Source organism: Elusimicrobiota bacterium, assembly GCA_016788905.1.
GTDB lineage: Bacteria > Elusimicrobiota > Elusimicrobia > FEN-1173 > FEN-1173 > JADKHR01.
Map to the genome: position 1 here is coordinate 1 of JAEURZ010000009.1, position 100,548 is coordinate 100,548.

At 56.6% G+C, this 100,548-nt stretch carries 86 protein-coding genes and 2 tRNA genes; 61 read left to right on the forward strand and 27 right to left on the reverse strand.

Going from position 1 to position 100,548, the window contains the following annotated elements; all coding sequences use genetic code 11:
- Positions 1-528: 528 nt before the first annotated feature.
- The 7 genes from JNK54_05155 to rpsP form a co-directional block, all read right to left on the reverse strand.
- Positions 529-618 (reverse strand) — tRNA-Ser (locus tag JNK54_05155).
- Positions 619-753: 135 nt separating this feature from the next.
- Positions 754-1,164 carry a YraN family protein gene (locus JNK54_05160; protein MBL8023654.1) on the reverse strand — a complete coding sequence of 137 codons (411 nt, stop codon included), beginning with the start codon at positions 1,162-1,164 and terminating at the stop codon, positions 754-756.
- Entirely contained in the window at positions 1,157-1,801 is a 645-nt protein-coding gene (locus JNK54_05165) for a ribonuclease HII (GenBank protein ID MBL8023655.1), read from the reverse strand. The genes JNK54_05160 and JNK54_05165 overlap by 8 nt, the downstream gene beginning before the upstream one ends.
- A 26-nt stretch (positions 1,802-1,827) precedes the next feature.
- A complete protein-coding gene (gene rplS, locus JNK54_05170) occupies positions 1,828-2,235 on the reverse strand; it encodes a 50S ribosomal protein L19 (GenBank protein ID MBL8023656.1) in 408 nt (135 codons plus the stop codon).
- Between the two features lie 7 nt (positions 2,236-2,242).
- On the reverse strand, positions 2,243-3,001 hold the full coding sequence (trmD, locus tag JNK54_05175; protein ID MBL8023657.1) for a tRNA (guanosine(37)-N1)-methyltransferase TrmD: 759 nt from the start codon (positions 2,999-3,001) through the stop codon (positions 2,243-2,245).
- Between the two features lie 15 nt (positions 3,002-3,016).
- Positions 3,017-3,253, reverse strand: a complete 237-nt coding sequence (locus tag JNK54_05180; protein ID MBL8023658.1) for a KH domain-containing protein — start codon at positions 3,251-3,253, stop codon at positions 3,017-3,019.
- Between the two features lie 10 nt (positions 3,254-3,263).
- A complete protein-coding gene (rpsP, locus tag JNK54_05185) occupies positions 3,264-3,518 on the reverse strand; it encodes a 30S ribosomal protein S16 (GenBank protein ID MBL8023659.1) in 255 nt (84 codons plus the stop codon).
- A 151-nt stretch (positions 3,519-3,669) separates the two neighbouring features.
- Here rpsP and JNK54_05190 point away from each other — a divergent pair, with 151 nt between their 5' ends.
- The 4 genes from JNK54_05190 (at position 3,670) to carB (ending at position 11,329) form a co-directional block, all read left to right on the forward strand.
- Positions 3,670-5,304 carry an FAD-dependent thymidylate synthase gene (locus JNK54_05190; GenBank protein MBL8023660.1) on the forward strand — a complete coding sequence of 545 codons (1,635 nt, stop codon included), beginning with the start codon at positions 3,670-3,672 and terminating at the stop codon, positions 5,302-5,304.
- Positions 5,305-5,460: 156 nt separating this feature from the next.
- Positions 5,461-6,750 carry an adenylosuccinate synthase gene (locus tag JNK54_05195; protein MBL8023661.1) on the forward strand — a complete coding sequence of 430 codons (1,290 nt, stop codon included), beginning with the start codon at positions 5,461-5,463 and terminating at the stop codon, positions 6,748-6,750.
- On the forward strand, positions 6,747-7,898 hold the full coding sequence (gene carA / locus JNK54_05200; GenBank protein MBL8023662.1) for a glutamine-hydrolyzing carbamoyl-phosphate synthase small subunit: 1,152 nt from the start codon (positions 6,747-6,749) through the stop codon (positions 7,896-7,898). The genes JNK54_05195 and carA overlap by 4 nt, the downstream gene beginning before the upstream one ends.
- Before the next feature lie 140 nt (positions 7,899-8,038).
- Positions 8,039-11,329 (forward strand): carbamoyl-phosphate synthase large subunit, encoded by a 3,291-nt coding sequence (carB, locus tag JNK54_05205; GenBank protein MBL8023663.1) that lies wholly within the window; start codon positions 8,039-8,041, stop codon positions 11,327-11,329.
- 55 nt (positions 11,330-11,384) lie between these two features.
- On the opposite strand, the gene JNK54_05210 is transcribed toward carB, so the two are convergent.
- The 7 genes from JNK54_05210 to JNK54_05240 all read right to left on the reverse strand — a co-directional run bounded on the left by JNK54_05210 (position 11,385) and on the right by JNK54_05240 (position 17,704).
- Complete coding sequence (locus tag JNK54_05210) at positions 11,385-12,458, reverse strand: PAS domain-containing protein (GenBank protein ID MBL8023664.1); 1,074 nt, start codon at positions 12,456-12,458, stop codon at positions 11,385-11,387.
- A gap of 3 nt (positions 12,459-12,461) precedes the next feature.
- A complete protein-coding gene (locus tag JNK54_05215) occupies positions 12,462-13,148 on the reverse strand; it encodes a response regulator transcription factor (GenBank protein ID MBL8023665.1) in 687 nt (228 codons plus the stop codon).
- Positions 13,149-13,526, reverse strand: coding sequence for a response regulator (locus JNK54_05220; GenBank protein MBL8023666.1), 378 nt, complete (start codon positions 13,524-13,526; stop codon positions 13,149-13,151).
- 13 nt (positions 13,527-13,539) lie between these two features.
- Positions 13,540-14,142: a recombination protein RecR gene (gene recR, locus JNK54_05225; protein ID MBL8023667.1), complete on the reverse strand. Its 603-nt coding sequence runs from the start codon at positions 14,140-14,142 to the stop codon at positions 13,540-13,542.
- Positions 14,143-14,149: 7 nt separating this feature from the next.
- Positions 14,150-15,946 carry a DNA polymerase III subunit gamma/tau gene (gene dnaX, locus JNK54_05230; protein ID MBL8023668.1) on the reverse strand — a complete coding sequence of 599 codons (1,797 nt, stop codon included), beginning with the start codon at positions 15,944-15,946 and terminating at the stop codon, positions 14,150-14,152.
- 64 nt (positions 15,947-16,010) lie between these two features.
- Positions 16,011-17,363 (reverse strand): deoxyribodipyrimidine photo-lyase, encoded by a 1,353-nt coding sequence (locus JNK54_05235; GenBank protein ID MBL8023669.1) that lies wholly within the window; start codon positions 17,361-17,363, stop codon positions 16,011-16,013.
- Positions 17,363-17,704, reverse strand: a complete 342-nt coding sequence (locus JNK54_05240) for a DMT family protein (GenBank protein MBL8023670.1) — start codon at positions 17,702-17,704, stop codon at positions 17,363-17,365. Before JNK54_05240 ends, JNK54_05235 begins: the two co-directional genes overlap by 1 nt.
- Before the next feature lie 153 nt (positions 17,705-17,857).
- Here JNK54_05240 and JNK54_05245 point away from each other — a divergent pair, with 153 nt between their 5' ends.
- Genes JNK54_05245 through JNK54_05270 form a run of 6 tightly spaced genes read left to right on the forward strand, consistent with a single transcriptional unit; the run spans position 17,858 to position 28,635 of the window.
- On the forward strand, positions 17,858-18,727 hold the full coding sequence (locus JNK54_05245; protein MBL8023671.1) for a LysR family transcriptional regulator: 870 nt from the start codon (positions 17,858-17,860) through the stop codon (positions 18,725-18,727).
- Complete coding sequence (gltB, locus tag JNK54_05250) at positions 18,724-23,322, forward strand: glutamate synthase large subunit (GenBank protein ID MBL8023672.1); 4,599 nt, start codon at positions 18,724-18,726, stop codon at positions 23,320-23,322. Before JNK54_05245 ends, gltB begins: the two co-directional genes overlap by 4 nt.
- On the forward strand, positions 23,323-24,885 hold the full coding sequence (locus JNK54_05255) for a glutamate synthase subunit beta (GenBank protein ID MBL8023673.1): 1,563 nt from the start codon (positions 23,323-23,325) through the stop codon (positions 24,883-24,885).
- 2 nt (positions 24,886-24,887) lie between these two features.
- Complete coding sequence (locus JNK54_05260; protein MBL8023674.1) at positions 24,888-26,453, forward strand: GAF domain-containing protein; 1,566 nt, start codon at positions 24,888-24,890, stop codon at positions 26,451-26,453.
- Positions 26,450-27,805, forward strand: a complete 1,356-nt coding sequence (locus tag JNK54_05265; GenBank protein ID MBL8023675.1) for a TldD/PmbA family protein — start codon at positions 26,450-26,452, stop codon at positions 27,803-27,805. The genes JNK54_05260 and JNK54_05265 overlap by 4 nt, the downstream gene beginning before the upstream one ends.
- Positions 27,802-28,635 carry a PD-(D/E)XK nuclease family protein gene (locus JNK54_05270; protein ID MBL8023676.1) on the forward strand — a complete coding sequence of 278 codons (834 nt, stop codon included), beginning with the start codon at positions 27,802-27,804 and terminating at the stop codon, positions 28,633-28,635. Before JNK54_05265 ends, JNK54_05270 begins: the two co-directional genes overlap by 4 nt.
- Here the strand turns inward: JNK54_05270 and JNK54_05275 are convergent.
- Genes JNK54_05275 through JNK54_05285 form a run of 3 tightly spaced genes read right to left on the reverse strand, consistent with a single transcriptional unit; the run spans position 28,624 to position 33,697 of the window.
- Complete coding sequence (locus JNK54_05275) at positions 28,624-30,612, reverse strand: patatin-like phospholipase family protein (protein MBL8023677.1); 1,989 nt, start codon at positions 30,610-30,612, stop codon at positions 28,624-28,626. The genes JNK54_05270 and JNK54_05275 overlap by 12 nt on opposite strands.
- Before the next feature lie 32 nt (positions 30,613-30,644).
- The gene (locus JNK54_05280) at positions 30,645-31,142 is read right to left on the reverse strand and encodes a prepilin-type N-terminal cleavage/methylation domain-containing protein (GenBank protein ID MBL8023678.1); all 498 of its coding nucleotides are present in this window, start codon (positions 31,140-31,142) and stop codon (positions 30,645-30,647) included.
- The gene (locus tag JNK54_05285) at positions 31,136-33,697 is read right to left on the reverse strand and encodes a carboxypeptidase regulatory-like domain-containing protein (protein MBL8023679.1); all 2,562 of its coding nucleotides are present in this window, start codon (positions 33,695-33,697) and stop codon (positions 31,136-31,138) included. The genes JNK54_05280 and JNK54_05285 overlap by 7 nt, the downstream gene beginning before the upstream one ends.
- A 110-nt stretch (positions 33,698-33,807) precedes the next feature.
- On the opposite strand from JNK54_05285, the gene JNK54_05290 reads away from it, so the two are divergent.
- The 32 genes from JNK54_05290 to JNK54_05445 all read left to right on the forward strand — a co-directional run bounded on the left by JNK54_05290 (position 33,808) and on the right by JNK54_05445 (position 69,928).
- Positions 33,808-35,142, forward strand: coding sequence for a hypothetical protein (locus tag JNK54_05290; GenBank protein MBL8023680.1), 1,335 nt, complete (start codon positions 33,808-33,810; stop codon positions 35,140-35,142).
- A 45-nt stretch (positions 35,143-35,187) separates the two neighbouring features.
- On the forward strand, positions 35,188-36,471 hold the full coding sequence (locus JNK54_05295) for a histidine--tRNA ligase (protein ID MBL8023681.1): 1,284 nt from the start codon (positions 35,188-35,190) through the stop codon (positions 36,469-36,471).
- Positions 36,468-38,252, forward strand: a complete 1,785-nt coding sequence (gene aspS / locus JNK54_05300) for an aspartate--tRNA ligase (protein ID MBL8023682.1) — start codon at positions 36,468-36,470, stop codon at positions 38,250-38,252. The genes JNK54_05295 and aspS overlap by 4 nt, the downstream gene beginning before the upstream one ends.
- 34 nt (positions 38,253-38,286) lie before the next feature.
- Entirely contained in the window at positions 38,287-39,270 is a 984-nt protein-coding gene (locus JNK54_05305) for a PhoH family protein (GenBank protein ID MBL8023683.1), read from the forward strand.
- A gap of 27 nt (positions 39,271-39,297) precedes the next feature.
- Positions 39,298-40,794 (forward strand): HDIG domain-containing protein, encoded by a 1,497-nt coding sequence (locus tag JNK54_05310; protein ID MBL8023684.1) that lies wholly within the window; start codon positions 39,298-39,300, stop codon positions 40,792-40,794.
- Positions 40,791-41,279 (forward strand): rRNA maturation RNase YbeY, encoded by a 489-nt coding sequence (gene ybeY / locus JNK54_05315; GenBank protein ID MBL8023685.1) that lies wholly within the window; start codon positions 40,791-40,793, stop codon positions 41,277-41,279. Before JNK54_05310 ends, ybeY begins: the two co-directional genes overlap by 4 nt.
- A complete protein-coding gene (locus JNK54_05320; protein MBL8023686.1) occupies positions 41,276-42,304 on the forward strand; it encodes a DUF21 domain-containing protein in 1,029 nt (342 codons plus the stop codon). Before ybeY ends, JNK54_05320 begins: the two co-directional genes overlap by 4 nt.
- On the forward strand, positions 42,301-43,296 hold the full coding sequence (locus JNK54_05325; GenBank protein ID MBL8023687.1) for an HlyC/CorC family transporter: 996 nt from the start codon (positions 42,301-42,303) through the stop codon (positions 43,294-43,296). The genes JNK54_05320 and JNK54_05325 overlap by 4 nt, the downstream gene beginning before the upstream one ends.
- Positions 43,293-44,678 carry a magnesium transporter gene (gene mgtE / locus JNK54_05330; protein ID MBL8023688.1) on the forward strand — a complete coding sequence of 462 codons (1,386 nt, stop codon included), beginning with the start codon at positions 43,293-43,295 and terminating at the stop codon, positions 44,676-44,678. The genes JNK54_05325 and mgtE overlap by 4 nt, the downstream gene beginning before the upstream one ends.
- Positions 44,678-45,322, forward strand: coding sequence for a recombination protein O N-terminal domain-containing protein (locus JNK54_05335; protein ID MBL8023689.1), 645 nt, complete (start codon positions 44,678-44,680; stop codon positions 45,320-45,322). Before mgtE ends, JNK54_05335 begins: the two co-directional genes overlap by 1 nt.
- Positions 45,319-46,182 (forward strand): glycine--tRNA ligase subunit alpha, encoded by an 864-nt coding sequence (locus JNK54_05340; protein MBL8023690.1) that lies wholly within the window; start codon positions 45,319-45,321, stop codon positions 46,180-46,182. The genes JNK54_05335 and JNK54_05340 overlap by 4 nt, the downstream gene beginning before the upstream one ends.
- Positions 46,179-48,296, forward strand: a complete 2,118-nt coding sequence (locus JNK54_05345) for a glycine--tRNA ligase subunit beta (protein MBL8023691.1) — start codon at positions 46,179-46,181, stop codon at positions 48,294-48,296. The genes JNK54_05340 and JNK54_05345 overlap by 4 nt, the downstream gene beginning before the upstream one ends.
- A complete protein-coding gene (locus JNK54_05350; protein MBL8023692.1) occupies positions 48,293-48,538 on the forward strand; it encodes a hypothetical protein in 246 nt (81 codons plus the stop codon). The genes JNK54_05345 and JNK54_05350 overlap by 4 nt, the downstream gene beginning before the upstream one ends.
- A gap of 116 nt (positions 48,539-48,654) precedes the next feature.
- A complete protein-coding gene (locus JNK54_05355; protein ID MBL8023693.1) occupies positions 48,655-49,725 on the forward strand; it encodes a LysM peptidoglycan-binding domain-containing protein in 1,071 nt (356 codons plus the stop codon).
- 6 nt (positions 49,726-49,731) lie between these two features.
- Positions 49,732-50,115, forward strand: a complete 384-nt coding sequence (locus JNK54_05360) for a tetratricopeptide repeat protein (GenBank protein ID MBL8023694.1) — start codon at positions 49,732-49,734, stop codon at positions 50,113-50,115.
- Positions 50,116-50,182: 67 nt separating this feature from the next.
- A complete protein-coding gene (gene dprA / locus JNK54_05365) occupies positions 50,183-51,367 on the forward strand; it encodes a DNA-protecting protein DprA (protein MBL8023695.1) in 1,185 nt (394 codons plus the stop codon).
- Positions 51,342-53,525 (forward strand): type I DNA topoisomerase, encoded by a 2,184-nt coding sequence (topA, locus tag JNK54_05370; protein MBL8023696.1) that lies wholly within the window; start codon positions 51,342-51,344, stop codon positions 53,523-53,525. The genes dprA and topA overlap by 26 nt, the downstream gene beginning before the upstream one ends.
- A gap of 56 nt (positions 53,526-53,581) precedes the next feature.
- Entirely contained in the window at positions 53,582-54,535 is a 954-nt protein-coding gene (locus JNK54_05375) for a tyrosine-type recombinase/integrase (protein ID MBL8023697.1), read from the forward strand.
- Entirely contained in the window at positions 54,532-55,614 is a 1,083-nt protein-coding gene (locus tag JNK54_05380) for a hypothetical protein (protein MBL8023698.1), read from the forward strand. Before JNK54_05375 ends, JNK54_05380 begins: the two co-directional genes overlap by 4 nt.
- A gap of 167 nt (positions 55,615-55,781) precedes the next feature.
- Positions 55,782-56,207, forward strand: a complete 426-nt coding sequence (gene mraZ / locus JNK54_05385) for a division/cell wall cluster transcriptional repressor MraZ (protein ID MBL8023699.1) — start codon at positions 55,782-55,784, stop codon at positions 56,205-56,207.
- Entirely contained in the window at positions 56,089-57,156 is a 1,068-nt protein-coding gene (gene rsmH / locus JNK54_05390; GenBank protein MBL8023700.1) for a 16S rRNA (cytosine(1402)-N(4))-methyltransferase RsmH, read from the forward strand. Before mraZ ends, rsmH begins: the two co-directional genes overlap by 119 nt.
- Positions 57,157-57,287: 131 nt before the next feature.
- Positions 57,288-57,572: a hypothetical protein gene (locus JNK54_05395; protein MBL8023701.1), complete on the forward strand. Its 285-nt coding sequence runs from the start codon at positions 57,288-57,290 to the stop codon at positions 57,570-57,572.
- 2 nt (positions 57,573-57,574) lie between these two features.
- The gene (locus tag JNK54_05400) at positions 57,575-59,287 is read left to right on the forward strand and encodes a penicillin-binding protein 2 (protein MBL8023702.1); all 1,713 of its coding nucleotides are present in this window, start codon (positions 57,575-57,577) and stop codon (positions 59,285-59,287) included.
- Complete coding sequence (locus JNK54_05405) at positions 59,284-60,783, forward strand: UDP-N-acetylmuramoyl-L-alanyl-D-glutamate--2,6-diaminopimelate ligase (protein ID MBL8023703.1); 1,500 nt, start codon at positions 59,284-59,286, stop codon at positions 60,781-60,783. The genes JNK54_05400 and JNK54_05405 overlap by 4 nt, the downstream gene beginning before the upstream one ends.
- Position 60,784: 1 nt before the next feature.
- Positions 60,785-62,161, forward strand: a complete 1,377-nt coding sequence (locus tag JNK54_05410) for a UDP-N-acetylmuramoyl-tripeptide--D-alanyl-D-alanine ligase (protein ID MBL8023704.1) — start codon at positions 60,785-60,787, stop codon at positions 62,159-62,161.
- 12 nt (positions 62,162-62,173) lie between these two features.
- Entirely contained in the window at positions 62,174-63,262 is a 1,089-nt protein-coding gene (locus JNK54_05415; GenBank protein ID MBL8023705.1) for a phospho-N-acetylmuramoyl-pentapeptide-transferase, read from the forward strand.
- Entirely contained in the window at positions 63,259-64,629 is a 1,371-nt protein-coding gene (murD, locus tag JNK54_05420) for a UDP-N-acetylmuramoyl-L-alanine--D-glutamate ligase (GenBank protein ID MBL8023706.1), read from the forward strand. The genes JNK54_05415 and murD overlap by 4 nt, the downstream gene beginning before the upstream one ends.
- Entirely contained in the window at positions 64,626-65,768 is a 1,143-nt protein-coding gene (gene ftsW / locus JNK54_05425) for a putative lipid II flippase FtsW (protein ID MBL8023707.1), read from the forward strand. Before murD ends, ftsW begins: the two co-directional genes overlap by 4 nt.
- A 7-nt stretch (positions 65,769-65,775) precedes the next feature.
- On the forward strand, positions 65,776-66,870 hold the full coding sequence (gene murG, locus JNK54_05430) for an undecaprenyldiphospho-muramoylpentapeptide beta-N-acetylglucosaminyltransferase (protein MBL8023708.1): 1,095 nt from the start codon (positions 65,776-65,778) through the stop codon (positions 66,868-66,870).
- Positions 66,867-67,637 (forward strand): 5'/3'-nucleotidase SurE, encoded by a 771-nt coding sequence (surE, locus tag JNK54_05435; protein ID MBL8023709.1) that lies wholly within the window; start codon positions 66,867-66,869, stop codon positions 67,635-67,637. Before murG ends, surE begins: the two co-directional genes overlap by 4 nt.
- A 30-nt stretch (positions 67,638-67,667) precedes the next feature.
- Entirely contained in the window at positions 67,668-69,713 is a 2,046-nt protein-coding gene (gene uvrB, locus JNK54_05440) for an excinuclease ABC subunit UvrB (protein ID MBL8023710.1), read from the forward strand.
- Positions 69,714-69,763: 50 nt separating this feature from the next.
- On the forward strand, positions 69,764-69,928 hold the full coding sequence (locus tag JNK54_05445; protein ID MBL8023711.1) for a winged helix-turn-helix domain-containing protein: 165 nt from the start codon (positions 69,764-69,766) through the stop codon (positions 69,926-69,928).
- On the opposite strand, the gene JNK54_05450 is transcribed toward JNK54_05445, so the two are convergent.
- Positions 69,925-71,121, reverse strand: coding sequence for an HD domain-containing protein (locus JNK54_05450; protein ID MBL8023712.1), 1,197 nt, complete (start codon positions 71,119-71,121; stop codon positions 69,925-69,927). The genes JNK54_05445 and JNK54_05450 overlap by 4 nt on opposite strands.
- Before the next feature lie 95 nt (positions 71,122-71,216).
- Between JNK54_05450 and nadC the strand changes: the two genes are divergently transcribed.
- The 12 genes from nadC (at position 71,217) to JNK54_05510 (ending at position 82,721) form a co-directional block, all read left to right on the forward strand.
- Positions 71,217-72,077, forward strand: a complete 861-nt coding sequence (gene nadC, locus JNK54_05455) for a carboxylating nicotinate-nucleotide diphosphorylase (GenBank protein ID MBL8023713.1) — start codon at positions 71,217-71,219, stop codon at positions 72,075-72,077.
- Positions 72,074-73,030 (forward strand): biotin--[acetyl-CoA-carboxylase] ligase, encoded by a 957-nt coding sequence (locus JNK54_05460; protein MBL8023714.1) that lies wholly within the window; start codon positions 72,074-72,076, stop codon positions 73,028-73,030. The genes nadC and JNK54_05460 overlap by 4 nt, the downstream gene beginning before the upstream one ends.
- Entirely contained in the window at positions 73,027-74,562 is a 1,536-nt protein-coding gene (locus JNK54_05465; protein ID MBL8023715.1) for a response regulator, read from the forward strand. The genes JNK54_05460 and JNK54_05465 overlap by 4 nt, the downstream gene beginning before the upstream one ends.
- Positions 74,563-74,621: 59 nt before the next feature.
- Positions 74,622-75,503 (forward strand): S-methyl-5'-thioadenosine phosphorylase, encoded by an 882-nt coding sequence (gene mtnP, locus JNK54_05470; GenBank protein MBL8023716.1) that lies wholly within the window; start codon positions 74,622-74,624, stop codon positions 75,501-75,503.
- Between the two features lie 41 nt (positions 75,504-75,544).
- A complete protein-coding gene (locus JNK54_05475) occupies positions 75,545-76,318 on the forward strand; it encodes a hypothetical protein (GenBank protein ID MBL8023717.1) in 774 nt (257 codons plus the stop codon).
- On the forward strand, positions 76,315-76,872 hold the full coding sequence (locus JNK54_05480; protein MBL8023718.1) for an NUDIX hydrolase: 558 nt from the start codon (positions 76,315-76,317) through the stop codon (positions 76,870-76,872). The genes JNK54_05475 and JNK54_05480 overlap by 4 nt, the downstream gene beginning before the upstream one ends.
- Positions 76,847-77,863 carry a lamin tail domain-containing protein gene (locus JNK54_05485; GenBank protein MBL8023719.1) on the forward strand — a complete coding sequence of 339 codons (1,017 nt, stop codon included), beginning with the start codon at positions 76,847-76,849 and terminating at the stop codon, positions 77,861-77,863. The genes JNK54_05480 and JNK54_05485 overlap by 26 nt, the downstream gene beginning before the upstream one ends.
- 29 nt (positions 77,864-77,892) lie before the next feature.
- Positions 77,893-78,669: a hypothetical protein gene (locus tag JNK54_05490; protein ID MBL8023720.1), complete on the forward strand. Its 777-nt coding sequence runs from the start codon at positions 77,893-77,895 to the stop codon at positions 78,667-78,669.
- Positions 78,666-80,492 carry a hypothetical protein gene (locus JNK54_05495; protein MBL8023721.1) on the forward strand — a complete coding sequence of 609 codons (1,827 nt, stop codon included), beginning with the start codon at positions 78,666-78,668 and terminating at the stop codon, positions 80,490-80,492. The genes JNK54_05490 and JNK54_05495 overlap by 4 nt, the downstream gene beginning before the upstream one ends.
- A gap of 69 nt (positions 80,493-80,561) precedes the next feature.
- The gene (locus JNK54_05500; GenBank protein MBL8023722.1) at positions 80,562-81,683 is read left to right on the forward strand and encodes a citrate synthase; all 1,122 of its coding nucleotides are present in this window, start codon (positions 80,562-80,564) and stop codon (positions 81,681-81,683) included.
- A 130-nt stretch (positions 81,684-81,813) separates the two neighbouring features.
- The gene (locus JNK54_05505; protein MBL8023723.1) at positions 81,814-82,437 is read left to right on the forward strand and encodes a thermonuclease family protein; all 624 of its coding nucleotides are present in this window, start codon (positions 81,814-81,816) and stop codon (positions 82,435-82,437) included.
- Complete coding sequence (locus JNK54_05510) at positions 82,434-82,721, forward strand: hypothetical protein (GenBank protein ID MBL8023724.1); 288 nt, start codon at positions 82,434-82,436, stop codon at positions 82,719-82,721. Before JNK54_05505 ends, JNK54_05510 begins: the two co-directional genes overlap by 4 nt.
- Here the strand turns inward: JNK54_05510 and JNK54_05515 are convergent.
- From JNK54_05515 to JNK54_05530, 4 genes are read right to left on the reverse strand one after another with little or no spacing between them, the layout of a single operon-like run.
- Positions 82,708-84,945 carry an NAD(P)-binding domain-containing protein gene (locus JNK54_05515; GenBank protein ID MBL8023725.1) on the reverse strand — a complete coding sequence of 746 codons (2,238 nt, stop codon included), beginning with the start codon at positions 84,943-84,945 and terminating at the stop codon, positions 82,708-82,710. The genes JNK54_05510 and JNK54_05515 overlap by 14 nt on opposite strands.
- Positions 84,939-85,643 (reverse strand): TIGR04282 family arsenosugar biosynthesis glycosyltransferase, encoded by a 705-nt coding sequence (locus JNK54_05520; GenBank protein MBL8023726.1) that lies wholly within the window; start codon positions 85,641-85,643, stop codon positions 84,939-84,941. Before JNK54_05520 ends, JNK54_05515 begins: the two co-directional genes overlap by 7 nt.
- A 6-nt stretch (positions 85,644-85,649) precedes the next feature.
- The gene (arsS, locus tag JNK54_05525; GenBank protein MBL8023727.1) at positions 85,650-86,666 is read right to left on the reverse strand and encodes an arsenosugar biosynthesis radical SAM protein ArsS; all 1,017 of its coding nucleotides are present in this window, start codon (positions 86,664-86,666) and stop codon (positions 85,650-85,652) included.
- Positions 86,663-87,040 (reverse strand): carboxymuconolactone decarboxylase family protein, encoded by a 378-nt coding sequence (locus JNK54_05530; GenBank protein ID MBL8023728.1) that lies wholly within the window; start codon positions 87,038-87,040, stop codon positions 86,663-86,665. Before JNK54_05530 ends, arsS begins: the two co-directional genes overlap by 4 nt.
- 104 nt (positions 87,041-87,144) lie before the next feature.
- Here JNK54_05530 and JNK54_05535 point away from each other — a divergent pair, with 104 nt between their 5' ends.
- The 3 genes from JNK54_05535 (at position 87,145) to JNK54_05545 (ending at position 92,229) form a co-directional block, all read left to right on the forward strand.
- Complete coding sequence (locus JNK54_05535) at positions 87,145-88,626, forward strand: glycosyltransferase family 2 protein (protein ID MBL8023729.1); 1,482 nt, start codon at positions 87,145-87,147, stop codon at positions 88,624-88,626.
- Positions 88,627-88,628: 2 nt separating this feature from the next.
- On the forward strand, positions 88,629-90,632 hold the full coding sequence (locus JNK54_05540) for a glycosyltransferase (protein ID MBL8023730.1): 2,004 nt from the start codon (positions 88,629-88,631) through the stop codon (positions 90,630-90,632).
- 70 nt (positions 90,633-90,702) lie between these two features.
- On the forward strand, positions 90,703-92,229 hold the full coding sequence (locus JNK54_05545; GenBank protein ID MBL8023731.1) for a YifB family Mg chelatase-like AAA ATPase: 1,527 nt from the start codon (positions 90,703-90,705) through the stop codon (positions 92,227-92,229).
- A gap of 354 nt (positions 92,230-92,583) precedes the next feature.
- Here JNK54_05545 and JNK54_05550 read toward each other — a convergent pair whose 3' ends face one another.
- The gene (locus JNK54_05550) at positions 92,584-93,165 is read right to left on the reverse strand and encodes a thioredoxin family protein (protein ID MBL8023732.1); all 582 of its coding nucleotides are present in this window, start codon (positions 93,163-93,165) and stop codon (positions 92,584-92,586) included.
- A gap of 137 nt (positions 93,166-93,302) precedes the next feature.
- On the opposite strand from JNK54_05550, the gene JNK54_05555 reads away from it, so the two are divergent.
- Positions 93,303-93,386: transfer RNA gene (locus JNK54_05555), tRNA-Tyr, on the forward strand.
- A gap of 16 nt (positions 93,387-93,402) precedes the next feature.
- Here JNK54_05555 and JNK54_05560 read toward each other — a convergent pair.
- The 4 genes from JNK54_05560 to JNK54_05575 all read right to left on the reverse strand — a co-directional run bounded on the left by JNK54_05560 (position 93,403) and on the right by JNK54_05575 (position 96,412).
- A complete protein-coding gene (locus tag JNK54_05560; GenBank protein MBL8023733.1) occupies positions 93,403-93,783 on the reverse strand; it encodes a clan AA aspartic protease in 381 nt (126 codons plus the stop codon).
- A gap of 361 nt (positions 93,784-94,144) precedes the next feature.
- Positions 94,145-95,404: an MFS transporter gene (locus JNK54_05565; protein ID MBL8023734.1), complete on the reverse strand. Its 1,260-nt coding sequence runs from the start codon at positions 95,402-95,404 to the stop codon at positions 94,145-94,147.
- A 178-nt stretch (positions 95,405-95,582) separates the two neighbouring features.
- Positions 95,583-95,837, reverse strand: a complete 255-nt coding sequence (locus tag JNK54_05570) for a zf-HC2 domain-containing protein (GenBank protein MBL8023735.1) — start codon at positions 95,835-95,837, stop codon at positions 95,583-95,585.
- On the reverse strand, positions 95,834-96,412 hold the full coding sequence (locus JNK54_05575) for a sigma-70 family RNA polymerase sigma factor (GenBank protein MBL8023736.1): 579 nt from the start codon (positions 96,410-96,412) through the stop codon (positions 95,834-95,836). Before JNK54_05575 ends, JNK54_05570 begins: the two co-directional genes overlap by 4 nt.
- A gap of 111 nt (positions 96,413-96,523) precedes the next feature.
- Between JNK54_05575 and JNK54_05580 the strand changes: the two genes are divergently transcribed.
- From JNK54_05580 to JNK54_05590, 3 genes are all read left to right on the forward strand, one after another.
- Complete coding sequence (locus tag JNK54_05580) at positions 96,524-98,665, forward strand: thioredoxin domain-containing protein (protein MBL8023737.1); 2,142 nt, start codon at positions 96,524-96,526, stop codon at positions 98,663-98,665.
- Positions 98,666-98,790: 125 nt separating this feature from the next.
- A complete protein-coding gene (locus JNK54_05585; GenBank protein MBL8023738.1) occupies positions 98,791-99,849 on the forward strand; it encodes a nucleotidyltransferase domain-containing protein in 1,059 nt (352 codons plus the stop codon).
- 190 nt (positions 99,850-100,039) lie between these two features.
- On the forward strand, positions 100,040-100,548 hold a 509-nt coding region (locus JNK54_05590; GenBank protein ID MBL8023739.1), incomplete at its 3' end, for a hypothetical protein.

A 100,548-nucleotide genomic window follows, 5' to 3' on the forward strand; every position in this document is an offset into this window, starting at 1 on the left:
GAATTCGGGCGCGAAGAAGAATTTGATCCTTGGAATTTGGCGATTCTCCCCTTCCCGCCGGGAAGGGGTGTGGGACAAGGGGGATGGGAACCTTACAAGGGAGTCCCTTGCCCCGCCGGGGCGAGGGAGTGGGAAGGGAGTGGGGTACCCCCTTTAGGGGTGCGCGCGCGGTTTTGGGATCGAAAAAGTCTATGCGATGCGGAAAGGGATCGAGCGGATCCATTATTCGAAAAAGGAGGTGCGAGTGGACTACGCCTATGGGCAATATTTGGAGCCGCCGACAACGGAGTCCTCTTCCTCCGACAGCCCAGGATTTAAGCATTTTTCCGACGATGAACGAATGACAAACGCGGGGGGCCTTCTTCCCATCCGGAGCGCGGAGGGTGGAGCGGCCCCGTCCGTCATGGCTTCGTTTTCCGGACCCATTGGAGCGCATCGCCCCGCTTCGGATTCCCCCTCCGGCCCAACAAAAAAGCCCATCGGCTTCGCACCAATGAGCCTCCCACCTCGGTTCGATACTTTCAGAAATGGCGGAAGGGGAGGGATTTGAACCCTCGAGGATCTTGCGACCCTACACGATTTCCAGTCGTGCCGATTCAGCCGCTCTCGCACCCTTCCAAAATGGACACTCATTGAATAGCCGTCTTGAGTTTGGATCTGTTGACCATCCCAACCCATAAATCCCACTGTTCAAGACGGGTCATTTTACCTTATTGATTGGGTTTTTTGCTGGAAAACCTCTGCGGTCAGGATCTAGAGCGTATAGCCGGAGGGGACGAAGGCGTTTTCTAGGTGGGTTACCATACCATTTTGAACGGAAACAATGTCAAACCGTAAATTTCGATTATTGAGAAAATGGGCTTTAACGAACATCAGGGCAGCTTTGGCGATGCGGGCTTGTTTGCGGGTCGTGACGGTTTCCGCGGGGGTTCCGTAAGCGTTGGATTTCCTTTCCCGCACTTCTACAAAAACCAGGGTATCCTTTTTCTCCATGATCAAATCGATTTCGCCCAGCCGTGTAGTGAAATTCTTTTCCACCAAGCGATAGCCTTTTTTCTCCAGATGGCGTAGAGCCAACTCTTCCGCATCTTGCCCTTGGGCTTGAGTGAAGGATCGGTGCGGGGATCCCTGGGGGTGAAGACGATTTCGAAGAAAGTTAAGCAACCGGTTCGAAGGGGAGTTCCGGGGCCAGGGCCGCCCTTACGGGGGCGTAACTCTTCCGGTGGAGGGGCGAAGGACCGTAGCGCCGCAGGGCGGCGGCGTGGTCGGGAGTTCCGTAGCCTTTGTTGTTGGCGAAGTTATACTGGGGAAATTTTTGATGGGCCTCTATCATCCAATGATCACGGGTCACCTTGGCCAATACACTGGCGGCGGCGATGGATGCACTTTTGCCATCCCCACCAACAACAGTTTGTTGACTTCGGGCGGGGATCTGGGGGATGCGGCGGTTTCCATCCACCAAAACAAGAGCCGGGGTGACGCCCAAGTCTTTGACGGCATGAGTCATGGCTTGAAAGGTGGCCTGGAGGATGTTGATTTTATCAATCACGTCTGGAAAAACCAATTGAACGGAAAAGTAGAGGGCCTGCTGACGAATTTTATCGAACAGTTTTTCTCGGACATCGGGGGATAGTTTCTTGCTGTCGTTCAGATCCGGCCAATGGGACTCAGGACTTAAAACAACGGCCGCCGCGGCCACCGGTCCGGCCCAAGGGCCCCGGCCCGCTTCATCCACCCCCGCCAAAATAAAAAAGCCCTTTTCGCGCCATGACTTGTCAAACGCAAAAAGGGCTTCCGGCATAGCCGGATCATATCAATCTTTTTGGGTTAGAGGGAAGCGGGGGCGGCCTCTTTGGGTTCGTTGACGGCCTTCTTTTTGGAGGCCCCCACGGGTTTGACCTCTTCAATTCGAGCGGCTTTCCCTGACAATTCACGGAGATAATAGAGCTTTGATCGACGGACTTTCCCGGACCGAAGGACTTTGATTCCCTGGATGCGCGGGCTGTGGAGGGGGAACGTGCGTTCGACTCCCACCCCGAAAGAAATTTTTCGAACGGTGAATGTGTTGGCAATGCCGTGGCCTCGTTGACGGATCACAACGCCTTCAAAGGCTTGAATACGGCGGGATTCCCCTTCAATGATTTCCACGTCCACGCGAACCACGTCACCCGGACGGAACTGACCGGGATCTTTTTTTAAAAAAGCGCTTTCAACTTTGTCGATAATGGTATTCATAACACGCTCACTTTTTAACGGTGCCCCGCCCACGGCGGGTCGTCAATGTTTGAATCAAATCGGGCCGCTTTTTTCTCGTGGCGCTTTGGGACGCCGCGGACCGCCACGCTTGGATCTTTTTGTGATTCCCTTCCAGGAGAACATCTGGCACCCGGCGACCGCGCCACTCAGCGGGCCGTGTGAAATGGGGGCAATCCAACTGGCCTTCCCATCCGGGGGCAAAAGAGTCCCATTTCAAAGAATCAGTTTCTTTTACAACACCAGGAACCTTTCGGACCACAGCGTCCACCACCGCCATGGCGGGGATCTCTCCCCCCGTCAGCACCGCTTCGCCAACGGAGACTTCTGAATCTACCCAATCAAAAATTCGTTCGTCGATCCCCTCGTAATGCCCTGCAATGAGGACCAAGCGTTTCTTCTTCACCAACGTGTCGGCCAGAGATTGAGAAAAAGGCCGCCCCTGGGGGGAAAGATAGATAACAAAAGGCCGACGTTGGTTTTTTCGGGACCCGGGACCCCGTAACGGCGTCCCCGCCCCCACCGCTTTCAGCGCACCAAGCAATGGTTCTGCTTTCAGGACCATTCCGGGGCCCCCGCCGTAGGATCGGTCGTCAGCGGTATGGTGCTTGTCCGTGGAAAAACCTCGGATATCCAAAACTCGGAGATCTACCAGCCCGCGCTGAGTGGCCTTTCCCAGCAAACTTTCACTGAACACCCCGTCAAACATTCGGGGGAACAGCGTTAAAACGTCAATACGGAGCGCCATGGAGGCGTTCCCCGTCTATTCTTCGCGTAGCTTGACGTCGATCCGTTCACTGCCCGTGGCAAAGGCAGCGCTGGCGAGAATCCGCAAGGAATCGATGGTCTTCCCGCGGCGACCAATCACTTTACCACGGTCTTCTGGGCAAACGTTCACTTCCACTGTTTTCTCTGTTTCCAACCAACGGACATCCACTTTTTCGGGTTGGTCCACCAAATTCTTAATGATGGAAGAGACCAACTCGACCGGGGAAGGCACAGCGAAAGAATTAGTTACTGGAAGCCACCCACGCGCCGGCTGTTTTTAGGGCCGTGCGAAGGGTGTCGGAGGCCTGAGCGCCTTGACTCAACCAATATTTCAGGCGTTCAGCGTCAACCGTGACCTTGTTGGTTTTATCGGTCGGGTGATAATGACCAATAATTTCCAAACTAGCGGCGTCGCGAGCCTTCCGGCTGTCCACCGCTACAATACGAAAATGAGGCGCTTTCGGGCGTCCCACCCGCTGCATACGTAAACGAACCATTGTTTTCTCCTCGATAAATGAGCGGCTCATTTTAACCTAATGGCCGCTCGCTGTCAAGAACATTGGAAATTTAATTGACGCCCATGGCGCTATTTAATAAAATGGCCTCCAGCTTCAACCTCGGAAGCTTCCTCGGTTGGGGTCCTATCCCATGCCAGATGAACGTGTGACCCTCACGGGGGCTTCCGAAGCCTCCACGCCATCCCCTGGCCCTGTCCCTGACGGGCTTCCTTCTCGTTTTTCGGGGCCCAAGGTTCAGTTAATCAATTCCTTTAAAGATCCCTTTAACAACGCTGTGGCCACAGCACGAACCTGTTACTCGGCATCAGTGGTTTTGCCTGAACATGTTGATAAAGATAGCAAATCACGGGCCCAACGGGACGCCATCGCGGTCAGTATTTATAAGGCCGGGCACCACACGACCCTGCAACATTCCAGTTTCCAGTTCGTTCTTGAAAATGTTTCCCGGCATTTTATTTGGTCCTTTCTTCACAGTCACCCGTTCTATAACAGTGAGCAGGTGAGCCAACGTTACGTGACCGTGGGCCCCGATCGACTCACCCTCCCTCCTCTCAAGGAACCGGCCCTTACCCTTTTTCGTGAAGCCGCCGGAAATCTAATGGAGGCCTATGGACGGTTGACCGAGATTCTTCTTCCCTCGGTTCGCGCCGAATACAAAAAGATTTTTCCGCTTCGGAATCCAGACCAAAAGCCCTGGGCCAAATTTGTGCAACGTAAATCCCAAGAAGTGGCCCGCTACGTTTTGCCCGTGGCGACCCAGGCCCATCTTTATCACACGGTGAGCGGATTGACGCTTCACCGCTACCATCGGCTTTGCCAAAGTTTTGATACCCCTTGGGAACAACGGATCGTGGTGGACAAGATGATTGCGGCTGTCCGGGAAGTGGACCCCCTTTTTACAGATCGCATGGAAGATCCCCTGCCTTTGGAAAGCACACCGGAATATCGGGCCCACCGGGAGTTCCATGGGAAAACCAAGCCGGCGCGGGAATTCATAAAGGAATTTGACGCTCGTCTTAAGCGGCGCAGTTCCTGTCTCGTGGATTATAAAGTTCACGGAGAAAAAGTCTTGGCCCAGGCGGTGCGCTCGGTGTTTGGCGTGCCCCAATCCATGATGTCCGATGAGGACGCCATCGACCGAGTTTTAAATCCGGCACGGAACCGTTACTTGGGGGAATCTCTCAATCTGGGAACGCACTCGAAGCTGTGCCGGACTCTGTCCCATATGCACTTTACCTTTGCCAAAAAAATTTCCCATACGGCGGATAGCCAGGACCAACGCCATCGGATGACGCCGGCGTCTCGACCCGTCTTGTCGGGCCATTTTGTGCCGGATCAGCCGGACTACATCACGCCTCTTTTAATCCGACAAACCCCCGAAGCCAAAGAATTTTATGATACCACGCTCACGGCTTTGTGGGGCCAGATTGAGCGACTGATGAACGATGGGGTTCCCGAAGAATTTGCCCTCTATCTTTTGCCAAACGCCGTCAGTGTTCGGTTTGACGAATCCGGCGATTTGTTGAATTTTCACCACAAATGGACCAAACGCTTGTGCTACACGGCCCAGGAAGAAATATGGAAGACCAGCCAAGAAGAAGTGCTTCAAGTTCAGCACATCGCTCCTCGGGTGGCGGCCCATTTGGGTGCGCCGTGCCAGCTCCGGTCGGTTTCCTCCACCCGCCCCTTTTGTCCGGAAGGGGACCGTTTTTGCGGTGTTGTGGTCTGGAAAAACAAAGTGGAAGATTACGAGCGACTTATTTAAAAAAAACCTCTCCCGGCCTACGGCCACCCTCTCCCGCTCGCGGGAGAGGGATGGGGTGAGGGTGGGGGGCATTACAAGGGTAGAGAGATTTTTCAGGAAATGGGAAGATATGTCCGGCTCGGTTTTTCGAACCTCTATGAATAAAGGGAAAATACCATGTCAACACTGATTGTTGTTGGGGCCCAATGGGGCGATGAAGGCAAAGGCAAAATCGTTCATCTTTTGGGAAAAAAGGCGGACATTATTGTTCGTTACCAGGGGGGGAACAACGCGGGACATACGGTTGTCTTTGACGGAAAAAAATTCATCCTCCATCAAATTCCCTCAGGGATTCTTCAGCCGGGTCGCCACTGTGTGATCGCCAATGGGGTGGTCATGGATCCCTGGGCCTTGCGGGAAGAAGCGCGGTTTTTAGCTTCTCGGAAGATTCGTGTGAAGGGACGCCTCTCCATCAGCGCCTGGGCTCACTTGATTTTGCCGTATCATCGGTACCTCGACGCCTTGCGAGAGTCCGGTCAAGGGAAAATAGGGACAACCAAACGGGGGATCGGGCCCGCTTATTCGGATAAGGTGGGCCGAGTGGGTGTTCGTCTCGCGGATTTCATGGATCCCGTGGTGTTTAAAGAACTTGTGGAGATCAATCTCAGCGCGAAGTCCCCTCTACTCACTCGTCTCATTTCTCTGAAAGACCTTCGCAAAGAGACCTTCAAAGGATACGATGGGTTGCGACGTTTTTTCGAGCCCCTGATGGCCGATACGCCCGCCTTGTTGCAAAAAGCCTTGGCCGCAGGGAAAAATATTTTGTTTGAAGGGGCTCAGGGGACGATGCTGGATGTGGATTTTGGAACGTATCCTTTCGTGACTTCGTCGAATCCTATCGCGGGGGCCGCGTGCGTGGGGTCCGGTGTGGGGCCCGCCGCCATTGACGAGGTTTTGGGTGTGGTGAAAGCGTATACGACACGCGTGGGTGACGGGCCTTTCCCCACCGAGCTGAAAGACGCCTTTGGGGACACGTTGCGGGCCCGGGGCCAAGAGTTCGGTGCGACGACGGGTCGTCCTCGGCGTTGCGGTTGGTTCGACGCGGTTGTGGTTCGCCACGCGGTCCGGATTAACGGGTTGACCCGGCTTGCCCTCACGAAACTCGACGTTCTGGAAGGAATCGATCCCATTCGGGTGTGCGTGGCTTATCGCGTGAACGGTAAGCTGGTGCGAGATTTTCCCGCCTCACGCCGAGGGCAGGCGGAGGCTACCCCTGTCTACAAAGAGCTCCCGGGTTTTAAGGGCGCTGTGAAAGGAATCACCCGTTACAAAGACCTTCCGGATCCCGCCAAAAAATATTGCCGGTTTCTCGAGCAAGAAGTGGGTGTTCCTATGGCCATGATCTCCATGGGACGAAGTCGGGAAGAAACGATCCTTTTGGATAAATCCTTCCGGTGGATCCCATGAAAGCCGTTCTCGCGTTAGAAACCGGCCGAGTTTTTGAGGGAGAGGCCTTTGGCGCAACGGGGGAAACCGCGGGTGAGGTGGTTTTTTGTACATCCATGACGGGGTATCAAGAAATTATGACAGACCCCTCCTACCAACGACAAATAGTCGTGATGACCTATCCTCATGTGGGCAACTACGGTACGTCGCCGGATTTTGACGAATCCAAGAAACCTCACGTGGCCGGGTATGTGGCCCGGGAGTTTAGCCCTGTCGCGAGTCACTGGAAATCCGTGGCGTCGATCGAAGACTATATGAAACAGAACGGGGTGGTCGGTCTTCACGGGATTGATACCCGTGCCTTGGTTCGCCATTTGCGGGACCTGGGGGTTTGCCGGGGAATTATTTCCACAGAGAACGTGGATCCCAAAACGCTTGTGGATCGGGCCAAAAATCAAATGGAGATGGCGGGAACGGATTTGGTGAAAGAGGTTTCGTGTCAGGCGCGGTATGCGTGGGTTCCCGCCCCGCTCGCTGTCCCTCCGACCGGAACGCCTGCCCCGCGTGCGGGGGAGGGCAAGAAAGTGGCCGTGATGGATTTTGGGGCGAAGAACAACATCATGAATTCCCTGGCGGCGTTGGGATGCGATGTGATGGTCTTTCCCGCGCGGACGTCGTTGGAGGATTTATTGCTGCATAAACCCGACGGAATCATGTTGTCCAATGGGCCGGGGGACCCGGCCGCGGTCACCTACGCGATCAATACGATTCGGGCCATTGTGAATCACAACACGACCACGGTCAACCCTGTCCCTGTTTTCGGCATTTGCCTGGGCCATCAGTTGTTGGGCTTGGCTCTTGGCGGGAAAACCTACAAGTTAAAGTTTGGCCATCGTGGGGCCAACCATCCGGTAAAAGATTTGACCACCGGAAAGGTGGAGGTGACCACCCAAAACCACGGGTTCGCCGTGGATGGGGATTCGTTTAAAGGAAAACCTGTCGAACTGACTCATATCAACTTGAACGACCAAACGTTGGAAGGGTTGCGACACAAAACCCTCCCCATGTTTTCCGTTCAATATCACCCCGAGGCGTGCCCCGGACCCCACGATGCCCACTACCTGTTCGAGCGGTTTTTGGGACTGATGAATAAGCGGGAGTCTAAATAGGATTGGAAACTGGCGCGGGGTTGGACCTCGGGGGACTGCCGAAGTGAACCTGGGTTTGGATTTCGCCGTTCAGTTGGTTCAAGAGGTGTCGCAACGACATTGCGTTTCGGTGTCGTATTTTTTAAAAACGGACTACCCATATGCCCAAACGAACAGATATTAAAACCATCCTTATCATTGGTTCTGGCCCCATTGTTATCGGGCAAGCTTGTGAATTCGACTATTCCGGTGCTCAGGCGGTCAAGGCTCTGAAGAATGAAGGCTATCGAGTGGTGTTGATCAATTCGAATCCCGCGACCATCATGACGGATCCGGAATTTGCTGACGCCACTTATGTGGAACCCTTAATTCCCTCGATGATTGAACGTATTATTGAAAAGGAAAAACCCGAAGTGATCCTGCCCACCTTGGGAGGCCAAACGGCACTTAATTTGGCTGTGGCTCTTCATGAGCGAGGCAGTTTGGTGAAATACGGGGTCGAATTGATCGGTGCGAAAGTGGAGGCCATTAAAAAAGCCGAAGACCGAGAGCTGTTTAAAAAAACCATGATCGGTATTGGATTGGATGTTCCGCGGAGTGGGGTGGCACGGTCGCTGGCCGACGCGGAACGGATTGCGGAGGAAATCGGGTTTCCTCTCATTATTCGCGCCTCGTTCACGTTAGGGGGAATCGGGTCCGCGATTGTTTACACGCGGGAAGAATTTTTGGCCGCCGCTCACCGCGGTTTGGACGCGAGTCCTATTCATGAGATTTTGCTTGAGGAAAGTGTGATCGGGTGGAAAGAATACGAGTTGGAGGTCATGCGAGACCGGGCCGACCAATGTGTGGTCATTTGTTCCATTGAAAATGTGGACGCCATGGGGGTTCATACGGGAGACTCCATCACCGTGGCTCCGGTGCAAACGCTCTCTGACCCTGACTATCAAAAACTGCGGGACCAAGCTTTTGCCTGCATCCGCGCCATTGGGGTGGAAACGGGGGGGTCGAACGTTCAGTTCGCTGTGGACCCCAAAACCGGCCGGACAGTGATTATTGAAATGAACCCCCGCGTGTCCCGCTCGTCGGCCTTGGCGTCCAAAGCCACGGGATTCCCGATCGCCAAAATCGCGGCGCTTCTGGCCGTGGGGTATACGTTGGACGAAATTCCTAACGATATCACCAAGAAGACTCCTGCCTGTTTTGAACCCGTCATCGATTATGTGGTCACCAAAATTCCCCGGTTTGCGTTTGAGAAGTTCACGGAAGCCGATCAGACACTGAACACCAGCATGAAATCCGTTGGAGAAGTGATGGCCATTGGGCGCACTTTTCGGGAATCGCTTCAAAAAGCTTTACGCGGTCTGGAAATCGGCCGATCGGGTCTCGGGGCGGACGGAAAATCCATCGTCCCCGCGGTGGACGCTATTGTTCAGCGCGGTCCAGTAGACGGGGATGACCCGGAACGGAAAAAATTGTTGGAAGATGTGGAACACAAATTGCGCGTGCCCAATTGCGATCGCATTTTTAATATCAAATACGCTTTTCAACTGGGACTCACGGTGGAAGATATTTGCCGGCTTTCGGGAATTGATCCCTGGTTCGTGCATCAGATTGGGATGATTTGGGAATTAGAGAAGGAAATTCGGGCGGAGGGGAAAAATTTGTCTGTGGACCTTCTCCGTCGGGCTAAACGGGACGGTTTTTCGGATATTCAAATTTCCTATTTAACGGGTCTAAAACCCGAGGCGGTGGCTAAAACCCGTAAGAAACACCTGCCGGTGACTTTTAAGAGGGTGGATACGTGTGCGGCGGAGTTCCCTGCGGACACCCCTTACTTTTATTCGACTTACGAAGAAGAGGACGAATCGCTTCCTTTGTCCAAGAAAGAGCGTGTGATCGTCTTGGGGGGTGGGCCCAACCGCATCGGTCAAGGGATCGAGTTCGATTACTGTTGTGTGCACGCGGCTTGGGCCATTAAGGAATGTGGCTACGAGACCATTATGGTGAACTGTAACCCGGAGACGGTTTCCACAGACTACGACACTTCTGACCAGCTCTTTTTTGAACCTCTGACGCTGGAAGATGTGGTGAATGTGGTGGAACGGACGAAGGCCAAGGGTGTCATTCCCCAGTTCGGTGGCCAAACGCCGCTGAATTTGGCGAAACCACTCCTGAAAGCGGGAGTGAAAATATTGGGAACGTCCGCCGATTCTATCGATATCGCGGAAGACCGGGAACGGTTCGGCGAATTGCTGACGAAATTGGAAATCCCCCATCCCGCCCACGGCACGGCCCGGAATTTGAAGGAAGCCGAAGCGGCCGCTGAAAAGGTGGGGTATCCGGTCATGGTTCGGCCTTCCTATGTGTTGGGTGGTCGGGCCATGGAAGTTGTTTTTGACAAGGAACAGTTGGTCGATTACATGCGGCGGGCACTGGATTCTGGCGCGGGTCTCCCTATCCTCTTGGATCGGTTTCTGGAAGACGCCAAGGAAGTGGACGTGGACGCCGTCTGTGACGGGAAAGAGGTTTTTATCGCCGGAATTATGGAGCATATCGAAGAAGCGGGTGTCCATTCCGGTGATTCGGCATGCGTTTTGCCTCCCCATAGCTTGGAACCACAGGTTTTGGAAGCGTTGACTCTCTACACCACCAAAATGGCGGTGGCTCTTCAGGTGAAGGGATTGATTAATATTCAATACGCTGTCCAAAACGGGACGGTGTACGTGTTGGAGGCTAACCCACGGGCCAGCCGGACCATCCCCTTCGTGTCGAAGGCCACGGGGGTTCCCTTGGCGAAGGTGGCCGCCATGGTGATGGTGGGGAAATCCTTGAAAGAAGTTTTGGAACCTTGGAAGGGGGTGATCGAAAAAAAGAAGCCTTGGTTTTCCGTCAAAGAAGTCGTGTTTCCCTGGATGCGTTTTCCGGAAGTGGATGTGGTGTTGGGCCCCGAAATGCGGTCCACGGGTGAAGTGATGGGCATCGATGTGGATTACGGCACGGCGTTTGGGAAATCTCAAGCGGCGGCCGGCGGTGCGTTGCCCAAAAAAGGGACCATTTTATTCAGTTTGCGGGAACGGGATCGGGAACAAGCTCTTCCCATCGCCCGGGCGTTTGAAAAAATGGGTTACGGACTGATGGGAACCCAGGGCACTTCGGACTTTTTACGGAAGAACGGCTTGAACATCGAGACCGTTAAAAAAATCGCGGAAGGTCGTCCCAATGTCTTGGACGTCATTAAGAACCGGGAAGTGGTGTTGGTTTTGAATACTCCCCACGGCCACCGGTCTCGCTCCGATGGGTTCCATATCCGCCGCACAGCACTCTTGTCAAACGTGCCCATCATCACCACCCACGCCGCGGCTCGCGCTGTGGTGGAGGGACTCCAGCAGTCAAGAGAGCGCCGCTGGGAAGCCCGCTCCCTCCAAGAGCTCTATAAATCCAGCCAAGCCTAAGCTTTTTACCCACCGCGGGGTATTGTCTTCCCAGCATGGAACGGAAAACTTAAGTTTAGGGGTGTTTCCTATCGAGTGGGAAGTGAACTGTGAAAAGGCTTCCTTGGGTTGACGTGCTGGAGACCGATATGGTTCCCCCGCCGTTTTCAACCAGGTGTTTCACAATGGAAAGCCCCAGTCCCGTTCCGCCTCGGTCTGTGGTGCGGGCTTTGTCCGTCCGATAAAATCGTTCAAAGATTCGGGGTTGGTCTTCCCTGGATATCCCCACCCCCGTGTCTTCCACCTCAAGGATCCCCATCCCCCCATCTCTTTTCGCCCGAACAGAAACTTGTCCATCGACCCGGTTAAATTTAATGGCGTTGTCCAAAAGATTAAAGAGAATTTGGGTGAGGGCGTCGGGCTCTAAAGAGAGAAACAAGGGGGCTTCGGGAAGTTGCAGATCAAGCGAGACGTGGTTTTTCTTTGCGAGCGGTTGGAACGCTTTAAAAACCCGAGTCACCACCTCCTGCAAAGGACAGGGGGATCGGGGGGAAGAGCTGGCCGGTTGTTCCAGCCGCGCGAGGTTCAAGAGATCCTCGATTAAACGTTGGAGCCGTTCTGTTTGATCTTGGGCGGTTTGAAGGAAATCGCGAGCGTGTTCAGGGTCTTCCATCGCGCCCTCCAACAATGTTTCCAGGGCCGCACGCAAAGCGGTCAGGGGCGTTTTTAATTCGTGAGAGACGTTAGCGACAAATTCCTTGCGGAGGTTTTCCAATCGACGGAGCGGAGTGATGTCGTGGAAAGTGAGAAGAGCCCCACTGAAATTTTCTTCCGATCGGATCGGGGCCGAACGAACCTCAAAAAGTCGTTCCGGTCCAGGGCCGAAGGACAATTCTTTCTTTTCCGCGGTTCCCTTCAAGAGGGTTCGGTCGAGAAGGACGCCTAATTCCCAGTGACGGAGGACCTCCCACAGGGGGTTCCCTAGGGCCTCCGTCAAGGAGCGGTTGAGAAGGGGTCCCACGGCGAGGTTCGCCAACACAATGCGTCGATCCTTATCCACCGCGAGGACCCCGTCGTTGAGCGAGTCCAGCAGGCTTTTTAAATAGTCGGGAGGCGTTTGGTGGAGTCCGGGGCGGATGGGTTCGAACACCACTTAATCGCTCCGGAAGCGATACCCCACATTTTTTACAGTGAGGATCCGATTTTTTTCAACCCCCAGTTTTGAACGGAGGCGGGCCACATGTTGATCGACGGTCCGTGTGTCAATATCAGCGGCGCGGTCTATCCCCCAGACGCGTTCGAGTATCGCCTCACGGGAAATAACTTTTCCATGGGAGGACCAGAGGACTTTAAGGAGTTCAAATTCTTTTCCGGTCAGGGGGACCGCTTTGGTTTCAAGCGTTAAAGTGTATTTGTCCATATCCAGCTCGAGTTTCCCTGAAGTGAGGATTTTCGATGTGACCACGGAATCTGACGCTGTTCGCCGCAGAAGGGTTTTGACGCGGGTTAACACTTCTCGAATCGAAAAGGGTTTCGTAACGTAGTCGTCGGCCCCCATTTCCAGCCCGACGATTTTGTCCACTTCGCTCCCTTTGGCCGTCAGCATCAGGATGGGAACGTTTTGGTCTGTGGCTCGAATCAAACGGCAGACCTCCAGGCCGTCCACTTTAGGGATCATGAGGTCGAGGATCACCAGGCGGGGCTTCGTGCGTCGAAATATGGCGATGGCGGTCTCGCCATCTTTCACCAGGAGGGGGTCGTAGCCTTCGCGACCTAAGTTGTAGGACAACAGCTTGCCAATGGCCGCGTCGTCCTCAACAACCAAAATCTTTGATTTCATTTATCCCAGGTTGGGTCGTCGGAACAGGGATCGGACGCGCGCCAGAAGCTCTTTTTCACCGAACGGTTTGGTGAGATAATCATCGGCGCCCGCGGTCAGGCCCGTGACCTTGTCGTCTTCTTTTTTTTGCCCAGTGAGCATTAAAATCAACACCCGGTCATCGGCTTCGCGAATTTCGCTACAGACAGTGACCCCATCTTTAATCGGCATGAAAACATCAAGGATCACCAGATCCGGTTTTTCCTTTTGGTAGAGGTCAATGGCGCCCTGTCCGTCGTTTGCGGCCCAAACCGTGTAGCCTTCCATTTCCAGCAAACGCTTGACAAAGAACGTGATGTCCCTTTCGTCATCGGCCACGACAATTTTTCCCATCGTCATTGATCCCTCCCCCTCAGTTCACGGCGCGGCGGCCCGAGAGCGCCTGAGCAAGTGTGTGTTCGTCAGCGTATTGAATGGCGCTCCCCGAAGGGAGGCCCGCGGCCAGGCGCGTCACCCGGACCCCGGCAGATTTTAAAAGGTCGGCCAGGTAGGCCGCCGTCGTTTCTCCTTCGACCGAAGGGTTCATGGCTAAAATGACTTCTTCCATCTTGTTTTCATTGACGCGGTTCAGGAGCAACTCAATGCGAAGCTCTTCTGGACCCACCCCGTCCAACGCGGAAAGAACCCCGCCCAGCACGTGGTATCCCCCACGAAAGGCGCGCGAGCGTTCCAAGGCGGCTAGGTCGCAGGATTCCTCCACCACGCAAAGTAAGTTCGTCTCCCGCTGGGGATCTTGGCATCGAGGGCAAGGGCTTGCGGCCCCTGCGCTTTCCATGTAATCCCCACAGGTGGGGCATCGACACATCTTCGTACGTGCCTCTAGGATACTTTTTTGAAGGGCGTCGGCCACCTCCCCTTTTCGAAGAAGATGCAGCGCGATTCGTTCGGCCATTTTCGGTCCGACGCCGGGAAGCCCCAGAATCGCGCACACCAAGTTATCCCAAACGCCTGTCATAGAACCCTTACTTCCCGTTGTCCACCCGGCGCACACGGCCCGGGAACTTCTCTAAGATTTTTCGTATTCCTGGATCTTGAGAGGCGAGGGATTCTGGAGGATCTTCTTCTCCCTCCACTGCCGATGTTCCAGGCGAAGCGTTATCGTCATCTGAATCGCTCTCCACCACCGCTTCCTCCTCTTCCATTGGGGGCGCGGCGGGGGGGGCGGCGGGTTTCTCTGTTTTTGGCAGGGCCGGACGGATTCTTTCAGGGGGAGGTTCGATCGCCATTTGCACCACAAACGACACGGGGATCTTTTTTCGGAGAGAATCCAGCCAAAGGGATTCTTGGGAGACCACCTGATTTTTTTGAAATTCCTGATCGAAGGAAAGTTTTAAAATATTTCCGGGCAAGGCGGACCAACGGGCCAAATGGAGAAATGTTTCAAGGGACGGTTTTTTGTGACCGATCTCGTTAACCATTGTTGCCCAGGCGGACCGAACCAAATCGGGGCCCCATTCTCCGGGTCCGACATGGAGTATCGGGACCGCGTCAGGGGGCGGTGGTTTCGGAGCCGTGGAGTCCGTCGTGGCTGGGGGGGCCTGCCTGACCGGGACAAAGGGAGAACTGTTTGATAATGTGGGTCGAGATTCACGCACAGGTGGGGGAGGGGACGAAAGGAGGGGCGCCCCTGACCGGAGCTCTTTTTCTAAAATTTCCAAACGTTCCACCAGCTCGGTCACGGACACGGCTTCCTGGGCGATCTCCAGGCACGCGAGTTCAAAGGTGACGCGGGGGGATTCACTCCGCCTCATATCGGCCACTGTCCGAGACAGAACCGCCAGGTCCCGTTCCACCCGCTCTGACGAAAGGACCGCGGACTCCTGTTCCAATTCCGCGCCGTCCGGCGCGCGAGGGTCCCGCACGCCGGCTTTCCATAAAAGGAGTCGATGCCGACGGTCCAACAGGTCCTCCGCGAGTTGGGAGAGATCCAGACCATCTTCAATGGCCGATTGGACGGCCTGGAGAACCCGTGTGGTTTCTCCGCTTTGAAGGGTTTCTGTGAAATGTCGTACAAATTCCCCTGGCAAAAGCCCCAGCAGGTTTCGGACATCCGCCACCTGGGCTCCCTGGGGGGAAAAAGCAATAACCTGATCCAAAAGGGACAGGGCGTCCCGCAGGGACCCATGGGCCGAACGGGCCACTTCGTGCAGGGCCGCGTCTTCCACGTTCAGTTTTTCCGATCCAACAATTGATTTAAGACGGTCGAATATATCGGTCAAATGAATGGATCGCAATTGAAACCGTTGGCAGCGGGAAAGAATCGTTTCCGGTATTTTTTGAGATTCTGTTGTGGCCATCATGAAGACCACGTGGGGAGGGGGTTCTTCCAGGGTTTTCAAAAGAGCGTTGAAGCCGTCTTTGGAGATCTGATGGGCTTCGTCAATAATAATGACCCGATAACGGGATCGTGCGGGGGCGTATTTAACGGTTTCGCGGAGTTCGCGAATTTGATCGATCCCCCGGTTGGAGGCACCATCAATTTCCAGCACATCGTCTGTGGAACTGCCGTTGGCAATTTCCACGCATTGGGGGCACTCCCCGCAGGGGTTGGGGGTGGGGCCCTTTACGCAATTAAGAGCCCGGGCCAGGATCCGGGCTGTGGTGGTTTTTCCGCATCCGCGCGGGCCGGAGAGCACATACGCGTGGGCCAAACGACCGCTGGCCAGGGCGTTGACCAATGTTTTGGCCACGTGTTCCTGGCCCACCAAGTCGTCAAAACTTTGGGGCCGGTATTTTCGCGCGAGGACAAGATAGGACATGGAATAACCCCCTCCTGAGGAGGCCCGACTAATCTACAACTTTTCCGTCGATGGGGTCAACGGGTCAGCTCTTGAGAGAGAGAACTTTTTTCTGGTATGCTTCCGTATCAAACTTTGATTTACAGCCGTTAGCGGTCATCCATCGAACCTGGCCGATCACGGGGCGGTTGAACCACGCGCGGTCGTGAACACCCCCGATGGACCAGGCGATTCCCGCATAGCCGTTGGGGTCCCGGCCATCTAGTTCATAGCGGTCGTTTAAATAAATGGCCGTGGCCTGGGCTTCCTCCGGGGTGGCGGACCACTCCAAAATCTTTTTGCACCAATACATTCTCATGTAGCCGTGCGTTTTCCCCCGTTTCGTCATTTCCCTTTGGGTGGCATTCCAGAGGGGGTCGTGGGTTTCGGCCTGTTCAAATATGTCCCGCGAGTAAAGGTAAGCCCGTTTGTCTCGGCGGTGGAGGTTGAGGCTTTTTTGGGCCCACTGAGGGAACCCTTCAAACGCGTCATACTGTTTGTTGTAGAGGCAATAATTGTCTGAAAGTTCCCGGCGAACGATCAATTCCTCCAGGAAATCTTGGCCTGAGTCTGTGTCCCAAGCTTGTCGACGAACTTCCCAGGCGACCTTTTGAGCCGAAACCTGACCGAAATGCAGGTAGGGGGAAAGGTCGGACTGTCCCTCCTCATTGGGGTTGTTGCGACGTGTGTTGTAAAAGCCCAAGCGGTTTTTGAGAAACAGCCCAAGGGTTTTTGCGCCGCCCGCTTCCCCGGGAGTGGCCCACGAAACCGCTGGGACCCGCGGGTCGGGTTTCAAACGAAGGAGAGTTTGATCCCAGTTCACGGGTAAGACGTTCCCGTTCCAAGGGAAGGGATGGCGTTGGAGCGGGGTGAATTCCGTGAGGAAATCGGAAAGGAGTTTATTGATTTTGGGCCGAAGGGTGTAAGCCCCGTATTCCTGTTTCGGTGAAGCCACCCAGGCCGGGACAATATTGTGGGCGTCAACTTCTTCGAAAGCAACGGGAATCCGATCGGCGACGGCGGCTTTCCAGAGGGATTTGAGACGGAGGGGATCGAAATCCGTGACGATAGCCCCGGCCTTGTGCTTTTGAGCGAACGCGGCCAGGGTTTCGGGAGGAGGGCCGAAAAGGATATGGAAGGAAATCCCCGCGGCCATCAGTCGCTTCTCGACTTGGGCCAATCCTTTCAGCATAAAGTCATAAGCGCGAAGAGGTGCGCCTAAAAAATCAGGGGCCAATGTAAAAACGACGGCCAAGGGGGTTTTTCTTTCCAGCGCTAACGCTTGGGCGCGGAGGAGGGCCCAATTGCCGGCCACCCGTTGGTCCCGGCTCATCCAGTAGAGGACGGGGCCCGGTCCAAGGGGCTCCGCGTTAAGTTTTCTCGCTCGGCGAGGATCCATCAGGCGCGAAAGATGAAATAGACGGCGCCGAGAACGCAAAGCGCGGCCCAGAGGTAATTTAATTTGATGGGTTGATCCATGTAAAAAACAGCGAACGGAACAAAAACGGCCAGCGAAATGACCTCTTGGAGGATTTTAAGTTGGGGAAGACTGAACACTGTGTATCCGATCCGGTTGGCGGGAACTTGAAGACAATATTCAAAAAAGGCAATCCCCCAACTGACCGTCGCGGCGAAAAACCATGTCCGATGCCCCAGGTTTTTTAAATGGGCATACCAGGCCGCGGTCATAAACAAATTGGACAAAACAAGAAGAACGATGGTTTTAGCGAAAACGGACACGGTGGCCTCCCGAGAATCCAAAGTGTAGTAAATTCATTTGGCGGGGGTATTGTTCTATTAGATAAACTAATGTAATATCCTTTCTCTATTTGAAAATAAAATGTAAACTGAGAGGGTGTTCTGCAGATTGAAACCTTAAAGCTCTTTTGCGATGTGGTCCGGCTGGGGAGTTTTTCTCGGTCCGCTGAAGTTCACCGCGTTACGCAATCTTCCGCCAGCCAAGCCGTTCATAGTTTGGAAATGGATCTGGGCGTTTCTCTCATCGATCGGTCGCGGCGCCCCTGGCGATTAACCGATTCAGGAAAGACCTTTTACGCGGGGTGCCGGGACCTGGTGGAAAATTACGAGGGGCTGGTGGGGCGGGTTCGCCGTTTCTCCGGGACAGCGGAAATTTGGGTGGCGGCCATCTATTCGGCGGGGTTGCGCCACCTCCAAGAATTTGTGGACGGTTTTGTAAAGAGTCATCCCGGGGTACGGGTTCACATGGACTATCTTCATCCCGACCGGGTTTTGGAGGCGGTGAAAGAGGGGGCTGTGGATTTGGGGCTTGTTTCTTTTCCGCGAGCGGGCCGGGATTTGGAAGTTTTCTCGTGGCGGGAGGAGCCGATGGTTCTGGTGTGCCCGGCCTCCCACCCGTGGGCCAAAGAAAAATCAATGGATCCCGCCCGGTTGGACGGCCAACCTTTTGTGGCTTTTGATCGGGGGCTTGTCATCCGCCGGGAAGTGGACCGGTATTTAAAAAAAAGTCACGCGGGGGTCCATGTGGCCTTAGAATTCGATAATATAGAGGCCATTAAGCAGGCTGTGGAGATCGGGTCTGGTCTATCGATTTTACCCGAACCCACACTGGACCGGGAAGTCCGGGGGGGGACATTGGCTTTTGTTCCGCTCAAAGGCCGGCGGTTTCTCCGTCCGCTGGGAATTGTGCGGCGGCGCGGGCACACGGCGCCTATGCAGGAAGAATTTATTCGCTGTCTTCGTGAAAACGAACGGCAGACGTCCAAGGTGAAGGTGATACGGTGACGACACGAAACGAAGCGCCTGGAAAACAAGGGTTATACGATCCGCAATTTGAACACGACGCCTGTGGCATCGGGTTTGTGGTCAATATTAAAGGGAAGAAATCCCATGAGATTGTGACCCAATCCCTCGAAGTATTGAACAATCTTAACCATCGGGGTGCCTGTGGATGTGAAGCCAACACGGGCGACGGGGCGGGCGTGTTAATTCAGATCCCCCACGCGTTTTTAGTGAAGGTGGCTTTAAAAGAGAAGATCGCTCTCCCGGAGTTGGGTCATTATGGCGTGGCCATGATGTTTTTGCCTCAAGATCCCAAAGCGCGACAGGAAGCCGAACAGGGTTTTAAAAAAATTGTCCAAGAAGAGGGGCAGCTGTTCTTGGGATGGCGAACCGTCCCCACCGACAACTCCGCTTTGGGGCCCACCGCGCGGGCGGGGGAACCCTTTATTCGTCAGGCTTTTATCCAACGGGCCGCCTCTCTTTCAGACGGGGCCGCTTTCGAGCGCGCCCTTTACATTATTCGAAAACGAGCCGAACATACCCTCCGATTCTCGGATGCAAACGGGTCCAATCGTTTTTATATCCCCAGCCTTTCTTCGCGAACCATCGTGTACAAAGGGATGCTTTTGGTCAACCAAATGGAAGACTTTTACCCCGAATTGCGCGACCCCGACATGGTGTCCGCTTTGGCGTTGGTCCATTCCAGGTTTTCCACGAACACGTTCCCCAATTGGAACCGCGCGCACCCCTACCGTTACATCATTCACAACGGCGAAATCAACACCTTGCGCGGGAACGTGAATTGGATGCACGCCCGGGAGTCGCTCCTCAAATCCGATGTGTTTGGAAAGGATTTGGCCCGCCTGTTGCCTGTGATTGACACGGACGGATCCGATTCGTCCATGTTTGATAACTGCTTGGAATTTCTCGTGTTGGCCGGGCGAAGCCTGCCCCACGCCATGATGATGATGATCCCCGAACCGTGGGCGAATCACGAGAGCATGTCGGAAGAGAAAAAAGCTTTCTACGAGTATCACGCCTGTTTGATGGAACCCTGGGACGGCCCGGCGTCCATTGGGTTCACCGATGGGGTCCGCGTGGGCGCGGTGTTGGATCGAAACGGTCTTCGTCCTTCGCGCTATGTGGTCACCAAAGAGGATTTCGTCGTTTTGGCCAGCGAGGTGGGGGTGTTGGACATTGCCCCAGAACGGGTGGTCCAGAAGGGGCGTCTTCAGCCGGGGCGAATGCTTTTGATCGATACGGAAGAGGGGCGGATTATTTCAGACGATGAAATTAAAAAGAAAGTGGCGTCCGAGCACCCCTATCGGGAATGGTTGGACAAAAATCTGATTGCTCTGGACGACCTGGTGGACCACGACAAACCCGTTCACGAGGCCCATGGAACCGTGGTGCAACGGCAACAGGTGTTCGGCTACAACTACGAAGATTTGCGTGTGGTCATGGAGCCCATGGCCCGGAACGGAGTGGAACCTGTGGGCGCCATGGGGACGGACACGCCTCTGGCTGTGCTCTCGGACCGTCCTCAACTGCTCTCCCACTATTTCAAACAGCTTTTTGCCCAGGTCACCAACCCACCGATCGATTGTATTCGCGAAGAGATTGTGACCTCGGCTTCCGTCACCATTGGCGGCGAGCGCGATATCCTTCATCCCTCTGCTGAAAGCAGTCGATTGATTGAACTGAAAAGCCCCATCCTCACCAACGAACAATTGGAAAAACTTCGCCAGGTCAAAGAACCGGGATTCCGGTCGGTGACCCTGCCGATTCTTTTCGACCCGCAGAAAGGCGGGGAGGGGCTCCGTCTCGCGATGGACGATCTGTTTGCCGCTGCGGATCGTGCGGTAGCGGGAGGGGTGAACCTCTTGATCCTCTCCGATCGTGGCGTGGGGCCAACGAAAGCGCCGATCCCCGCGCTTTTGGCCGTGGCGGGTCTCCATCACGACATGATCCGGAAAGGGACGCGTATGAAGGTCGGTCTTGTTTTAGAATCCGGAGAACCTCGGGAAACCCATCACTTCGCGGTCCTTTTGGGTTACGGCGTGGGGGCGGTGAACCCCTACTTGGCCTACGAAACCATCGACGATATGATTCACCAGGGGATGCTCGTGGGGTTGGACCACAAGACCGGGGTTAAAAATTACGTGAAAGCCGCGACGAAAGGGGTGGTGAAGACGATTTCCAAAATGGGGATTTCGACCATTCAAAGTTATGGCGGAGCTCAAATTTTCGAAGCGGTGGGGCTGAATCAGGAGGTGATCGAGAAATATTTTACGTGGACCCCCTCCCGCGTGGGCGGGGTGGGCCTTGAGGTGATTGCCGAAGAGGCGCGACGACGTCACCACCGGGCTTTTCCCGAAATCTCCACGGACACCCACGTGTTGGACGCGGGCGGGAATTACCAGTGGCGAAAAGAAGGGGAACGGCATTTGTTCAATCCCGAAACCATCCATCGGTTGCAGTCCGCGTGCCGAACCAATCGTTACGACATCTACCAAAGTTACGCGGAACTTGTGAACAATCAGTCCAAGGAACATTTTACGTTGCGAGGTCTTTTGGAACTGAAAGACGCGGAACATCCGGTTCCCATTGAAGAAGTGGAGTCTGTGGACGACATCGTGAAACGGTTTAAAACCGGAGCCATGAGTTACGGTTCAATTTCTCAAGAGGCCCATGAGTCGTTGGCCATTGCCATGAACCGACTGGGCGGAAAGTCGAACACCGGGGAGGGGGGCGAAGATCCCGAACGCTACAAGCTCCTTCCGAACGGGGATTCCAAGAACAGTGCCATTAAGCAGGTGGCGTCGGGCCGGTTTGGCGTGACGAGCCTTTATTTGGTCAACGCCCGGGAACTTCAGATCAAAATGGCCCAGGGCGCTAAACCGGGAGAGGGGGGGCAATTGCCGGGGACCAAGGTGTATCCCTGGGTGGCCCGAACCCGTCATACCACGGCGGGCGTGGGGTTGATTTCACCGCCGCCCCATCACGATATTTATTCGATCGAAGATTTGGCCGAACTGATTCATGACTTGAAGAACGCCAATCACCTGGCGCGGATCAGTGTGAAGTTGGTGGCGGAAGTCGGGGTGGGCACCGTGGCGGCGGGTGTGGCCAAGGCCCACGCGGACGTGGTGTTGATCTCCGGTTTCGATGGGGGAACAGGGGCATCCCCTCAATCGTCCATCAAACACGCGGGACTCCCTTGGGAATTGGGGTTGGCGGAAACCCACCAAACCCTGGTGTTGAACAATCTCCGGAGTCGGATCACCATCGAGACGGACGGGCAATTGAAGACGGGTCGGGACATGGTGATTGCGGCGCTTCTCGGGGCGGAAGAGTTTGGTTTCGCCACAGCCCCGTTGGTGGTTCTGGGCTGTGTGATGATGCGGGTGTGCCATTTGAACACGTGCCCCGTGGGGGTGGCCACCCAAGATCCTAAATTGCGGAAGAAATTTACAGGCGATCCCGCCCACGTCGTTCATTTCATGCGCTTCGTTGCCCAAGAGGCTCGGGAATACATGGCCCGGATGGGTTTTCGCTCCATCAATGAAATGATTGGTCGGGTGGATCGGTTGGAGAAGCGGAAAGCGGTGGATCATTGGAAAGCCAAAGGAATCGATTTCTCATCGATACTTTTTTCACCTCAGGTGGGTCCCGAAGTGGGGCGTTACCGGCAGATGGATCAAGATCACGGGTTGGACGCGTCGCTCGATCGCCGGGTTCTTTTTGATTTGTGTCAGCCGGCCCTGGAACGGGGCGAGAAAGTGAAGGCCACGGTACCCATTCGCAACCGGGATCGGGTGGTGGGGACCCAGGTGGGCAGTGAATTGACTCGGCGGTATGGGTCGAAAGGGTTGCCGGACGACACCATCGAATTAAAGTTCCAGGGGTCCGCGGGGCAAAGTTTTGGGGCGTTCTTACCGCGGGGGATGACGCTCGCGCTGGAAGGGGACGCCAACGATTATTTCGGCAAAGGACTTTCGGGGGGGAAACTTATATTGACGCCTCCCCTGGCGGCCGCCTATGTGCCAGAGGAAAACATTATTGTTGGCAACGTGGCCTTCTATGGGGCCACGTCCGGGGAAGCCTATGTTCGCGGGTTGGCCGGGGAGCGGTTCGGTGTTCGGAATTCCGGTGTGCACGCGGTGGTGGAAGGCGTGGGCGACCACGCTTGTGAATACATGACCGGGGGACGGGTTTTGGTTCTGGGACCCACGGGCCGAAACTTTGGTGCCGGGATGACGGGAGGGGTGGCTTACGTCTGGGATCGGGCCGGGGATTTCCGCGCCAAAGTGAATAAAGAAATGGTGGAAGTCGAGCCGATGGAAGAAGAGGACGTGCAAGAAGTCCATGGACTTTTGGTTCGTCACCTCCTCTACACGACCAGCACCGCGGCCAAACGAATTTTGGAAGAGGGGCCCGCGTTGATTCGAACCTTTGTGAAAGTGATGCCCCGGGATTATAAGCGAATGATTTCAACCATTAAAAAAATGCACCAGGCCGGCATGACCGGGGACCAGGCCATCATGGCCGCTTTTGAAGAGAACGCGCGCGATTTATCGCGGGTGGGAGGAAATTAAATGAACGCCAAAAAAAATACGGAGAAACACAACCCCTCCACGGCGTCTTCGGGATTGAACCCCAAACCTTTGGGGGTTTCTAAACCCACAGGGTTTATGCGCTTCAAACGAGAATTGCCTTCGGACGCGAACCCCACGGAACGTATCCGCCATTGGGAAGAGTTTCACGAATCCATGCCGGAGGAATCTCTTCGCCAGCAGGGCGCCCGGTGCATGGATTGCGGTGTCCCTTTTTGCCACACGGGAAACCTGGTGGCGGGCATGGCGTCGGGTTGCCCCATCAATAACCTGATACCGGAATGGAACGATTTGGTGTTTCGCGGTTTGTGGGAAGACGCTCTGGATCGTCTCCATAAGACCAACAATTTCCCGGAGTTCACCGGGCGCGTGTGCCCGGCGCCCTGCGAGGGATCCTGTGTGTTGGGGATTTCCGACCCGCCGGTCACGATCAAAAATTTGGAAGCGTCGATTATCGATCGAGGATTTGCGGAGGGGTGGGTGAGACCTCAACCGCCCCGGAAGCGCACGGGCAAGAAGGTTGCTGTCGTCGGATCGGGGCCGGCGGGGTTGTCCGCGGCGGCCCAATTAAATCGTGCCGGTCACACGGTCACCGTTTTTGAACGGGCCGATCGGGTGGGGGGGCTCTTGATGTACGGAATCCCCAACATGAAACTGGACAAAGAGGTGGTTCAGCGTCGTGTGGATCTGATGGCCAAGGAAGGTGTGACCTTCTTGACAGGGACCGACGTGGGGAAAAACTACCCCATCGAAAAACTCCGGAAAGGATTTGACGCGGTGGTCTTGGCCATTGGGGCGACCCTTCCCCGGGATCTCCGCGTCCCGGGACGAGAGTTTAAGGGCATCCACCCTGCCATGGATTATCTTCACGCCAACACGAAGAGCCTTTTGGACACCCACCTCAAAGAGCCTCCCGCCATTTTTGCGGCGGGAAAGGACGTGGTGGTCATAGGGGGCGGAGACACGGGAACCGATTGTGTGGGGACCGCGCTTCGTCAGGGGGCGAAAAGTCTGGTCCAGTTTGAGATCCTTCCCCGTCCACCGGAGAAACGAGCGCCCGATAACCCTTGGCCCCAATGGCCGAAAATTTTTCGAACAGACTACGGTCAAGAAGAGGCGGCCGCGGTGTTCGGGGAAGACCCGCGCCAGTTCTTGATTTCCACCACCCGTTTCGAGTGCGGGGAACAATCCAAGCGGGTGAAAGAAGTCCACACGGTTCAAATCCAATGGACCAAAGACGCGAAAGGGGCGTTCGTCCCGACGCCTGTTCCGGGAACGGAAAAAGTTTGGCCGGCCCAGTTGGTTCTGTTGGCCATGGGTTTTTTGGGTCCCGAGGAAGGGCTTCTGAAAGACCTGGGGGTGGAACGGGATGCGAGGTCCAACATCAAGGCAGAGCACGGCCGGTTTGTGACCAACGTGCCCGGTGTTTTTGCCGCCGGGGATTCCCGGCGCGGCCAAAGCCTTGTGGTCTGGGCCATTAACGAGGGCCGTGGGGCGGCCCGCGAAGTGGATCGTTTTCTCATGGGGCACACGGATCTTCCGTAAGAATGACTGACGCCTCTGCCGACACCCCCGGTCCGCTCACCGCGGCCGATTTCGAAACGCTGCTTGAAGCCAGTCGGGCCCTGGCGGGCACCTTGGATTTACCGGTCTTGCTCCGGACGGTCATGGAATTGGCCGCGCGGGTGGTTCGGGCGGAATCCAGTTCTCTGCTCCTTAAGGACGAAAAAACCAACGAACTTTATTTCGATGTGGCTCTCGGCACCGTGGGGGAGAAAGTAAAGACGGTTCGCCTTAAGTCGGGGGAAGGTTTAGCCGGATGGGTGGCGGCGAACGAAATCCCCTTGATCGTGAACGATGTTCAAAAAGATCCCCGCTGGACGGGGCGGGTGGATGAACGGAGCGATTTCGTTACCCGTCAGCTGGTGGCGGTCCCCCTCCTCCATCAGGGGCGGTTGTTGGGCGTCTTGGAGGGAATCAATAAAAAAGGGGAGGCGGGGTTTACCTCGGTGGACAGGCGTGCCTTGGAAATCTTTGCCGCCCAGGCCGCTGTGGCCATTGCTAACGCCCGTCTTTTTTCCGATCTCCGTTCTGAGAAAGAAACCCTGGGGACGCTCGTGAGTGAAATGTCCGATGGGGCTTTGTTGTTGGACGACGGGGGTCGGGTGACACTGGTCAACGCCGCTGGCGCTCGCCTCCTGGGTGTTCCCGAAGGATTGCCGGGAAAATCGTTGGAGGAGGCCACCCGTTCTTTTGAGGTGTGTCCTCCCTGGAAAGAAGCCCTGGCCTCCACCGAACCGGTCCCCCTGGTGTTGACTCGGGAGGTGGGAAAAAAGTTTATTTTGGAAGGGACCTTTCAACCCTTGCGGGAAGGGGTGGGGGGGCTTTTCATTTTTCAAGACCGAACAGAGGCCCGACGGGAAGATCGATTAAAACGGAATTTTCTCTCCGTAATTTCCCATAAATTGAAGACCCCGCTTGTTTCGATTACTGGGTTTGCCCCGCTTCTCTTGGAAGACAAATCCCTTTCCCCCACCCAACGCCAGGGGCTGACCGCCATTCGAGACCAGGGAAAAAAACTGGCCCAATTGGTGGAGAAACTCCTCAATTTTGCCACCGTGGAAGCGGAAAGTGTGGCCGTGACCCGACGGCGTGAACAGGTGCGACCACTTCTGGCAAAAGCGGGGGAATCGTTGGCTTCTGATTTCGCTCGGCAAGGGGCTGAAGTTCATTGGGATGAAGGGCTGGACGGGTTGCCGGCCGTATCGGTGGACCCGGACCGTTTTATTGAAGTGATGCGTAACCTTATTGAAAACGCCGCTAAATTTAATCACAAGCTTCGTAAAATTATCCGAGTGTTCGGTCGGTGCGAGGGGGGTGAGGTTGTTCTCTCCGTTGAGGACGAAGGATCGGGGATTCCCCCTGAGGATGTTCCAAAGATTTTCAAAAAATTTTATCAGGTGGAAGATTCCTTCACGGGGCAAGTGGAAGGGGTGGGCCTGGGCCTGGCCCTCTCCCGGCGGATTCTGGAGGCCCACGGGGGATCCCTGCGCGTTCACTCCATTTTGGGTCGGGGATCGGTGTTCACCGCCCGTTGGCCCCTGGACGAATGATGGGGTGGGGGACGGTTCTCCCCGCGGCCCAGGGTCTGGAGGTTTACGTTGAAGAATCTCAACGGAGAACTCTGCGTTGGGAAGATCAACGGTTGGAGGAGTCGGTCAACGCATCGGAGGCGGGGGTCGGCCTCCGGCGGATGGGTCGAGACCCTCGGTTTGCTTCACTGGAAGCGCGCCAACCTCTCACGCAGGATCTCACAAGGGAGGAGACTCGCCAGATCCTTTCCCGCGTTAAAGATTTTGGCGGACGCTTGTCTTCGTTAACGAAGGGAGACGTTTTTGTTTCTCCCGCCCCGCTGACCCATTCCCCATCCCTTAAAACAAAGTTGGAATCCTTCTCCCGGGCCGATCGCGCCGCGCGACTGGACCGGCGTGTGCGTCAGGTCCGGTTGACCGGGGGAGAACTTCTCAAAAATATTGCGGGACGGACCCCCGAAGGGAGGATCTTTGCTGAACAGAGATCCTACGCAACTTTTGTGGTTCAGGTCACGGCGGAAAACGGTCGCCGACGCCAAACCGGCTACGAAGTGGTTGCGGTTCAAGGGGGATGGGAGTCCCTGTCCCGTCTGGATCTTTCAGGGTTAGCGAATCGGGCGGCCCGTCGGGCGTTGGCCAAACTGATCGCCCCCCCCGCTCCGGTGGGTGAAATGGCGGTGGTGGTTGCGTCCGAAGCGGGAGGAACACTGATTCATGAGGCCGTGGGCCATTCCCTAGAAGCCGACGCTGTTTTGGAGGGAAGTTCTCCTCATTACGCGAACCGTGTGGGGCGTGTGGTGGCGAATGAAAAAATATCTGTTTTGGACGATCCCACCCGTCCCGGGCAACGGGGGTCTTTCCGTTATGATGATGAAGGAACTCCCGCGCAGTCCACGGTTCTCATCGAAAAAGGAGTGTTGCGCACTTACCTCCATGACCGCCGTTCCGCTCAAAGGGGCGAATGCCCCTCCAACGGGCACGGGCGCCGGGAATCCTTTGCTCACGTTCCCATTCCCCGCATGTCCAACACGTTTATTGCCTCCGGTCCTGACGACCCCCAACAGATTTTGCGCGAGCTGAAGCGGGGACTCTACGTGACGCGAATGGGAGGCGGCCAGGTGAACACGGCCACAGGGGATTTCGTTTTCGAAGTGGAAGAAGGTTTTTGGGTGGAGGACGGAAAAGTGCGCCATCCCGTGCGCGGGGCCAATCTCTTGGGCAACGGGCCGGAGGTGTTGCGGTCCATCGATCGCGTGGGTTGGGATTTGGGGTGGTCCGTTGGGACCTGCGGGAAAGAAGGTCAGGGGGTTCCGGTTTCCGATGGGTTGCCGACCCTTCGGATTCCCCGTGTGGTGGTGGGTGGGTCCGCGTGAAGTCCAGCTATTCCCGCATCGGATGTTACGGATTTTGTCCTAAGAAATACGAGTATCGCTATGTTCTTCAAATCCCTGCGCCGGTCAAACCGGAACTGGCGTTTGGGGTGGCCATTCACGAGACGCTGGAACATAATTTCGTTCAAAAAATTGATTCCCGAAATGATTTGCCTGGACAGGACTTGGCGGTCTTTTTCCGTGACACGTTAGACAATCGTTTGCGGCCCGTCCCGGAGGAATTCCTTCGAGGCCCATCGGAACCCCATTACCTTCGCGCGCTGGGCGAACATTTCCTGGACCAGTTTATGAGGGAACGGGCGCCGGGACTTCAACCGGCAACGCGTGGGGTCGAATGTTCGTTCCGTCTTCCCTTACCGGGAGACCATGAATTAACAGGGCAATTTGATCTGTTGGACAGCGAATGGGTTTTGCACGATTTCAAAACCTCCAATAAACCCTACGATCCTCGCCGTGCGGACCGAACCCAGTTGGTGATTTACTCCTGGGCCTGTGAGCGCATGTTTGGCCGGCCGCCAAAATCCTTGTGTTTTGATGTGTTCGTGAAAGGGGATGGGGCTGAGGGAGACGCGGGTCTTCAGGCGCCTGTGATTTTTCCCTCCCCGTCGTCCGCGGACATGGGGCAAGTGGCGCGCCGCTTGGCTGGGATTTTGGACCGGTTGCTTCGCGCCGAGGAACGCCACGAATTTCCCCGTTCGTTCGAACCTGTCCGATGCCACTGGTGTGAATACCAACCGCGCTGTCAACGGGAGTGGGATTTGGAGGGGAATCCACGCCCCGTAAAAATTTCTTTGGAATCCTTAGTGCCCTGAGGGATTCTCCCGCCGTGGGCGACGGGCGTGATCGGAGAAAAAGGGGAACTGGGATAAAATTTTGGGCATAACCTTTTCCGCTTCTTCTTCTCCAACCGTGATGATGTCTTTCGCTCGATGAAATTCCGACCACCCGAACTCGGCCAGGTTTGGGGCGATCACCACATCCGCCCCGTCCGCGCCATTTCGGGCGATTCCGTATTGCATGGTGTAAATGGTTTTGGCCATGACATGAAATATGTTGGGCCCGTGAAGCGGGTTGAAAACCGATGGGCGCCGTTTGCGGAGGCTCGGTACTCTTTTGATGGCGGGAGAGGTGGTGATGTTGACGGAAATGGAAACATCCGCGCCCATCGCTTGAATGATCGAGGTGGGAACGGGGTTCACCACACCACCGTCCACGAGGTAGCGCCCTTGCCAAAAGAAAGGTTCAAAGAAAAAAGGGAGAGACAGGGAGGCGCGAACCGCTTCGGCCACAGCCCCGTGCCTCAACACACGTTCGGTCCCCGCGTGGATCTCTGTCGCCACACAGGCAAAGGGCAGTTGCAATTGATCAAAAGAAACGTCCCCGAGAACGGATTTGAGGAAACGGAGCACCCCATTTCCCAGAATCACGCCCTTCCAAGGAACAGTCCAATCCGCCATGGTCCAGAGCCGTTTCTTCGTAATGCTTAAAGCAATTTCTTCCAGTTCGGCCACCGATTTTCCCGCCGCGTAAAAGCTTCCCACCAACGCCCCCATGGAGGTCCCCGCCAAGAGATCGGGATAAACACCATTTCGTTCCAGCGCTTTCAGAATTCCAATGATGGAATACCCCAAGGCCGCTCCGGAGCCCATGGCGAACCCCACACGCAAGCCCGCTAACTGTCGGGCCATACGACTTAGCCCTCGGAGCCCCAATTCTTCTTGCCGGGAGAGAAAGAGGTCACCCCTCTCCGATCCCCGGAGTTCACGGTTCCTCCACGGAATATAAAACCGGCCCGGTCGATTGCGTCGGGGAGGCGCGTTTCGTTGTAATTCCACCAGGTCCAGCCGATGGGGGGGTACCACGGATTCCATTTCACGCCACAACGCCCCGCCCTTTTCGGTGGATTCTTCCCGAATGTAAAAGGTGCGGTCCACCTCTTCCCATAGAGTTCGGGCCGCTCTCGATGGGTGTCCCGGGTGGCAAATGAACACGAAATCCCACTCTTTCCGCGCGGTCATCACCAAGGGGTAGAGACCGCCAAAAAGGGGCCCCGAGAGGGAACTCTCGGAAACGGAAAGAAGGTCGAGGCCTGAGGCGTGTTCAAAGACGAGGGACCGGAGCCCCTCCACGGTTTGGAAATCCTGCAGATCCATGTGGGGGGGGATCCCGTGCGTGTGGTGGCTTAACTGCGATACGGCCGGGATCGCTTTTTCTTCAGTAACTTCCACGAAGAGGACGCGTCGCCGGGATTGTTCCATTGTGGCCAGGGCGAGATTGAACACACATCTCAAACGTTCCTGAGGATGAAGCGCTCCCATGGCCAGATACACTTTTCCCATGGAGCCCGCGATCGGGGGGGGGAGGGTTGATTGGACCAGTCGTTGGGCCAGGGAGCGGGAGACCGCCAGGGCGAGGGGCGGGTGTTTTTCAAGGGTATCTTCAAATTCTTTCCGAAGCAGTTCAAGAACAACGCTGGGTTGGAGGGCGATAGCGGTTCCGGGTCGAGGTTCACCACCCAACAGGGCCATTTCGCCAATCAGGTCCCCCCGGCGACCCAAGGTGGTCAGAATGTGTTCTTTACCCGCCCTGTTTTCCACGACCTGCACTTGGCCAGAAATCAGGAGATGGAGGGCGTTCCCCTCCTCTCCTTGGCGAAAGAGAACGTCCCCTTGCTGAAGGGTGCGGGAATGAAAAGAGGCGAACAGAAACGACCTCAACTCCTCGCGAATATCCCCAAAAAAAGGAATTCGACGGAGCAGGGAGGCCCAATCGGGTTCTAGGTCTGTCATCAGTTTTTGCTCGGGGAGGGTTTCATCGCCACCTAATTGTTAAGGAGACGAATGGTTTCTCCCCCCATTTGAAGCGAGTAGGTTTCATAATTCCCACCGGTTTTTTCGATGGATAAAAGGATTGTGAGTAGGCTGGAATCTGCTGTGAATGGATACGAAAATAAAATGGATCGGAGTTTTTTCGAGAGCACGGTGGTTGCCCCGTTTTTACTCATAGAGAGAGTCCGACCGGTTTGCCAAAAGAGGATCGTGTCTCCCTGCACTTTCTGGAAAGAAATTTTACTGTAGGGAGGTTGAGAAGCGTCTTCTCGTGAAAGAGTGATGGAGGAAGACTTGGCCTGGCGAATTTCTCGGCACACCAGATCCATGAGGTTTCGCACATCCCTTTGGGTTTCCATTTTCGCAATGGAAACGCGGAAAAAGGTGCTCACCCGCGTAAAAAGTGACGCTCCCATGGAGAGAAGAAAGGCCACGATGGCGGAGACCACAAGAAGTTCAACCAGCGTGTACCCCGAGGTGCGCTTTACCACGCGATGTCCCGAGTGGTCGTGGTGCGTGGGGCAATCACCACGTTGGTGAGGTCTTTGCGAGTGACGGTGGGTGTGTTGCCGTTAAAAGTAGTGTACCACCCGGTGACAAAATAGGTCCCGTTTTGAATTTTAAAAGAATACGTCCCATCGGAACGGGAGGAACCGCTGTAGTAAAGCGTTCCTGATCCGCGGAAGCTGCTGTCTATTGGGGGAGGAGAAGCCGGAACCGCCACGACGCTGGCCATCAGAAGGACCCCCGTGGTGATGGGTTTGCCTTGGTGAGTGACCTTCCCCGTCAGTGTCCCGTAAGCCGATGTGACCGTGTAGGTGGCGGCAAAAACAGTGCTCCCGCCCACGTTCGCGTTAACGGCCGGGGTGTCCGGAGAAATGGACTCCCCAAATTCGACGGTCGGCCGGACAGCGTAGGTGCCGACGGGAACAGAGACAGAGAACAGTCCGCTCGGGTTTGAAATGGCGTTGTCCATGGTCATTCCTGTGCCCACGTTGGTCACTTCCACCGGGACATTGGGGAGCGGGGTGACCCCATCAATGGTCAAGAGCCCTTGGATGCGAGCTCCTCCGCTGAGGTAGAGCGTGTGGTTCGATGACGATTGGCCCCGCACAATGGTGATCGGGAGAGAGGTCTCTGTGTAATTGGGGTTCGTGCTTCCTTTATTGGCGGTCAAGGTCTGGGCTCCTGGGAAAAGAGGGACGTTGAAAAATCCAAGGCCATTCGTTAAGCCGACACCTGGTGAAATTGAAATTCCCGCGAGGCCCCCCAGCCCTAAGGCGTCCACCACCCGGCCGCTGGCGAACCCGTAGAGGGTGGAGGTGTTCATAACCACCGAGGTGGAAAGGTTCACCCCGGCGCCGATGGGGGTGGAAAAGCTAAGAAAAAAATTTCCAGACGACGCGCTCACGGTCCAGGTTCCAGTGGCCACGGAGGAAAGGGTGAACCGTGCTTCGGGGGGTGACCCTGTCAACGCGGCTTGAGTCATTTGTGAAAGTCCATCGTCCGCAAAAATCAAAGCCCCGTTGGAGGGAATTCCGGTCCTCACGGGAAGTGCGGGTGAGGCGCTGGCGCGTGGGGGGGAATGGGGGGCCCCGTTGTTTACAGCCCAATCAAGGGAGTTGTTCCCGCTGTCGTAGGCGGGGCCCACCGTGGACGAGAGGGCCCCGCCTGTATCGCTTTTTCGGTAATAGATCTCGTTGGCCTGGAGGCCAAATTGATCTGAGACGGGAAGCGTTTCGCTGGACGCGGGGTTGTTCCATCCAGCCCCCTGCCAGCCCACTCGGTCCAAAACCATGCCCGTGGAAAGGGACGTGAGGGTGAGGACTCCCGCGCCTTCAAAGGCCCCGTCTGTTCCGTTGGTCGGTAAGATGTTGTAGACACCTGCCCCGGCGTCGAAATAAGGAAAGCAATCGTCGTTCACCACCGCTCCCGTGTTGCAGGCGGCTCCCCCAATGGTTGTGTTCCATACCGCGTCAGCCGAAACGGGTGTTCCGTCAATGTTGAGGACAGACTGGCTGGCGAATAAATAAAATTTTCCAGGAGGGATGAGCGATCCCCCCGGCGCGTAGTTCAGGGCGATGGGGATGGGCCACGGGTCCTGGGCGAGGCGGCGTTGGAACGTGAGTCCAATGGCTCCATCAACGGTCCATGTCCACGTGGTTGGATTAAAAATTTCCACATATTCCTGAGCGGTGGGACCCGTAAGTTTATACCCACAGACTCGACTGATCACCAAATGGTCGTTGTGCCAAACGCTTCCTGAGATCGTTCCTGAAGACATGGCGTTCAACGCGAAATTGACGGTCACTTGGGTGGTGGTGCTGCTGATGACGTTGTTGGCGCTTGTTTTTGTGAAATATCCCGGTTTCGAGGCGCGGAGGGTGTACGTCCCCTGTCGAACGCCGAGACGGTAGTTCCCTGTTCCCCCGCTAACGGCATTCATCGACGGATTTTCCGCGATGTCCACCATCGCTCCGGAAAGGGGAGTGGCGGTGGCGTTGTCCGTCACCGTTCCCACAAAATCGCCTTCAGATTCTCCCCGGTTCGGATTTTCCAAGAGGTTGGTCAACTGAAATCTTTTCCAGGCGTCGCGCTCTCTCCAGACAACGTCCAGGGTAATCCGTTTTAATCCAGTGTCGGTGGAATCCCAGGCTTTCAGATCAAGGGTTTCCGAAGCATTTTTTTTGACCCGCTCGACCATCGCGTAAGCGGTAAATGTGACCCCGTTGATGATGGAGACCGTAGGCGAATAATTGGATTCGTCACTCCAGACGGAGGGAGAGAGGGCGCTCAGCGCGGTGGGAACAACGGTGTGGCTGGAAACCCTCAATCGATAATAGGAGGTGTTCTTAAGAGACTGCATCTTTTCGTTGGCCAACTGGGTGGCCAGGGACTTGAATCGAGTGGCAATGATTCCGCGGCTAATGCCCGAAAACCCTTGAATGACGGTTAATCCAACGAGCGAAGCGATCACGCTCATCACCAAAAGTTCAATAAGGGTGACTCCCGCGGTTGTCCGTGGAATGGGTCGGCCCGTCACCATAGGAGTTCTTCTTGGTTCATGGTATTCCAGTATGCCCCGGAAAGAAAAAAATTTCAATCTTTATTTTGAAAGGGGGTTGATTTTTCGGGGTTCGGGGGCTATCCTGGCTTATGAGAAAAAACGCGGGGAACTTAATGGCTGTTTTTCTGGGTCTCCTCCTCTTGGTTGTTGTTGTTCTCCCGTTGGTCATTCAGCTCCTCCAGAACGAATCCAAACAATCGGTCAAACGCCAAAAATCAACGGTGGCGTTTCAAATGGCAGAAGCCGCGGTGGCCAAGGGGGTTGCCAAACTCACGGAGACAAGGAAAAATTTCACGGACGCCATCGCGGGAATTCCCTTAAGTGATTACAATGATGATCGGGCCTTCGCCGATATCCCTGGGGGAAAATATAAAATAAAAATAACTTCGGGATCCGTTCCAGGAAACGTTTTCATCCTGGGAAAAGGCATGGATTCTTCCTCTTCAGAAATTCGTTCCATCGTGGCGGAATATTCGGCGGGCGATCCGGATTCGCCGGCGCTCATTTTTAACCAGGGGCAAACATCGGGAAGCTCTTGGATTATTCCGGAGTGGGGTTCGTTGAAGAGCTACAACAACCTGATGTATTTTGTGGAATACTCTTATCCGCGTTTAAAGGGCGCGGGCTATATCACCGGCCGTGACATTGACCCCACTCCTCCCAACACGGATAATATTCATTACTGGGCTTACCAACCCGATCTCGGGTCCCCACCGGTACCGGATTTGGCCTATTACAAGCAGAAGGCGATGGACTCGGTTGTTCCCTCCAGTTCGACTACCGGAGAAATCCGCCGAACCGATGGCAGCCCTACCTTTCGAAATCCTCCCAACTCAGGATATTTTCAATCACTGCTCAATTGGGGAAAATCCATATATTTCGATAAAAAAACCGGCCTGCCCGAAGGCATGGGAAACTTTTACGAATTTCGAAGTTCGACCTCCGTGATCTATTTAGATTATACGGACTTAACCAGCAGTTATTTTTTTATAGACCGAGTCTTCCTCGATGTGGAGGCTCTTATTATTCCCAATGGAGGCTATGCGATAACGGGCAGTGCGGTCCCTTATCATGTTTACGGAGCGACGATTCCAGAGTCCGCTCCCTACGAATATCAGAATACCGTTCCTGTCTGGGGCCCAACCTCAGGGCAGTCGTGGTGGAACTCAACCTTTGCGGGGATCTACAGCCAACCCAATCACTGTTGTTACGGCATTGCGAATCTTCAAGTCCACGGTTTTTTTTATGGAACGGGGGGGAGTTTCAATCGGACAACGTTCCTCGGGGTGGCGCAGTTCACAACCGAGGGAAGCTTTAGTGCCGACAGTAAGGTCTACTACGACCCCACGGTATTGGATAACGTGTCCTGGGCCAAGGCACCGATCCATCTGACTTCTTGGAAAGAAACAAGTCATTCGTGGTGATCCTCCCGGCAAAGTTGTAAAATCTTTCCCGTTGCCTCTTCTCCTATGACACGCCCCAACGCTCCCCGGGGGACCCGGGACATCATCGATCACGAACTCCGTTCCTTTCGTCGTTTGGAAGAGGGCGCGGAGAATTGTTTTGCCCGATACGGGTATGACGAGATACGTCCCCCCTCTTTTGAAAGCGCTGACCTATTTTCCCGAGCGGTGGGCGATACCACCGATATCGTGGAGAAAGAAATGTATCTCTTCCAGGACCGCGGCGGCCGGTCCCTGGCCCTTCGGCCGGAGGGAACGGCGGGGGTGGTGCGGGCCTATTTAGAGCACGGGTGGGACCAAACCGCACCGGTGAAAAAACTTTGGTATGGGGGGCCCATGTTCCGGGCCGAACGGCCCCAGGCCGGTCGCTATCGGGAATTTTGGCAGATCGGGGGTGAATGTTTCGGCAACCCGTCCCCCCAGGCGGACGCGGAGACCCTTTTTTTGGTGCGAGACATCTTGGCCGCCGCGGGTCTCAGGGTGGGGGTTCGGTTCTTGGTGAACTCGATCGGATGCGCCCAATGCCGTCCCGCGTATCGGGGTGCCTTGACCGCCTATCTCACCGCACGTCAATCGGATCTTTGTGAGAACTGCGTCCGTCGTTTGGAACGGAACCCGCTCCGGGCTTTAGATTGTAAAGTGGACGGGCCAAAATTCGGGGACGCTCCCCTCATGGCGGACCATTTGTGTGAGGCCTGCCGCGTCCATCGGGACGACGTTTACGCGCTCCTGAAAGGGGCGGGGTTTCCCTTTGAAGATTCACCCCGGTTGGTGCGGGGTTTGGACTATTACACCCGAACCGTGTTCGAGGTGACCGCCCCCGGCCAGGGGTCCCAAGACGCCATCGGTGCGGGGGGCCGTTACGACGGGTTGGTGAAACTGTTGGGGGGGCCCGACACGCCGGCCATGGGATTTGCGCTTGGGGTGGATCGGGTCGCGCGGGCCCTGGAAGCCCAGGGGGTGGTGTTCCCCGTTTCCCCGAAAATATTTGTCGCCCAGGCAGGCCAGGGGACAGGTGTGACCGCCTTTCGGTTGGCGCAAGAACTTCGCAGCCATCCAAGCCGGTTTCCTGTTTCCATCGAAATAGGGGCTTCCACCAAAAGCTTGAAAGCCCAATTTCGGGCGGCGGATGGGTGGGGGGCGGATGGGTTGATTTTGGTTGGAGAAGAGGAACTGAAAAAGGGTTCCGTTGTCCTTAAGGATTTGCGCCGTCACACCCAAGAAGAGGTCCCCTTGGTTGAGGTGGTGTCCCGGGTGTTTAATCGTCTTTCCATGGAGTCTTCCTCATGAAACGTACCGTTTACTGTGGCCAAGTTCGTCCGGACCATGTTGGGAAAACAATCGTTCTGGCCGGGTGGGTACACAACCGGAGGGATCACGGGGGCGTCCTTTTTATTGATCTTCGGGACCGAGAAGGATTGGTCCAGCTGGTGTTTCACCCTGAGCGGAAAGACGTGTTTGCCCAGGGCGAAGCCCTGCGGGGAGAGTTTGTGATTGAAGTGTCCGGGGAAGTGAAACCGCGCCCTGCCGGAACGGAAAACGCCGCCCTTCCCACAGGCGCTGTGGAAGTGTGGGTGGAGTCCTTGACCGTTTTGAATCACAGCCGCACACCTCCGTTTGAGATTTCGGAACATTCCAACGCGAGCGAAGACGTTCGTCTTCTTTACCGTTATCTGGACCTGCGTCGGCCCCCGCTCCAGAAAAATTTAATTCTTCGCCATCGGGTGACCCAGACTGTCCGAAGTTTCTTGGCCGACCAAGGATTTTTGGAACTGGAAACTCCGTTCCTCACAAAATCCACTCCGGAAGGGGCCCGAGATTTTTTGGTTCCCTCCCGACTTTCCCCCGGCAGTTTTTACGCTTTGCCTCAATCGCCCCAATTGTTTAAACAGCTTTTCATGGTGGCGGGGTTCGACCGTTATTACCAAGTGGCCCGATGTTTTCGCGACGAAGATCTGCGGGCGGACCGTCAACCGGAGTTTACCCAAATCGATTTGGAAATGTCTTTTGTTGAAGAGGAAGATATTTTGGGCCTGGTGGAGGGCCTCCTGAAAAATGTGTTCAAGGCGGCTTTGGGGAAAGAAATTAAAACACCGTTTCCCCGTCTTTCCTACGCGGACGCCCTGACGCGCTATGGGTCCGATAAACCGGACCTTCGATTTGGTATGGAAATCCAGGAGGTTTCATCCGTTTTTTCCAAAACAGGGTTTCAGGTTTTCGCGAAAACATTGGCGGCCGGCGGGGTGGTGCGGGCCCTCTGTTATCCGGGGGGGGCGGCCCTTTCCCGAACGGAAATCGATAAACTGACCGAATGGGTCAAGACGTTTGGGGCCAAGGGATTGGCTTGGCTCAAAATGACGGAACAAGGGGCGGAATCGTCCATCGCCAAATTTATGAGCCCGGAAGAACTGACGGAACTTCCGAAAAAAGTCGGTGCGAAAACGGGGGACATCGTTTTTTTTGGTGCGGGCCCGGCCCTCGATGTGGCCGCGTGTTTAGGGCCGCTCCGCCTGGAACTTGCCAAACGCGCGGGGTGGACGAAAAAGGAAGGTGTGTTTGAATTCCTCTGGGTGGTGGATTTCCCGCTTTTTGATTACAGCGGGGAAGACAAAAAATGGAACGCGGTGCATCATCCCTTCACCCGGCCGGCACGGGAGGACGAGCAGGCGTTAATCGACGGGGTGGGTGTTCGTCCTTTAAACACACTCCGCTCTCGGGCCTACGACATTGTGTTAAACGGGTCGGAGATTGGGGGCGGAAGTTTGCGGGTCCACCAGGCGGCGCTCCAATCGAAAATTTTTGAAATTTTAGGGATTTCTCCCGAATCGGCCAAAGCCAAGTTTGGGTTCCTTTTGGACGCGCTCGACTACGGGGCTCCCCCTCATGGGGGCTTGGCTTTGGGGCTGGACCGTTTGGTGGCTCTTCTGACGGGTGAAGACTCCATCCGGGACGTGATCGCTTTCCCCAAAACGCAACGGGGGGCGGACCCCATGAGCGGCGCACCTTCCCCGGTGGACGAAGCCCAGCTTCTAAAGGAGTTGGCGGTAAAGATTCAGCACCCGCCCCGATGAGAACCCTCTCTCGGGTCCCCCTGGACGCCTTTCCGTGGTAACCCGCCGGGTGGCGTTGTCTGACCAAGAGGAGGCTGTCCTTCTTTTCGGTCCTCGCGACCGGAACATTAAAGAGATCGAGCGGCGGTTCAGTGTCCAGGTTTTTGTTCGCCCTTCGGAACGTGTCCATGACGGTGGTTTGACGCTCGCCGTGCGGGGGAAACCAAAACCGGTGGAACAGGCGGTGGCCACTTTGACCGAAATGAAACGTTCGGCGATTCTCTCGCGCCGCCAAGGGGGGGCTGTTGAGGCGGTGGACGTTCCTGTCCCTGGCCTCCCAAGGCCCAATGCCTCGGCGGACACCATCCTTCTTTCGGTCACGGGCCAACCCATTCGACCCCGCTCTCCTGCCCAAAAATCGTATGTGAAGGCACTTCAAGAAAAAGAAATGGTGTTTGCCATCGGTCCTGCGGGGACCGGAAAAACCTATTTGGCTGTGGCCTGTGCGGTGGCGGCTTTGGAGCGGGGGGTGGTGTCCCGGATCGTGCTCACCCGCCCGGTGGTGGAGGCGGGGGAAAAATTGGGTTTTCTTCCCGGGGATTTTCATGAGAAAGTCCATCCCTATTTGAAACCGCTTTACGATGCCTTTCATGGGATGGTGGGGCCGGAAAAGTTTCGCGCGATGCGGGATGAGGAAATAATTGAAATTGTCCCGCTCGCCTACATGCGGGGCCGGACCTTGGACGACGCTTTTGCTATTTTGGACGAAGCCCAAAACACGACCCCGGAACAAATGAAAATGTTTCTCACCCGCATGGGGAACGGGTCTCGCCTGGTGATCTCGGGGGACGTCACCCAAATTGATTTGGACGGGAAGCTCGGGTCCGGGCTTGTAGGTATTCAAAAAGTTTTACGTCAGGTTGACGAAGTGGCGTTCGTTCGGTTCACTGACGTGGATGTGGTTCGCCATCCTTTGGTTCAACGCGTTCTTCAGGCGTACGACGCTTTTGGGGATCGCCCTTCGGATTCTTCCCGATAATTTATGCCGCCTTTACTTAAACAATTTGTGAGTCACACCCTCCGACCCTTCCTCATTCGATTGTTGCGTTGGACGGAAAAAAGCGGCCCCTTGCCTGGCCCCCGCGCTTCCGTTTTTCTGCACCGGGAAGTCCACGTTCCCACCTGGGTGGTGGGATTGACGGTGTGGGTCTTGCTCACAGGTGTTCTCTTTTTGGAATTGGGGCCCGGTTTCTCGGCTCTGGCGGCGGTTCTGATTTTGACCACCGCGCTGGTGGCGCTCTTTCGGCTTTTTCTTCGCTACGACCATCCCGACCTCTTTCACGATGACGACGCCATCGCGCTCGTGGGTGTTTTAGTGGTCGCGACGGTGTTGGGGATGGAACTCTGGTTTCGTCACGGGGCATTTTCTCCCTATGGGATGCCCCTTTCGGCGGTCAGTATTCTTGTGACCATCCTTCTCCATCCTCGGATCGGGGTGGTGTTGACGCTCGTTTTGGCGCTTCTCTTTGGAATTCTCAATTCTTTTTCTCTTGAGGGGGCGTTGGTGGTCTGTTTCGGGGGACTGGCGGGAGTGGCTCGGTCCATTCGGGTTCGCACGCGGGGGGATTTGATCCTCGCGGGCTTGTGGGTCGCTGTGGCGAGCGGGGCCGCTCTGATCATGTTGGCGTTCATTGGACGATGGCCAGCGGTCCAGGTCATCGCCACCTTGAAGGGGGTGGGAGCGGGGGCCTTTTTTTCCGTTCTCCTGGTGTTGGCACTCCTCCCCTTTTTGGAGATGTGTTTTTCCCGTCTTTCCAACATCCGTCTTTTGGAACTGTCCGACGTGAACCACCCTCTTCTTAAAGAAATGAGTTTGGACGCCCCCGGGACCTATCACCATTCTCTGATCGTGGCGTCCTTGGCCCAAGCCGCGGCGGAACGCATCGGGGCCAACGCGCTCCTGTGTCGGGTGGGATCCTATTTTCACGATATTGGAAAACTGGTGAAACCTGAATATTTTGTGGAAAACCAGGGGGCCATCGGAAACCCCCACGAACTCTTGCCACCCAATATGTCCCGGATCGTGATTCAATCCCACGTGAAAGACGGGTTGGCTTTGGCCCAGCGGCATAACCTGGATCACCTGATCACCGAATTTATTCTGATGCACCACGGGACCTGCCGCGTGGAATATTTTTACCGGCGGGCTATTGAACAGACGGGGCCGTCGGAATCCGTGAACGAAGACCTGTACCGCTACCCTGGACCGAAACCCCACAGCAAAGAAACCGCCATCGTGATGTTGGCGGATTCGGTGGAAGCGTCGGCCCGTTCGTTGGAGAGCCCCACGCACCAGCGGTTGGTTGATCACGTGAACCGGATTGTTGACGCAAAAATATTGGATGGTCAATTCGAACGCGTTCCCCTGACGTTGGCAGAAGTTCAAGTGGTGAAGGAAGCCTTTGTGAACACCTTGGTGGGTGTCTATCACACCCGGGTCCACTACCCCACGAGCCAAGAAACAGACGGAGAACGGCGGCCCCCTTCCTCGCGACCCAAATGAAAATCCATTTTTCCACTGTTCAGGTGCGATCCCCGCAAGCCGAGCCTTTCGCTCGGCGAGCCGTTCGGCGGGCCTTGGCGACGAGCGGGCCCATCGCTCGGGGCGAAATGAATGTGGTGTGGACCACCCGGGCCCAACTGCGGATCATGAACCGACGCTTTCGCCGGACCAATCGTTTCACCGACGTCATTGCTTTTCGTCACGGGGCCGAGTCGGCTCTCGGGCCTTTTCCTCTGGGACCAAGGGGAGGAGAACCCTTTGGGGATCTGTACATCGCGGTGGATCAGGCCCGTTTAAACGCCCGCCGTTTCGGCGCGTCTTTTTCTGAAGAAATCATTCGTTTGGCGGTGCACGGGACACTCCACCTGTTGGGTCACACGGATTACACCCCCGGGCCCAAAGCCCGCATGTGGGCTGTCCAGGAGCCTATTGTTCAAGCGGTGCTCAAAAGCGCTTCGCGTACCCCACCTCTTTCGGCGGAATGATTTTTCTTCAACTGGTTGTACTTTCCATTCTGCTCGGCCTCTCGGGTTTCTTCTCGATGGTGGAGGCCGCCGTCACCACTCTCTCCGCGTTGCGCATGAAAAAAATTGTGGTTCTTTCCCCTCGCTTGGCCCCGTTGTTTCAGGACTGGCTGGCGAAACCGCACCGCCTCCTCTCCGTTTTGATGGTGGGCAATAACCTTGTGAACGTCAGTTTTTCCAGTTTGGCCGCGGTGGCGGCGGTCCCTTTAAACGGGATTTTCCCGAGACCGGTGGTGAGCTGGACGGTTTGGCTTGTGGTCACCGCGTCGCTTGTTGTTTTTGGAGATATTTTCCCCAAGATCATTGGCCGTGCCTATCGGGAACGGGTGGCGGCCGGTACCTTGCCCTGGCTCAGTTCCCTCGCGCGGGGGCTTTTTTTGTTGTGGGCTCCGGTGGGGTGGGGAATTGAACGGTGGGCTCCGGCCCTCCACCGCGCGCCGGTGAACCCTTTGACGGTGGTCAGTTTGGAAGAGCTTCAACACGCGGTGGCTGAGTCGGAAGAGGCGGGCCATCTCACGGAAGATTCGGGGGACATGTTTCGCCGGGCGTTGGCCATGACCCAGCGGACGGCCCGGGAAGTGGCTCAACCCATCGACCGTCTTGACGCCTTGGCTTTGGAAATCGCGGATCGGCCCCAGGGGCCGGAACTGTTTGTCGATTTGCTCGTGGAAACGGGCCGAACACGGGTCCCTGTAACACGGGCAGGGAGGTTCGTGGGGTATCTGAATGTGATGGATTTCTTAGGGGCGGTGCGGGCGGGCCCTCTTCTCTCCATGGAACCCATGATTCGCCCCCTTCGTCGGGTGGGTCCCGAAACGAAAGCGTTGGATCTCCTGGAGGAGTTTCGAGCCAAAGGGGATGGAATCGCTTTTGTGGGTCCGCCCGATGGGGCGACGATCGGGTTCTTGACACTCGAAGATGTTTTGGAAGAATTGGTTGGCGAAATTCTCGATGAATACGACCGGGAAGAGGGGGTCACCCTGTGACGCTTCTCCTCTTGAAAGGGGCGAGCGCCCTCCTCCTCCTCTGTTTCAGCGCGGCGTTGTCCCTGGCCGAAACATCGTTTATGAGTTTGTCCCGCCTTCAGTTGGCGCGTCTGTCTCGGGCGCGGCCGGGGCGTTTGGATTTTTGGCAACAGGACCCGGATCGGGCGTTGGCTGTTATTCTTCTTATAAATAATTTGGTTAACGCGGGGTTGGCGGTGCTCTTGGTGTCCATCGCGTTGGACGCGGTGACCGTCTTGGGATTCCCGTTCCATTGGGGGCAGATCGTTTTTCCTCTGGTGGGAGGAATTCTCTTGGTCCTGGGCGGGGAAGCCGGGCCCAAAGTCTTGGCTCGAACGTATCCGGAACCTTTGGCCTTGGCTCTGGCTCCTGTTCTGCGGGTCATGACCCAGATCTGTGGTCCCTTGATGGAAGGGCTCCTTCGTCGGGTGGGGGGGGTCCTTTCGTGGTTGTCCCGGACGGTTCGGCGTGAGCGGGCCCAATGGGACCAAAGCGTCATTCGCGCCTTGTTGGAACATGCACCGGTGGGCCACCCGCTTCGCCGTGTGTTGCGGAACGTGGTCGGTTTTGCTCAAACGCCTGTGTCGGCCATTTTGGTCCCCCGAGCGGAAATCGCGGCGGTGGACCTTCGGTCCGGCATGAACGGGCTGATCCAGCGTATTTTGTCATCCGGTTATTCGCGGCTTCCTGTCCATCGAGGAACAATTGACGGCATCATCGGAATGGTTTACTCTAAAGACCTCTTGGCTTCCTTGCGGAGCGGGCCCTTGATCGCGGTGGAAGACTTGGTCCGTCCTTTGCCGCGGGTTCAGCCGGATGTCCCGCTGGCCCGGCTCCTTCGCGAGTTTCGCGAAGGCCATCACCACATGGCGCTGGTGGTGGACCGAGGAGGTAAAGTGTTAGGGCTCGTGACGTTGCAAGACACGTTGGAAGCCATCGTTGGAGACATTGCCCAGGAACCCCGATTGATATGAGCCCTCTTCACCCATCGGCCCTCTTTGTTCCCGAAATCAAACAACTTCTTTCCAAGAAAGATTACAAGGAATTGAAACAGGACCTCCTGGAAATCAATCCTTCCGATTTGGCCGAAGGGTGGGACCGTTTCTCTCCGTTTGAGCAAATCGTTCTCTTCAAACTCCTGCCCATTGTCCGCGCTTCGGAACTTTTCGAAGAACTGGATGTCCCCCATCAAACGCATCTTCTCTCCACTCTGGAGTTGGGGACCTTAGGGCCCATCTTGGAGGATAGGGGAGCGGATCAGGCCCACGCTTTATTTCATCGCTTGCCGGATCGGGCCGTGCGGCGGATGGCCACCATGGTGCGACGGGCCCAGTCGGCCCGGCCGGAAAAGGATCTGGTGTTCCCTCCCAACTCCGCGGGGTCGCTCATGCACACGGACGTTTTAAACCTGGGACCCAAGATGACGGCCCAGCAAGCGTTGGATCAGGTGCGGGTGGCCAGCCGTCTCCATCGCATGAGCGATCTGCACGTGCTCTACGTCACGGATGACTCTGGACGATTGATGGGGGTGCTGACGCCAAGGGCGTTGATCGCGGCGCCGCGGGACATGCGCCTTTCACAAATTATGGGGCCGGTCCAACTGATTAAAGTGCGCGCGGATGTGGACCAGGAAGAGGCGGCCAAGGTGTTCACCAAATATAAACTCCTGGCGGCGCCCGTGGTGGATCAAGACAACCGGTTGTTGGGTGTTTTGACGGTGGACGATATCCTTCACGTGATCAGTCAGGAAGCCACCGAAGACATCGCCAAAATGGCTGGGACAACGGCGGAAGAATTGGAAGACGCCTCCGCCGGTCGTGTGGCCCGACTGCGAATGCCGTGGTTGGTGACCACCTGCATCGCGGAGGTCGTTGTGGGGGCCATCGTCCATCGGTTTGAGGCGACGCTCTCTCAGGCGGTGGCGCTCGCTAGTTTTATGCCGCTGATCGCGGCCATGGGGGGCAACGTGGGCACGCAATCGTCCACTCTCTGCGTGCGCGGGTTGGCCACAGGACACTTGGCGCTTAAAGATTGGCGCCGGGTGACCAAGAGGGAATGTCTGGCGGGGCTCTACATGGGTTTGGGGTACGGTCTGTTTGTGGGGGGTCTGACCGGGGTTGTTTTTTATTCGAAATTCGGGGTGGCGTTTCCCGCGGTGGTGGCCTTGGGGGTATTGATTTCCATGGTGGTCGCTTCGACCTTGGGCGCGTTCCAGCCGTTCCTCCTGACCCGCCTTCGATTGGATCCCGCGGTGGCGGTGGGACCCTTGGTGAGCACTTTGACCGATCTTCTTAGTGTCACCGCCTACCTCTCCCTTGCGGCGCTCGCTCTGTCCATGGGGTTGCTGGTCCGTTAATGCAAAGAAACGTCGATGCCATCGTTCTTGCCGCTGAAGCGCTTTCGGAACGGGACAAACGATTGACCCTGTTTACTCGCGACAAAGGCCGTTTGTACGCCCGGGCTTCGGGGGCTCTTCGGCCAGGAGCGAAACTGGCCGCGGCCACGGAACCCGGGGTATGGGCCCGGTTTCGGTTGTGGTTGCCGGACGGGGCGGCGGGGGGCCGTGTGACCGGGGGCAGTGTGGTGGAGGGGCACCCGGGGTTGCGCGGGAGTTGGGCGCGCTTAACGTCCGCCGCATTTTTCTGTGAGTGGACGGACCGCTTAACGCCGCTCCTTCTTCCAGCTCCCGAGAAGTTTGACCTGCTCGTGAGGGCCCTTGCCTCTTTGGAGCGGTACGGGGCATCTGAGGTTCGGGCCGCTTTTCTGACACAGTTTGCACGCTTGGAAGGGTACGGCCCTTGTCCCGGTGGACGGGCGGACCGTTTGGATGGTTGGGACTTTGTCTCACCGCTGGAAGATCCGGACGCTCCCGCTGTGGAACGACAAGTGATACAATTCTTCACGCCCTTACTGAACCGCCCTTTGCGCACCTTGGCGCAGGGCCGGGCCCTTCAGGCTTTTTTACTAAAACCTCGACCGGGATGTGTCCATCACCCATGACGTTTCAAGAAATTATTCTCTCGTTGCACAAATTTTGGGCCAAACAGGGGTGCCTGTTGTGGCAACCTTACGACACGGAAAAAGGCGCTGGAACGTTTAACCCGGCCACGTTCCTCCGTTGTTTGGGGCCCGCGCCCTGGTCGGTGGCCTATGTGGAACCTTCCCGCCGACCCACGGATGGCCGATATGGGGAAAACCCCAACCGCCTGCAACACTATTATCAATATCAGGTGTTAATGAAACCCGCCCCCGCGGGCATTCAAGATCTCTACCTGGCCTCCCTCAAGGCTATTGGCATTGACCCCAAACGCCACGACATTCGGTTCGTGGAGGACGACTGGGAGTCCCCCACCTTAGGGGCCTGGGGACTGGGGTGGGAGGTGTGGTTGGACGGAATGGAGATCACCCAATTTACCTATTTCCAGCAGGTGGGGGGCATTTCACTGAACCCCATCTCCGTGGAGATCACATACGGGTTAGAACGTCTCGCCCTGTATTCCCAGAAGAAGAACAGCGTGTTCGATGTCCTTTGGACCAACGATCGAACCTACGGTCAGGTTCATCTGGAAGACGAGAAACAATTTTCCCGGTACAATTTTGAAGAAGCGGATGTGGAAATGCTCCGCCGCCATTTTGACGATTGGGAAGGAGAAGCCAAACGATTGGTTGAGAAAGGGTTGGTTTTGCCCGCGTATGATGCGGTCATGAAATGTTCCCACCTGTTTAACCTTTTGGACGCCCGGGGGGTCCTTTCTGTGACGGAACGTGTGACGTATATTGGGCGTGTGCGCGGGTTGGCCCGTCGGAGCGCCGAGGCTTATCTCGCAACGCTCACGTCGCCGGAAGGGGGGACGCGATGAAAGACCTTCTTTTGGAAATCGGGATGGAAGAAATTCCCGCGCGGTTTTTGTCACCGGCCTTGGACGCGCTGTTGGCCCATGGGCGAGACCGACTGGAGAAAGCAGGTTTCTCTTTTAAGGAAGTCCGGGTGTGTGGAACGCCCCGACGGTTGGCCCTCCTTGTGGACGGGTTGTCTCCCAAGGCCCGTGATCGGGAACAGGAATTTCTGGGCCCCGCTCTGGCCCAGGCGAAAGACGCGGCCGGAAACTGGACCCCCGCCGCCCAGGGATTTGCCCGTTCGCAAGGGACGACTCCGGAACGATTGGGGACGCGGGGCACCGATCGGGGGGAACGTCTCGTTTACTTAAAAAAAACGCCCGGAGCCACGGCGGAAAAAGTTCTTCCCGTTCTCCTTCCTGAACTCATTCAATCCCTTTCTTTTCCCAAAAGTATGGTGTGGGAGGAAAGCCGGTTGACTTTTGCCCGCCCGATTCGCTGGATCGTGGCCTTGTTCGGGGCCAAGCCCATTCCTTTTGTTTTAGCGGGGGTCAAGGCCGGTCGACGAACGTTGGGTCTTCGCTTCCACACGCGGCGACCAATTGATCTTGCAGCGCCGAACCGTTACACGGCTTCGCTCAAAAACCATTGTGTCATCGTGGATCCCGCCGAACGTCGGGAACTGATCCTTAAACAGATCGACCATGTGGCCAAAATCACACACGGGTTTATCCCGGTGGACCGGGACGAGGCCTTGCTTCAGGAAGTCACGAATCTGGTTGAACATCCGGTGGCGGTGGTGGGGAAATTCGACCCCCGGTTCCTCGCGGTTCCCCAAGAGGTGTTGGTGACCTCCATGAAGAAACACCAGAAATATTTCCCGGTGTTTAAAGACGTTTCCTGTGAAGAGTTGCTCCCTTGTTTCGTTGCGGTGCGTAACGGGCTTTCCGATAACCAGGTCGTGGTGCGCGAAGGATATGAGCGGGTTCTGTCGGCCCGTTTGAGCGACGCGGCTTTTTTCTTTGGGGAACACGCGAAGCGAACCCTGGACTCCCGTGTGGCCGATCTTCGGGGGATCGCCTTCCTTTCGGCCTCCTTGACGATGGCGGACAAGACGGAGCGGGTCGGTCGCCTGACCGATGGGCTGTGTGTCGATCTTCTGCGCGTGGAGGAATCGGTTCAGGGGGAGGCCCGCCGCATCGCTCGGTTGGGGAAAGCGGACCTGACCACGGGCCTGGTGGGTGAATTTCCTGAACTCCAGGGAATTGTGGGCCGTCTCTACGCTGAACGGGACGGTGAAAGTCCGGTCGTGTGCCGTGGCATTGAAGAACACTATTGGCCACTGACCGCGGAGGGGGTGTTGCCATCGGGGGAAGCGGCCGCGTGGGTTTCTGTGGCGGACAAGATCGATACGTTGGCCGGAAACTTTTTGATCGGTAAAATTCCCTCCGGGTCCCAGGACCCCTACGGTTTGCGACGGGCGGCGATCGGGGTGTTGCGTGTTTTGGAGGCTCGCGGGGAAGGCGTTTCCCTGTGGGCGATCGTGGAACGCGCTCTGGCTCTTTTCCCGGAAAGTTTGGGTGATCGGATAAAGGCTGGGGTGTCGTTGCGTGATTTTTTTGGGCAACGGTGGTCGGCCCTCGCGGAAGCGCGGGGGTTTCGTTCGGATGAGATTGACGCTGTTTTGGCCTCGGGGTTTTCGGATGTGAAGGACGTGTGGGCCCGTTTGGCGGCGCTCCGTGGCATACGCCGACACCCTGATTTTGCGCCTCTCTCCGTCGCCTTTAAGCGAGCGGCCAACCTCCTGAAACAAGCGGAAAAGAAGGGCGAGGCGTTCGCCTCGGCCCCGCGTGACGATTTGTTCCGAACCGAAGCGGAACGCGTTCTCGCGGCGCGTGTCATTGAAATGGAAAAAGCGTCGGGGCCTCTTTTGTCCGCGAGGGACTACCCCGCCGTCCTCTCCGGATTGGTCACCCTTCGAAATCCTGTGGACGACTTTTTTGTCCAGGTGGTGGTGATGGACCCCGAAACGGCCCTTCGTCAAAATCGTTTAGCGTTGTTGGCGGAGGTTCGTTCCTTGTTCGTTCGGGTGGCGGACTTCGCTCGGCTCCAGGACACCCCTTCCGCGCTCGGATGATTTGGGTCGGGGTGGCGTTGGGGCTCTTGTTTTTTGTCTTTCTCGCCCGCCTGTTTTCGGGGGCGTTTCGGGCGGCGGACCATCCCACTTTTGTGATGGAAAAACCCGCGTGGCCGAGGAAATTGGCGCCGGTGGCGGAAGCCCTTGACCGGTGGCGCGAGGAAGGGCGGTTGACCCGTGAGGAGCACGAACGAATGATGAGTTTCCTCCGGGAAGAGTCCGCACCCGTTCTTCGCCCTTGACAGTCTTGCCTTTTTGGATTATAAAGGAACCGCTACCTTAGAGAGGGGATATGTCGTTCCCCGCCGACCGGCCGGTTTCACGTCCGAAAGTTTATTCGCTTTTCTAGGAGGTCATCATGATGCGTGCATCCTTCCTCGCCCTGCTGTTGGCTGTTACTCCTCTGGTGTGGGCTGAGGAGACTGTTGAAGAGTGGGATGATTTTTCCGAAACAGAAACAGCGGATGTTCTTTCCGCTGGCGCCATCGAGCCGTCAGGGGGAAGTTCGACGGTCGTCCCCGTCGATGCGGTTCCCCCCGCGGGATCTTCTACCACGGTGAAGGCTGTTGTCCCTGTCCCCGGTGCCGGAACTCACGTCACCCCCGTTGTCTCCCCCCCATCCCCTGAACCCGATTCCGCCGGTTTAACCTTTCACCGCGTGGTTAAAGGGGACACCTTGTGGGATCTGGCCGGGTCTTATCTGAACAACGCGTTCCTGTGGCCCAAAATTTTTGAAGCCAATAAAAAAATTATTAAAGATCCCCATTGGATATATCCCGACCAAGAATTTTTGATTCCTTCTGTGGTGGCGGCGGCCAAGATGGATCTTCCTCCCGCTCCTTCTTCGGTAGAGGAAGCGATGGATTATGTTGAAGAAGTTGTTCCCGAAGAGGTGGTGGGCGCTTCTGAACCCGAGGTCGTCACGGTCCCTGTGGTGACGGAAGAGGCGGGAGGTGCCGTTGAGCCCTCAGCGCCCGTTGCTGTTGACACACTTGTGGATGAGGGATTTCAAGAAGATGGTGCTTTCGCAAAGGATGAACGGGAAGCCATCAAGAAACGTTCGCAAGCGGTCCCTGGAGCTGGGTTCATGGGTGGGGTCGCGGACACGTTCTTGGCGGACGAAAATTGGGAGTATGACGGTTACGTGTTACGGGACCGGGATCAGCGGATGATGATCTCCCAGGGGGACGTGGTGTATCTCAATATCGGCGCGGCCGCTGGGGTCAAAGAAAAAATGATGGCCCACGTCTATCGCGTGGGAAAGAAAGTCCGCGATCCTTACTTAAAAAAGAAAACCGTCCGGATGATTAAGCGTGTGGGAACCGTTATGGTGACCGGCCAGGTGAATGAGGAAGGATGTACCGCGGTTGTGACGAACAGTCTTGAGCCTATTCGCGTTGGGGACATCGTTAAATTTGTCGCCCGATAAGACCTCATGAGACGTGGGTTTCTTGTTTTTATCCTTTTCTTTGGGTCGTTGTTCTATGGATGGGACCAGGGTGTTTCTCGTGGGGGAGTGGGGCGGTACATAGAGAGGAATCCTTCTTTTTATGGGGGGGAACGGATTCTTTACATTCTGGGAAGTTTCCATGAGATCTGGAATCAGAACCAACAAGCGCTGGAAATGTATGCGCGGATTCGAAAGGTCTACCCGGACTCTCGGTGGAGCGACGAAGCGCAGTTTGGTGTCGCGTCTTCCTATGAACGCTTGAAAGATAGAAAAAAAGCGCTTGAAGAGTTTGAGAACTATATGAAAGAGTTCCCCAATGGAAGGTTTCATGCGTCGGTTTCGAAAAACATTTCTCTATTAAAACAATAGTGACGGGTGGTGTGGGGGGCTTTCGAAAACCCTGCTTCCTTGTCCACCGGTTCCTCCTGATACCCCCATGAATTTTCCGACACAAGAGAAAGAGGCTCGACACCTTTTGAACCTGGTTGAGCCGTTGGGGCCGGTTCGATTTGCCCGACTTCTGGAACGGTTCGGGTCCATTCTTGAGGCTCTTCATTCAGGACCCGCGGGCTGGGCGTCGATCGAGGGATTTGGCGAGAAGGCCAGCGATTTTTATCGGAAAGCGGAAGAGGCGATCCCCCTTCTTAAAATAGAAACGGATGAAATCGTTCGTTTAAAGGCGCGGGTCCTGTGCGCTTTGGATGAGGAATATCCCGAAGGGTTTCGACGGTTGCGGGACGCCCCGCCTCTCCTCTATGTGTGGGGGAAGCTTCTTCCCGTGGACGATTTGGGCATCGCGCTGGTGGGGTCGCGACGTCCAACGCCCTATGGCACGGCGGCGGCGGAACGCTTGGCCCGGGAGTTCGCCCAGGCCGGGGTCACGGTGGTCAGCGGTTTGGCTCGCGGGATTGATGGTGCCGCCCATGGGGCGGCTCTCGCAGGGGGCGGTCGAACGGTCGGTATTTTGGGAAGCGGGCTCAATCGGTTTTACCCGCTTGAACATCGGAAACTCGCCGATCGCGTGGCGGAGAATGGGGCCGTGGTGACAGAGTTTCCTTTAACCGCGGGACCCGAGGCCAACCATTTTCCCCGTCGGAACCGATTGATTGCCGCCTTGTCGGTGGGTGTGGTGGTGGTGGAAGCGTTGGAACGAAGTGGGGCTCTGATTACGGCGGGCCTTGCCGCGGATCAGGGGCGAGATGTGTTTGCTGTTCCGGGGTCGATTTTTTCACCCTTCAGTCGTGGGCCCCATCGCCTGATTAAACAGGGGGCTAAGCCTGTGGAGAGCGCCCAGGACGTTTTGGAAGAGATGGATATTTTTCGGGATGTCTCCAGAAAAGAACCCGTATCTTCCCGATCCCTAGGCGAATCCGCGCGGGAGACCCTTTCCCCGGCTGGAAGAAAATTGCTGGATGTTCTCACTCTGGATCCGACCGGGATTGACGGGTTGGCCCGTTCCGCGGGGTTGTCCGCTGCCGAGGCCACACGGGAACTGTTGGTGTTGGAATTGGCTGGTTGGGCCCGGGCCCGTCCGGGAAAAAACTACGTGGCCACTGAATTGTCGATGATGTCGGACCGATCAAAAAAGGAACCCCATGGCGAAATCACTGCTCATCGTTGAGTCCCCCACTAAAGAAAGGACCATTGGTCCTATGTTGGGAAAAGATTTTGTGGTTCGGAGCTCTTACGGCCATATCCGAGATTTGCCCAAAAAGGGTTTGGGTGTGGACGTGGAGAAAGGGTTTGAGCCCAGCTACACTATTTTGCCGCGGGCTAAGAAGATTCTGACGGAACTTAAACGGTTGGCGGAAAAGGCGGACCGGGTTTTCCTGGCCACCGACTTTGATCGGGAGGGGGAAGCCATTGCCTGGCATTTAAGCAAAGCGCTTAAACTGTCCAAAGCCAAATCCAAACGGATCACCTTTCATGAAATTACCCGGGAGGCCATCCGTGACGCGGTGGCCCATCCTCGGGACATCGATGAATCCCTCGTGGACGCCCAAGTGGCGCGGCGGGTGCTGGACCGTCTGGTGGGATACCGTTTGTCTCCCCTTTTGTGGGATAAAATTCGGCCAGGGTTGTCCGCGGGGCGGGTTCAATCCGTGGCCGTGCGCCTGATTTGCGCCCGGGAAGAAGAAATCGAAAAGTTTAAGGCGGAAGAGTATTGGACGTTGTCCGCGCTCCTTGAGAAATCCAAACAGCCGTTTACGGCGGGCCTTTACGCCAAGGGCGAAACGAAATTCACGAAATTTTCATTTCGGCAGAAGGGTTCCGTGGACGAGGTTTTGGCCGGCCTGGAGGGGGCGACTTATCGGGTGGTGTCCGTGGAACCAAAAGAACGACGTCGGTCACCATCGGCCCCTTTTACCACCGCTTCGCTCCAGCAAGATTCGTCCCGGCGCCTCCATTATTCCGCTTCCCGCACCATGGTCGTTGCTCAGCAATTGTATGAAGGGATTGAAGTGGAAGCTGGCGAAGGGCCCGTGGGGCTTATTACGTATATGCGAACGGATTCTGTTCAAGTGGCGAAAGTGGCCCAGACCGAGGCCGCCGCCTTTATCAAGAAAACATTTGGGAAAGACCACCTCCCGGCCAAACCGCGGGTCTACAAAACCAAAAGCAAGGGAGCCCAGGAGGCGCACGAAGCCATTCGTCCCACACAACCTTCCCGTTCCCCTGAATCGATTCGTGCATTTCTCGAACCAGACCAATTCAAGATGTACGAACTGATTTGGCGTCGGTTCATGGCGAGCCAAATGGCGGACGCTTTGTTTGACACGGTGACGGCCGATATCTCCGCGAAGGAATACTTTTTTAGGGCGGCGGGACACACCCTGAAGTTTGCCGGCTACTTGGCGGCTTACGGCGAAGTGGCCGATGAGGACACCAAAAAGGAAGGAGACGAACCCTCCTCAACGCTCCCCCCCTTAAAGGCGGGCGATGTGGTGACGCTGAAGGAGCTCCGTCCCGAACAACATTTTACCGAACCTCCCCCCCGGTTTAACGAGGCGAGTTTGGTGAAAGTATTGGAAGAACACGGCATCGGGCGGCCGTCCACTTACGCGCCGATCATGCACACCATTGTGGACCGAGGCTATGTTCGGTTGGAGGAACGCCGATTCTATCCTTCCCAGTTGGGACGGGTGGTGGACAGCCAGCTGCTCGTCCATTTCCCGGAAATAGTGAGCGTCGATTTTACCGCCAAACTGGAAGGTCGCCTGGATGGAATCGCCGCGGCCAAGGCCCACTGGGTTGATGTTTTAAAAGATTTTTACACGCCGTTTGAAGCGGGAATACAGAAAGCCGGAACCGGCATGGAAAAAATTGACATCAAGCCCGAGGCTTCGGAAGAAAAATGTCCGAAGTGTGAGGCCCCCATGGGGATCCGGGAAAACCGCAGCGGGCGTTATCTGGCCTGCAGTCGCTATCCCGAATGTAAGAGCACCATGCCGGTGGACCGGAACGGGAAAAAAGTTGTTCCGGAAGAGACGTCAGAAGTTTGCCCGAACTGTCAAAAGCCCATGGTGATTCGTATCGGGCGTGGGTTTGGGCGACGGCCCACCCGATATCTGGCCTGTACGGGATATCCCACGTGTAAGACGACTTTTTCCATCGATAAAGAGGGAAATAAAATTGTCCGTCCCAAACCCGAACCCACAGAGGAAAAGTGTGGCAAGTGCGGAAAAATGATGTGGAAACGGGTTGGAAAGCGGGGGCCCTTTTTGGCGTGCTCCGGGTTTCCCAAATGCCGAAACATCAAACCGATCCCCGCGGCTTAAGCGGGACCGCTGGGTGAGCCTTTTCGTTTTAGGGATGGGGTTTCGGGCCAACACCCGTGCCCGCGGGAACCCGTTTCAAAAGCGATTTTATTGTGGAAATTGACGACGCCCTCGATCGATTCTGGATTTTTTTAAGGGGAGAACGAAACCTATCCCCGGCCACCCGCCGCGCTTATCAATCGGATTTACTGCCCTTCGCCTCCTACTGGCAATCGGAGCAAAAAGGGGTGGCGATTGAAACGGCGGATCGGTCCTCTCTTCGGCCCTACTTGGCACGACTCGGTGAACGGGGCTGGCGCCGCGCAACCCTTTTGCGAAAATACGAATCCCTGTGGTCCTTCTTTCGGTTTCTGACACGGAAGGGGATTGTTCCGCGTAATCCAACGGACGGTATTTCCCGACCCAAACCGGAGCGTCGTGTTCCTTTGTTCCTCAATGAAGGGGATGTGGCGCGACTTCTGACACCTCGAGACCCTGGTTCAAGGCGGGGGGGGGCGCTCCGTTCCGCCCGGGACGCCGCGATCGTCGAACTCTTTTATTCCGCGGGGTTACGTGTGGAAGAAATGGTGACATTGCCCGTTGGGGCCCTCGATCCCTGGGAAGGGGCGGTACGGGTTTTCGGCAAGGGATCCCGGGAACGTGTGGCACCAGTCGGGGAAGCGGCCTTGGAGCGCATTCGAGCTTACCTGGGTCTTCGCGGGATTACTTTTTTTTCAGGGGGAAGTGAGGGCGCGACACGTCCTCTGTTCGCCGGGTCCTCGGACCGCCCGTTGAACGTTCGGACGATGCGGCGGGTGGTGGAACAAGCGGGTCGGGCGGCGGGGTTAACAAAGGCTTACCCCCACCTCCTGCGTCATTCTTTCGCCACGCACCTGTTGAACCGGGGATGCGACCTTCGCTCGGTTCAAGAAATGTTGGGCCACAAAAATCTTTCCACCACTCAAATTTACACCCACGTCACCACCGAACGGTTGCGCCAGGTGTATGACAAAGCCCACCCGCGCGCGTGACACTTTCCGTGAGTGAAGACCCCGTCCTTCCCGACAAAATCCAGCTCTTGATGGAAGAAGCTTCCTGCGATCGTGCGGAGGCGGAGTTGGCCATGTCCTTGGTGGGCTACGACCTTGAAAAAGCGATTCGGACCATTGGGACGCTGCTTCGTCACATTGTGGTCGTGAAAGGAAAATTTCTGGAGGTCAGTCAGAATCTTCACGGGCTCCTTCTTTTGATTGCGGATACACGCCGCGAACATTTTATTCGAGCTCGGGCCGTGGTGTCCTACAACCCAGCGTTGTTTGAGACGGGATTGACCCCCCATTGGTATGATTTTGAGAGAAGCATTTACGCGGCCCGTTTGGGAGAGGGCACTCTCCAACACGTGAGTCAAGATCTGGAGCGTTCCTATATTGAGCGACTGGAAACCCGCCGAGACGATTTTTTTTCAGCACTAAAATCGCCGGAGAAACGGGACCTTCCCGCCGTTCTGAATGACGGGTTTTCCGCGTCTTTCCCTCGGGGTGTGCAGTCCGAGTTTAGGCCGGAAGTGATCGATTGGAACCAATTTCGTCGCTTCCCCATCAAAGGGGAGGACCGTGGTTCCCTGGGGGCATCTCCCCCCCGAGGAAGTGGGGCTGGTTTTTCAAAGGGGGGGGGCTCCCCATCCGAAATGGCTCATGATGAAAAGGGGAAAGGGCACGACCCTCTCTCCTGGAGTGAACCTCCCTTGGAGAACCGGCTCCATGGGGCTGGTGAAACGCTTCGCATTGAGATGGAGCTGGTGGGGGATCCGAACGGTCCCTTGGCGAGCGAGGTTCGTGAAGGGGATCGAATCACGGTGATGCTGTCGGACGGTCGGGACATTGCCCATTACATCGCCAAACTTTTTGGGGCCATGAACGAAAAGGGTCCTCGCCCTATTGACGCTCCCGTGGAAACCATTCAACGGGAAAAAGGGCGCGTCCGATTTTATGTGAGACTCTCCGCAGGGATTCTGGGGTTGGCGGAAGTCCCCGAGACCACCCCGATCCGTGTTTCGCCACGAGAAGAGGAAAGCTGGTGGCGCCGTTTCTTAGGAAAATCTTCCTCCTAATCCTTCCGCCACGGTTCCAGTTCTTCGCGTTTCCTCTGTCCCTCTGATTGTAATTTTCCCGCCCCCAAAAAAACCTTGACAAAGAGTGCGGCCTTCACTATTCTTTGAGAGTGGTGGTATGAAGTGGTGAATTGTGGTAAATTCTGTGGATAAGTGGGGAGATGCCTTTGTTTCTGAGCGGCGAACACCGTCATGGATTGGACGACAAACGCCGCTTAGCGCTTCCGGCCCGGCTTCGCCAGAACGTACGGCGGTTTGTTCTGGCCCGGGGGTTGGAAGGGTGTTTGTCTCTCTACACGGAGGCCGAATGGAAGAAGTTGCTTGCGAAACTCGAAGCGTTGCCCGTCGCGAACAAGGTTCACGCGCGCGCGTTCAAGCGTCTTTTGATTTCCGGAGCGATCTCGTCGGACGTGGATGGGCAGGGGCGCCTCTTGGTCCCCGAATCCTTAGGGCGTTACGCCGGTATTCGAAAGGATGTCACCGTGGTCGGCATGGAGAACCGGATCGAACTCTGGTCTTCGGACCGTTGGGAGCGCTATAAGAAACGGGCGGAAAAGAGCGCGGCCCTCCTCGCCTCCGAAATTGATTTGTAAGGAAACGGGGGTGTCTGGGGAGGAAAGCGGAGGCCATCGTTCTGTCCTATTAACGGAATGTTTGGCGGGATTGAAACTTCAGCCCGGTGGCCACTACGTGGATGTGACCGTGGGGTTGGGGGGGCACGCGGAAGCGGTATTAAATGCCTTGGGACCTCAGGGGCGAATGACGGTTTTGGATCAGGACCCCACTTCCTTGACGTTTTCCAGGGAACGGTTGGCTGGATTTGGGGATCGGGTCCGGTTTGTGGCGGGAAATTTTGAACGGTTTGACGAGCGGGCGGAGTTAGCCGTGGGGTCCGTTGATGGAATTTTAGCGGATTTAGGTGTTTCTTCTCCCCAATTGGATCGGGCCGAACGGGGATTCAGTCTCATGCGGTCTGGCCCATTAGACATGAGGATGAACCCGACAGAGGGTTTGACGGCGCGCCAGATGTTGGAACGGGCCACGGAAGAAGAAGTGGAAGAATGGTTGAGAGCGGCGGGCGAAGAACGTTTCGCTCGGAAATTGGCCCGGCGTTTGGTGGATGTGGCCCCGCGCTTGATCACGACAGAAGATTTGGCTTCAGCGGTGGCCCGCTGGGTGCCGCGGCGGGGAAAGACCCACCCGGCCACCCGCGTGTTTATGGCGTTACGGATGGCGGTCAATCGGGAAGGGGCCTGTCTGAGCGAATTTTTGAAGAGAGCCCCCGCCGTTCTAAAATATGGTGGGCGGTTGGTCGTGGTCACCTTTCATTCGGGTGAAGACCGGGCCGTCAAGTGGTTTGGACGGCGCGCGGCGGCGGAAGGCGTTCTCCGCATTGTGACCAAAAAACCATTGGAACCCACGGAAGAAGAACAGCGGTTAAATCCGCGAAGCCGAAGCGCTAAGTTGAGGGTGTTTGAAAAAATAGGATCTTCGCCCGGATCCGACGAGGGGCGTTCGGCGGAAAAAGACCTTTCCTTTTGAGGCCGGCTGTCTCGCTCGGCGGGATCTCCGGTCTCCTTGACATCACGAATGACAGAACCCGGGAGGGACGAGAGGGGGATAGCCCTTTCTCTTTCCCTCCCGGAACTTTTTTGACGGTCCGGAGGAAACTCGTGCACGTTTCGCGGCAAATTCTTCCCCTGGTGGCGATGGTGGGCGGCGGGTTGTTCGGTGTTTTATCGCTCTCCGCGTGGCTTCATGTGCAGTCGGTCCGTCTTTCCTATCGGGCCCAATCGATCCGGCAGGAATTGGACCAATTGGACCGCCGCGAACAAGCCGAACGCCGTCGATTGGAGACGGCCCTTTCCCTTTCCCGGTTGGACGCCACGGCTCGCGCGCGAGGAAACCTTTTCCTTCCTCGGCCGGACCAGATCCGCCTTCTTCCCGAAACAACCTGAACATGCGAACACGCTTTCGCCTGGTGGCTGGGCTTCTTATCGCGGGGTTCCTCGTGGTGGGGGCCCGGTTGGGTTATCTGCAAATTTGGCGGCACGAGGACCTTGCTCTTCGTGCAAACGATCAGGCCGGTCGTTGGGTCCGCGACGCACCGCGGCGCGCCCTGATCCGAGACCGGAACGGTGACGTTCTCGCGGATTCCGTTCGGGTGGCCTCGTGTTACGCCGATCCGACCCTGTTGCCTCGCCCCTCCTCTATCGCGCAACGTTTGGCGGGCCCTTTACGGATGCCGGTGGGGGAAATCACTGAACGGATTCGCCGCGCGCCCGGGTCTTTTGTGTGGTTGAAGAGGCGTTTGAGCGCCGAGGAGGCCCGCGCGGTGGAAAAGGAAAATCTTCGGGGAATCGGGTTGCAATGGGAATACCGACGTTTTTATCCTAACGGAGACCTGGCGGGACCTCTCCTGGGCCTTGTGGGGGAAGACGGCCGGGGACTTTCGGGGTTGGAATACGCCTTTAATAAAGAGCTGGTGGATCAACGCCCTCCGCTCCGAGCACTCCGGGACGGACGGGGACGGCGATTAACCTTAGATGTTTTGCGCCAGAGGACCCCCGCGGGGGGGCTCCGTCTTTCCATTGATCGAAAAATTCAATTCATAGCGGAGCGAGAATTGGATTGGAGCATTCGGCGCTCCAAGGCCAAGGGCGGAATCGTGGTTGTCCAGGATCCCTGGACAGGCGAAATATTGGCTTTAGTGGGACGCCCGGCCCTTTCGTTGGGTCGCGGGGAAGCTTTGTCCCCGGACGAATTAATGGTGCGGGCGGTGCAGTGGTCCTTTGAGCCGGGATCCACTTTTAAAGTGGTCACCGCGGCGGCGGCCTTGGAAAATCAATTGGCTCAGCCCAGTGACCTCTTGGATTGCGAAAAGGGGAAATGGAAGATTTCGGGTGTTTGGATCAGTGATCATGAGCCTCAAAAAGTAATTAGCTTCTCGCGGGCCATGGAGGTATCCTCTAACATCGGGTTGGCGAAAATCGGTCTTCGGGTGGGGAAAGAAAAGTTTTATGATGTGATCCGGTCCTTTGGGTTTGGGGCCCGCACGGGATTGGATTTGCCGGGAGAAGCGGTGGGGCTCCTCCGTCCCCCGAATCAATGGAGCGGGGTTTCCCTCCCGGTGATTTCGTTTGGGCAGGAAATAGGGGTGACCGCTCTCCAATTGGCTTGCGCATACAGCGCCATCGCCAATGGGGGGCGATTGATCGAGCCCCGGATTACTATGGACGCGGATTGGCCGTCCGGTAAAACCTCCCGATGGGCCTCGTCCAGCGAAATTCGTCGGGTTATTTCTCCGGAAACGGCGAAAACGGTGACGACCATGATGGAGGGGGTTGTCCTTCGTGGGACCGGAGAGAATGCCTCGGTTCCCGGGTGGTCCGTAGCTGGAAAAACAGGAACGGCGCAGAAAATTGATCCTCGCACCCGGGCATACTCTCCCGATAAATTTGTGGCGTCTTTTTGTGGGTTTGTTCCCGCGCGCAATCCCCGGTTGACCCTTGTGGTTATTGTGGATGAGCCCAAAGGCGTTTCCTGGGGAGGGTACAACGCGGGCCCCGTTTTCAAAAACATCGCGTGGCAAACCCTGTCCTTGATGGGCGTCCCCACCGATGACGTTCCCCGTCTGGTGGATAAAAAAAACAAGGGAGATCCGAAGACGTGAAACTTTTGGGCGATTTATTGGAAAGTGTGGTCCCTTCACTGGGGTCCCCCGCGAAGGACGTTCCCATCCGGGGCCTCGCGGTGGATTCCCGCGCGGTCAAACCCGGGGACCTCTTTGTGGCGATTCGGGGAATTCATCAGGATGGCCACGACCACGCCGCGTCGGTTCTCCGGGCGGGGGCAGCGGCCATTTTGGCTGAACGACCGTTGGCGGTCCCGGTGCCCGTCGTCTTGGTGGGTTCAACAGCGGCCTCCCTTTCGGGAATCGCCGCACGATTCTTTGATCATCCCTCCCGATTCATGGACGTGGTGGGCGTGACGGGAACCAATGGCAAGACCACGCTGACCTACCTGTTGGAAAACGTGTGGCGTCTGGAAAGAATTTCCGGTGGAGTGATGGGGACCATCGATTACCGGTGGGCCAACCGCGTGGAGAAGGCCCCCAACACCACGCCTCACGCTCTGGATGTTCAACGGTTGTTGGCGGCCATGCGGGAGGACGGGGTCAAACGTGTGGCCATGGAGGTGTCCAGTCACGCCCTCGCTTTGGGTCGTGTGGACGATGTGCATTTTTCGGTGGGTTTGTTCACCAACTTGACCCAGGACCATTTGGATTTCCATAAAACCATGGAAGAGTATTTCTCAGCGAAAGCCCTTCTCTTTGAGCGGCTGGAAAAATCGGCACGGCTCGTTCGGCGGGCAATTCTCAACCGGGACGATCCTTGGGCCCCGCGGTTTTTGGAAAAAATCAAAACCCCCCTTTGGACCTACGGGTTGGACGGGGACGCGGATTTTCGTGCGGAGCGGCTGGTGCTTTCCGCGGACGGGTGTCGCTTTCACGCGGTCACGCCGTTGGGGAACCGGGATGTGTCCCTCACCCTGGTGGGACGGCACAACGTGTACAATGCTCTCGGGGCCATGGCCGCCGCCATGGCTTTAGGAACATCGTTGGAGGACGCGGTTTCCGGTGTCGAAGGATTAGCGGGTGTTCCAGGACGGTTGGAACGGGTGACGGAGCATCCGGCGGGGTGCACGGAGCCGTCCTCGTTCCCTTTTCGGGTTTTCGTGGACTACGCTCACACGGATGACGCCCTTCGCAATGTGTTGGAAACGGTGCGACCCCTGACCCAGGGGCGCGTGTTGGTCCTTTTCGGGTGCGGGGGCGATCGGGACAAAACGAAGCGGCCCCGCATGGGTGAAATGGCGGCCCGTTTGGCCGACCACGTGATCGTCACTTCGGACAATCCCCGTTCCGAAGACCCGGCCGTCATTGTTCAAGAAGTGGTGGCCGGCGTCCGCCGTGTTCCGTCCCGTTCCTTTGACGTGATCGTGGATCGAAAAGAGGCCATCGCGCGTTCGATTGAAATGGCAAAAGAAGGTGACGTGTTGCTCTTGGCTGGAAAGGGGCATGAAACGTACCAGATATTAAAAGATCACACCGTGGATTTTGACGAACGGGAAATCGTTCGGCATTTCTTGCGGTGTCGGGAGCGTTGAGATGGCCGCCTTGCCCACGTCCTGGGACGACGTGGCCCTCCTGACAGGAGGGCAGCGAGTCACAGCGTGTTCCGTTTCTCCTGTTCGAGTGGTTTTGGATTCTCGGGGGGTTCAGAAAGGGGATTTATTCGTGGCGTTAAAAGGCGAGCGGGTGGACGGTCACGATTTCTTAAAAGACGTGGTGGCCCGGGGGGCGGCGGGGGCTCTGGTGAGCCGGGCGGTTGAGGGGCTTCCGAGCGGTTTTGGTTTGATTCGGGTGGAGGATCCCCTCGCGGGTTTGCAACGGTGGGCGCGGGTCCATCGTGAAAAAATGAAAACCCGTGTGATCGGGATCACGGGATCGAACGGAAAGACGACCACGAAAGAAATGTTGGCCCACCTCTTGCGGGGGATCGGCCGGAACGTTTTTGCCACGCGAGGAAACTTGAACAGTCAATGGGGATTGCCGCTCATGCTCTTGGAATTGGATCTCTCCCATTCTCACGCCGTCATCGAAATGGGGGCTTCAGCGCGGGGGGACATCGCCCGCTTGGCGGCCCTGGCCCAGCCGAATGTGGCGGTGATCACGGGGATCGGGCGGGCCCATCTGGAAACGTTTGGTTCTTTGGAAGGGGTGTTGAACGCCAAGTGGGAACTGGTGGAGGCGTTGGGTAAAGACGGCATTGCTTTTTTGAACGCGGATGATCCATTCCTCATGAATCGACGGAAACAAGCCCGTTGTTCGGTGGTGACGTTTGGCCTTTCCGCTGGGGCGGACGTGCGGGCGGAACATGTTCGGCAGGATCCCCAGATCGCGTTCGATGTGGTGGTGGGCTCCTCCCGTCGACCGGTTCGCTTGCCAGTCCCTGGATTGTTTAATGTGACCAACGCGCTCGCGGCGGCGGCGGTTGCCCTGTGGGAACGGGGACTTCTTCCGGAAGTGGCCACCCATTTGGCCGGTTTTTCTCCCCCGCCCCAACGGATGCAAACCCGCCGTCGGCCGGACGGGTCCCTGTTTCTTGTCGATGCCTACAACGCCAATCCGGATTCCATGGCGGCCAGTCTTACCAGTTTTGCCCAGGCGTTTCCTCAACGGTCCAAAATGGCGGTGGTGGGAAGTATGCTGGAGTTGGGATCTGTGGCGGAAGAGGAACATCGGGAGTTGGGCCGGGTCTTAGCAACGTTGCCCCTGGAACGAATCTATTTTGTTGGTCCTGAAGGGGAGTTCGTGCGGGCGGGGTTTCGGGATTCCGGTGGGAAAGGAATTTTTCAATGGGGCGAAGATCGGGAAAAAATTCGTCAGGAAATCGCGTCCTGGATCACGCCCAACAGTGCCTTCCTTTTTAAAGCTTCACGGGGTGTCCGATTGGAAGACATCTACGACCCGTTCTTGACGTAGGAGGAGAATCGCGTGCTCTACTATTTGTCGGTGGTGCGGGACCTGTATTCCCCGCTCAACGTGTTTCAATACATTACCTTCCGTGCGGGGGGCGCTTTTTTGACCGCGCTGGTTCTCTGTCTGGTGTTTGGCGATCCGTTCATTCGGTTTATTCGGCGTTTGAAAATGGAACAGTTCATTCGAGAATATGGGCCCCAGACCCACTTAAAAAAAGCCGGAACCCCCACCATGGGGGGGCTCCTCATTGTGGGCGCCCTCTTGGTTTCGACGCTCCTTTGGGCTCCGTGGGACAACCGTTTTATTTGGATGGCTGTGGGAAGTTCCCTCTATTTGGGGGCCATCGGATTTATTGATGATTACCGAAAGTGGTTGAAGAAACACCCCGCGGGAGGACTATCGGCTCGTGTGAAAATGGGCGGGCAAATCCTTTTGGGCTTGGGGGTGGGAACCTATTTCTTCTTCGACCCTCCCAACCTGGCGTTCGCCACGCGTGTGTTTGTCCCGTATGTCAAGGACGTTCACCTTTACCTGGGGGGACTGTCCGTGGCGTTGGCGCTCCTGGTCATCGTTGGCGCGTCGAATGCGGTCAATCTCACGGATGGGTTGGATGGTCTTGCGCCGGGGACCTTGGTGGTCAGCGCCTTGACTTTTGGCGTCTTTGCTTATTTAGCGGGAAACGCGAAACTGGCCGATTACCTTCGTTTGGTTTACGTGCCGGGTGCGGGGGAATTGACGGTTTTCTTGGCCGCCATGGGCGGCGCCTGTTTGGGGTTTTTGTGGTTTAACGCCCATCCCGCTGAAATATTCATGGGGGACACGGGGTCCCTTCCTTTGGGGGGGGTGTTGGGGGTCGTGGCCCTTTGTGTGAAACAAGAACTGATCCTTGTTGTGGTGGGGGGAATTTTCGTGGTCGAGGCCCTCTCGGTCATGCTCCAAGTGGGTTCCGTTCGGTTGCGTCAGGGGCGGCGCATCTTTCGGATGGCGCCGCTGCACCACCATTTCGAGGTGGGCGGTTTGGCCGAAACCAAAGTGACCATTCGTTTCTGGATTGTGGCTATCGTCTTGGCGTTGGTCGCTCTGACGTCCCTTAAAATTCGGTGACCGTTTCCATCGAAAATAATCTCCGGGTGCGGGAATGGTTTCGGGACCGCCGGATCTTAATCTTGGGCCTCGGGAAATCCGGTGTGGCCGCTGCGGGCCTCTTGAAGCGATTGGGAGCGCGGGTGGCTGTGTCGGAGAAAAGAACGCTGAAGGACGTCCGTCCCTGGATTCGATCTCTTCCCTCAGGGGTTTCGGTGGAGACCGGATCCCATGGATTTTTGTCCCGGGCGTGGGATCGGGTGGTGGTGAGTCCCGGTGTTCCGAATTCGCTTTGGCGGCCTCTCCAGGCCCGGGGCGTTCCGGTGTGGGGCGAATTGGAGTTGGGTTACCGGGTCCTTTCTTTGGCGGGGCGCTGGCCCCGTTGTTCCGCGGCGATTACCGGCACGAACGGGAAGACCACCACGACGGCGCTCTTGGGGGCCATTTTTCGGGCGTCCGGACGCTTAACGGTGGAGGCGGGAAATATCGGCGTGCCCCTCTGTTCCATTCTCAATAAATTAACATCTGAAAGCGCGTTGGTTCTTGAAGTTTCCAGCTATCAGCTGGAAACCACGGAGGCTTTTCGCCCTTCCGTGGGCGCGGTGTTGAATGTGACACCGGACCACCTGGCGCGCCACGGAACTTTAGAGGTTTACGCCGAAACAAAATTTCGCCTGTTTCAGGCGCAAGGGATCCAGGACGTGGCGGTGCTGAATAAACGAGACCCCTCCTGCCGAAGGCTCGCGTCCCGGGTCCCGGGAACGGTCTGTTGGTTCGGGGAATCCGGGCGGAGCGATTTTTATTGGGACGGAAAATATTTGCGGGGGAAAAATCCCTCCGAACGATGGAAGGCCCCGGCGTTTTTGCCTGGCCGTCACAACATCGAAAATGCCCTTGCGGCGGTGGCCTGCGCCAAAGCGTTGGGCGTTTCAGCCCGATCTATCGCGCGCGGGTTGGCCGAATTCCCAGGGGTGGAACATCGCTTGGAGTGGGTCCGGACCTGGCGAGGGATTCGATTTGTCAATGATTCCAAGGCCACCAACGTGGACTCCACCCGGGTGGCTCTGGAGGCCCTCCCGGGGCCGCTCACAGTAATTTTAGGAGGCCAGGATAAGGGGTCGCCTTACACCCCCCTTCGTCCCTTGCTCCGAAAAAAAGCGAAAGAAATCCTTTTGATTGGGGAAGCCACGCCCCCTCTCCAGCGCGATTTAGGGGGATTGGCTCTTTTCCCCTGCGGGACGTTAGAGCGGGCGGTGGAGCGTGCGGCCCAAACCGCGCGACCGGGCGATACGGTTCTTTTGTCTCCCGCCTGCGCCTCCTTCGATCAATTTGAAAATTTTGAGCACCGCGGTCGGTGTTTCAAAGAAAGGGTGGCGGCGCTCCCGTGAAGGCGGTGGCGCGGCGATTGCATTCCCCGGACCTGGGACTTCTGTTGATCACGGCTGTTTTGGTGGTGTTCGGCTGGCTTGTGCTCTATTCGGCCAGCGCGTTGGTGGCCGACAGTCGGTTCGGTGACCAATATTTTTTTCTTAAACGGCAAATTCTGTGGAGCGTTTTGGGCGGAGGAGCGCTCCTGGTGGCCCTGCGGATTCCCCTGGGATGGGTTCAGGGGGGCGCTCGGCCTTTTCTCGTTGTCACGGTGATCCTGTTGGTGGCGGTCTTGGTGGCCGGCCATGAGGTGGGGGGCGCAAAACGGTGGCTTCGGGTGGGTGGATTGGGTCTTCAACCGTCGGAATTAGCGAAATTGGCGGTCCTCTTGGCCCTGGCCGATTACCTCGATCGCAAACAAAGTCGGTTGGGACGGTTTGTAAGCGGGTATTTACCCCCGCTGTTGGTGACAGGGGTGGTGTTGGTTCTTATTTTGTTGGAAAGGGATTTGGGAACGCCTTTACTCATTGGGGCGGTGGCCCTGGGTATGATTTTCCTTGCGGGGGCCCGGCCCGCCCATCTTCTGGCGACGGTTTTGGGGGTTCTCCCGGTGCTATACCTGGCGGTGTTTCATGTTCCCTATCGACGTCAACGGTTCTTGGCGTTCCTGGATCCGTGGAAGGACGCCCAGGGAACCGGGTATCAATTGGTTCAATCCTTGTTGGCGTTGGGGTCGGGAGGGTTTTGGGGAAAGGGTTCGGGAGAGTCCACCATCAAAATGCACTACATGCCCGAATCTCAAACGGATTTTATTTTCCCTATTTATGGGGAAGAATTCGGGTTTGTAGGAACGTCTTTGCTAACGGCGGCCTACTTCTATCTCAGCTTTTCATGTCTTCGCGTGGCCTTTCGGGCGGTGCATTGGTTTCACGCGCTCTTGGCCGCGGGTGTCGGCATGCTTTTGGGCGGTCAAGTGTTAATCAATTTAGGGGTGGTGACGGGACTTCTCCCCACGAAGGGAATTCCCTTGCCCTTTCTGTCCTTCGGGGGATCCTCGGCTTTGGTCCTTTTAACGGCCATCGGGTTGGTGTTGAACGTGTCCCGTCAGCCCGGTACACCGGTCCTTTTGGCGGGGCCGTCCCGGCGGAAATTTCAGTGAAAACGCCATGAAACGCGTCGTGATTGCGGCAGGAGGCACGGGGGGGCACCTTTTCCCCGGGGTGGCCGTGGCGAAGGTTCTTCGGGACCAGGGGCACCGGGTCCATTTTGTGGTGAAAAAAGATCGGGATTCCCAATCGTTTCTGGCGCGGGAAGGGTTTCCCTCCTCGGCCTTTTATTTCGAAGGGATCCCAAGAAAACTCTCCGGACGGATTTTGTCGTTCCCCTTTACGGCAGCGGCGGCCTATTTCTCGGCCCGGCGGATTCTTCACCGTGAAAACCCGGATGTGGTCTTGGGAATGGGCGGATACATCTCTGTCCCGGTAGGCTTGGCGGCCGTGGGCCGGGGCGTTCGGCTGGTGGTGCATGAACAGAATGTTCGGGCGGGTCTGGCCAACCGTTTTTTGTCCCGGTGGGCCGGAGCGGTGGCCACCAGTTTTCAATCCACCGAACGACTTTCCCCTCGTGCGGGAAAAATTCTGTGGACGGGACTTCCCTTGCGTGACACGCTTGGGTCCTGTGATCCTGAGGAATCCCGGCGGTCCTTGGGGTTGGATCCCGACGCTTTTACTTTGCTCCTCTTCGGGGGGAGCCAGGGCGCTCGACGTTTGAACGAACGATTTCTGGAGGTAGTGAAAATTCTTTCCCGGGAAAAACCAGGATGGCAATACATTCATTTGACGGGACAAGCCGACGAAGACGTTGCCCGCCGCGTGTATGCGGACCTTGCGTGTAAAGCCCATGTCCAAGCTTTTTCTTCCGAGATGCCCACCGTCTATTCCGCCGCCGATTTTATTGTGGCCCGCTCCGGGGCCAACACGGTCATGGAAATTCAACGTATGGGCCGGGAAGCCCTCTTGGTGCCCTTTCCCCACGCCACGGATGATCATCAAACGGCGAACGCCCGAATTTTGGAACAAACAGGGCAGGCACGCGTTCTTAAAGAACAGGAATTGAGCGTTGAAAATTTTCTGGATGTGTTGCGAAATCTCCCCGAGCGAGACGTCCTTCGTGAAACGAACCAGAAACGATTAACTTTGGGGATGACCGATAGCGGAGCGGCGGCGCGCCGCGTGGCGGAACTGGTTTTGGAGGTCAAGTGAATAAAGTTCAAAAGAATATTTTGGTGGTGAACGATGACGGGGTGTATGGGGAAGGACTCAAACCTTTGGCGAAGGCCTTGGCCCGGTTGGGACGCGTGACCGTGGTTGTTCCAGAACGGGAACGGTCCGCGGCCAGCCACGCCATCACGTTGCATAAACCCATTCGCGTGCGGAAACTGGAACCCAACCTCTATATCATGAACGGCACTCCCGCGGATTGCACGCGGTTCGGGGTGATCGCCATGTTAAAAGAGCGTGCCGACGTGGTGGTGTCCGGCATCAACCATGGGGCAAATCTGGGGGCCGACACCATGTATTCGGGTACCGTGGGCGCGGCCAAGGAAGCGTGCATGTTGGGGGTCCCCGCTCTCGCGGTGTCGATCACGACGAAAGAGCCCAAGCCCCATTTCGCCACCGCCGCGCGATTTGCTGTCGAAGTGGCACGCCAACTCTTGACCCGAGGAGTTCCCAAACACACCTGTCTCAATGTCAATGTCCCGAATCGAGCCTGGGGATCTTTGAAAGGCGTTGCTGTGACGACCTTGGGAAAACGTATTTACGGACGGGCCCTCTCTCCCCGGGTGGATCCTCGGGGACTCACCTATTACTGGATGGCTGGTGCTGTCCCCCGGGGCGTGGCGGAACCGGGTTCCGATATTTCCGCCATCGAGGAAGGGAAAATTTCTGTGACACCCCTCAAACTTTACTTAACCGATGATCCTTTCCTTCCGGACTTACGTCGCTGGCGTTGGGCCCGGCACAGCTAGAAAGATACCGATTTCTTTTTCCATAAGGCCATGGACCGCTTCCAGGTTGTTTCCAGTTTTCAGCCGGCGGGGGATCAGCCGGAGGCCATCCGCCAACTGACGGAAGGGTTGCGGACGGGTCTACCCCACCAGGTCCTCTTGGGGGTGACCGGGAGCGGAAAAACCTTTACGGTGGCCAACGTCATTGCGGAAGTCAACCGGCCTACCCTCGTTATTTCTCCCAACAAAATATTGGCCGCCCAGCTCTACGCGGAACTCAAAGCTTTTTTCCCCAAGAACGCGGTTGAATACTTTATCTCCTACTACGATTATTATCAGCCGGAAGCCTATGTGCCTCAGAGCGATACGTACATCGAAAAAGACGCCTCGATCAACGACCATATTGACCGACTGCGTTTGAAAGCGACCTCCTCCCTTCTGGAGCGCCGTGACGTGGTGGTGGTGGCCTCCGTTTCCTGTATCTATGGGTTGGGAAGTCCCCGGGAGTACAAAGAGATGTGCGTCTCTTTGGAGCGCGGGGTATCAAAAAATCGGGAAGACTTGCTCCGGGAATTGGTGGACATTCAATACGAGCGGAACGAAATCGCTTTCGCTCGGGGTAAATTTCGCGTGAAGGGCGATGTGATTGAGATCTTTCCGGCTTACCTGGAGACGGCCTTGCGGGTTGAACTGGAGGGGGATCGGGTCGCGCGTTTGAGGGAAATCAATCCCCTCACGGGAGAAACCCTCCAAGAGAAAGAACGGACCTTTATTTATCCGGCCAAACATTTTGTGACGACCCAAGAAACCATTGAACGGGCGTTGGTGGGGATTGATGCGGAATTGCAAGAGCGGTTGGTGGTATTGCGGGGCCAAAACAAGCTGTTGGAGGCCCAACGGTTGGACCAGCGAACTCGATTCGACATGGAAATGATGAAAGAGTTGGGGTTCTGTCACGGGATTGAAAATTATTCACGACCCCTCTCGGGCCGGCCTCCTGGGGAACGGCCCGCCTGCCTTTTCGACTATTTTCCGAAAGATTTTTTGGTGGTGATTGATGAGTCCCACGTTACGGTTCCTCAGATCGGCGGGATGTACGAGGGGGACCGTTCGCGCAAACAGACTTTGGTGGATTACGGGTTTCGCCTTCCTTCCGCCTTGGACAACCGTCCTCTTCGGTTTCCCGAATTTGAAGCGTTGGTCCCCCAAGTCCTGTTCGTCTCGGCCACCCCCGGCCCCTTTGAATTGAAGAAGACGGGTGGGGCTGTGGTGGAGCAGGTGATCCGCCCCACGGGTTTGGTGGACCCGGAAATCCTTCTTCTCCCCTCGGCGGGCCAGGTGGATGATTTGATCGAACGAATCCGGGAGCGGGTGAAAGTTCAGGAACGGGTTTTGGTGACGACCCTCACAAAAAAAACCGCGGAGGATCTTTCCAAATATCTGAGCGGCCGTGGGCTTCGGGTTCGCTACCTCCATTCCGATATAGAAACCCTTCAACGGGTCGAAATCTTGAGGGATCTGCGGAAGGGGGCTTTCGATGTTTTGGTGGGGATCAACCTTTTACGGGAAGGGTTGGATTTACCGGAAGTTTCACTGGTGGCCGTGTTGGACGCGGATAAAGAAGGTTTCCTTCGATCGGAAACAACCCTCATCCAGGTGTGCGGCCGGGCCGCCCGGAACGTGAACGGCCAAGTGGTTTTCTACGCCGACAAAGTGACCGGTTCCATGGGCCGCGCCATGGACGAGATGGATCGACGCCGCAAAAAACAAGTGGAGGACAATCAACGCACTGGCGTCACACCGAAAACAATCGTATCGGCGGTTCACGATTTGGAAGAATTTCAAGTGAAGGCCAAGGAAGAGGCCCTCCCCCTCTTGTTCCGGGAAACCGCCGGGAAATATCTCACGAAAAAAGAACTGCCCGGCCTCGTGAAGAATCTGGAATCCCAAATGAAAGAAGCCGCCGACGCCCTAGATTTCGAGCTCGCCGCCTTGTTCCGGGACAAACTCATCGAAATCAAAGACATGAGCTCGCGGAGCCACCGTTCTGTTCCTCCTGAAAAAAAACATAATAAGAAGGCTAAAAGAATGGTTTAAATATGGCGGACATATTTAAACCATGATTAACCCGAAATCCCGGCCAACTCCTGACCCAGGACCGAGTTTCTCAATCGTTAGGGGACGACGATGTCATTGTCACGGACAACGCCATCTCCGTGCATATCCGCCAATTGCGTGCCCGGTTGGGGAAATTCGGCGATCGAATCGAAACCCTGGTGGGCGAAGGCTATCGCCTGGATGATGCGGATTAGGTGAGAGGGGGGATTTCGGGACGGTCGGTGAATTTTTCCATGACTTGGACAATGGAGTCGAGGACTTGTTTGAAGGCGTAGACGAGGGCGGGGTCGAAATGTTTACCGGAACCTTCGTAAATGATTTTTAGGGCGTTATCCAGAGAGAAAGCAGGTTTGTAGCATCGGCGTGAGGTGAGGGCGTCGAAGACGTCGGCCACGGCCACGATGCGGGCTTCCAGGGGGATGGCGTCTCCCTTTAGTCCGGTGGGGTACCCGGTGCCGTCCCATTTTTCGTGGTGGCTCCGAGCGATGCGTTCCGACATCTGAAGGAGTTCGTTGTCGGAATTCGCCAAAATTTCTGCCCCGTGGTTTGGGTGGCGGTGCATTTCTTTCCACTCCTCCTCATCCAGTTTTCCTGGTTTTTTGAGCACGGCGTCAGGCACGCCCAGTTTCCCAATGTCGTGCATGGGGCTGGCCAGGGCCAACCGATCACACCACTCCTTTTCCATCCCGACCGCGGCGGCAATCAATCGGCTGTAGCGGCTGACCCGTTCCAAATGGTTCCGGGTATCGTGGTCTTTGAATTCAGCGGCGGCCGCCAGCCGAAAGATGGTGTCTTTGTAGGCCGCCTGGAGTTCTTCGTAGAGTTGCGCGTTGGCTAGGGCCGAGGCGGCTTGTTCTGCAAAAAGGATGAACATTTTTTCGTCGTTTTCCTGGAAGGGACCCCCTTTCTTGTTAAGAACTTGCAGGGCTCCCAGCACTTCTCCCCGCATTTTGGCGAGTGGGGCCGTGAGAATGGACCGGGTGCGAAATCCGCTGGCGCGATCCACTTCCGGGTTGAATCGATCGTCCGCGTAGGCGTCGGCAATGTTGATGACGCGTCGTTCCATAATGGTCTGGCCGACAATTCCCTTGTCTGCGGGGACACGGATATCGTGGTCCCCTGTGGCGACCCGAGCCCAAAGTTCGTTTTTCTTTTTATCCAACAGAAAAACAGTGCACCGTTCGGCCTGAAGGATTTCCCGGGCGGCATTGACCACCGTGCCCAAGAGGGGATCCAATTCTTTTCGAATGGACATTTGTCGAGCGTAATCCAGCAGGAGGCTGAGGCGCCGTTTCCATTCGCGCAAGTCGTCTACCTCGGTGCGCGGAGGGTCTTGTTCTTTTGGGGTGCCTCGAAGGGAAGGCGTTGGACGAGCGTCGGGTGTCATCCCCGTAAGCCTACCAGAGGTTCCTCATTATTTCCATGGTTTTATTAGAAAGAGATGCGCTGGACAGGAGGCGCGGGCAAAGTTAGAATGGGCCCATGGATTACCGACGAGCGGCTCGAATGGCTTTACGGGAAGATCGGGCCACCCGGGATATAACGGGGCGAGCCTTGGTTCCGGCGGACGCCCGTGGGCGGGCCCGGGTGATCGTAAACGAAAATGGGATTTTGGCGGGGGGGCCCTGGGCGGTGGCCGTTTTTCATGAAATGCACCCGAAGGTCCGCGCCCGGGTTTTGGTACGAGAGGGGGGGGCGGTTCGGCCAGGGCAGGTGGTGCTGGAAGCCCAGGGTCCGTTTCGGGCGCTGTTGTCAGCCGAACGATCGGCGCTTAATTTCTTGACGCACCTTTCGGGGGTCGCGACGTTGACGAACCTTTTTGTGTGGGCGGCTGGGAAGAACGGACCGGTGGTATTGGAGACGCGGAAAACGTTGCCGGGGTTACGGGATTTGCAGAAATACGCTGTTCGTATGGGGGGAGGAAAAAACCACCGGCGTGATCTGGAAGAAGCAGTCTTGATCAAAGAAAATCACTTGGCTTTCTTTAAAGGAGCCTCCGGGCGAGCCGATCTGATTCGGCGGGCTCAAAAGCTCCGGCGGAAGGGGAAACCGGTGGAAATGGAGTGCCGGGATCGAAATGAAATTTTGTGGGGGTTGGACGCGGGGGCCGACATTCTGTTATTAGATAATGTCCCGCTCAAAGACCTCTCCCTTTTGGTTCGATGGATCCGATCCGAGTGTGGGCGTCGGGGGTGCCGACCTCCCTTGCTTGAAGTTTCGGGTGGAGTGACCTTGGCGGTGATGTCTCGGTTGGCTCGAAGTGGTGTGGACCGTGTGTCCGTTGGTCGTCTCACCCATTCGGCTCCCGCTTTGGACATGAGCTTAGATGCGGATCTCCTTTGACCATCGCGCTCCTCGCGTATCTTCAGGAAGCGAAAACCCCCTTGTCGGGGACGGCCCTGGCGGAAAGAATGGGGGTTTCGCGGGCGGCGGTTCACAAGCGAATTGAAAAACTGCGGGGGGAGGGGCACCGGATCACAGGGACCAACCGAGTGGGGTATCGCTGGTCGGGGGCACCCACTCGTTTGAACCCGAGCCTTTTGAAACGAGGTTGGGTGAAGCAGATTTTTCACGCGGTTGTCCTTGGGTCCACCCAGGATGAGGCAAAGGGTCGCGCGGTGGCGGGGGCCCCGGAGGGGACGCTTGTTCTTGCGGATCGTCAGACCCAGGGGCGCGGTCGGATGGGGCGCCGGTGGGTTTCTCCGAACGGAGGTCTTTGGTTTTCGCTGATTCTCCGTCCTGAGGTTCAGCCGGACCGGGCGCCCGCTCTGACTCTTGTAGCGGCTTTAGACTGGGTTGAAGTCTTGCGGGCCCGGGGTGTGCCGGCGGGGGTGAAGTGGCCGAACGATGTGTGGGTGGACGGAAAAAAAATAGGAGGGATTTTGACCGAAATGTCTTCTGAGATGGATCGAGTCCATTGGATTTGTTTGGGGGTCGGGATGAATGTCAACAACCGGCTTCCGGTGGGGACGGCTGTGCCCGCCACATCGGTATCGGCTTGGACGGGTGTTCTTTCCCGTGAAACCCTTTTAAATGAGTGGTTGGCCCGTTTTTCCCGGTCGTATGCCCGGTTTGTTCGTTCGGGTTTTTCTCCGTTCCGTTTGGCGTACGAACGACGATCGGTTTTGGCGGGGGCCCGGGTGTCTTTTGACGATATTTCTGGACGGCGGGAAGGTCGCGTGCGGGGGATGAATGCGGAAGGGAAATTGCGAATGGCCGTGGCACGAGGTGAAGTATTGTGTGCCAGTGGAGAAGTGAACCTCCTTCGTCCTGTAAAGGAGAAAAAACGTTCATGACACCTCACGCGCCGCTCCGAGTCCTGTTGGCCGATCAAGACCCCTCCTTCATACGATTTTTTGTACAGAGAATGACCGGTTTGAAAGATTGGGCCGTGACCGTGGAATCGTGTGGCACGGGGGGCGAGCTCATGCAACGGATTTACGCCCATCCCTTCGACCTTGTTTTTATGGACCTGAATTTGCCGGACATCGACGGCCTTGATTTCTTGACACGATTGGCCCAGACCTCTTTGCCTCTTCCGGTGGTGGCGCTTTCCTCCAGGGATGAATCCCGCCACGCGGTGGAAGCCATGAAACGGGGGGTGTTGGACCATGTGATGAAGGGGGATTTTGCCACCATGGATTTGGAAGGGTTCTTGGGTCGCCTAACAGAAACCTTCCACTTGAAACGGGAAAACGCTGAACTTCATCAGGTCGGCCAGATGAAGAACGATTTTTTGGCGACGATCTCCCACGAACTTCGCACCCCGTTGACATCCATATTGGGACTTAGCGAGTTGATCTTGGCGGGGCGTATGGGGGCTCTCGGGGACAAACAGGCGGACGCTCTTCGCAAAGTTATTGAACAATCCCAAAACCTTTCCCGGTTGATCAACCAGCTGTTGGATGTACAAGACACCATTCAATCTCGATCCCGGATGGACCTTCGGCCCGTGGCCCTGGTGGAGTTGGTTAAAGAACGGGCCCAGGGGCTCCGGTCGGTGTTCGAAAAAAAAGGAGTCCACCTTCGGGGCCCCGATTCATCGCTTCACCTGCAAATTCAAGGGCACAATGAATCCCTGGGTAAAGTTTTCGATCATCTCCTGTTGAACGCCCTTAAATTTACTGGGGCGGGTGGGTCCGTGGAGGTGGGGGTTCACCCTCTGCCGGAAGGAACGGTTCGGATTTCAGTCAAAGACACGGGGCAGGGCATTCAAAAAGAGGCCCTTCCGTTCGTGTTCCAAAAGTTTTTCCACGCGGACCCCAGTCTCACACGGACGTATGGGGGGCTGGGTCTCGGTTTGTCCTATTGCCAGTTTGTGGTGGAGTCCTATGGGGGAAGGATTTGGGTGGAATCTCCAGGTGTGGGGCAGGGGACGGAGGTCCATTTGACGTTACCGTGCCAGGACACGAGCGCGGTTCTTTCACCCGGCCCGGCCTCAGAAAATCAAGTGGTTTTGTGGGTTGATGACAATGTAAGTTTACTTGAATTGATGGAGGTGGGATTCGCTTCTCTTCCGGAAACGGTTCGACTGGTGACGCGGCAAAGTGGTCAGGAGGCCCTGGCCGAGGCACGCGCCCATCCGCCGGACCTCATTGTCCTGGACATCATGATGCCCGACATGAACGGGTTGGAGGTGTTGACCCGCTTAAAGGCCGACCCCCTCACGCGAGGAATTCCCGTTTTCATCGTGACCGGGTATCGTGAGGCCGCGGAAGAAGCGGTGGGCCGGGGGGCAGTGGCCTTTTTCCTCAAACCGTTCCACGTCCCGGAAATTCTGGACAAGGTTCGTGACCATTTGAAAATCCCGACGTTAAGTCAGAAGTAGTAGAATTCACTTTTCAGGATAGACGCTTTTCCAATCGAGGTCACCCGTTGCCAACGCCCATGAAGAATTCCGAGCCTGTTCGCATCGCTGTTATCGGTGGGAGCGGTCTTTACGATATTCCGGGAATCGAGGATGTGGAAGAGGTTCGCGTGTCCACGCCTTTTGGAGACCCGTCTGACGCGATCACGATTGGCCGGCTGGCGGGGGTGCGTTGCGCGTTCCTTCCCCGACACGGGCGCGGCCACCGGCATCTTCCGACTGAAGTTCCCGCCCACGCTAATATTTACGCGTTAAAATCCCTGGGGGTGGAACGGATCCTCGGCGTGGGGGCGGTGGGGAGTTTGAAAGAGGAGTTGGCCCCGCGACACTTTGTTGTTCCCGATCAGGTTTTTGACCGGACCAAACGTCGATCCACCACTTTTTTTGGGGATGGGATCGTGGCCCATGTTTCGGTGGACCATCCATTTTGTTCCTCGCTTTCAGAGGAATTGGCCCGCGCTGGGGAAGAGGTCGGTGTGACGGTCCATCGCGGGGGAACCTATGTGTGCATTGAGGGTCCCAGTTTTTCAACGAAAGCGGAATCCCAGGTGAACCGGGGGCACGGGTTTTCGGTGGTCGGAATGACTCTCGTCCCAGAATACAAGCTGGCTCGCGAAGCCGAAATCTGTTACGCCACCGTTTCTCTGGTCACGGATTACGATGTGTGGAAAGAAGGTGAGGAAGTTTCTGTTGAGAAAGTTGTGAGTGTGATGCACGCCAATGTGGACCGCGTCAAAAAAATGATCACCGTTCTCCTCCCCCGTCTCACGGGAGATCGATCGTGCCGGTGCGGGGAAGCGCTTCGAAACGCCGTGTTCACGGATCCCAAAGCCATGGACCCCCAGACCCGCCAAAAACTGGATCTCTTTCTTCGCAGGCGCGTTCCCCCGTCCCCATGCTGAAAGATTATCATCAGTTCTTCCCGCTTTTTTCCAATGTGGTCATGCCGATTCTGGCGGGGCTTGTTTTCTTTGCCATGGCGAAATATGTCCAACGGATCGGGCCCCTTCGGACCTTAATTGCCGGTGAACTCACCTACAAGGGCGCCTACCTGGGGTTTCTCTTCCTGGGGATTTATCTGGCCTCCCGCCCGATTCAGATCCTTTTTCCCCATCCCTGGCCTCTTATCATTAACAATCTCCGGGAATTTTGCATGATCGGCGTTTTCGGACCGGCGGTGTTTTTAGCGGTTCTGAGCTTTGTTTTCGGTCATGACAGAATTTCGTCCCGGGTGGTTTGGGGTGTCGGCGGGGCGGGGTTTCTCCTCGCGCTGGTTTTTGTTGTTGGCAACAGTTTTGCCATCGGGGGGTCTGAGGCCATTTTTCACGTGGGTCGATTCACCGCTTACGATGGGTTGTGGTTTAAAAACCCAGATCTTTCCCGGCGGGCGTTGATGCCGATCCTTTTCGGGGTCCGCGTTCTGGACCCCATTCTGCTTATTTTGGTGGCGGGGGGAATCGTCCTGTGGCATGGGGCCACCTACCCGGCCGATAAAAAAGCCCTCTACGACAACATGCCAACGAAACTCTTTTTTCTGGGCGCCGCCTGCTTGGCGTTTTCTCTTTCCATGCTTTTGGTGGGCCTCTTGTTTGTGTTTGCGCGCATTCCCAATCAATGGTGGATTTATTACCTGGGCGCACTTGTGGCGGGAATGCTGGAAACCCTGTCCCTCGCGCTCCCCATGAAAAAACATGTGCAGGTGAGCGAGCACCAATGAGTTCTTCCCTCGTGGAACGGGGTCTTCGTCGACGCCGGGTGTATCGAGGGAAAGCGGTGGATTTTTGGGTGGACACGGTGCGGTTGCCTTCGGGCGGGATCTCGTCTCGGGAATATCTGGGGCATCCTGGCGCGGTGGCCGTGGTGGCGGTGGCGGGGGGGCCGAAAAAAAACCCCGACCTCCTTTTGGTTCGCCAATACCGTTACCCGGTCAAAGAAGTGACGTTGGAGTTGCCCGCCGGTAAACTGGACCCTGGGGAAACCCCGGTGGTTTGTGTGCGGCGGGAACTGGAAGAGGAAACGGGTTTTCGAGCCGGGCGTGTTCGCAAGATGCTTTCGTATTGGCCCACCCCGGCCTTTGCCAATGAGGTGATTCATCTGTACGAAGCCCGGGACCTCACCGCCGGAACATTTTCCCCGGATGCCGATGAGTTCATCGAACCCGTGCGTCTTTCGTTACGTCGCGCGTTGGATCTGGTTCGTCTTGGCCGCATCAAAGATTCCAAAACAGTGATAGGTCTCTACTCTTTTGACCGGCGCCTTCGTTTGGGGTAAAGTGTTTTTGTTCCGCCGCTCCGCGTGGTTGTTCCCCCTCCTCTTTCCCGTTCTCGTCACGGCCTCTGTCCGAATTAACGAAGTCGCTTTCGACCAACCTTCTGGATCTCCGGACTGGGTGGAACTTTACAACGGGGGGTCGACCCCTGTTTCTCTGGAAGGATGGGCCCTGGACGATGGGGACACGGCTTCCGGGAACCACATCGTTTTTCCCGGGGGGGTGGTTTTGCCGCCCCGGGGGTTCCTCCTGGTTTTCGTGGACGCGGCGGGTCTCTCTCAAACGGATTTTTTAGAGGGGACCGGTGTGTATTATTCCGGGACCGACACCACGGTTCGATTGGCGGCAACCGAAGACCAAGTGGCCCTTTATTCAGGGTTTCCTCTTTCCTCCACCACCCTGGTCGATTTTGTCGCCTGGGTGACGGACGGAGCTTACGGCGGAACCACCGACCGGACCCATCTTTCGGCGGTCACCGCCGGACTTTGGCTTCCGGACGATGTGGTGGATGTGCGGGAAGAGCGTCGAGCGTATTCGATCGGCCGCCGGCGCGATGGAGAAGACACCAACAGATCTTCGGATTTCCTTGTTTTTCATCGACCAACACCGGGCGTGTCCAACGAGCCTCCGGCTTCCCCTTACCCCTCGGCCTTGACGGTGGATCCCATGCGGCGCTCTTTTTCGCCCTTTGATCCGGACCCGGATTTTCAGTGGACCCGGTTCTATTTCAATACCTCAGCCGAAGCGGTCAAAACCCTTCGAATTCTGGATGTTCGGGGACGCCTCGTTCGGACACCCGTGGAGAGCGATCGGGAGGCTGGCGGCGCCGATTTGACCGGAGTGTCGACCGGCAGTGTTCTTTGGGACGGAAGGGACGAAGGAGGAACTTTTGTTCCGCTCGGTCTTTACCTGGTGATTCTCGAATCGGTGGATCCCGCGTCAGGGGTAACCGATCGGTCCCGGACGAAGGTCGCGGTGGGGCGGCCCCGGTGAGGGGGACGTGGGGCGTTCTCCTGTTCTTCATGGGTTTCCCGCTTTGGGCCGCATTTGAAGAAAAACCCTTTTCCGCTCGTTCCGCGGCACTCAGTGGCTCTCTGGTTGGGGGGACGTTGGGTTTAGACGCTTCCCATGAAAATCCGGGGGCTCTCGCCTTTACAGAACGACCGGGTGTCACAGGGGGGCATTCTCGATTGTTTGGTGACGAGGACCTGGGACTTCGCACACTTTCCGGAGCGTTCGGAACACCCGCTCAGGGAGCCTTTGGATTCTTTCTGTCCGATTTTGGATCAGCGCTCTACCGGGAAAGGGAATTGGGAATATCCTGGGCGGCTCGCCTGGCGGACCGGGCCTCTTTGGGGACGACCTTGAAACGGCAGGAGGTCCGTATGGAACGTTACGGCACTCTGGGCGCTTTTCAGTTGGATGTGGGGCTGTTCGGCCGCCCTGCCCCTAAAGTGACGGCGGGGGTTGCCGTGAAAAACCTCACGCGTTCGCGGTGGGGAGGAGCCGTTGAATCGCCCCCGTCTTTGTTTTCCGCGGGGTGTTCCGTTGAGGTTCTGGCCCAGGGGGCCACGTCGCTGGCTGTTGTCCAAGAGTCGGGAGGGGCCTCTTCGTGGCGGGTGGGCCAGGAAGCTTGGCTCCATTCCACCTTCGCTGTCCGTGCTGGTTTAGAAACGAAACCCAACCGATTTTCATTGGGGATGGGATTCCGCCATCCTTTTTTTGCGGTGGATTACGCTTTCCTCACTCACCCGCAACTGCCGGATCAGCACTTCTTTAACCTCTCTTATTTCCCTTGAACCGGTGGCGCTTGTTCATCGTGATCCTTCTGGTGTGGGGGGGCACTCGGGAGGGACGTGTTGAGGAAGATGTGGTCAGTTATGACGAGCGCCTCACCCGTGATGGGGAAGACCCCGAATCCCAAACCCCCCTTCTTTTTTCCGGGGATGTTCGCTTGCGCGTTCGGGAAGTTCTTCCCAAAGGATCCACGTATCACTCCGCACCACCGGAACTCCAACACAATGTTTACTTTTATCAACGGACCCGCTTGTCCCTGGGGCCCGTGAGTGCCGGGGGGCTGGCCAAGCGATCCAGCGTGGGGCCCGCCCTGTCCCTTGAGAACTTGGACCGCTATGGCACCTTGAAAGGTTCGGTGGAATGGAATGAAACGAATTCACTCCGCCGGGCCGTGTTGGGCAATTACTCCATGGTCTTTGGACAGGGATTGTTGTTCTACGATGGGTTCGGGGAATTTGTTCGTCCTGTTCAGGTGAAAGACAAGGGTCCTCGCCCGGACTATTCCACCGGGGTCAACGATTACTTGCGTGGAGCGGCGGGTCGGTTCGGGGTTGGCTCCTTCGGTTTCGATCTTTTCGTTTCAGAAAAACCGCTCGACTTTCCTTTAAGTGCCGATGGCCGTGTGAACGCCAACCTGGACCATCTGCACGAGGGCACCAGCGATGTGCAAACCGAGGATTCACTCCAAAACAACAATGGGCTCACGGAACGACTGGCGGGGGGGCGAATGGCCTGGAAGGGTGAATTCCTTCAGGTGGGCGTTTCCGGTTACGGACTTCGCTTCAGTCGCCCGTTCCATCTGGAGGAAATTCAGTTTTCCAACGCCCGAGCCTATCGCGGGGACGGTTTATCGTTGTCGGGTCTGGATGTTCAAGGGGAAATGAACGCGTGGCGGTTTGTCAGCGAGATCGCCCGGTCCCGGGCCTCCGGTCCTGGCTCTTTGGATCGGGAAGGGGTCGCGTGGACGGGGAGCATGGTCTGGGGGGCTCACCGGTCTCACTTTTGGCTGGGGGCATTTGATTACGACGCCGATTTTATTTCTCCCCATGGGAAAGGGTTATCTTTTGGTGTTTCAGGGGGGCCGGAGAGTTTACCGCGAAACCAGCGGGGGGGCGTTCTGGGCGGGGAATGGGTGAAAGGTCCTTGGAAAGGGCGCGTGAACGTGACTCTGGCTCAATTCCCTGAAGCCAAAGGAAACGGAACAAACGCCGATCCCATCGCCTCCTCACAGGGACGCTATTTCCTGACGGATCAGCGATGGGCCGTGAAAGAAGACGTGGAGGTTCGGCTGATGTTTCAGGAGCGGGTGGAAGAGAAGTTGCTCACGGACCCTGTGTCTGGGTTTCGGCGCCAGGGAACCGCCCGGACTCAGAAATGGCGGGGGGCTGTTGGGTGGGAACCGACCCGGCGCACCCAGTGGTCCCTTCGTCACGACATTCGTTTGGAAGAGACCCCCCTCGTGGGAAGGAAAGTCACGGGACGGATGTGGGTGGCGGACGCTGTTTTTAAACCTCGACCGGGCACGCGGATTAAACTCCGGACCTACTTTTTTAATTCCCCGGAGGCTTATTTGACCACGGGTCCGGAAGAAATATGGGACGGGGTGGTCTACGACCGTTTGGCCGGAAACCTGGGGAGTTTGCGGGGGACCCCTGGCACGCGCACTTATTTGATTGTGGGCCAGACCCTGGGGTCTTTTCGGTTCTGGGGAAAATACGAAATCACCAGTCGTCCCGCTCAAGCCGAAAGTCGGGAGGATCCCCCGGCTCCGCCTCGTCGAGCGTGGCACGTCCAAGTGGAGGCCCGTTGGGGGAAAAAACAATGAAAAAGAATCCTTGAGCCGGGGAGTGGACGTTTGTATAATCCGAACGTTATGACCGATACCTCGCTCCCGATGCATACCCCGAAGGGACTGGAAGACGTCGTGGTGGGGCCTTCCTCTATTACGTTCCTCGATGGAATTGAGGGGCGGATGTTGTACAAAGGGTATGACGCGGTGGCGATGGCGGGCAAGGTCTCTTTTGAGGAAACCGTCTATCTCTTGTGGGAAGGGGAACTTCCCAACCGTTCGCAACTTAAATCTTTTTCTCAATCCCTTGCCGAGAGTCGGGCTCTGCCCAACGAAGTTCTTGCGGTCATGGAAAGGTTTCCCAAAAAGTGCCACCCCATGGACGTTTTGCGGGGAGGCGTTACGCTTTTGGACATGCTGCCCCCTGACACGGCTGTTCGATCTTTGGACACCAATCGTCAGAGCGCGATTCAGTTGGTGGCCCGTTTGTCCACCCTGGCGGCCGCCTGGGACCGTATTCGCCGTGGCCAGGCCCCCATTCCACCCGATCCGTCTCTGAGCCATTCGGCCAATTTTCTCTACATGCTGAGCGGTCAAAAACCCAGCCCCCTGTGCGTTGATGCCTTGGATATGTACTTGTCCCTGTTGGCGGACCACGATCTGAACGCGTCCACCTTTACCGGGCGGGTGATCGTTTCAACCCTGTCCGACATACATTCAGCGGTGTCCGGGGCCTTGGGTTCTCTCAAGGGACCCTTACACGGCGGCGCGAACGAGAAAGCCATGGAAATGTTTCTTCAAATCGGGGACCCCGACAAGGCGGAAGCCTGGGTTGATCAAGCGATAAAAGAAAAACACAAAATTATGGGGTTTGGCCACCGGGTGTATAAGGTGGAGGACCCTCGTTCCGGCCCCTTGCGCGCCATGTCCCACCGGCTTTCCCAGGAGAAGGGCGATTTGCGGTGGTACAACATCTCGATCAAAGTGGCGGAAGCTGTCCAGCGGCGAAAAAATATTTACACGAACGTGGATTTTTATTCCGCTTCCGTTCTCTATTTGATGGGGATACCCATCGATCTCTTTACCGCGGTTTTTGCCGCGGGTCGCGTGGCGGGGTGGTGCGCCCACATTTTTGAGCAGTTGGCGGACAACCGGCTGATTCGCCCGCGAACGGATTATGTGGGACCAGCCCATCGTCCGTTCGTCGTTCTCGAACAACGACCCTAATTTATTCCCCGTTGGGTGTGAAGATCGTCAGGATGCAGCCCGCCTGGCCCCTGGGGCAACAGATCCGCTTCCGCGACCTATTTTTTTGTCGAATCCCGGGCCCAACTAATAAAAATAAGATTAATTCTCCGTGAAAAATCGTCCTTTTTCGCTCTCGTATTTCAAGCGGGTGATTTCCCCCTTGTTTTGGATGTCGGTGGGGGGCCTTCTCGTTTTTTATGGGGCCCCCCAAACCTCTTCCCCTTCGAAATCCCCCCTGCCTTCGGTTCGATCCCTTGCCCTTCACGCGAACGATTCCGGGATGGTGTGTGATCCGGAATCTCTCCCCAAAGTTCCTGTCCTCCGTGTGGTGGATGGCGATACCCTTGAAATTCTGTGGGACGATCAACCCACCTTTTTGCGGTATTACGGGGTGAACACCACGGAACGGGGCGACGCCTGTTATCGCGAGGCCACCGATCGGAACCGGGTGTTGGTGGGTGGGGCTGTCCGTTTGGCCTTCGACGAACGTTCCCGGGACGCTTACGGACGACTGTTGGCCTATGTTTTTACCACGGAAGGCCAGAGCGTGGACGCCCAATTGGTGGCGGAAGGGATGGGGAAAGCGTGGAAACGGGATGGACTCTTGAAAGGACCTTTGGTTGCGTTGGAGGAACAAGCCCGGACCTCGAAGCGGGGTTGTTTGTGGTCTGGGGAAACGAAACCGCCCAAGCCCAAATCCAATTCTCGCCGCAAACGGCGGGCGCGAACATGAAACTTTACGTGGATGACGTTCGGATGCCTCCCGGGGGATGGGTTTTGGCTCGAACAGTGGCTGAGGCCCTTCATCTATTAGAAGAGGGGGACGTCACCGATGTCAGCCTTGACTATTTTATTGGTGAGGGGGAAGGGGGAACCTTTTTGCCTGTGGCCCATTTTATTTCCGATATGCCTGAGGGGAAACGACCCCAACGGGTTCGACTTCACACCGCTTCCGATGCCGGGGCGGCCCGTTTGGCCCACGCGTTAAACGGGTCCGTGGAACTTATTCGGGTGTAGAGATTCCCTGTCGTTTTTCCCGTTCCTGGATTGGGCTGGCGGGAAGGGTGTCCTGTTTCATCAACTGCCCTTGGGCGTTTACCTGCCCGAATGAAAGCACACCGGTCGGGCAGCTTTGCACGCAGGCGGAACACCGGACGCATTCAGGGTCTTCCATGGGCCGTCCCCGGTTGGCAAAGTTCATGACGTCGATGCCCATGTGACAGACGCTGGTGCACACATTGCACGAGATGCATTTCTTTTTGTCTGAGAAAATACGAAACCGGCTGAACCGGGCGTAGATGTGCATGAGTGCCGCCAGCGGGCAGAACCAGCGGCACCACACTCTTCCGCTATACCAGAAATAAAAACCGTAACCCACCACTCCCGCGAGAAAGACGTCCACCCCCCACTTGTAAGTAATTTTAGCGTGGTTGAACCATTGATTCCAAAGGGATTCGGGGGGGAGAAGCCATCCTAGGATCCGCCACGCTAAAAGAATAAAACAAAGAGCCAATATCCCCTGCCCCACGAAATTCCATCGGTTGGATCGGGGCCCGTGGGGCATCTTTTGTCGGTGGGCGTCCCCCAGGGTTTCCGCCAACGCACCGCAGGAACAAATCCAACCGCAATAGGCGCCTTTCCCCCAGAAATAAATAAGTCCGGGGATCATGACAAAGGTTTGAACCAGGCTGATGGCCAGCCACCCGAAAAGCGGTTTGTCGGTGAAGACGTTATAGATCATCAGCGGCCAGGCCAGGATGAACCCATAGGCGCGCCAATATTCCCGCCCATGTCCGTAGTTCACCATGGGAAAAAGGGCATCTAAAACGGAGGCAGGAATCCACCCTTTTCCACCCAACCAGGGCAGGAGGATTTCCGGAAGGAGAAAGAGGGGAACGATTTGGATGACCATGAGCGTTAGTGTTTGGGCCGTGATGTAGGGGGTCTGACGAAATCGAATGCGCCGAATTCCAAAATAGACCACCAAGAAACTATAGGCCAACGTGTAATAAAACGAGGGAGACGACGCGGACAGGAGAAGGACGCCCCCTAAACTTTTGGGGTCGATCCCACCCGGGCGGGTCCACTCGGCTAAAAAGGTGGGGAACCATCCTTGGGAATAAAACACACCCGAAAGAATTCCTCCGGATTTCCAGTTGTAGAGAGCGAGACAAAAAAGAAAGAATCCGGCAAAAGCCCATCGCGCACCCCGGGTCCATTCTCCTGTGAGCTTCAATCCCGAGCGCTTGAAAAAGGAAAGGGGGGGATCCCGGCCGATCAGGGAGAAGAGCACGTCATTCTCAACATTTTCTTCCGTCCCGGTGGACGTTCGAAGGCTCACTTCCTGGGGCCGAATTTCTTGGACGGTGGTGTTCAGGCGAAGGCCGACACGTCCGACACCTGTTTCGCTGGCCCGAGCGTGGAGTTGCTGAATGTTTTCCGGCTTGGCGCGGGTGATCTCTTTTCCTCGGTAGGACAGGGTGACGGCGGCACCGCTATCGGCCAGAGCGATCGCGGCTTCTAGGGCAGAATCTCCCCCACCTACGACCAAAACGTTTTGATTCTTATACACCGCGGGGTCATGAAGGCGGTTGGTGACCTTGTCCAGATCTTCTCCCGGGACCCCCATTTTTCGGAAGTTTCCGCTACGCCCCAACGCCACAATCACGCGACGGGCGAACAGGGGTTCGGCCCCTTCCAGGCGAACCTCGATTCCTTTCGAGGAGGGGCGAACAGATTCGGCGCGGGCGATTCGAAGGGTGACACCTTCTCTTTCGGTTTGCCGCCGTAATTCATCAACGAGTGGTTCCTTGACCATGGCGGTGAATTGGAGATCACCGGCCGGGGTCATGGAGGTGGGGTAAGTGAAAATCGGTTTCCCCTTCGGGAAATTGATCAGTGTGGAGAAGGGTTCGTTGGCCTCGACAACTTCAAACCGGAGACCCATTTTACGAGCTTCCAGGGCCGCGGCCATTCCCGCCACCCCGCCCCCAACAATCAGGAGGTCCAGAACCTCGGGAGCGGCGGGTTCCTTACGAAGATCTTCTTGGATCCGACGAACCGCGCGGACCCCGGAATCCGCGGCAAATTTAAGGAGGGGGATTCCCCGCAGGTCACCCACCACGTAAACACCCGGTAGGCTCGTTTGGCCTTCCGGGCCTGTTTCGGGAAGGGGTTCCACCCGGCCGGCAGGCCATTGGCCGTGCAACCAACGCCCGTAGCGGGTCAATAAACTTAGCATGGGGCCCCCGCGGTTAATTCCTTTAAGCACTGCCGTGTCTTTGGGGCGATCGTGTCGGGGAGCGACTGGAGTGTGATCGAAAGGCGTTGGAGGTCCTGGGGGGTGTCCACATCATAGTGAGGGGGGAATGTTTGAACCCGAAGACCGACGGCGGCACGGAGGGTGGTGGCCATCACTTCGGAAGTGGACCAGGGAATGTTCTTGAAAAGGGAAGGCTGGGGTTGAGAAAGACCCGCGAGGCAATAGCCTCCATCTTCAGCGGGGATGAAAACGGCGTCCACGTGGGACAGCGCGGAGAAAGTTTCGAGAATTTGGGTCGCACTTAACGTGGGCGCGTCGGTTCCGATCACAGCGACGGGGCCCGGCCCATCCCGAAAGATCGTTTCGAAGGCGTGGATCAATCGATCCCCCAGGGTGGGACCCTGTTGTTCAAAAGAGGGCACGTCGCTCGCGAGCCAGGTGGGGTTGGGCTGTTCGTTGGAGGGGGCGTAGGCCAAGTGGACCTCCGTTCCCGTGGCGCGGGCGGACGTCAGAACGTCAACGCAAAAGGCTCGGTAGAGGGCCGCGCCTTGCAAGGGAGAAAGAGGCGGTGAGAGCCGCGTTTTGCAGCGCCCCGGTGTGGGGGCTCGGACAAACAAAAGAAGGCGGGGGTGGCCCGGGGTTTTGACACCGGTGGGTTCCGTCGCGGAAAGAGCCATGCGGTTTTAGGCGGTTGTCCCGCCGCAACTGGATCCGGCGCCCGCCGTACATCCAAAACAGTGGGAGCCGAACTGAATCTGACGTCCGACCATTTTTTTGATGTCCAAGGTTTCCAGGGTCACAGGGTCTGGATTTCGCGCGTCCAGATCCAACATCTGATTGAAATCGCAGTCGTAGACACGGCCGTCGTGCCCCACGCTGATCAAATTTCGACACATGACTCCCGCCGCGGCTCCGGGGTTAAACGCCGCCACCAATTTGGCCATGTAGTCCTCGTATCCCCCGGTGCGTTCGAGAAATTTCCGGTAGCGTTTGATGGGCATATTCGTGATGGTGAAAAGCTGGTTAAAGGTGACGCCGAAATGGGTGAGGAGTTCCCGTTTGAAATCCGCCTCCAGCGTTTTTTGGTCCGCGGGCAGAAAAGCCCCCACGGGGTTATAGACCAGGTTAAGAATCAGGGAAGACCCTGCCCGTCCATACCCGCGTTCATTGAGCGCGCGCAAACTCCGGAGACTCTTTTCGAAAACGCCGCTTCCTCTTTGCTTGTCCGTGAAATACGCTTGGTAGTAAGGAAGGGAGGAGACCACGTCCACCTGTTCCTGGGCAAAGAAGTCGAGAAGGTATTCCAAACTTTCCCCGGTCAGGGGGTGGGGGTCCCAGGTGACGGTTAAATTGTGGCGAACCATGACCCGTTTCCCTAACGCACGGGCGGACTTTACGAACAAGGTGAAATGCGGGTTTAGTTCCGGCGCTCCGCCCGTGAGATCCAACGTGGTGAGAGTAGGGGTTTTTGCCAAAAGGTTCAGACATCGGTCCACGGTGGGGCGATCCATTATTTCTCGGCGAGCGGGGGACGCGTCCACATGGCAATGGGCGCAGGCCTGGTTGCAGAGTTTTCCCAGGTTGACTTGAAGCGTTTCTATGGAAAGCGGGGGGAGGGTGAGCCCCGCGTGGGAAAGGGCCGCTTCAAAATCCCAGGGGGATTTCGTTTCCCGGGAGAGGGATGTTGCCGCGGCGGTCACGCGCCTTTGTTCTCCAAATGGTTGTGCATCTGGACACCATGGACCAAGGTGATGCCCGCCATGATGGCGGCGGCCACATGAATCGCCTCGGTCATTTGTTCGGGATTAGAACCTGTTTCAAGGCATTGGGTTGTGTAGGCGTCGATGCAATAGGGGCATTTCTGGGCGTGGGCAATGGCCAAACCTATAAGTGATTTTTCCCGTTTGCTGAGCGCCCCGTCTTGGCCGGTGGCGGCGCCATAATAATCGAAAAACTTTTTCATGAGCGGGGTGGCGAATTTGCCTACTTCGGCGAAGCGAGAAAGATCTTTGGACTCGTAATAATTCAAGGGACGACCTCCAGAGAAAGACGTGAGAAAAGACGCTTTCCCCATTATGTCATAAGAACGGTTTCCTCGGGAAAGAGTTCCCTTGAAAATAATGGCATAATGAAGGTTCCAAGCCTCCGGAAATCTCCGTCAACGATGGGAATGTTCTCATGTTCGTTTCAGCTTCTCTTATCCTGGGTCTCTATCTCTTTTCTTTAGCGGTGATGGTGTTGTTCGCCCTTCACCGTTTCTGGATTCTGTACCTTTATATTCGCTATTACAAACGGGCGCCGCGATTGGAGACCCCTCCTCCTCCGTCCGAATGGCCTTTCGTGACCGTTCAGCTCCCCGTCTTTAACGAACGCTACGTGGTGACCCGGTTGATCGATGCCGCGGCCGGGTTGGATTATCCCAAAGACCGATTTGAAGTTCAGGTGTTGGACGATTCCACGGATGATACGTCCCTTCTGGCCGCGGAACGGGCCTCCTATTGGAGGGAACACGGGGTGTCGGTTCAGCACATCCGTCGGGTCAACAGGAACGGATTCAAGGCAGGGGCTTTGGCCCATGGGACGGAATTGGCGCGGGGAGAATATTTGGCTGTTTTCGACGCTGATTTCGTTCCTCCAACGGAATTTTTAAAGAAAGTGATCCCGCACTTCCAGGATCCCCAGTTGGGGTTGATCCAGGGCCGATGGGGTCACCTCAATCGGGGTTTCTCCTTTCTGACGCGCTTGCAGGGGCTCTACCTGGATGGCCATTTCGTGATTGAACAAACAGCGCGAAATCGCGGTGGGGCCTATTTCAATTTTAACGGGACAGCGGGGGTTTGGCGGCGACGAACCATCGAAGCGTCGGGGGGATGGTCCGACGACACGCTGACGGAAGACTTGGACCTTTCCTACCGGGCCCAAATGAACGGATGGCGGTTCCTCTATCTTCCCGATCTCGTTTGCGAAGCTGAACTTCCACCCGACATGCGATCGTTTCGACAGCAACAACATCGTTGGGCCAAGGGGGCGATTCAGGTGGGGAAAAAGATCCTTCCCGCCCTTTGGCGGAGCCGTGCCCCCTGGGTCGCCAAAGTCGAGGGGACGGTTCATTTGGCGGGGAATTTGGCTCACGTGGTCTTCCTGTTGCTGGCGGTACTTTTGTTTCCACTTCTGTATTTGCGGGCCACGGGAGCTGTCCCCCTGTGGCTTGGAGCGGTGGAAACGAGCGTTTTTGTGGTCAGCGCGTCCGCGGTCCTTCTCTACTACGCCTACGTTCGCCGCGAATCGGGGGAATCGGCGAGCCTCTTGTCTTTCCATGATTTGCCAGCCCTGTTGGCCTTCGGGCCGGGGATGAGCTGGAACAACAGTCGGGCGGTGATCAGTGCCCTGTTCAACCACCGGTCCAGTTTCATTCGTACAGCCAAATTCAATGTGATGGGGAAGAAAGAAGCTTGGAAGGCTAAACGTTATCGCCCGCGCGGGGCGTCCTGGGGTGTGGTGGAGATTTCGGGGGCGGTCTACTTTGCGGTGGCGTCCGTTTGGGGCGTTCGTCACGAGCAAGCGGGGACCCTGCCGTTCCTGCTCCTTTTCTTCCTGGGTTTTTCGTATGTGGGTTTGTTGACGTTGGTTCACGCGTTTCGTTCGAGGGAGGAGGGGTGATTTTGTCCTATGCCGTCGCGGTCGGAATGGCGGCGGTGTGGGGGGGCTCTCTCTTCTTGACCCCCTGGCGCGACCATGTCCCGGCTTTCTTAGGGCTCTTCGCCCTTCTCTTCGGGTTGTATGTCCTGGAAGTGGTTCGCAAAAAGCCCCAGGGACTTTTCGGGTGGGGATTTGTCATCGGAACGGCGGTCCTCTTTCGAAGCATTGCTTTCTTTTCGCCTCCCAGCCTTTCCGATGACATCCACCGTTACTTGTGGGACGGGCGTGTCCAGGCGGCGGGGATCAATCCTTACCAATACGCTCCGGCGGATCCGGCCCTGGACGTTTTTCGGAACCCCGCGCAACCTCCCGTCAACCATCCCACGGTCGCGACCCTATACCCCCCCTTATCGCAGATGGCGTTCCGGCTGGCGGCTCGGGTCCCAACCCTCTCAGCCCAAAAAGCGCTCTTTGCGGGTTTAGAACTTTGTCTACTGGGGTTGATGGTTTTGTTCCTTTCTCGCCGGGGCCAAGGCCCTGATCGGTTGCTCCTTTACGCGTGGAACCCCCTCTTGATCGTCGAATTTTGGTCCTCAGGACACATGGATTCCCTGGGACTCTTGTTTCTGGTGGCGGGTGTTTTCGCGTGGGAGGCGAGTTTGTTTCGTCGGGCGGGGGGACTGTGGGGACTCGCTTTTCTGGGGAAGTTTGCTTCCCTGATCTTTTTGCCGTGGATGATCCTTCGCCAACGCGGTCGGGGGATTTTGGGCTATTTCCTTCTCGTGGTGCTGTTGGGATACGCGGTCTATTTTCTCATGCCCTTGTCGGAACTGAGCCGATTCTTTCAAGGGGCCGCCACCTACGCCCAGCGATGGTCTTTTAACGCGAGCGTTTACGCTCTTCTCCTGAAGGGGACCCCATGGTCGACGGAGATGATCAAAATTGTTTTCGCTGTTGTCGCGGGGGGCGTTGCCGGTCTCTTGGCCCTCACTTTAGAAGATCGGCAAGTTTCTGTTTACGCCGGAATAGTGATTGCCCTTTCGATCGCGCTCAGTCCGGTGGTTCATCCCTGGTATGTCCTCTGGATCCTTCCGTTCGTCACACTCTATCCCTGTCCATCGGGGATCGCCCTCACGGGACTGGCCGCCCTTTCCTACCTGGTGATTCCGGTGTATGCGACCACGGGAATGTGGAAACTTCCGGCGTGGGTCCCCTGGGTGGAATACCTTCCCGTGTATGCTCTTCTCTTCTGGGAACTTCAGCGGACCCGCCGACCGCACCGGGTCTGGTCGCCCACCCCCCTGGGTCCACCTCGGGTTTGTGTGGTTATTCCCGCGGTGGATGAGGAGGACGCGTTGCCCCTGGTGTTGAAGGAAATTCCTCAAAACCTGTGTTCTTGGGTGATCGTGGCCGACAACGGATCCCAGGATCAAACGGTTCAACGGGCAAGGGCCGCGGGGGCGAATGTGGTGCACGAACCTTCCCGCGGCTACGGCCGGGCGGTGCAAGCGGCTCTCCGGGCCATGCCCGCCGAGGCGAACGTGGTGGTCATTTTGGACGGGGATCATTCGGATTTCCCTGAAGATTTACCGGTGCTCTTGGATCCCCTCGTTCGCGGGGAAGCGGATTTTGTTATTGGGTCTCGGATTCGAGGGGGCGCTCCTCGGGGGTCGTTAACGTGGCCCCAGCGGGTGGGGAACGCTTTGGCGTGTGGAGTGATCCGGGTCTATTTCGGTCAACCGTTCACGGACCTCGGCCCTTTTCGGGCCCTTCGCCGCGATCTTCTGGAAGATCTTTCAATGGAAGACCCCACCTTTGGATGGAATGTGGAAATGCAGGTGAAGGCTCTTCGTCGTGGGGCGCGCGTGAGGGAAGTCCCTGTGCGGTATCGTTCCCGGGTGGGGCGGTCCAAAATTTCCGGCACCTGGTCGGGGGTCTTTCGTGCGGGGGTTCGTATTCTGTGGGCGTTAGTCCGCTATCGCGTGGTTCCCCTGGTGAAGCCCAAGAATCCTATAATGGTGAAATAAATTCATCTTGTTAAGGAGTGTGGTGTTTTGAGATCGGTCATTCTTTTCTGTGGGACGAGGGGTTAGATCCATGTTAGCGAAGGTGATGAGCGCCGCTGTGATCGGCATTGATGGGTTCATCGTTCATGTGGAGGTGGATCTGTCTCCGGGCTTACCGGTGTTTGCCACGGTGGGCTTGCCGGACGCCGCGGTGCGGGAATCGAAAGATCGTGTGGTGGCGGCGGTGCGGAACTCCGGTTTCGATTTCCCTGTGCGGCGGGTGACCGTGAACCTTTCTCCGGCGGACATCAAAAAAGAAGGGACAGCTTTCGATCTTCCCATGGCTTTGGGTGTTTTGGCGGCGGACGGATTGGTTTCTTCGGAGCGTTTGTCGAAACATGTTTTGATTGGTGAGTTGGCTCTGGATGGACGGGTGCGGCCGGTGCGGGGTGTTCTTCCCATCGCCCTCGCGGCTCGGGAAGCGGGGGTGGAAGCGCTGATCTTGCCGGCCGCCAACGCGGCCGAAGCGGCGGTGGTGGAAGGGCTTACGCTGGTTCCCACCTCCAGCCTTGAAGAGACCATTCGTTATCTGCGTGGCGAGTGGTCGCCCACGGTTCTCCCGCGCCCCACAGAGAAAAAGGTTTTAACAGAAGAGGGGCTGGATTTCGCGGATATCCGAGGCCAGATGTTTGCGAAGCGAGCCCTCGAGGTGGCCGCGGCGGGGGCCCACAACATTCTCATGATCGGCCCTCCAGGTTCAGGAAAAACCATGTTGGCCCGGCGCCTCCCCGGCCTCCTCCCCCCCCTGGGGTTTGAGGAGTCTCTTGAAACGCGGAAAATTCATTCGGTGGCCGGGCTCGGTCCATCGGCACCCCTGGGAGAACGGCCTTTTCGAACGCCCCATCACACCATCTCCGATGTGGCGTTGATCGGCGGTGGGTCCATCCCCCGGCCCGGCGAAGTTTCCCTGGCCCATAACGGCGTGCTCTTTTTAGATGAGTTGCCGGAGTTTGACCGGCACGTGTTGGAAGTTCTTCGGCAACCGCTGGAAGAGGGGTCGGTCACGATCTCCCGGGCGGCCCGGACGGTCCGTTTCCCGGCGCGGTTCACCCTGGTGGCAGCCATGAACCCTTGCCCCTGCGGCTACGAAGGCCACCCGGACCGGGAATGCGTGTGCCCGCTCTTCGCTGTGCGGAAATACCGGGCCAAAATATCGGGCCCGCTTTTGGACCGAATTGATATGCACATTGAAGTCCCCGCGCTCAGCTTGGCGGAAATGACGGAGGATCTTCCTCCGGGGGAAACCACAGGGGTTGTGCGGGAACGGGTGTTAACGGCCCGAGCTCTCCAGAAGGAGCGGTTGGGGCCCCGGGGGGCCGGGGCCAACGCGCTGATGAACGGGAAAGAAGTGAAGGCCCACTGTAAATTGGACGCGGGGTCAAAGGCTCTGCTGAAAGCCGCTGTTTCGCGGTTGGGTCTTTCCGCCCGTTCCTTTGACCGGATTTTAAAGGTGTCCCGGACCATCGCCGATTTGGCGGGGTCAGACGTTTTACGGGAAGACCACGTGGCCGAAGCGGTGGGCTATCGAACGCTCGATCGCCCGGCGGTCCCCCTGTAAAAAACTCAAGGGATTCCAAGTTTGCCGTGGACCACGTGAGGAATCTTTTGTTTCAAAGCAAGGGGGTTCCACCCCCTCCCACCCCCGCCAAGCGCTCCGCCCTGGACCCGGGTCACTTTTCTTTGGACTCGCAAAGAAAAGTGACCAAAAGAAACGGGTCCCGTCGGCCTGCGCGCGATTTTGTGCCGGAGGCTGACCCAACTCCCGGCCCTCAAAGGCCTACGGGCCGGATCGGACAGGGTCATCCCCACTATCGTCACAAAATCGTGCTCGAATCGCCTCAATGGGGATTCAAAAGGCGATGCCCAAGAAACACCTCTAAAAGACCAACCCTACATTCTGAAGCCACTAAATCTATTGAATTGAAGTGGGGGGAGTGCCGGGTTTCCACTTGATGTTGCACCCGGTGCTGGGGAACTGTTTTAGGGTGACCGGTTGACTGGTGAGAACCGCTTGGATGGCGGCGCGAAGGTCCTTCCCTGTTAACGGTTTGTTGTTTCCGGGGCGGCTGTCATCCAGTTGGCCGCGGTAGACCAACCGGCGTCCTTTGTCAAACAGGAAAAAATCGGGTGTGCAGGCGGCCGAATACGCCTTGGCCGTGGCTTGGGTTTCGTCATAAAGGTACGGGAATGAAAAACCGGCTTCCCGGGCCTGTTCTTTTAGAAACGTGGGGCCATCGTCCGGGTGGGTCTCGGCGTCGTTGGAGCTGATGGCCACGATCCCCACACTTTTCCGCGCGTAATCCCGACCGAGGCGAGCCAATTCTTTCTCGATATGTTTGACGTAGGGGCAATGGCGGCAAATGAACGTGACCAGCAGAGCGTCAAAACGTGAAAAGTCATCCAGAGAAACCTGTTGTCCGGTCGTGACATCCGGCAGCCGAAAGGCCGGGGCCAGGGTTCCTAAGGGCAACATCGTTGATGGGGTGAGGGACATGGGGAACTCCTTTTACCGTTGTAAAAACAAATTTAACTCTCTTGGACCCCTGTGTCAATGCGAGGGGAGGGGCCCGTCTTGGAGAGAAAAATTGATTTTCGTCGACAAATCGGGTATATTGAACTCCTTCCGATTTTGCACAGGTGGCAGAGCGGTCAAATGCACCAGACTGTAAATCTGGCGGGCTACGCCCTTCGAAGGTTCGAATCCTTCCCTGTGCAGTTTTTTTTAGTGAAATTATTTTGCGATTGAGCTTGCGATGTTGGGGCTTTCGGGATTAACGTCAATGGTTCTGAGACGGGGAATGACAACGAGGTCCATGTCTTCCATGGGGATGGCCCCGAGGAGAACTTGGTCTCCCATCACAAGGGCCCCCGCGAAGCCGATTCTGTTTTTGAATCGAATCTCAATGGGCCCGACATAGGGGACAAGTATTTTGTCGCCACTGGCCAGAATGACTTCCTTCTTGTCAATTTCTTCCAACTTAAGTTGAATCTGTGTATGTTGGGGGATGCACAAATGGACAGCCCCGGTATCCACCAACGCCTGAACCGTCATCGGTGAAATCCCATCTTCCCGGGGGTTTTTTAATTGGATATCTGCAATGACGAGTCCCATGGCAAAATTATATCTGATTTGAAGCCCATGAGTGAGCGTGTGTCGTTCGGGAAATGGGTTTTTTCGGGTAGAACAATAGTGCTCCCCGCTACGACCTGCACTTTTTTGTTCGTAAAAAAGTCCGTCTTTTCCGTCTCGCATCAGCGGCTCTGCCGCTTCAGGTGCCAGGCTCTCTGAGCCTGGCCGGTCCTCGCGCCCAACTGAAGATTCCGGGCTAGTGGCTGTTGGTGGGAAGAAACGGGTTGTTGAAAAACATCCGTAAGCCTCAAAACAAATGGGCAATTTTTATTAGCATAAAAGATTAGCGATCAATAGTATTGATAGACGAATTTTTACACCTTGGATCTGAAAATCTGGCGGGCTACGCCCTTCGAAGGTTCGAATCTTTCCCTGTGCCGTTTTTCCCTTTCCTGTTCAACCAAAACGTTCCCGCGAGCACACAGATTCCACCCACGAGAAGCGTGTGGGGGGCGCCGATCTTTTCGGTGAGGCTTCCGGCGATGAGGGCCCCGAAGGGGGCGACGCCCAGGAACGCCATGATGAAAAGGCTCATGACGCGGCCCCGTTTATCGTCGTCCACGGTGGTTTGAATCAGGGTGTTGCTGGTCGCCATTTGAATCATAAATCCAAACCCGCACACCACCAAGAGTCCCATGGAAAGCCAGAGGGTTTTGGAGAACGAAAAAGCGATTAATCCCACCGCGAAAAGTCCTGCTCCCCGGGGAATCCAGTTCCGTAATTTTTCGTCCGGTTTTTGCCCCGCCAGGGTCAAGGCTCCGGCCAAAGCGCCCACCCCGGCGGCGGTCATGAGAAACCCCAGGGTGTGGGGGCCCCCGCCCAAGACGTTCCCAGCAAAGAGGGGAACCAGGGTCATGTAGGGGGCGCCCATGAGGCTCGAAAGAGCGAGCAGGATAAGGATGGGGCGAATGGTGGGTGACTTAAATGTGTAACGCCATCCTTCCCACAGTTGGTTGAGCGTGCCTTGGGTTTGGGGAGGCGCAATCACTCGGGGGCGGACCCTCATGGCGAGGAGGGCCCCAATCACCGCCAGATAACTGACCCCATCGGCCAGAAAACATACTCCTTCCCCCACCGCCACGATGAGGAGTCCCCCCAGGGAGGGCCCCACCAACCGCGCGAGGTTAAACAAAGAGGAATTGAGCGCAATGGCGTTCCCCAAATCTTCTTTTTTTTCGATCAAATCCACCACGAGAGCTTGGCGGCCCGGCATATCAAAGGCGTTGACGACTCCTTGGAGCCCCGCCAGGACCAACAAAGCCGGGAGCGTGGCTCGATCGGTTAAAACGACGAAAGCCAAGGCAAAGGATTGGACCATGGAGAGGGTTTGGGTTGTGATGAGGAGTTTCCGGCGGTCCCACCGATCGACAACGAGCCCCGCGAAGGGGGTGATGATAAAAGCCGGAAATTGGCCCACAAAACCCACCACCCCCAGGGCTAGGCCAGAACCGGTTAAACGATAAACCAACCAACTGATCGCGGTGGATCCAATCCATGTCCCCACCAGGGAAATGATTTGACCGCCGAAAAACAGTCGGTAATTGGGATAACGTAAGGCCCGCAAAAGAAAGGAAGTTCGGGAGGGGAGAGGTAGGGGTTTCATAGGGGGGATGAGGACTGACCTGAAAATAAAAAACGGGGGAATGAAAAGACGCTTTCATCCCCCCGTTTAACTAGCAACCACAGCCGGGTCCGAACATGGCAACCTCCTTCTATAGGGTTATGAACTAGAACACGGCAACTGAACTAAAGTTCCCAGATCCAACCCTATTTTAGCATTTTCAACCCAAATCCAGGAGCGTATTGACGCGGGCCCTCAGACGCTCGGGGCATTCGCAGGGGTCCGATTCTTTCAATCGTTCCACCAAACGCTCTTCAAACTTAAATCGGCCGCCGCACGGGGGGCATTGCTTCAGATGTTGGCGAATTTGTTCCTCGTCCGCGGGGGTGAGTTCCCGTTTGTTCAAAAAGTCGTGAAGGCGATCGATGACTTCCTCGCACACGTGCCAATGTTTCGGGTCGAACGGGTTGGTCATGGGGTGATCTCCAGAAGGCCCGCATCCACGGCATGGCGGTGGAGGCTCGATTGCAAAAGACCGCGGCCCCGGGCCAACCGGGACCGAACCGTCCCCAGGGGGATTTCCAGAGAATCCGCCACTTCTTGATAGGAAAGGCCTTGCAAATCGAAAAGGACGACGGCGGCCCGGTATTCGTCCGGGAGAGCGTCCAGGGCTTTCCGAAACTCTTCATTGGTCAGACGGCCCATGACTTCTTTGGCGGGGTCCGGTGACGCCGGTGCGTGCGCGGCCAATTTATTGAAAAAGTGGAAGAGGTCTATTTTTTCGTAGGCGTCAACGGAAACCTTCTCAGGTTCGCGCTTTTTCTTTCGGAAATGATTGATGTAGGCGTTGGTGAGGATGCGGTAAAGCCACGCGCGCATGTTGGTTCCGGGACTGAACTGATCGATGTTTTTCCAGGCCCGGGCAAAGGCATCCGCCACCAAGTCTTCCGCCGCCGCGGGGTTTCGGGTCATACGAAGGGCTGCCCCATACAGTTCGTCCAGGAGGGGGAGGGCTTTTTCTTTAAATTCTTGGCGGCGTTCATCACCCATGGTAACGCCGCGCGCGGGTAAGAGTTCCCGAGGGTCTCACATGGAAAGACTAACAATTCGCAAGGGGTCCCGCAACCTCACGATATTCTTGGAAAAGGGTAAGATAGGGGGATGAAAAACCGCTTGGCCCATGAAAGCAGCCCCTATTTGCTCCAGCACGCGGAAAATCCTGTGGAGTGGTTCCCCTGGGGGCGCGAAGCTTTTGAGAAAGCGCGAAGGGAGGATAAACCCCTTCTGATTTCCATCGGGTATTCCACCTGTCATTGGTGTCACGTGATGGAACGGGAATGTTTTGAAAATCCGTCCATTGCGGCGGTAATGAACGAACATGTGGTGGCGGTTAAAGTGGATCGGGAAGAACGGCCGGATGTGGATCGCCTTTATATGACCGCGGTTCAGGCCATGACGGGGCAAGGCGGATGGCCGCTGAACGTGTTCGTCACTCCCGAGGGAAAACCGTTTACAGGGGGAACCTATTTCCCCCCGGAAGACCGGCACGGTCGCCGGGGGTGGCCGGCCGTCGTGGAGGCCATCAGCAAGGCTTGGCGAGATCCCGCGACCAAGAGCCGTCTCTTGTCCCAGGGAGACCATTTGACCCAGGCCACACGGGAGTATCTTGTTCCAACGGGTTCCGCTTCTTCGGAGGATACGGGTTCGTGGGAGGAGTGCCGAAAGTCCTTGGAAGAGACCTACGACGATCAAAACGGGGGATTTTCCCGGGCGCCCAAATTCCCCATGCCGGTTAATACTTTTTTTCTGTTTCGTTACGCCGCGGCGGTGGGCGGGCCGGAAGGGGCGAAAGCTCAGTCCATGGCGGTCACGTCCCTTTCCCACATGGCCCGGGGGGGGCTCTTTGACCAGGTGGGGGGCGGGTTTCACCGCTATTCAACAGACGACCGTTGGTTCCTCCCCCACTTTGAAAAAATGCTCTACGACAACGCCCAGTTGGCCGTCAACTATGTGGACGCCTTTCACCTGACCGGGGAGGATTTTTTTGCTGGAACGGCCCGCGCCACTTTGGATTACCTGCTCCGGGACCTGTGTCACCCGGAGGGGGGCTTTTTTTCCGCGGAAGACGCCGACAGTTTTCCCCAAAACGAAGAGTCCACCGAAAAACGGGAAGGGGCGTTTTACGTTTGGGAAGCGGAAGAGATTCGAAAAGTGATCGGGGATGTGGATTTCCCTCTTTTTGCCTCTTTCTATGGCGTTTTTCCGGAAGGGAACGTGACCGAAGATCCCCAGGGGGAATTCGGAAACAAAAATATTTTGCATGAGGCCCGTCCCCTTGCGGAGGTCGCCGGGTCCCTCGGAATTCCTGTGGAAGAATCCCGTCGACGGTTGGGCCACGCGCGGGCTCAGCTTTTGTCGGTTCGCTCCCAGCGACCGCGCCCCCATCTGGACGATAAAATCCTCACGTCCTGGAATGGGCTCGCCTTAACCGCGTTCGCTCGCGCGGCGATTGTTCTGGACGACACCCGCTATCGGGCCGCGGCTCAGCGGGCGGCGAAATTTTTGAAGCAAGAACTTTGGGACGGCGAACGCCTTTTCCGGCGGTGGCGGGAAGGGAAACGGGCTGTTTTCGCTTTTGCGGACGATCACGCTTTTCTCGCTCAAGGGCTTGTTGATTTGTATGAAGCCGATTTTGATGTGACGCATCTCCTCTGGGCCGAACAGCTCATGGACATTACCTTGAAAGAATTTCAGGATCCCACCAGTGGGGCTCTGTTCAGCAGTGGGGAAGATCAAGATCCTCTCCTGCCGTTTCGTGCGCGGGAAGAGGGGGATAACGTGGAACCCTCGGCGGCCAGCGTGTCCGTGTTGACGCTTTTGCGTTTGGGGCGGATTTTGGGGCGGGAAGATTTCGGTCACGCGGCGGATCGGATGATGAAGGCCCATTTCGCCACAGCCCCCGGGCCCCGGGCCTATCCGGCCCTCCAGGCGGCGCGCCTCTACGCCCAGGCTTCCCCATCGGACCTCGTGATTGTGGGGGACGCTTCGCTTCCCGCGACCCAAGACTTAATTCGCGTGGGGCGATCTCGTTTTCGACCGAATTTAACGGTTCGGCTTTTGGATGAAGGGTCCCTTCGGGCGTTCTGGGTGGAACGGGTCCCTTTTCTGGAGAACATGGGCCTGGTTCAAGGGCAACCCGCCGCCTACCTCTGCCATCATTTCACGTGCCAGCCTCCCGTGACAGACGGGGAACGATTGCGGGCCCTTTTGTATCCCCAAAAATTTGATAAAACCGGTTCCTAGCCTAAATACGGGAGGCGTATGTGACTGACGAGCAACGCAGGCGTAGGCCAAAAGCCACCCGTAAAATGGCTCGCTGGCCCGTGGACTATTGCAGTTATACGTAGGATTTATGTAATCTACGTATAATGAAATTTGTTCCTCCCACAAAACAGGACTTAACGACCCAAACAATCTACTCCGAACTGTTGGATCGGGTGAAGATTCGGGAGGCGAGTCGATCGTTGGGTCATGCCCCTGGGGGATTTGTTTCTAAAACCATTAAGGGGGTTCGCTATATTTATTTTCAGGCTTCTTTGCCTGGGGGAGAATTTCGACAGGTTTACATCGGCAAACAATCTCCTGATTTGGTCCGGTTGGTCGACCTCTATGTCAAAGAAAAAAAATCGATTGAAGAGGAAGAATTTTCACTCCAGAGGCTCTGCGCGCAACTTCGAGTGGGGGGGGCTCTATTCACTGAGATTTCTTCCGGGTGTGTCCTGGCCGCCTTGTCGAACGCGGGGCTTTTTCAAGGGGGGGGGGTGTTGGTCGGAACCCACGCTTTGCCCGTGCTTGGAAATCTTCTGGGAGCGCGTTGGTCTTCCGGGGCTGTTTTGACCCAAGACATCGATATGGCCCTCCCACCGGTTCAAGTGGTGGTTCCAAACCAAAAGGACCATGTCCCGACAGCGCTTGATCGTCTTAAAATGGGATTTCTTCCTGTCCCCGCAATGAACCCCAGAAACCATTCCTTCTCCTACAAGGTTCGAGGGCATGCCCTCCGCGTTGATGTATTGACCCCTGCGAATGGAAAAGAAGAGTCTCCGGTCTTTTTTCCGCAGTGGAACGCCGCGGCTCAACCCTTGCCCTACCTCGACTATCTGTTGGCGGACCCCCTTGCGGGTCTTGTTATAAGCGGAGGACCCGTTTTTGTAAAAGTGCCTCAACCCGCCCGGTTTGCTCTCCACAAGCTGATCGTTCAGGGGGAACGGTGGGCAGGGGAATCTGCCCGGTCGGGGAAAGACATTTACCAAAGCGGTCAAGTTTTGTCCTTGCTCCTCTCAGAGAGGCCGGGAGACATTGTTCTTGCCTGGGAAGGTCTCCGCGCGAAGGGTTCTTCCTGGGTTAAAAAAATGCAGGCTGGCCTATTCCTTCTAGGAAAATCCGGATTTCAGCAATTACCCGAACTAAAACAGTTGTTTTCTTGATGAAACGCAATAAAGACATCGAGCGGTTTTCCCGTGACGACGAATGGAAAACAGATCGCTTTTATCCCCAGTGGCAAGGTGATCCGCTAAAAAGAAAGAGGAAATTCCATAGTAACATCGCTGGACAAGGGGAGCACATTTGGTGGGATTTCAATGGGTTACGATCGAAAAAGGAGGCGCGACAATGGGGATGGGGAGAATGAACTCGGTGGGGTTGGTGGTGGGACTGATTTTTGGGGCGGCCGGGGTTCTGGCTAATGACCTGGCGGTAACGAACGTGGCGTTGGTACCGCGGGATTCCACCACGAGCTTTGTTGAATTCGACATTTCGTGGTCGAATTCCTGGCGATACACGAACATCAACCACGACGCGGCCTGGGTGTTCTTCAAGATGCAGGAGGAAAGCACAACGACCTGGTCGCATGTGATGCTGGAGAGCGCGGGGATCAACCCGGTGGGCACCTCCACCGGAACGGGCACGGGGATTGAGCTTATTGTGGCGAGCGACCGGGTGGGACTGTTCGTGCGTCGCGCGGCGGAGGGGGCGGGACCGGTGGCGGTGGAGAACGTGCGGGCGGTGTTTAACTTTAGCGACCACGGATTGTTACGGACCTCGAAGGTGAAGATACAGGTCCTGGCGGTGGAGATGGTGTATGTGGCCGAGGGCGATTTCGCCGCGGGCAGTGGCGGGACGGAGGT

What these genes read in the sequence shown, in the direction of transcription:
- carA (MBL8023662.1), top strand. Translation starts at nt 6,747, where the DNA reads ATGAAAGCCGTTCTCGCGTTAGAAACCGGCCGAGTTTTTGAGGGAGAG.
- JNK54_05220 (MBL8023666.1), bottom strand. Translation starts at nt 13,526, where the DNA reads ATGACGATGGGAAAAATTGTCGTGGCCGATGACGAAAGGGACATCACG.
- JNK54_05400 (MBL8023702.1), top strand. Translation starts at nt 57,575, where the DNA reads ATGCGAACACGCTTTCGCCTGGTGGCTGGGCTTCTTATCGCGGGGTTC.
- ybeY (MBL8023685.1), top strand. Translation starts at nt 40,791, where the DNA reads ATGAAAATCCATTTTTCCACTGTTCAGGTGCGATCCCCGCAAGCCGAG.
- JNK54_05480 (MBL8023718.1), top strand. Translation starts at nt 76,315, where the DNA reads ATGAGTTCTTCCCTCGTGGAACGGGGTCTTCGTCGACGCCGGGTGTAT.
- JNK54_05575 (MBL8023736.1), bottom strand. Translation starts at nt 96,412, where the DNA reads ATGGGTGATGAACGCCGCCAAGAATTTAAAGAAAAAGCCCTCCCCCTC.
- JNK54_05500 (MBL8023722.1), top strand. Translation starts at nt 80,562, where the DNA reads ATGCATACCCCGAAGGGACTGGAAGACGTCGTGGTGGGGCCTTCCTCT.
- JNK54_05235 (MBL8023669.1), bottom strand. Translation starts at nt 17,363, where the DNA reads ATGGATCCTCGCCGAGCGAGAAAACTTAACGCGGAGCCCCTTGGACCG.
- JNK54_05260 (MBL8023674.1), top strand. Translation starts at nt 24,888, where the DNA reads ATGACTGACGCCTCTGCCGACACCCCCGGTCCGCTCACCGCGGCCGAT.
- JNK54_05165 (MBL8023655.1), bottom strand. Translation starts at nt 1,801, where the DNA reads ATGCCGGAAGCCCTTTTTGCGTTTGACAAGTCATGGCGCGAAAAGGGC.
- JNK54_05520 (MBL8023726.1), bottom strand. Translation starts at nt 85,643, where the DNA reads ATGGCTCTTTCCGCGACGGAACCCACCGGTGTCAAAACCCCGGGCCAC.
- JNK54_05275 (MBL8023677.1), bottom strand. Translation starts at nt 30,612, where the DNA reads ATGACAGACCTAGAACCCGATTGGGCCTCCCTGCTCCGTCGAATTCCT.
- JNK54_05350 (MBL8023692.1), top strand. Translation starts at nt 48,293, where the DNA reads ATGATTTGGGTCGGGGTGGCGTTGGGGCTCTTGTTTTTTGTCTTTCTC.
- JNK54_05585 (MBL8023738.1), top strand. Translation starts at nt 98,791, where the DNA reads ATGAAATTTGTTCCTCCCACAAAACAGGACTTAACGACCCAAACAATC.
- JNK54_05255 (MBL8023673.1), top strand. Translation starts at nt 23,323, where the DNA reads ATGAACGCCAAAAAAAATACGGAGAAACACAACCCCTCCACGGCGTCT.
- murG (MBL8023708.1), top strand. Translation starts at nt 65,776, where the DNA reads ATGAAACGCGTCGTGATTGCGGCAGGAGGCACGGGGGGGCACCTTTTC.
- topA (MBL8023696.1), top strand. Translation starts at nt 51,342, where the DNA reads ATGGCGAAATCACTGCTCATCGTTGAGTCCCCCACTAAAGAAAGGACC.
- JNK54_05465 (MBL8023715.1), top strand. Translation starts at nt 73,027, where the DNA reads ATGACACCTCACGCGCCGCTCCGAGTCCTGTTGGCCGATCAAGACCCC.
- JNK54_05190 (MBL8023660.1), top strand. Translation starts at nt 3,670, where the DNA reads ATGCCAGATGAACGTGTGACCCTCACGGGGGCTTCCGAAGCCTCCACG.
- JNK54_05335 (MBL8023689.1), top strand. Translation starts at nt 44,678, where the DNA reads ATGCAAAGAAACGTCGATGCCATCGTTCTTGCCGCTGAAGCGCTTTCG.
- JNK54_05290 (MBL8023680.1), top strand. Translation starts at nt 33,808, where the DNA reads ATGAGAAAAAACGCGGGGAACTTAATGGCTGTTTTTCTGGGTCTCCTC.
- JNK54_05215 (MBL8023665.1), bottom strand. Translation starts at nt 13,148, where the DNA reads ATGAAATCAAAGATTTTGGTTGTTGAGGACGACGCGGCCATTGGCAAG.
- JNK54_05410 (MBL8023704.1), top strand. Translation starts at nt 60,785, where the DNA reads ATGGCCGCCTTGCCCACGTCCTGGGACGACGTGGCCCTCCTGACAGGA.
- dnaX (MBL8023668.1), bottom strand. Translation starts at nt 15,946, where the DNA reads ATGTCCTATCTTGTCCTCGCGCGAAAATACCGGCCCCAAAGTTTTGAC.
- mtnP (MBL8023716.1), top strand. Translation starts at nt 74,622, where the DNA reads ATGAAGAATTCCGAGCCTGTTCGCATCGCTGTTATCGGTGGGAGCGGT.
- nadC (MBL8023713.1), top strand. Translation starts at nt 71,217, where the DNA reads ATGGATTACCGACGAGCGGCTCGAATGGCTTTACGGGAAGATCGGGCC.
- JNK54_05510 (MBL8023724.1), top strand. Translation starts at nt 82,434, where the DNA reads ATGAAACTTTACGTGGATGACGTTCGGATGCCTCCCGGGGGATGGGTT.
- mgtE (MBL8023688.1), top strand. Translation starts at nt 43,293, where the DNA reads ATGAGCCCTCTTCACCCATCGGCCCTCTTTGTTCCCGAAATCAAACAA.
- aspS (MBL8023682.1), top strand. Translation starts at nt 36,468, where the DNA reads ATGAAACGTACCGTTTACTGTGGCCAAGTTCGTCCGGACCATGTTGGG.
- dprA (MBL8023695.1), top strand. Translation starts at nt 50,183, where the DNA reads ATGAATTTTCCGACACAAGAGAAAGAGGCTCGACACCTTTTGAACCTG.
- carB (MBL8023663.1), top strand. Translation starts at nt 8,039, where the DNA reads ATGCCCAAACGAACAGATATTAAAACCATCCTTATCATTGGTTCTGGC.
- rplS (MBL8023656.1), bottom strand. Translation starts at nt 2,235, where the DNA reads ATGAATACCATTATCGACAAAGTTGAAAGCGCTTTTTTAAAAAAAGAT.
- JNK54_05340 (MBL8023690.1), top strand. Translation starts at nt 45,319, where the DNA reads ATGACGTTTCAAGAAATTATTCTCTCGTTGCACAAATTTTGGGCCAAA.
- JNK54_05320 (MBL8023686.1), top strand. Translation starts at nt 41,276, where the DNA reads ATGATTTTTCTTCAACTGGTTGTACTTTCCATTCTGCTCGGCCTCTCG.
- rpsP (MBL8023659.1), bottom strand. Translation starts at nt 3,518, where the DNA reads ATGGTTCGTTTACGTATGCAGCGGGTGGGACGCCCGAAAGCGCCTCAT.
- JNK54_05295 (MBL8023681.1), top strand. Translation starts at nt 35,188, where the DNA reads ATGACACGCCCCAACGCTCCCCGGGGGACCCGGGACATCATCGATCAC.
- rsmH (MBL8023700.1), top strand. Translation starts at nt 56,089, where the DNA reads ATGTCACCGTGGTCGGCATGGAGAACCGGATCGAACTCTGGTCTTCGG.
- JNK54_05560 (MBL8023733.1), bottom strand. Translation starts at nt 93,783, where the DNA reads ATGGGACTCGTCATTGCAGATATCCAATTAAAAAACCCCCGGGAAGAT.
- JNK54_05285 (MBL8023679.1), bottom strand. Translation starts at nt 33,697, where the DNA reads ATGGTGACGGGCCGACCCATTCCACGGACAACCGCGGGAGTCACCCTT.
- JNK54_05530 (MBL8023728.1), bottom strand. Translation starts at nt 87,040, where the DNA reads ATGGGGAAAGCGTCTTTTCTCACGTCTTTCTCTGGAGGTCGTCCCTTG.
- uvrB (MBL8023710.1), top strand. Translation starts at nt 67,668, where the DNA reads ATGGACCGCTTCCAGGTTGTTTCCAGTTTTCAGCCGGCGGGGGATCAG.
- JNK54_05580 (MBL8023737.1), top strand. Translation starts at nt 96,524, where the DNA reads ATGAAAAACCGCTTGGCCCATGAAAGCAGCCCCTATTTGCTCCAGCAC.
- JNK54_05265 (MBL8023675.1), top strand. Translation starts at nt 26,450, where the DNA reads ATGATGGGGTGGGGGACGGTTCTCCCCGCGGCCCAGGGTCTGGAGGTT.
- trmD (MBL8023657.1), bottom strand. Translation starts at nt 3,001, where the DNA reads ATGGCGCTCCGTATTGACGTTTTAACGCTGTTCCCCCGAATGTTTGAC.
- JNK54_05490 (MBL8023720.1), top strand. Translation starts at nt 77,893, where the DNA reads ATGGGTTTCCCGCTTTGGGCCGCATTTGAAGAAAAACCCTTTTCCGCT.
- JNK54_05475 (MBL8023717.1), top strand. Translation starts at nt 75,545, where the DNA reads ATGCCGATTCTGGCGGGGCTTGTTTTCTTTGCCATGGCGAAATATGTC.
- JNK54_05535 (MBL8023729.1), top strand. Translation starts at nt 87,145, where the DNA reads ATGTTCGTTTCAGCTTCTCTTATCCTGGGTCTCTATCTCTTTTCTTTA.
- JNK54_05355 (MBL8023693.1), top strand. Translation starts at nt 48,655, where the DNA reads ATGATGCGTGCATCCTTCCTCGCCCTGCTGTTGGCTGTTACTCCTCTG.
- JNK54_05345 (MBL8023691.1), top strand. Translation starts at nt 46,179, where the DNA reads ATGAAAGACCTTCTTTTGGAAATCGGGATGGAAGAAATTCCCGCGCGG.
- JNK54_05360 (MBL8023694.1), top strand. Translation starts at nt 49,732, where the DNA reads ATGAGACGTGGGTTTCTTGTTTTTATCCTTTTCTTTGGGTCGTTGTTC.
- JNK54_05570 (MBL8023735.1), bottom strand. Translation starts at nt 95,837, where the DNA reads ATGACCAACCCGTTCGACCCGAAACATTGGCACGTGTGCGAGGAAGTC.
- recR (MBL8023667.1), bottom strand. Translation starts at nt 14,142, where the DNA reads ATGACAGGCGTTTGGGATAACTTGGTGTGCGCGATTCTGGGGCTTCCC.
- JNK54_05450 (MBL8023712.1), bottom strand. Translation starts at nt 71,121, where the DNA reads ATGACACCCGACGCTCGTCCAACGCCTTCCCTTCGAGGCACCCCAAAA.
- JNK54_05515 (MBL8023725.1), bottom strand. Translation starts at nt 84,945, where the DNA reads ATGCTAAGTTTATTGACCCGCTACGGGCGTTGGTTGCACGGCCAATGG.
- JNK54_05545 (MBL8023731.1), top strand. Translation starts at nt 90,703, where the DNA reads ATGTTAGCGAAGGTGATGAGCGCCGCTGTGATCGGCATTGATGGGTTC.
- JNK54_05565 (MBL8023734.1), bottom strand. Translation starts at nt 95,404, where the DNA reads ATGAAACCCCTACCTCTCCCCTCCCGAACTTCCTTTCTTTTGCGGGCC.
- JNK54_05550 (MBL8023732.1), bottom strand. Translation starts at nt 93,165, where the DNA reads ATGTCCCTCACCCCATCAACGATGTTGCCCTTAGGAACCCTGGCCCCG.
- JNK54_05195 (MBL8023661.1), top strand. Translation starts at nt 5,461, where the DNA reads ATGTCAACACTGATTGTTGTTGGGGCCCAATGGGGCGATGAAGGCAAA.